This window comes from Mycobacterium spongiae, assembly GCF_018278905.1.
GTDB lineage: Bacteria > Actinomycetota > Actinomycetes > Mycobacteriales > Mycobacteriaceae > Mycobacterium > Mycobacterium spongiae.
The window spans coordinates 3976717-4092059 of record NZ_CP046600.1; the positions used below are offsets into that span (position 1 = coordinate 3976717).

At 66.7% G+C, this 115343-nt stretch carries 89 protein-coding genes, 2 tRNA genes, 3 rRNA genes and 3 pseudogenes (1 of these 97 running past the window's edge); 33 read left to right on the forward strand and 64 right to left on the reverse strand.

The genetic code is table 11. The features are described 5' to 3' along the window. Positions 1 to 21: 21 nt before the first annotated feature. On the reverse strand, positions 22 to 1044 hold the full coding sequence (locus F6B93_RS16105) for an LLM class F420-dependent oxidoreductase (RefSeq protein WP_211695968.1): 1023 nt from the start codon (positions 1042 to 1044) through the stop codon (positions 22 to 24). 82 nt (positions 1045 to 1126) lie between these two features. Between F6B93_RS16105 and F6B93_RS16110 the strand changes: the two genes are divergently transcribed. The 3 genes from F6B93_RS16110 (at position 1127) to F6B93_RS16120 (ending at position 4057) form a co-directional block, all read left to right on the forward strand. Then, the gene (locus F6B93_RS16110; protein WP_211695969.1) at positions 1127 to 2623 is read left to right on the forward strand and encodes an acyl-CoA carboxylase subunit beta; all 1497 of its coding nucleotides are present in this window, start codon (positions 1127 to 1129) and stop codon (positions 2621 to 2623) included. Positions 2624 to 2755: 132 nt separating this feature from the next. Continuing rightward, positions 2756 to 3580, forward strand: a complete 825-nt coding sequence (locus F6B93_RS16115; RefSeq protein WP_246540808.1) for a TetR/AcrR family transcriptional regulator — start codon at positions 2756 to 2758, stop codon at positions 3578 to 3580. 36 nt (positions 3581 to 3616) lie between these two features. Next, entirely contained in the window at positions 3617 to 4057 is a 441-nt protein-coding gene (locus F6B93_RS16120) for an SRPBCC family protein (RefSeq protein WP_211695970.1), read from the forward strand. A gap of 13 nt (positions 4058 to 4070) precedes the next feature. Here the strand turns inward: F6B93_RS16120 and F6B93_RS16125 are convergent, their stop codons facing one another. The 6 genes from F6B93_RS16125 to fabG form a co-directional block, all read right to left on the reverse strand. Further along, on the reverse strand, positions 4071 to 4433 hold the full coding sequence (locus F6B93_RS16125) for an Rv1352/Rv1906c domain-containing protein (protein ID WP_211695971.1): 363 nt from the start codon (positions 4431 to 4433) through the stop codon (positions 4071 to 4073). A 91-nt stretch (positions 4434 to 4524) separates the two neighbouring features. Then, the gene (locus tag F6B93_RS16130; protein WP_211695972.1) at positions 4525 to 5232 is read right to left on the reverse strand and encodes a GntR family transcriptional regulator; all 708 of its coding nucleotides are present in this window, start codon (positions 5230 to 5232) and stop codon (positions 4525 to 4527) included. Between the two features lie 4 nt (positions 5233 to 5236). Continuing rightward, positions 5237 to 6430 (reverse strand): acyl-CoA dehydrogenase family protein, encoded by a 1194-nt coding sequence (locus F6B93_RS16135; protein WP_211695973.1) that lies wholly within the window; start codon positions 6428 to 6430, stop codon positions 5237 to 5239. A 20-nt stretch (positions 6431 to 6450) separates the two neighbouring features. Further along, positions 6451 to 7662, reverse strand: a complete 1212-nt coding sequence (locus F6B93_RS16140; RefSeq protein WP_211695974.1) for a CoA transferase — start codon at positions 7660 to 7662, stop codon at positions 6451 to 6453. Next, the gene (locus F6B93_RS16145; protein ID WP_425518559.1) at positions 7659 to 8873 is read right to left on the reverse strand and encodes an acetyl-CoA C-acetyltransferase; all 1215 of its coding nucleotides are present in this window, start codon (positions 8871 to 8873) and stop codon (positions 7659 to 7661) included. The genes F6B93_RS16140 and F6B93_RS16145 overlap by 4 nt, the downstream gene beginning before the upstream one ends. An 8-nt stretch (positions 8874 to 8881) precedes the next feature. Continuing rightward, positions 8882 to 9640, reverse strand: coding sequence for a 3-oxoacyl-ACP reductase FabG (gene fabG, locus F6B93_RS16150; RefSeq protein WP_211695976.1), 759 nt, complete (start codon positions 9638 to 9640; stop codon positions 8882 to 8884). Positions 9641 to 9745: 105 nt separating this feature from the next. Between fabG and F6B93_RS16155 the strand changes: the two genes are divergently transcribed. Then, entirely contained in the window at positions 9746 to 10930 is a 1185-nt protein-coding gene (locus tag F6B93_RS16155) for an acyl-CoA dehydrogenase family protein (RefSeq protein WP_211695977.1), read from the forward strand. Positions 10931 to 11066: 136 nt separating this feature from the next. On the opposite strand, the gene F6B93_RS16160 is transcribed toward F6B93_RS16155, so the two are convergent. Beyond that, the gene (locus F6B93_RS16160; protein ID WP_211695978.1) at positions 11067 to 11564 is read right to left on the reverse strand and encodes a MerR family transcriptional regulator; all 498 of its coding nucleotides are present in this window, start codon (positions 11562 to 11564) and stop codon (positions 11067 to 11069) included. A gap of 1141 nt (positions 11565 to 12705) precedes the next feature. On the opposite strand from F6B93_RS16160, the pseudogene F6B93_RS23800 reads away from it, so the two are divergent. The 5 genes and pseudogenes from F6B93_RS23800 to F6B93_RS23445 form a co-directional block, all read left to right on the forward strand. Continuing rightward, a pseudogene (locus F6B93_RS23800) lies at positions 12706 to 12972 on the forward strand (PPE domain-containing protein); the annotation flags it as partial. A gap of 239 nt (positions 12973 to 13211) precedes the next feature. Next, the gene (locus F6B93_RS23440) at positions 13212 to 20906 is read left to right on the forward strand and encodes a PE family protein (RefSeq protein WP_211695980.1); all 7695 of its coding nucleotides are present in this window, start codon (positions 13212 to 13214) and stop codon (positions 20904 to 20906) included. Continuing rightward, positions 20864 to 22216, forward strand: a complete 1353-nt coding sequence (locus F6B93_RS16175) for a hypothetical protein (protein WP_211695981.1) — start codon at positions 20864 to 20866, stop codon at positions 22214 to 22216. The genes F6B93_RS23440 and F6B93_RS16175 overlap by 43 nt, the downstream gene beginning before the upstream one ends. Next, positions 22140 to 23183, forward strand: a complete 1044-nt coding sequence (locus F6B93_RS16180; protein WP_211695982.1) for a hypothetical protein — start codon at positions 22140 to 22142, stop codon at positions 23181 to 23183. Before F6B93_RS16175 ends, F6B93_RS16180 begins: the two co-directional genes overlap by 77 nt. Positions 23184 to 23653: 470 nt before the next feature. Next, positions 23654 to 27646, forward strand: a complete 3993-nt coding sequence (locus F6B93_RS23445; RefSeq protein ID WP_425518560.1) for a PE family protein — start codon at positions 23654 to 23656, stop codon at positions 27644 to 27646. Positions 27647 to 27842: 196 nt separating this feature from the next. Here the strand turns inward: F6B93_RS23445 and F6B93_RS16190 are convergent. After that, positions 27843 to 27926, reverse strand: a tRNA-Leu gene (locus tag F6B93_RS16190). A 491-nt stretch (positions 27927 to 28417) separates the two neighbouring features. Here F6B93_RS16190 and F6B93_RS16195 point away from each other — a divergent pair. Together F6B93_RS16195 and F6B93_RS16200 are read left to right on the forward strand one after the other, a co-directional pair. Next, a complete protein-coding gene (locus F6B93_RS16195; RefSeq protein ID WP_211695984.1) occupies positions 28418 to 28798 on the forward strand; it encodes a hypothetical protein in 381 nt (126 codons plus the stop codon). Beyond that, on the forward strand, positions 28795 to 29145 hold the full coding sequence (locus tag F6B93_RS16200; protein ID WP_211695985.1) for a DUF3817 domain-containing protein: 351 nt from the start codon (positions 28795 to 28797) through the stop codon (positions 29143 to 29145). Before F6B93_RS16195 ends, F6B93_RS16200 begins: the two co-directional genes overlap by 4 nt. Here the strand turns inward: F6B93_RS16200 and rdgB are convergent. From rdgB to clpS, 12 genes are all read right to left on the reverse strand, one after another. After that, a complete protein-coding gene (gene rdgB, locus F6B93_RS16205) occupies positions 29142 to 29741 on the reverse strand; it encodes an RdgB/HAM1 family non-canonical purine NTP pyrophosphatase (protein ID WP_211695986.1) in 600 nt (199 codons plus the stop codon). The two genes, F6B93_RS16200 and rdgB, sit on opposite strands and share 4 nt — an antisense overlap. Next, complete coding sequence (locus F6B93_RS16210) at positions 29741 to 30937, reverse strand: FAD-dependent monooxygenase (RefSeq protein WP_211695987.1); 1197 nt, start codon at positions 30935 to 30937, stop codon at positions 29741 to 29743. Before F6B93_RS16210 ends, rdgB begins: the two co-directional genes overlap by 1 nt. Before the next feature lie 44 nt (positions 30938 to 30981). After that, positions 30982 to 31761: a ribonuclease PH gene (rph, locus tag F6B93_RS16215; RefSeq protein ID WP_211695988.1), complete on the reverse strand. Its 780-nt coding sequence runs from the start codon at positions 31759 to 31761 to the stop codon at positions 30982 to 30984. 387 nt (positions 31762 to 32148) lie between these two features. Next, on the reverse strand, positions 32149 to 32937 hold the full coding sequence (locus tag F6B93_RS16220; RefSeq protein WP_211695989.1) for a cyclic nucleotide-degrading phosphodiesterase: 789 nt from the start codon (positions 32935 to 32937) through the stop codon (positions 32149 to 32151). Between the two features lie 71 nt (positions 32938 to 33008). Further along, positions 33009 to 33848, reverse strand: a complete 840-nt coding sequence (murI, locus tag F6B93_RS16225; RefSeq protein ID WP_211695990.1) for a glutamate racemase — start codon at positions 33846 to 33848, stop codon at positions 33009 to 33011. Beyond that, positions 33845 to 34543: a rhomboid family intramembrane serine protease gene (locus F6B93_RS16230; RefSeq protein ID WP_211695991.1), complete on the reverse strand. Its 699-nt coding sequence runs from the start codon at positions 34541 to 34543 to the stop codon at positions 33845 to 33847. The genes murI and F6B93_RS16230 overlap by 4 nt, the downstream gene beginning before the upstream one ends. Positions 34544 to 34592: 49 nt before the next feature. Next, a complete protein-coding gene (locus tag F6B93_RS16235) occupies positions 34593 to 35564 on the reverse strand; it encodes a cysteine synthase (RefSeq protein ID WP_211695992.1) in 972 nt (323 codons plus the stop codon). Between the two features lie 8 nt (positions 35565 to 35572). Beyond that, positions 35573 to 35845 (reverse strand): MoaD/ThiS family protein, encoded by a 273-nt coding sequence (locus tag F6B93_RS16240; RefSeq protein WP_211695993.1) that lies wholly within the window; start codon positions 35843 to 35845, stop codon positions 35573 to 35575. A gap of 20 nt (positions 35846 to 35865) precedes the next feature. After that, the gene (locus F6B93_RS16245; RefSeq protein ID WP_281426167.1) at positions 35866 to 36312 is read right to left on the reverse strand and encodes a M67 family metallopeptidase; all 447 of its coding nucleotides are present in this window, start codon (positions 36310 to 36312) and stop codon (positions 35866 to 35868) included. Between the two features lie 2 nt (positions 36313 to 36314). Continuing rightward, positions 36315 to 37373, reverse strand: a complete 1059-nt coding sequence (locus F6B93_RS16250) for a P1 family peptidase (RefSeq protein ID WP_211699548.1) — start codon at positions 37371 to 37373, stop codon at positions 36315 to 36317. 25 nt (positions 37374 to 37398) lie between these two features. Continuing rightward, on the reverse strand, positions 37399 to 37983 hold the full coding sequence (gene aosR / locus F6B93_RS16255) for an oxidative stress transcriptional regulator AosR (RefSeq protein ID WP_211695994.1): 585 nt from the start codon (positions 37981 to 37983) through the stop codon (positions 37399 to 37401). 24 nt (positions 37984 to 38007) lie between these two features. After that, positions 38008 to 38313, reverse strand: a complete 306-nt coding sequence (gene clpS / locus F6B93_RS16260; RefSeq protein WP_211695995.1) for an ATP-dependent Clp protease adapter ClpS — start codon at positions 38311 to 38313, stop codon at positions 38008 to 38010. A gap of 47 nt (positions 38314 to 38360) precedes the next feature. Here clpS and F6B93_RS16265 point away from each other — a divergent pair, with 47 nt between their 5' ends. Both F6B93_RS16265 and F6B93_RS16270 read left to right on the forward strand, forming a co-directional pair. After that, complete coding sequence (locus tag F6B93_RS16265) at positions 38361 to 39644, forward strand: nicotinate phosphoribosyltransferase (RefSeq protein ID WP_281426094.1); 1284 nt, start codon at positions 38361 to 38363, stop codon at positions 39642 to 39644. 124 nt (positions 39645 to 39768) lie between these two features. After that, a complete protein-coding gene (locus tag F6B93_RS16270; protein ID WP_211695996.1) occupies positions 39769 to 41814 on the forward strand; it encodes an ATP-dependent DNA helicase in 2046 nt (681 codons plus the stop codon). Here F6B93_RS16270 and glgP read toward each other — a convergent pair. Continuing rightward, complete coding sequence (gene glgP / locus F6B93_RS16275; protein ID WP_211695997.1) at positions 41801 to 44431, reverse strand: alpha-glucan family phosphorylase; 2631 nt, start codon at positions 44429 to 44431, stop codon at positions 41801 to 41803. The two genes, F6B93_RS16270 and glgP, sit on opposite strands and share 14 nt — an antisense overlap. A 206-nt stretch (positions 44432 to 44637) precedes the next feature. Between glgP and F6B93_RS16280 the strand changes: the two genes are divergently transcribed. The 4 genes from F6B93_RS16280 (at position 44638) to F6B93_RS16295 (ending at position 52789) form a co-directional block, all read left to right on the forward strand. Continuing rightward, on the forward strand, positions 44638 to 46707 hold the full coding sequence (locus F6B93_RS16280; protein ID WP_211695998.1) for an alpha-1,4-glucan--maltose-1-phosphate maltosyltransferase: 2070 nt from the start codon (positions 44638 to 44640) through the stop codon (positions 46705 to 46707). Next, positions 46704 to 48923, forward strand: coding sequence for a 1,4-alpha-glucan branching protein GlgB (gene glgB, locus F6B93_RS16285; protein ID WP_211695999.1), 2220 nt, complete (start codon positions 46704 to 46706; stop codon positions 48921 to 48923). The genes F6B93_RS16280 and glgB overlap by 4 nt, the downstream gene beginning before the upstream one ends. 123 nt (positions 48924 to 49046) lie before the next feature. After that, positions 49047 to 50378 (forward strand): PE family protein, encoded by a 1332-nt coding sequence (locus F6B93_RS16290; protein WP_211696000.1) that lies wholly within the window; start codon positions 49047 to 49049, stop codon positions 50376 to 50378. Positions 50379 to 50743: 365 nt separating this feature from the next. After that, positions 50744 to 52789 carry a PE family protein gene (locus F6B93_RS16295; RefSeq protein ID WP_211696001.1) on the forward strand — a complete coding sequence of 682 codons (2046 nt, stop codon included), beginning with the start codon at positions 50744 to 50746 and terminating at the stop codon, positions 52787 to 52789. 116 nt (positions 52790 to 52905) lie between these two features. Here F6B93_RS16295 and F6B93_RS16300 read toward each other — a convergent pair whose 3' ends face one another. Then, positions 52906 to 53826, reverse strand: coding sequence for a tetratricopeptide repeat protein (locus F6B93_RS16300; RefSeq protein ID WP_211696002.1), 921 nt, complete (start codon positions 53824 to 53826; stop codon positions 52906 to 52908). Between the two features lie 179 nt (positions 53827 to 54005). Continuing rightward, on the reverse strand, positions 54006 to 55196 hold the full coding sequence (locus F6B93_RS16305) for an acetyl-CoA C-acetyltransferase (protein WP_211696003.1): 1191 nt from the start codon (positions 55194 to 55196) through the stop codon (positions 54006 to 54008). A gap of 81 nt (positions 55197 to 55277) precedes the next feature. Between F6B93_RS16305 and mce the strand changes: the two genes are divergently transcribed. Beyond that, positions 55278 to 55733: a methylmalonyl-CoA epimerase gene (mce, locus tag F6B93_RS16310; protein ID WP_211696004.1), complete on the forward strand. Its 456-nt coding sequence runs from the start codon at positions 55278 to 55280 to the stop codon at positions 55731 to 55733. Between the two features lie 21 nt (positions 55734 to 55754). Here mce and F6B93_RS23060 read toward each other — a convergent pair whose 3' ends face one another. Then, positions 55755 to 56063: a hypothetical protein gene (locus tag F6B93_RS23060; protein ID WP_246540811.1), complete on the reverse strand. Its 309-nt coding sequence runs from the start codon at positions 56061 to 56063 to the stop codon at positions 55755 to 55757. Positions 56064 to 56085: 22 nt separating this feature from the next. Further along, the gene (gene nucS, locus F6B93_RS16315; protein ID WP_211696005.1) at positions 56086 to 56757 is read right to left on the reverse strand and encodes an endonuclease NucS; all 672 of its coding nucleotides are present in this window, start codon (positions 56755 to 56757) and stop codon (positions 56086 to 56088) included. A gap of 44 nt (positions 56758 to 56801) precedes the next feature. Between nucS and F6B93_RS16320 the strand changes: the two are divergent. The 4 genes and pseudogenes from F6B93_RS16320 (at position 56802) to F6B93_RS16335 (ending at position 62013) form a co-directional block, all read left to right on the forward strand. Next, positions 56802 to 58029, forward strand: a pseudogene (locus tag F6B93_RS16320) (adenylate/guanylate cyclase domain-containing protein). A gap of 185 nt (positions 58030 to 58214) precedes the next feature. Further along, positions 58215 to 59813 carry an adenylate/guanylate cyclase domain-containing protein gene (locus tag F6B93_RS16325; RefSeq protein ID WP_211696006.1) on the forward strand — a complete coding sequence of 533 codons (1599 nt, stop codon included), beginning with the start codon at positions 58215 to 58217 and terminating at the stop codon, positions 59811 to 59813. A gap of 197 nt (positions 59814 to 60010) precedes the next feature. Continuing rightward, positions 60011 to 61519, forward strand: coding sequence for a DNA-3-methyladenine glycosylase 2 family protein (locus tag F6B93_RS16330; protein WP_211696007.1), 1509 nt, complete (start codon positions 60011 to 60013; stop codon positions 61517 to 61519). Next, positions 61516 to 62013 (forward strand): methylated-DNA--[protein]-cysteine S-methyltransferase, encoded by a 498-nt coding sequence (locus F6B93_RS16335; protein ID WP_211696008.1) that lies wholly within the window; start codon positions 61516 to 61518, stop codon positions 62011 to 62013. Before F6B93_RS16330 ends, F6B93_RS16335 begins: the two co-directional genes overlap by 4 nt. Before the next feature lie 68 nt (positions 62014 to 62081). Here the strand turns inward: F6B93_RS16335 and rrf are convergent. The 4 genes from rrf to murA all read right to left on the reverse strand — a co-directional run bounded on the left by rrf (position 62082) and on the right by murA (position 68787). Continuing rightward, positions 62082 to 62194: ribosomal RNA gene (gene rrf / locus F6B93_RS16340) — 5S ribosomal RNA — on the reverse strand. A gap of 98 nt (positions 62195 to 62292) precedes the next feature. Further along, positions 62293 to 65409, reverse strand: a 23S ribosomal RNA gene (locus F6B93_RS16345). Between the two features lie 279 nt (positions 65410 to 65688). Then, a 16S ribosomal RNA gene (locus F6B93_RS16350) occupies positions 65689 to 67221 on the reverse strand. The 16S, 23S and 5S rRNA genes sit together here, the layout of an rRNA operon. Positions 67222 to 67530: 309 nt before the next feature. Continuing rightward, positions 67531 to 68787 (reverse strand): UDP-N-acetylglucosamine 1-carboxyvinyltransferase, encoded by a 1257-nt coding sequence (gene murA, locus F6B93_RS16355; protein WP_211696009.1) that lies wholly within the window; start codon positions 68785 to 68787, stop codon positions 67531 to 67533. Positions 68788 to 68857: 70 nt separating this feature from the next. Between murA and F6B93_RS16360 the strand changes: the two genes are divergently transcribed. Continuing rightward, entirely contained in the window at positions 68858 to 69451 is a 594-nt protein-coding gene (locus F6B93_RS16360) for a cob(I)yrinic acid a,c-diamide adenosyltransferase (protein ID WP_211696010.1), read from the forward strand. A 92-nt stretch (positions 69452 to 69543) separates the two neighbouring features. Here F6B93_RS16360 and F6B93_RS16365 read toward each other — a convergent pair whose 3' ends face one another. The 21 genes from F6B93_RS16365 to argS form a co-directional block, all read right to left on the reverse strand. Next, positions 69544 to 69987, reverse strand: a complete 444-nt coding sequence (locus tag F6B93_RS16365) for a DUF2550 domain-containing protein (RefSeq protein WP_211696011.1) — start codon at positions 69985 to 69987, stop codon at positions 69544 to 69546. Between the two features lie 7 nt (positions 69988 to 69994). After that, positions 69995 to 70360, reverse strand: coding sequence for a F0F1 ATP synthase subunit epsilon (locus F6B93_RS16370; RefSeq protein WP_211696012.1), 366 nt, complete (start codon positions 70358 to 70360; stop codon positions 69995 to 69997). Positions 70361 to 70393: 33 nt separating this feature from the next. Beyond that, positions 70394 to 71845 carry a F0F1 ATP synthase subunit beta gene (gene atpD, locus F6B93_RS16375; RefSeq protein ID WP_211696013.1) on the reverse strand — a complete coding sequence of 484 codons (1452 nt, stop codon included), beginning with the start codon at positions 71843 to 71845 and terminating at the stop codon, positions 70394 to 70396. Between the two features lie 26 nt (positions 71846 to 71871). Next, positions 71872 to 72783 carry a F0F1 ATP synthase subunit gamma gene (locus tag F6B93_RS16380; protein WP_211696014.1) on the reverse strand — a complete coding sequence of 304 codons (912 nt, stop codon included), beginning with the start codon at positions 72781 to 72783 and terminating at the stop codon, positions 71872 to 71874. 5 nt (positions 72784 to 72788) lie between these two features. Further along, positions 72789 to 74438 carry a F0F1 ATP synthase subunit alpha gene (gene atpA, locus F6B93_RS16385; protein WP_211696015.1) on the reverse strand — a complete coding sequence of 550 codons (1650 nt, stop codon included), beginning with the start codon at positions 74436 to 74438 and terminating at the stop codon, positions 72789 to 72791. A 45-nt stretch (positions 74439 to 74483) separates the two neighbouring features. After that, a complete protein-coding gene (locus F6B93_RS16390; protein ID WP_211696016.1) occupies positions 74484 to 75824 on the reverse strand; it encodes a F0F1 ATP synthase subunit B/delta in 1341 nt (446 codons plus the stop codon). Between the two features lie 6 nt (positions 75825 to 75830). Beyond that, positions 75831 to 76370: a F0F1 ATP synthase subunit B gene (locus F6B93_RS16395; protein ID WP_211696017.1), complete on the reverse strand. Its 540-nt coding sequence runs from the start codon at positions 76368 to 76370 to the stop codon at positions 75831 to 75833. A gap of 19 nt (positions 76371 to 76389) precedes the next feature. After that, positions 76390 to 76635 carry a F0F1 ATP synthase subunit C gene (locus tag F6B93_RS16400; RefSeq protein ID WP_211696018.1) on the reverse strand — a complete coding sequence of 82 codons (246 nt, stop codon included), beginning with the start codon at positions 76633 to 76635 and terminating at the stop codon, positions 76390 to 76392. Positions 76636 to 76688: 53 nt separating this feature from the next. After that, positions 76689 to 77441 carry a F0F1 ATP synthase subunit A gene (gene atpB, locus F6B93_RS16405; protein ID WP_211696019.1) on the reverse strand — a complete coding sequence of 251 codons (753 nt, stop codon included), beginning with the start codon at positions 77439 to 77441 and terminating at the stop codon, positions 76689 to 76691. Further along, positions 77434 to 77904, reverse strand: coding sequence for an ATP synthase subunit I (locus tag F6B93_RS16410; protein WP_211696020.1), 471 nt, complete (start codon positions 77902 to 77904; stop codon positions 77434 to 77436). Before F6B93_RS16410 ends, atpB begins: the two co-directional genes overlap by 8 nt. Before the next feature lie 271 nt (positions 77905 to 78175). Then, positions 78176 to 79396, reverse strand: coding sequence for a UDP-N-acetylglucosamine--decaprenyl-phosphate N-acetylglucosaminephosphotransferase (rfe, locus tag F6B93_RS16415; protein WP_211696021.1), 1221 nt, complete (start codon positions 79394 to 79396; stop codon positions 78176 to 78178). 49 nt (positions 79397 to 79445) lie between these two features. Then, positions 79446 to 80099: an L-threonylcarbamoyladenylate synthase gene (locus F6B93_RS16420; protein ID WP_211696022.1), complete on the reverse strand. Its 654-nt coding sequence runs from the start codon at positions 80097 to 80099 to the stop codon at positions 79446 to 79448. A gap of 23 nt (positions 80100 to 80122) precedes the next feature. After that, positions 80123 to 81034, reverse strand: a complete 912-nt coding sequence (prmC, locus tag F6B93_RS16425) for a peptide chain release factor N(5)-glutamine methyltransferase (protein WP_211696023.1) — start codon at positions 81032 to 81034, stop codon at positions 80123 to 80125. Beyond that, positions 81031 to 82107 (reverse strand): peptide chain release factor 1, encoded by a 1077-nt coding sequence (prfA, locus tag F6B93_RS16430; RefSeq protein WP_211696024.1) that lies wholly within the window; start codon positions 82105 to 82107, stop codon positions 81031 to 81033. The genes prmC and prfA overlap by 4 nt, the downstream gene beginning before the upstream one ends. Positions 82108 to 82200: 93 nt before the next feature. Further along, positions 82201 to 82455: a 50S ribosomal protein L31 gene (gene rpmE / locus F6B93_RS16435; RefSeq protein ID WP_211696025.1), complete on the reverse strand. Its 255-nt coding sequence runs from the start codon at positions 82453 to 82455 to the stop codon at positions 82201 to 82203. A 224-nt stretch (positions 82456 to 82679) separates the two neighbouring features. Next, the gene (gene rho / locus F6B93_RS16440) at positions 82680 to 84542 is read right to left on the reverse strand and encodes a transcription termination factor Rho (protein WP_211696026.1); all 1863 of its coding nucleotides are present in this window, start codon (positions 84540 to 84542) and stop codon (positions 82680 to 82682) included. Positions 84543 to 84809: 267 nt separating this feature from the next. Continuing rightward, on the reverse strand, positions 84810 to 85727 hold the full coding sequence (thrB, locus tag F6B93_RS16445; RefSeq protein ID WP_211699550.1) for a homoserine kinase: 918 nt from the start codon (positions 85725 to 85727) through the stop codon (positions 84810 to 84812). Positions 85728 to 85822: 95 nt separating this feature from the next. Beyond that, a complete protein-coding gene (thrC, locus tag F6B93_RS16450; protein WP_211696027.1) occupies positions 85823 to 86905 on the reverse strand; it encodes a threonine synthase in 1083 nt (360 codons plus the stop codon). Continuing rightward, the gene (locus F6B93_RS16455; protein ID WP_211696028.1) at positions 86902 to 88227 is read right to left on the reverse strand and encodes a homoserine dehydrogenase; all 1326 of its coding nucleotides are present in this window, start codon (positions 88225 to 88227) and stop codon (positions 86902 to 86904) included. Before F6B93_RS16455 ends, thrC begins: the two co-directional genes overlap by 4 nt. A 3-nt stretch (positions 88228 to 88230) precedes the next feature. Continuing rightward, positions 88231 to 89604, reverse strand: a complete 1374-nt coding sequence (lysA, locus tag F6B93_RS16460) for a diaminopimelate decarboxylase (RefSeq protein ID WP_246541149.1) — start codon at positions 89602 to 89604, stop codon at positions 88231 to 88233. A 41-nt stretch (positions 89605 to 89645) separates the two neighbouring features. Further along, on the reverse strand, positions 89646 to 91298 hold the full coding sequence (gene argS, locus F6B93_RS16465; RefSeq protein WP_211696030.1) for an arginine--tRNA ligase: 1653 nt from the start codon (positions 91296 to 91298) through the stop codon (positions 89646 to 89648). 124 nt (positions 91299 to 91422) lie between these two features. Between argS and F6B93_RS16470 the strand changes: the two genes are divergently transcribed. Further along, a tRNA-Arg gene (locus F6B93_RS16470) sits at positions 91423 to 91495 on the forward strand. Between the two features lie 276 nt (positions 91496 to 91771). On the opposite strand, the gene F6B93_RS16475 is transcribed toward F6B93_RS16470, so the two are convergent. Beyond that, on the reverse strand, positions 91772 to 92065 hold the full coding sequence (locus F6B93_RS16475) for a hypothetical protein (RefSeq protein WP_211696031.1): 294 nt from the start codon (positions 92063 to 92065) through the stop codon (positions 91772 to 91774). 192 nt (positions 92066 to 92257) lie between these two features. Here F6B93_RS16475 and F6B93_RS16480 point away from each other — a divergent pair, with 192 nt between their 5' ends. From F6B93_RS16480 to F6B93_RS16490, 3 genes are all read left to right on the forward strand, one after another. Further along, positions 92258 to 92593 (forward strand): DUF732 domain-containing protein, encoded by a 336-nt coding sequence (locus F6B93_RS16480; RefSeq protein WP_211696032.1) that lies wholly within the window; start codon positions 92258 to 92260, stop codon positions 92591 to 92593. 211 nt (positions 92594 to 92804) lie between these two features. After that, on the forward strand, positions 92805 to 93140 hold the full coding sequence (locus F6B93_RS16485; RefSeq protein ID WP_211696033.1) for a DUF732 domain-containing protein: 336 nt from the start codon (positions 92805 to 92807) through the stop codon (positions 93138 to 93140). A gap of 170 nt (positions 93141 to 93310) precedes the next feature. After that, positions 93311 to 94747, forward strand: a complete 1437-nt coding sequence (locus F6B93_RS16490) for a DUF2254 domain-containing protein (RefSeq protein WP_211696034.1) — start codon at positions 93311 to 93313, stop codon at positions 94745 to 94747. 34 nt (positions 94748 to 94781) lie between these two features. On the opposite strand, the gene F6B93_RS16495 is transcribed toward F6B93_RS16490, so the two are convergent. The 3 genes from F6B93_RS16495 to F6B93_RS16505 all read right to left on the reverse strand — a co-directional run bounded on the left by F6B93_RS16495 (position 94782) and on the right by F6B93_RS16505 (position 99292). Next, positions 94782 to 95408 (reverse strand): hypothetical protein, encoded by a 627-nt coding sequence (locus F6B93_RS16495; protein WP_425518463.1) that lies wholly within the window; start codon positions 95406 to 95408, stop codon positions 94782 to 94784. Between the two features lie 215 nt (positions 95409 to 95623). Then, on the reverse strand, positions 95624 to 97261 hold the full coding sequence (locus F6B93_RS16500) for an MFS transporter (protein WP_211696036.1): 1638 nt from the start codon (positions 97259 to 97261) through the stop codon (positions 95624 to 95626). Positions 97262 to 97351: 90 nt separating this feature from the next. Beyond that, positions 97352 to 99292 carry a PE family protein gene (locus tag F6B93_RS16505; RefSeq protein WP_211696037.1) on the reverse strand — a complete coding sequence of 647 codons (1941 nt, stop codon included), beginning with the start codon at positions 99290 to 99292 and terminating at the stop codon, positions 97352 to 97354. 263 nt (positions 99293 to 99555) lie between these two features. Between F6B93_RS16505 and F6B93_RS16510 the strand changes: the two genes are divergently transcribed. Then, positions 99556 to 101613 (forward strand): PE family protein, encoded by a 2058-nt coding sequence (locus F6B93_RS16510; protein ID WP_211696038.1) that lies wholly within the window; start codon positions 99556 to 99558, stop codon positions 101611 to 101613. A gap of 51 nt (positions 101614 to 101664) precedes the next feature. Here F6B93_RS16510 and F6B93_RS16515 read toward each other — a convergent pair whose 3' ends face one another. Both F6B93_RS16515 and F6B93_RS16520 read right to left on the reverse strand, forming a co-directional pair. After that, complete coding sequence (locus tag F6B93_RS16515; RefSeq protein ID WP_211699551.1) at positions 101665 to 102150, reverse strand: NUDIX domain-containing protein; 486 nt, start codon at positions 102148 to 102150, stop codon at positions 101665 to 101667. Between the two features lie 104 nt (positions 102151 to 102254). Beyond that, positions 102255 to 103136 (reverse strand): LLM class flavin-dependent oxidoreductase, encoded by an 882-nt coding sequence (locus tag F6B93_RS16520; protein WP_211696039.1) that lies wholly within the window; start codon positions 103134 to 103136, stop codon positions 102255 to 102257. Between the two features lie 79 nt (positions 103137 to 103215). Between F6B93_RS16520 and F6B93_RS16525 the strand changes: the two genes are divergently transcribed. Next, positions 103216 to 103605, forward strand: a complete 390-nt coding sequence (locus F6B93_RS16525) for a VOC family protein (RefSeq protein ID WP_211696040.1) — start codon at positions 103216 to 103218, stop codon at positions 103603 to 103605. On the opposite strand, the gene F6B93_RS16530 is transcribed toward F6B93_RS16525, so the two are convergent. The 5 genes and pseudogenes from F6B93_RS16530 to F6B93_RS16550 all read right to left on the reverse strand — a co-directional run bounded on the left by F6B93_RS16530 (position 103602) and on the right by F6B93_RS16550 (position 108334). Further along, positions 103602 to 104087: an Rrf2 family transcriptional regulator gene (locus F6B93_RS16530; protein ID WP_211696041.1), complete on the reverse strand. Its 486-nt coding sequence runs from the start codon at positions 104085 to 104087 to the stop codon at positions 103602 to 103604. The two genes, F6B93_RS16525 and F6B93_RS16530, sit on opposite strands and share 4 nt — an antisense overlap. Positions 104088 to 104104: 17 nt before the next feature. Continuing rightward, positions 104105 to 104857 carry a 3'(2'),5'-bisphosphate nucleotidase CysQ gene (locus tag F6B93_RS16535; protein WP_211696042.1) on the reverse strand — a complete coding sequence of 251 codons (753 nt, stop codon included), beginning with the start codon at positions 104855 to 104857 and terminating at the stop codon, positions 104105 to 104107. After that, a complete protein-coding gene (gene cysC, locus F6B93_RS16540) occupies positions 104854 to 106704 on the reverse strand; it encodes an adenylyl-sulfate kinase (RefSeq protein ID WP_211696043.1) in 1851 nt (616 codons plus the stop codon). The genes F6B93_RS16535 and cysC overlap by 4 nt, the downstream gene beginning before the upstream one ends. Further along, positions 106704 to 107689: pseudogene (cysD, locus tag F6B93_RS16545) on the reverse strand (sulfate adenylyltransferase subunit CysD). The gene cysC and the pseudogene cysD overlap by 1 nt, the downstream one beginning before the upstream one ends. 153 nt (positions 107690 to 107842) lie before the next feature. Next, positions 107843 to 108334, reverse strand: coding sequence for a beta-class carbonic anhydrase (locus F6B93_RS16550; protein ID WP_211696045.1), 492 nt, complete (start codon positions 108332 to 108334; stop codon positions 107843 to 107845). A 188-nt stretch (positions 108335 to 108522) separates the two neighbouring features. On the opposite strand from F6B93_RS16550, the gene F6B93_RS16555 reads away from it, so the two are divergent. Genes F6B93_RS16555 through F6B93_RS16570 form a run of 4 tightly spaced genes read left to right on the forward strand, consistent with a single transcriptional unit; the run spans position 108523 to position 113918 of the window. Continuing rightward, complete coding sequence (locus F6B93_RS16555) at positions 108523 to 109500, forward strand: ABC transporter permease (protein ID WP_211696046.1); 978 nt, start codon at positions 108523 to 108525, stop codon at positions 109498 to 109500. After that, positions 109497 to 110396, forward strand: a complete 900-nt coding sequence (locus F6B93_RS16560; protein ID WP_211696047.1) for an ABC transporter permease — start codon at positions 109497 to 109499, stop codon at positions 110394 to 110396. The genes F6B93_RS16555 and F6B93_RS16560 overlap by 4 nt, the downstream gene beginning before the upstream one ends. Further along, positions 110393 to 112231 carry a dipeptide ABC transporter ATP-binding protein gene (locus tag F6B93_RS16565; protein WP_211696048.1) on the forward strand — a complete coding sequence of 613 codons (1839 nt, stop codon included), beginning with the start codon at positions 110393 to 110395 and terminating at the stop codon, positions 112229 to 112231. The genes F6B93_RS16560 and F6B93_RS16565 overlap by 4 nt, the downstream gene beginning before the upstream one ends. A 10-nt stretch (positions 112232 to 112241) precedes the next feature. Beyond that, positions 112242 to 113918: an ABC transporter family substrate-binding protein gene (locus F6B93_RS16570; RefSeq protein ID WP_246540812.1), complete on the forward strand. Its 1677-nt coding sequence runs from the start codon at positions 112242 to 112244 to the stop codon at positions 113916 to 113918. On the opposite strand, the gene F6B93_RS16575 is transcribed toward F6B93_RS16570, so the two are convergent. Both F6B93_RS16575 and F6B93_RS16580 read right to left on the reverse strand, forming a co-directional pair. Beyond that, positions 113905 to 115155, reverse strand: coding sequence for an alpha/beta hydrolase (locus F6B93_RS16575; RefSeq protein ID WP_211696050.1), 1251 nt, complete (start codon positions 115153 to 115155; stop codon positions 113905 to 113907). The two genes, F6B93_RS16570 and F6B93_RS16575, sit on opposite strands and share 14 nt — an antisense overlap. 45 nt (positions 115156 to 115200) lie before the next feature. Then, positions 115201 to 115343 carry the final stretch of a GMC family oxidoreductase gene (locus F6B93_RS16580; RefSeq protein ID WP_211696051.1) on the reverse strand. 1444 nt of this gene lie beyond the right edge of the window, so the window shows 143 of its 1587 coding nt (coding positions 1445–1587); the start codon falls outside the window, past its right edge; it ends in the stop codon at positions 115201 to 115203.

The window sequence follows — 115343 nt, forward strand, 5'->3', positions numbered from 1 at the left end:
CCACGCCAATCGTCTTGGCCCTCAACGACGAAACGCCTTCAACGCGGCGTTGACGCAATCCCGGGAAGCCGCGAAGAAGATCGGCTGCACTCGATCGACCACGCCCGCACAACGGGCTCGCAAGCCGGAGGCGATGTCGTCGACCGGGCCGACAACCGCAAAGGCAGAAAGGATCTCATCATCGATGAGCGAGCCCATCGTGTCCCACTCCCCCGCCAGTGAGAGGCGGCGCAACTCGGTTTGCAGATCACCCCAGCCGTGCAGGTCGAGGACCTTGCGATAGGCCGGGGTGGATCCGTAGAACGCGATCTGCTTGCGCGCGGCGACGATCGCGGCTGCCAGCTCGGCGTCGTTTTCCCCGGTCGCGACCATCACTTCGGCCAACACCTCGAAATCGCCACGATCGCGCCCCGAGCGCGCCACGCCGCGCAACAGCGCCGGCATTGTGACCTCGGTGAGGTACCGCAGCGAGACCATCGGATGACCGAGGTGTCCATCGGCGACCTCACCACACAACTCGCTCATCGCTGTACCAACGGCAGCCAGGAATACCTTCGGAACCCCATAAGGCTGCGGCTCGGGCGTGAACATCGGAGTCATGATTTTGTGCGTGTAGAAGTCGCCCTCGAAACGCAGCCTGGTGCCATCCCGCCACGCCGACCAGATTGCCTGCAGCGCCGCGACGAACTCGCGCATCCGAGGTGCCGGATGGCTCCACGGCATGCTGAACCGCTTCTCAATATGCGGCCGGATCTGGGTACCCAGACCAAGGTTGAACCGGCCCTGCGAGTACGTCTGAAGATCCCAGCCGATGTTGGCGACAATCATCGGACTGCGCGCGAAGGCGACGGCGATGTTGGTGCCGAGTTCGAGTCGCGATGTGTGCTCGGCAGCCAGCAGCAGCGGCAGAAAAGGATCGTGGCTGTGTTCGGCCGTCCAACCCCCGTCATATCCGTTGTGCTCGAGGGCGGTGGCTGCCTCGATCACTTGTCCGGGCTGAGTGGGGATGCCCCCGTCGATCTTGAGCCGGGGGGCACTAGCCATGCGGGTAACTTTACCGTAAGCAATCCAGTACGTTTGCCTGCGCGGCAAGCGCAACCGCATCCCAACGAGGTAGGAAAGACGCATGACAGAAGGGCGCGATTGGGAGGAGACGCTCGACGATCTCGACCGTCGCCGTCAGCGCGCACGGCGCATGGGCGGGCCGGAGCGCCTCGCCAAACACCGCCGCGAGGGCAAGCTCGATGCCCGCGCGCGCGTCGAGCGCCTCCTCGACGTGGGCAGCTTCCGCGAACTCGGCACCCTGGTCGGCGGCGAGGTCCCCGCCGACGCGATCATCGCCGGCTCCGGCCGGATCAATGGCGTCCCGGTGATGGTGGGCGCCGAGGACTTTACGACGCTAGCCGGAACCATCGCCGCGGGCAGCAACTCCAAACGCTACCGCATCGCCGAATTGGCCGTGCGCGACAAGATCCCGCTGGTGATGTTGCTCGACGGTGCCGGGTTTCGCCCGACGGACGCCCACTACGGACGGAGTCCCACCGATCTGCTCGCGCAGGCGCGGTGCTCCGGTCGAGTTCCCACGGTCACGGCGGTGCTGGGCCCATCCGCGGGACACGGCGCGCTGGTTGCCCCGGTCTGCGATTTCAGCGTGATCAGCCGCCAGGGTGCGATCTTTACCGCCGGGCCACCAGTGGTCAAAGAGTCAACGGGAGAAGATATTTCGAAAGAGGACCTGGGCGGGCCGGACGTCGCGTTGGCCAGCGGGGTCATCCACAATGTCGCCGATGACGACGATGCGGCCCTGGATGCCATCCGTCGCTACCTATCGTATTTTCCGCCGAGCGCCTGGTCCTATCCGCCTTCGGCGCCGGTATCGGCCACCACCGCGCCACGCGCCACGCCCGAGTTGCTGGATGTCGTTTCCCGCGACAACCGTCGCGGCTACGACATGCGCGCGGTGCTCGACGTCGTCTTCGATCGTCCCGACTGGTTTGAGGTTCAACCACGGTTCGGCAAGGCGATCATCTGTGCCCACGCGCACCTCGGCGGGTATTCGGTTGCCGTCGTGGCCAACCAGCCGCGGGTAATGGCCGGGTCCATCGACGCCGACGCCGCGGACAAAGCCGCGCACTTCATCACCGTAGCTGACTCGTTTCACCTGCCTATCGTCTTCCTCGCCGACAACCCGGGCATGCTGCCGGGTGGGCAATCCGAGCGCGATGGCGTATTGCGCAGCGGCGCGCGCATGTTCATCGCCCAGACAACCGCGACGACGCTCAAGCTGCACGTGACGCTACGCAAAGCCTACGGCTTCGGATCCATGGTGATGGGGTTGGTCAGCTTCGACGACCAGGTGGCGACCTTCGCCTATCCCGGCGCGACGATGGGCGCGATGGGCGCCGCAGCGCTCGCTCGCGCGTCGCGCGCCGACCAGGACCTGTCGGCCAAGCTGCGCGACGCCGAGTTGCAAGCGTCCTATCGCTCCGCGGAGCGCATGGGTTTCGACGAGCTGATCGACCCCCGGGAGACGCGGGATGCGCTACTTGCGGCGCTGCAGCGAGGCATCTACAGCAGGCAAGCCAATGTCGAACCGGTGGCCCGCACGCTCATTACGCCGTAGGACCGCGCAGGGCCTTTCCCCAGCACCAGATGGGCCGCTCACCGTTACAGTATGCCTATCCAAACGCCTGATCGGATGGCTACCGGTAAGGTTGACGGTCAGGTCTGGCGCAACACGACGGAGGTGCCCTTCGTGGCAAAGCAACCAACCACCGCTCCGCGTCAGCGACGCGAAAGGGGATCCATCAACCCCGATGACATCATCAGCGGCGCATTCGAACTCGCAGAGCAGGTCTCGATAGACAACCTGAGCATGCCGATGCTCGGCAAACACCTTGGCGTCGGCGTTACCAGCATCTATTGGTACTTCCGCAAGAAGGACGATCTGCTCAACGCGATGACCGACCGGGCCTTGAGCAAGTATGCACTTGCCACGCCGTACGTGGAGGCCAGCGACTGGCGCGAAACACTGCGCAACCATGCGCGCCTGATGCGAAAGACGTTCATGGGCAACCCAATACTGTGCGATCTCATCCTGATTCGGGCAGCGCTCAGTCAAAAGGCAGCACGCCTGGGGGCACAGGAGATGGAACAGGCAGTCGCGAACCTGGTGGCCGCCGGACTGTCACCCGAAGATGCCTTTGACACATACTCAGCGGTTTCGCTGCACGTCCGCGGATCGGTAGTACTACAGCGGCTCTTCGAAAAGACCCGGTCTACCTACAACGGACCCCGAAGCATCGACGATGCCGCAACCGTCGATCCGGCAACCACTCCGCTGCTGGCTGAGGTCACCGGCAAGGGTCATCGCATCGGAGCCCCCGATGAAATCAACTTCGAATACGGCCTCGAGTGCATCATCGACCATGCCGGCCGGTTGATCGCAGCGGGCTCCCAAGCCGCTTCGAAAGGGAAGCCGAAAGCCGCCACCCAGGCTCCATCCGGGTCACGCAAATCGGCCAAGTCGTCGACTTCGCGAGGACGGGCCAAAGCGGCCGGAGCGCGACAAGGCCGGTAGCCGCCGCACCGCTCTAGCGGTAGCTACAATCTCGATATGAAATCCGTCGACGTTGCCGTCGAGACGGTAGTCGACCGGGAACGCACGATCGTGGCTGACTACTGCTGCAATCCAGACAACGCCACCGAATGGTATGCGAACATCAAGGCTGTCGATTGGGAAACACCAAAGCCGCTCGCGTTGGGGTCCCGGTTCGCTTTTACCGCAGACTTTCTCGGCAAATCGCTGCGGTACACCTACGAGGTGGTCGAGTTCGAACCGGGTCGTCGATTCGTCATGCGGACGGCACATGGACCGTTTCCCATGGAGACGACCTACGCGTGGGAGGACGAGCCGAACGGTCGCACCCGCATGACGCTTCGCAACCGCGGTGAGCCCACCGGATTCTCCCGGTGGACTCAGCCGCTGATGGCGATGGCGATCAGACACGCGACCCGCCGCGACCTTCGCAGACTCAAGACGAGTCTGGAAAGTTGACGGGGTCGGCTCCCTAGACCCGGATCCAGATCTTGCAGTTCGCGGTCTGGAACGACACGACCGTTGGCGGGATCACCACGGTCATCGGGCCCATGGAGGTATTTGTGTTGACGATGTTGCCGGGGTTCGCGTCTGGTGCGCTGTGCATGGACCACGAGCAGGTGGAGAGCTCGGAAACCCTGCCGAAGATCAGAATAAGCGGATTCGCCGGCCCCTCCGTGCGATAAGTGCCCGGCAGAATCTCGGTGCCGACTTGAAAGACCCCATTCCCAGGTATTTGAGCCATCGGTTCCGCACCGGCCGGCGCCGCGACCGCGATCGCGGCCACGCCGGCAACGGATCCCGCAATTGCGCGGAATGCGAACGTTAGGGACATTTCTTCTTCTCCCTATTGTGTTGCCTGGCCCTAGTAACAGCCTATGCCCAGACGCACCGGGTCAACAACCACTGGCGGCCGCCACCACGGCTCAGCCCCGGCGTCGTGCGCACGGCACCGGCCGACTCTCCTCGGCAACGACCCCGCGCGCGATCAGGTGCTCGATCAACGGCACGGCGCCCGCGGCAAGATGCTCGGACATCGCGGCGCGGGCGAGCTCCTCGTCGCGCTTCACAAGCGCGGACAGCACCCGCCGATGATCTCGCACCGACTGGGCCGGCCAGCCTTCGATGCTGGGGAACACCGATTCGGCTGCATACCGAGTGATCTGGGACATCAGCTGCGCGAGCTTGGGTGAGTCGGCGGCCACATTGATGCCTCGGTGAAACTCGTGATTGAGCCGAACCGTCCGCTCCTCGTCTGCACCCGCGTAGGCCTGCTCCAGCTCGGTCTGAATCTCGTTGAGTTCGCGCAGCTGGTCGTCAGTGATGTTCAGTGCGGCACGTGCCGCCAGCTCGCCGCCGACGTGCGCCTGCACGTTCGCAACATCGGCGAGGTCGCGTCCGGTTACCGGCAAAACCACGAAGCCACGGCGGGGCTGTTGGGCGATCAATCCCTCAGCGCGCAGAGCGAACAGCGCCTCACGCACAGGTGTCACGCTGATGCCCAATTCTTCTGCCAACTGGTCCAGACGAACGTATTGGCCCGCGGGGTAGGCACCATCGAAGATTCGCCGGCGGACATAGCGCGCTACGTCGTCGGAAAGTTGCGGCCGCGCAGCGAAATCCGGACTAGCCATCGCCTCACACCTGATACTCGGCGAGCAGCCGCTTGCTGATGATGGACTTCTGGATCTCACTGGTACCCTCGCCGATGAGCAAGAACGGCGCATCGCGCATCAGGCGCTCGATCTCATACTCCTTGGAGTACCCGTAGCCACCGTGAATCCGGAAGCTCTGTTGGGTTACCTCTGAACAGAGCTCGCTAGCAAGGTATTTGGCCATGCCCGCGGCGAGGTCATTACGCTCTCCCGAGTCCTTCAATCGCGCCGCGTTGACCATCATCAAATGCGCTGCTTCGACTTTGGTTGCCATCTCGGCTAGCTGGAATGCAATAGCCTGGTGCTCGACAATAGGCTTGCCGAAGGTATGACGTTGCTGGGCGTACCGCACCGCGAGCTCGAAGGCCCGAATGCCCACGCCGCAGGCCCGCGCCGACACGTTGACCCGGCCGACTTCGATACCGTCCATCATCTGGAAAAACCCTTGTCCCGGAGTGCCACCCAGAATGTCGTCGGCGCTCGCCTGGTAGCCGTCGAAGAGCAGTTCGGTGGTTTCGATGCCTTTGTAGCCCAGCTTGTCGATCTTGCCGGGTATCACCAATCCGGGCGCCACTTCGCCGAAACCGGTGGGCTTCTCGACAAGAAACGCGGTCAGGTTGCGATGGGACTTCTCGGCGCCCTCGTCGGTACGCACCAGCACAGCTACTAGCGTCGAACTAGCGCCGTTGGTCAGCCACATCTTCTGACCGTCTATCGTGTAGGCGCCGTCGGGATTGCGTCGCGCTCGGGTTCGGATAGCGGCGACATCAGAGCCCAGCTCCGGCTCCGACATCGAAAACGCGCCGCGGGATTCCCCGGTCGCCATGCGCGGCAGGAAGTGCTGCTTCTGCGCGGCAGTGCCGTGCTGGCAGAGCATGTAAGCAACGATGAAGTGGGTGTTGAGCACCCCGGAGACACTCATCCAGCCCCTCGCCAGCTCTTCGACACACAATGCGTATGTCAGCAGCGACTCCCCCAGCCCGCCGAACTCCTGGGGAATCATCAGCCCGAACAAACCCATAGCGCGCATCTGATCGACGATGTCTTGCGGGTAGGTGTCGCTTCGCTCGAGTTGTGGCGCGTTGGGAATCACCTCTTTCTCGACGAAGTGCCTTACAGTAGTGATGATCTCGGTCTGGAATTCGGTCAGGCCGAGTGTCTGAGCGAGTCTGGTCATGCGCTGTTTTCCCTTCCGGCTCAACCCACGATGATGTTCGCGTCAGCCAGCCGCTCGATGTCGGCGGTCGTCATCGATAAGTACTCGCGCAGCACGTCGGCGGTATCGTGCCCCAGAGCGGGCGCGGGAGCACTGGCAGGATGCGCGCCGTCGAACGCCGCTGGCATGCCCGGTGCCAGGTAGTCGCCGACACCGGGTTGGTGTAGTTGGGTAAACAGCGGATTGGCCGTCACCCGACGGTCCTCGGCGACCTGTGCGAAGTCGCGGTAGCGCTCGAACAACACTGTGGTGTCCGACAGCGCCGCCGAGATTTCCGCGGCCGTTCGGTCGGCGAACCATGGCGCAAAAAGTCCCGACAGCACGTCGCGGTATCGGTACCGGGCGCCCTCGTCCGCGAAGTCGACATCCAGGGCCGCCGCGAGTGCCGCTACCGCGCGCCCGGTGTCGGTTGCGTCGACCAGGTCGCGAAAGTGCCTTCCCGTCAACGTAACAACCATGAAAGCGACCCCGTCTTGACTGGTGAAGTCTTGGCCATACTGGCCGTAGATGGCGTTACCCAGCCGCTGACGTTGGGTGCCATTGACTTGCGGCTCGGTGAGCAGGCCCAAGTTTCCGGCGGTGGCCAGTGCGACGTCCTCGAGCGCCAGGCTGATGCACGCGCCTGCCCCGGACACCTCACGGCGGCGGACGGCGGCGACAACGGCAAGCGCGGCATAGAGACCGCAACACACGTCCCATGCCGGTAGCACATGGTTTACCGGCCCGGAGTGGTTGACCGGACCAGTCGCGAGCGGGAACCCCGTCGATGCATTCACCGTGTAGTCCACAGCGGTGGAACCATCGCCGCGGCCGAGTAACTGCACGTGAATGACGTCGGAGCGCTTGGCCGCGAGCAGCTCATGACCAATGCACGACAGGCTCGCCGCATTAGTCACGACGATCCCGTCGGACTCCACGATGAGCCGCTGGACTAGCTCTTGGCCGGCCGCCGCGCGTAGATCGATGGCAGCCGAACGCTTTCCTTTGTTGAGGCCAGTCCAATAGATCGACGTTCCGGTAGCTGACAGCGGCCAACGGCCGATATCAGCGCCCCCGCCGAGCGGATCCACTCGAATAACCTGCGCACCAAGCTGACTCAACGTCATGCCGCACAACGGGGCCGCCACAAAACTGGACACCTCCACGATGCTGATACCGGCCAACGGCAGCGTGCCCATGTCGGTCGTGGTCATCGCGGCACCCGCTCGAAGACCGCGGCAAGTCCTTGGCCGCCGCCGATGCACATGGTCTCCAATCCATAGCGGGCCTGGCGCCGATCCAGCTCGCGCGCCAGAGTCGCCAGCATCCTTGCGCCGGTGGCACCCACGGGGTGCCCGAGGGAGATTCCCGAACCGTGCACGTTGGTTCGATCGCGGTCGGCGGCGCCGAAGTCCCATTCCCGCATCACGGCGAGCGCCTGAGCGGCAAAGGCTTCGTTGAGCTCGATGAGGTCCATGTCATCCAGCCGCAGGCCCGCCTTGGCCAGTGCGGTCTCCGTCGCAGGTACCGGACCGATGCCCATCGTGTTGGGCGCAACCCCTGCCACCGCCCATGACACCAAGCGGACCAACGGCGTCAGGCCGTACGCGTCGGCGTTGTCCGCGGTGGTCACCACGCACATGGACGCGGCGTCGTTCTGCCCGCTAGCATTTCCCGCCGTCACCGTCGCCTCTGGATCGTCGTCGCGCAGAAGGGGTTTTAGTTCGCCCATTGCCGCTACCGAGGTGTCGGCCCGCGGGTGCTCATCCGTGTCGATCAGCTCTTCTCCGCGCCGGGTGCGCACGGCGACCGGAATGATCTCGTCAGAGAAGATGCCGCGCTTCTGAGCAGCCACCGCCCGCTGATGCGAGATCACCGCAAGTTCGTCTTGTTCCTCGCGGGAGATGTCGTACTGGCGGCGCAGGTTCTCGGCGGTCTCCAGCATCCCGCCCGGCACCGGATAGTGGCGTCCGCCAGCTGTGGTGCGTCCCCGGACCAGCCCGTCGTGGATGCGGACGCCGGATCGGGCTGCACCCCAACGCATATCGGTGGAGTAAAAGGCCACGTTGCTCATGCTCTCGCAGCCGCCGGCTATCACAAGGTCGTTATCACCGGCGGCTACCTGCAGACATGCCTGGATCACCGCTTGCAGACCCGACCCACATCGGCGATCGACCTGCATGCCGGGAACCGTCACGGGCAGACCGGCATCCAACGCCACCACACGCCCAATAGCCGGCGCCTCACTCGTGGGATAGCAGTGCCCAAGAATGACATCGTGTACGGCATCCGGCGCGATTCCGGTCCGGTCGAGCAGCCCCCGGAGCGCGGTGACGCCCAGATCGACGGCGCTGCGGGACTTGAACATGCCGCCGTAGCGGCCGATCGGCGTGCGCACGGGCTCACAGATCACCGGGTCGCGCATCGTCTGGTTCATATGAACCTGCCGCCGGTGACGTCCATGACAGTGCCGGTCATGTAGGAGGACAGATCGGATGCCAGGAATAGGGCCACCCGTGCGACCTCGTCGGGTTCGCCCGCCCGGCCCATCGGGACCTCAGCCAGCTTCTGGTCCCAAATGCGTTGCGGCATCGCTTCTGTCATCGCCGACCTGATCAACCCTGGTGCAATTGCGTTGACCCGAATACCCAAGTGGGCGAGCTCTTTTGCAGCCGCTTTGGTCATCCCCACGATTCCGGCCTTGGCCGCCGAGTAATTGGTCTGACCGACCATGCCGACCTTGCCGGATACCGAGGACATGTTCACGATGGCGCCACCATTCTGGGGCGTGGTTTCTCGCATGGTTGCCGCGGCCAGACGTGTGCCGTTCCAGGTCCCCTTCAGGTGCACGGCAATGACATCGTCGAACTGCTCTTCGGTCATCTTGCGCATCGTCGCATCGCGCGTGATTCCGGCGTTGTTGACCATGATGTCCAGCACGTCGAACCGTCCAACCGCGGCCTGGATGAGCGTTTCAACGTCGGCTGTCCGGGTCACATCGCAACGCACGGCAACGGCCACGTCGTCGCCGCCCAGCCGACTGGCCGCCGCCTCTGTCGCCTCACGATTCACGTCACCCAGGACAACCCGTGCCCCCTCCGCGACGAATCGCTCCGCGATCGCCAAGCCGAGGCCTTGTGCTGCGCCGGTGATTACCGCCGTCTGCCCACTCAGTAACGACACGCCTACCACGCACTCCTCACCGCCAGAGCCCAGCCGGATACGTCTGACAAATATTATATTTCATATAGGATCTTGAGCGGTGCTGCGGCACCGGCCAAGAAGGAGCGTCCGGACATGACTACCGCCGAGGTCCCTGAAGTCTCCGACCAGGATTTTCAGGAGATCCTTGCCCAGACCCGCCACTTCGTCCGCAGCGCGGTACTACCGCGTGAACAGCAGATCCTGGCCGAAGACCGCGTGCCGGACGACCTGCGCGCGCACGCCAAGAAGATGGGGTTGTTCGGCTACGCGATTCCGCAGCAGTGGGGCGGCCTTGGTCTCGACCTTGGACAAGATGTCGAACTGGCGATGGAGTTGGGTTACAGCTCGCTGGCCCTGCGATCGATGTTCGGCACCAACAACGGCATCGCCGGACAGGTGCTCGTCGGGTTCGGCACCGACAAGCAGAAAGCCCGCTGGCTTGAGCCCATGGCCTCCGGCGACGTTGTGGCCTCCTTCGCCCTGACCGAACCTGGCGCCGGGTCCAATCCAGCCGGCCTGAAAACCAAAGCCATCCGCGACGGCTCTACAGACAACGCGGCGTGGACCATCTCCGGGCAGAAGCGCTTTATCACCAACGCGCCGGTCGCCGATCTGTTTATCGTCTTCGCACGCACCCGGCCCGCCGATCCCCAAGGCCCGGGCATCGCCGTTTTCCTGGTTCCCGCCGACGCTGCCGGGGTCGAGGTAGGAGCCAAGGACTCGAAGATGGGCCAGGAGGGCGCATGGACCGCGGATGTCAGCTTCGACGACGTCAAAGTAGGTACCGACGCGCTGATTGGCGGCACCGAGGATATCGGCTACCGAGCTGCGATGACCTCACTCGCGCGCGGGCGCATTCACATCGCCGCGCTCGCCGTGGGCATCGCGCAGCGCGCGCTTGACGAGTCCGTGGCTTATGCGGCCACCGCAACCCAGGGCGGTGCGCCAATCGGAACTTTCCAATTGGTGCAAGCCATGCTTGCCGACCAGCAAACCGGCGTGCTGGCCGGTCGCGCGCTGGTCCGCGATGCCGCGCGGCTGTGGGTCACCAACCAGGACCGCCGGGTGGCGCCGTCTGCCGCGAAGCTGTTCTGCACCGAAATGGCCGGCAGGGTCGCCGATCTCGGTGTGCAGATCCACGGCGGCAGTGGCTATATGCGTGGCGTTGCGGTGGAACGCATTTACCGTGATGTTCGCCTGCTGCGGCTGTATGAAGGGACCAGCGAGATTCAGCGGCTGATCATCGGTTCCAACCTGGTCAAGACGGCCCGCCGCTGACGTTGCCGCGGCGGGGTCACTACCGCGCCCGCACGGACCCGACCGTTGGAAGACTGCCTGTCGGCCGAAGCCGCATCGGCCTGGCGTGACCGCCTACCGACCGAGCGCTAGGTTCGCGTCAAAGTCGTTGGCGCTGCTATGTCTGCTGAGAAAGCACGGCGTTGAGTCTGCCGTTGGCTTCTTGCATCTCTTCCACTGCGCTGTAGAAGTGATCGACGGCGCGACGAAAACAGGAGGCCGCCCTAATGAGTTGGGACGTGGCCGATTGGTAATCGTCCATCGACTCGCGCAGCGTCGTTCGGGCGGCCATCACCAACCGGTTCGTTTCATCCGACGACACGACCCGCGTGATCAGATCGGAGGTCTTGGCGTGCAGCTCAGCGTTGTCGGCACGGAGACCGACGACCTCAGCGGCCAACTGCTCGACCGAGCGTCGTGTCTTGCCGCCGCGCTGCATAGGTAGCTGGTCAACATAGACATACCAACGGCGCTGTTTAGGGCCCTGCTGGGCGCCGCCAGCGATCTCGCCGGTTTCGATCATTCGGCGCACTGTGCGGATGTCGCGGCGCAGCACCCGGGCAGCTTCTGTGGCGCTCATCGTGAGTCGGCCGCTCTGGGGATGTGTCTCAATCATTCGCGAACAATCCTTGTTTCTTGATTTCTTGGTGTAATCAACGACGCAGAGATATTTGCGGGTGCCGCGACGACCGTGCGGCCTTCGCGGGTCCAGTCGGCGGACTCTGATTCCCAATACCGCGATCGCCAGCGGGCTTTATCCACGTTTTGAGAACTGCCGACTGGCAAATATGCCTGGGCAATTGATTTCGAGTCTAAATCTTTGGATAGGCGGACTAATTAGAGGACGATAACAGGGATTTCTGGCAGTTTCCTGGATACGAGCTCGGCGGCCGATATCATCGGCTTCATCCGTTTGTATTGTCATTGTCGTTAATTTTACGAAGTCCGCTACTAACAGAGTGCGCGAGTGTCGCCCACCACGCTGCGCGCAACGATCGACAGCGACGCGTTGCCCGATGGCCAGCGATCAGCCGGGCAGCCGCCGCCTCAGGACCGACCACGAGACGGTACTCATGCGCGGCGGAACGGGTGCTGACCTAACAGACACGGCGATTAGCTGCCGCGGCGGTGTGGGCGACCCAGGGGCCGTGTCCGCGCAGTCGGCCACGGCCGTTGACAAAGTCGGGTTGAGCGCGGAACACGACCAGGTCCACCGCGTTTCCAAACGACACCGAACTGCGGATTCATCGAAGGTGCTCAGCTCTTCGGGCATCCTCATGCGTTGCCTCGCCGTCAGCCTGCGCATCTTAGATCCGCTGCGATTCTTCCGCTAGGGTCGTTCTGCCGGGCCAGCGGCAAGGTTTGCCGTGGCGCGTCTCCTCGACGTCGACGACGCTCACTTCATACAACCGCTTCATGCTGCGGTTATGTCTTCTCAGTAGACATCCGCGTTCATGTTGGTCGCGCTATTGCCCAGTTGTACGGGATGCCGTCAGTGTCTTGCAAAAAAACAAATCATCGAACGCACGCTGTAAGAACATACTCGCACGTCCGGGCCGTGGCCCATGCTCGATCGACGAATTACGCCTACCCTGCAATTTACCGAAACGCTGAACATCCGCGTTGTCATCGTCGTAGCATTCGCAGCAGCACTCGATTCCAGATCGGCACCGGGCTTTGGGACCCATACATCCCACAGATTAGGACGCATATCCCACTGATTCGGACATATCTCCCGTTGATTAGGAGTTCGGCCTATGGCGAATTTCGCGATGTTGCCACCGGAGATCAATTCGTTGCTGCTGTTCGCGGGTGCGGGATCGGCACCCATGCTGGACGCGGCTGCGGCCTTGGGCGAGTTGGCGTGGGAGATACGCATGGCGACGTCTCCGTTTTCATCGTTGACCTGGGAGTTGGCAGATCAGTCGGAGCAAGGCGCGGCGTCTGCAGCGATGCTGATCGCGGCGGCACCCTATGCGGAGTTTCTGAATGCGGCCTCAGCCGACGCCGCGGGAGTCTCGGGCTTCCGCAACACGCCCGGCGAGGGCTCCCTTAATTGCGGGGCTAGCTCGGGCTTCTTCAACACCGGCGCCGGCAGCTCGGGCCTCTCCAGCCTCGGTCGGCTGGTTGTCCAATCCGCGGAATCAGTTGTGGCCGTGCAGCTTCCAGGATCCGGCTTACAGCCCGGTCTGAACCAAACCCCCGCGGGCCTCCGCGTTGAGGCCCGCACGTAGCGCAGTCGTGGGCAGCTTGGAGTCGTCTTATGTCTATCGTATTGATCTCCCCGGAAATCGTGGCCGCAGCCGCAGGTGATCTGCGGACCATCGGATCGACCATTGACCAGGCCAATGCGGTAGCTGCAGGTTCCACGACGGAGTTGCTGGCCGCCGGCGCCGACGAGGTGTCAACGCGCATTGCCGCGCTGTTCGGCATACACGGCCAGGAATATCAAGCTGTCAGTGCGCAGGTTGCGGCCTACCACGAGCGGTTCGTCCAGTCCCTGGGTGCCTCAGCTGCATCGTATGCATCGACCGAGGCAGCCAGCGCCGAACAAGTTCTGCTGAACCTCATCAATGCGCCAACCCAGGCGCTGCTGGGGCGACCCCTGATCGGCAACGGTGCCAACGCCACGACTCCCGGCGGCGCCGGCGGAGACGGTGGGCTGCTCTTCGGTAGCGGTGGCAGCGGAGCAGCAGGGGCACCCGGGCAGGCCGGCGGCGCCGGCGGATCTGCGGGCCTGTGGGGCAACGGCGGCGGTGGTGGCGCGGGCGGGATCGGCGGCGGCACCGGCGGCACCGGCGGCAACGCCGGGTGGTTGTATGGCCGCGGCGGAACTGGTGGAGCGGGCGGAGCCGGCGGCGGCACTGGCGGGGCCGGCGGGCAAGCATGGCTGTTTGGTCACGGGGGAATCGGCGGGATCGGCGGCATCGGCGGGGGTACCGGCGGCACTGGCGGGTCGGGCGGCCTGCTGATCGGAGGCGGCGGCCATGGGGGCACCGGCGGGGTTGGCGACGCCGGCGGCGAAGGTGGCACCGGCGGCCGTGGCGGGAGCCCCGGGTGGCTGTTCGGCGCAGCTGGCGCCGGTGGCGACGGTGGTGCCGGCGGCACCGCTGCCACGTCCGGCACTGCCGGAGGTACGGGCGGCCACGGCGGGTCCGGCGGGCGGGGCGGGTTGTTTATGGGCGGTGGTGCCGGCGGTAATGGCGGCGCGGGCGGAGCCGGTCTTGCCGGCACCGACGGCGGCGGCGACGGCGCCATCGGCACCAGTGGCGGGACTGGCGGCATCGGCGGCAACGGCGGAGTCGGGGGTCAAGCCGCCCTGATGTTCGGCGCCGGCGGGACCGGCGGGACTGGCGGGACCGGCGGCGCCGGCGGTGACGGCGGTCTCGGCGGTGACGGCCTGACCGGTGTCGGCGGAGCCGGCGGCACCGGCGGGACCGGCGGGTCCGCCGGCCAGGGCGGAGCAGGTGGCGCCCAGAACATATTCAGCCCTAACGGCACCGCCGGTCGTACCGGCAGCGGTGGTGTCGGTGGGGCTGGTGGGGCCGGCGGGACCGGCGCCGACGGACTTCTCGCGGGTCAAGCCGGCGCTGCCGGTGGTCAGGGCGGCCAAGGCGGCGCCGGCGGAACGGCTGGCGCCGGTGGCACCAACGGATCCGGAGGCGCCGGCGGGATCGGCGGCACCGGCGGGGCCGGCAAAGCCGGCGACCCGGGTCTGGCCGGCGGCGACGGCGGGGCCGGCGGGCTCGGCGGCGACGGCGGCAACGCCGGCACCGGCACCGGCACCGACGGCAGTGGTGGGGTCGCCGGCGCCGGCGGCACCGGCGGCACCGGCGGCGACGGCGGGATCGGGGCGGCCAGCAGCACCGGCGGCGACGGCGGCCTCGGCGGCCAGGGCGGCACCGGCGGCAAAGGCGGCCTCGACACCAGCACCATCACCAGCGCCGCCAGCGGCGACGGCGGCTCCGGCGGCCAAGGCGGGACCGGCGGTATCGGCGGAGTCGGCACCGGCGCTCCCGCGGGCACCGGCGGCACCGGCGGCACCGGCGGCGCCGCCGGCGACGGCGGTATCGCCAACACCGGCGGGGCGGCCGGCAGCACCGGCACCGGCGGCGACGGTGGCGCGGGCGGCGCCGGCGGGACCGGCGCCGACGGACTTCTCGCGGGTCAAGCCGGCGCTGCCGGTGGTCAGGGCGGCCAAGGCGGCGCCGGCGGAACGGCTGGCGCCGGTGGCACCAACGGATCCGGAGGCGCCGGCGGGATCGGCGGCACCGGCGGGGCCGGCAAAGCCGGCGACCCGGGTCTGGCCGGCGGCGACGGCGGGGCCGGCGGGCTCGGCGGCGACGGCGGCAACGCCGGCACCGGCACCGGCACCGACGGCAGTGGTGGGGTCGCCGGCGCCGGCGGCACCGGCGGCACCGGCGGCGACGGCGGGATCGGGGCGGCCAGCAGCACCGGCGGCGACGGCGGCCTCGGCGGCCAGGGCGGCACCGGCGGCAAAGGCGGCCTCGACACCAGCACCATCACCAGCGCCGCCAGCGGCGACGGCGGCTCCGGCGGCCAAGGCGGGACCGGCGGTATCGGCGGAGTCGGCACCGGCGCTCCCGCGGGCACCGGCGGCACCGGCGGCACCGGCGGCGCCGCCGGCGACGGCGGTATCGCCAACACGGGCGGGGCGGCCGGCAGCACCGGCACCGGCGGCGACGGTGGCGCGGGCGGCGCCGGCGGGACCGGCGCCGACGGACTTCTCGCGGGTCAAGCCGGCGCTGCCGGTGGTCAGGGCGGCCAAGGCGGCGCCGGCGGAACGGCTGGCGCCGGTGGCACCAACGGATCCGGAGGCGCCGGCGGGATCGGCGGCACCGGCGGGGCCGGCAAAGCCGGCGACCCGGGTCTGGCCGGCGGCGACGGCGGGGCCGGCGGGCTCGGCGGCGACGGCGGCAACGCCGGCACCGGCACCGGCACCGACGGCAGTGGTGGGGTCGCCGGCGCCGGCGGCACCGGCGGCACCGGCGGCGACGGCGGGATCGGGGCGGCCAGCAGCACCGGCGGCGACGGCGGCCTCGGCGGCCAGGGCGGCACCGGCGGCAAAGGCGGCCTCGACACCAGCACCATCACCAGCGCCGCCAGCGGCGACGGCGGCTCCGGCGGCCAAGGCGGGACCGGCGGTATCGGCGGAGTCGGCACCGGCGCTCCCGCGGGCACCGGCGGCACCGGCGGCACCGGCGGCGCCGCCGGCGACGGCGGTATCGCCAACACCGGCGGGGCGGCCGGCAGCACCGGCACCGGCGGCGACGGTGGCGCGGGCGGCGCCGGCGGGACCGGCGCCGACGGACTTCTCGCGGGTCAAGCCGGCGCTGCCGGTGGTCAGGGCGGCCAAGGCGGCGCCGGCGGAACGGCTGGCGCCGGTGGCACCAACGGATCCGGAGGCGCCGGCGGGATCGGCGGCACCGGCGGGGCCGGCAAAGCCGGCGACCCGGGTCTGGCCGGCGGCGACGGCGGGGCCGGCGGGCTCGGCGGCGACGGCGGCAACGCCGGCACCGGCACCGGCACCGACGGCAGTGGTGGGGTCGCCGGCGCCGGCGGCACCGGCGGCACCGGCGGCGACGGCGGGATCGGGGCGGCCAGCAGCACCGGCGGCGACGGCGGCCTCGGCGGCCAGGGCGGCACCGGCGGCAAAGGCGGCCTCGACACCAGCACCATCACCAGCGCCGCCAGCGGCGACGGCGGCTCCGGCGGCCAAGGCGGGACCGGCGGTATCGGCGGAGTCGGCACCGGCGCTCCCGCGGGCACCGGCGGCACCGGCGGCACCGGCGGCGCCGCCGGCGACGGCGGTATCGCCAACACCGGCGGGGCGGCCGGCAGCACCGGCACCGGCGGCGACGGTGGCGCGGGCGGCGCCGGCGGGACCGGCGCCGACGGACTTCTCGCGGGTCAAGCCGGCGCTGCCGGTGGTCAGGGCGGCCAAGGCGGCGCCGGCGGAACGGCTGGCGCCGGTGGCACCAACGGATCCGGAGGCGCCGGCGGGATCGGCGGCACCGGCGGGGCCGGCAAAGCCGGCGACCCGGGTCTGGCCGGCGGCGACGGCGGGGCCGGCGGGCTCGGCGGCGACGGCGGCAACGCCGGCACCGGCACCGGCACCGACGGCAGTGGTGGGGTCGCCGGCGCCGGCGGCACCGGCGGCACCGGCGGCGACGGCGGGATCGGTGCGGCCAGCAGCACCGGCGGCGACGGCGGCCTCGGCGGCCAGGGCGGCACCGGCGGCAAAGGCGGCCTCGACACCAGCGGTATCCAAGTTGGCGGCGGACAGGGCGGCGACGGTGGCCAAGGTGGCACCGGCGGAGCCGGTGGAGAAGGCGCGGACAGTGTCGACCCGTTGGTGGCAGGTCAGGCCGGCGGCCAGGGCGGCACCGGCGGCCAAGGCGGCGACGCTGGGCTTGGTGGTGCTGGCTCCACCACCGGCAGTGCAGGCACGGCAGGTGACGGCGGCGCCGGCGGCAAGGGCGGCCAGGGTGGTGCGGGGGCCGACAACGCCACGGTGGTCGGCGCCGGGGCTCAAGGCGGCACCGGCGGTGCCGGTGGAGCCGGCGGCCAAGGCGGTGACGGCGGGGCGGCCGGAAACGCCAACGGCGGCACCGGCGGCACCCAAGGCGCTGGCGGCACCGGTGGTACCGGCGGGGGCGGCGGCCAAGGCGGCGCCGGTGGTGACGGCACCGATGGTGTCGGGTCCGGGGCTGGTGGCACCGCCGGCGGCACCGGCGGCTCCGGCGGGGTCGGTGGCGACGCTGGGCTTGGTGGTGCTGGCTCCACCACCGGCAGTGCGGGCACGGCCGGTGACGGCGGGGCCGGTGGTATCGGCGGCGCCGGCGGCCACGGCGCTGACAACACCGACATCGTCGCGGCCGGCGCCACGGGCGCCACCGGCGGTGCCGGTGGGGCCGGCGGCCAAGGCGGTGACGGCGGGGCGGCCGGAAACGCCAACGGCGGTACCGCCGGCAGCCAAGGTGTTGGTGGTGACGGTGGTACCGGCGGGGGCGGCGGCCAAGGCGGCGCCGGTGGCGACGGCACCGATGGTGTCGGGTCGGGGGCTGCTGGCACCGCCGGCGGTACCGGCGGCTCCGGCGGCCAAGGCGGCGACGCCGGACTCGGCGGCACCGGCTCCACCACCGGTGCCGCGGGCACCGCTGGTGACGGCGGCCAAGGTGGTACCGGCGGCACCGGCGGCCGCGGCGCCAACAACACCGACACCGTGGCAGCCGGGGCCCAAGGCGCCACCGGCGGCCAAGGCGGAGCCGGCGGCCAAGGCGGTACCGGCGGAGCGGCCGGAGACGCCAACGGCGGCACCGCAGGCAACCAAGGCGCCGGCGGCCAAGGTGGTACCGGCGGGGGCGGCGGCCAAGGCGGCGCCGGTGGCGACGGCACCGATGGTGTCGGGTCGGGGGCTGCTGGCACCGCCGGCGGCACCGGCGGCACCGGCGGCCAAGGCGGCGACGCCGGACTCGGCGGCACCGGCTCCACCACCGGTGCCGCGGGCACCGCTGGTGACGGCGGCCAAGGTGGTACCGGCGGCACCGGCGGCCGCGGCGCCAACAACACCGACACCGTGGCAGCCGGGGCCCAAGGCGCCACCGGCGGCCAAGGCGGAGCCGGCGGCCAAGGCGGTACCGGCGGAGCGGCCGGAGACGCCAACGGCGGCACCGCAGGCAACCAAGGCGCCGGCGGCCAAGGTGGTACCGGCGGGGGCGGCGGCCAAGGCGGCGCCGGTGGTGACGGCACCGATGGTGTCGGGTCCGGGGCTGGTGGCACCGCCGGCGGCACCGGCGGCACCGGCGGGGTCGGTGGCGACGCCGGGCTTGGTGGTGCTGGCTCCACCACCGGCAGTGCGGGCACGGCCGGTGACGGCGGGGCCGGTGGTATCGGCGGCGCCGGCGGCCACGGCGCTGACAACACCGACATCGTCGCGGCCGGCGCCACGGGCGCCACCGGCGGTGCCGGTGGGGCCGGCGGCCAAGGCGGTGACGGCGGGGCGGCCGGAAACGCCAACGGCGGTACCGCCGGCAGCCAAGGTGCTGGCGGCACCGGTGGCACCGGCGGAACCGGCGGCCAAGGCGGGCAAGGCGGTGACGGGCCCGATGGTGTCGGGTCCGGCGCTGCTGGCACCACCGGCGGCCAGGGCGGCACCGGCGGGGTTGGTGGTGGCGCCGGCCTCGGTGGTGCTGGCTCCACCACGGGCAGTGCGGGCACGGCCGGTGACGGCGGCCAAGGTGGTATCGGCGGCACCGGCGGCACCGGCGCCAACAACACCGACACCGTGAGCGCGGGCGCCCAGGGCGCCACCGGCGGCACCGGTGGAGCCGGCGGCCAAGGCGGCACCGGCGGCACAGCCGGGGCCGCCAACGGCGGCACCGCCGGTAACCAAGGCGCCGGCGGCCAAGGCGGCACCGGCGGAACCGGCGGCCAAGGCGGGCAAGGCGGCACCGGCACCGACAGCACCGACCCGGTGCTGTCGGGTCAGGCCGGCGGCCAAGGCGGCACCGGCGGCCAAGGCGGCGACGCCGGACTCGGCGGCACCGGCTCCACCACCGGTGCCGCGGGCACGGCCGGTGACGGCGGGACCGGTGGTATCGGCGGCACCGGCGGCCACGGCGCCAACAACACCGACACCGTGGGCGCGGGCGCCCAGGGCGCCACCGGCGGTGCCGGTGGAGCCGGCGGCCAAGGCGGCACCGGCGGCACAGCCGGGACCGCCAACGGCGGCACCGCCGGCAACCAAGGCGCCGGCGGCCAAGGCGGCACCGGCGGAACCGGCGGCCAAGGCGGCGCCGGTGGCGACGGCACCGCCAGCACCGACCCGGTGCTGGCCGGCGGTGCGGGCGGCCAAGGCGGCACCGGCGGCCAAGGCGGCGACGCCGGACTCGGCGGCACCGGCTCCACCACCGGTGCCGCGGGCACCGCTGGTGACGGCGGCCAAGGTGGTACCGGCGGCCAAGGTGGCCACGGCGCCAACAACACCGACACCGTCGCGGCAGGGGCCACAGGCGCCACCGGCGGCACCGGCGGAACCGGCGGCCAAGGCGGCACCGGCGGCACAGCCGGGACCACCAATGGCGGCACCGCCGGCAACCAAGGCGCCGGCGGCCAAGGCGGCACCGGCGGAACCGGCGGCCAAGGCGGCGCCGGCGGTGACGGCACCGATGGTGTCGGGTCCGGGGCTGCTGGCACCGCCGGCGGCACTGGCGGCACCGGCGGCCAAGGCGGCGACGCCGGACTCGGCGGCACCGGCTCCACCACTGGTGCCGCGGGCACGGCCGGTGACGGCGGCGCCGGTGGTATCGGCGGCCAAGGTGGCCACGGCGCCAACAACACCGACACCGTCGCGGCAGGGGCCACAGGCGCCACCGGCGGTGCCGGTGGAGCCGGCGGCCAAGGCGGCACCGGCGGCACAGCCGGGACCACCAATGGCGGCACCGCCGGCAACCAAGGCGCCGGCGGCCAAGGCGGCACCGGCGGAACCGGCGGCCAAGGCGGCGCCGGCGGCGACGGCACCGATGGCGTCGGGTCCGGGGCTGCTGGCACCGCCGGCGGCACCGGCGGCGCCGGCGGACAAGGCGGCGACGCCGGCCTCGGCGGCACCGGCTCCACCACCGGTGCCGCGGGTACCGCCGGTGACGGCGGCCAAGGCGGTATCGGCGGCACCGGCGGCCACGGCGCCGACAACACCGACACCGTCGCGGCAGGGGCCACAGGCGCCACCGGTGGCACCGGTGGGGCCGGCGGCCAAGGCGGTGACGGCGGGGCGGCCGGGGCGGCCAATGGCGGCACCGCCGGCAACCAAGGCGCCGGCGGCACCGGAGGCACCGGCGGGCCGGCGGCCAAGGCGGTGCCGGTGGCAACGGCATCGACAGTGTCGACGCGCTGGTGGCGGGTCAGGCCGGCGGCCACGGCGGCACGGGCGGCCTAGGCGGCAACGCCGGGCTTGGTGGTGCTGGCTCCACCACGGGCAGTGCGGGCACGGCCGGTGACGGCGGGGCCGGCGGCAAAGGCGGCCAGGGTGGTGCGGGTGCCGACAACACCGACACCGTGGCAGCCGGGGCCCAAGGCGCCACCGGTGGCACCGGTGGGGCCGGCGGCCAAGGCGGTGACGGCGGGGCGGCCGGGGCGGCCAATGGCGGCACCGCCGGCAACCAAGGCGCCGGCGGCACCGGTGGCGCCGGCGGAACCGGCGGCCAAGGCGGGCAAGGCGGCACCGGCACCGACAGCACCGACCCGGTGCTGGCCGGCGGTGCGGGCGGCCAAGGCGGCACCGGCGGCCAAGGCGGCGACGCCGGACTCGGCGGCACCGGCTCCACCACCGGTGCCGCGGGCACCGCCGGTGACGGCGGCGCCGGTGGTATCGGCGGCACCGGCGGCCACGGCGCCGACAACATCGACACCGTGGCAGCCGGGACCCAAGGCGCCACCGGCGGCACCGGTGGGGCCGGCGGCCAAGGCGGTGACGGCGGGGCGGCCGGGGCGGCCAATGGCGGCACCGCCGCCAGCCAAGGCGCCGGCGGCACCGGTGGCGCCGGCGGAACGGCGCGCCAAGGCGGACAGGGCGGCACCGGCACCGACAGCACCGACCCGGTGCTGGCCGGCGGTGCGGGCGGCCAAGGCGGCACCGGCGGCCAAGGCGGCGACGCCGGACTAGGCGCGCACCGGCTCCACCCAACCGGTGCGCGGGCACCGGCCGGTGACGGCGGCGCCGGTGGTATCGGCGGCACCGGCGGCCACGGCGCCAACAAACACCGACACCGTCGCGGCAGGGGCCACAGCGCCACCGCGGTTGCCGGTGTGAGCCGGCGGCCAAGGCGGTACCGGCGGCGGCACAGCCGGGACCACCAATGGGCGCACCGCCGGGTAACCAAGGCGCCGGCGGCCAAGGCGGCACCGGCGGGAACCGGCGGCCCAAGGCGGCGCGCCGGCGGTCACGGCACCGATTGGTGTCGGGTCCGGGCTGCTGGCACCGCCGCCGCGGCACTGGCGGCACCGGCGGCCAAAGGGCGGGCGAACGCCGGACTCGCGGCACCGGCCTCCACCACCGTGTTGCCGCGGCACCGCCGCGTGACGGCGCGGGACCGGTGGTATCGGCGGCACCGGCGGCACGGCGCCGACAACACCCGACACCGTCGCAGCAGGGCCACGGGCGCCACCGGCGGTGCGGAGGTGCGAGCCGGCGGCCAAGGCCGGTACGGCGGCACAGCCGGGGACCACCAATGGCGGCACCGCCGGTAACCAAGGCGCCGCGGCCAAGGCGGCCACCGGCGGAACCGCGGCCAAGGCGGCGCCGGCGGTCACGGCACCCGATGGTGTCGGCTTCCGGGGCTGCTGGCACCCGCCGGCCGGCGCTGCGGGCACCGGCGGCAAGGCGGCGACGCGGACTCGGCGGCCCAAGGCGGCGACGCCGGACTCCGGCGGCACTGGCGCCACCACCGGTGCCGCGGGCACCGCCGGTGACGGCGGGACCGGTGGTATCGGCGGCACCGGCGGCACCGGCGCCGACAACACCGACACCGTGGGCGCGGGCGCCCAGGGCGCCACCGGCGGTGCCGGTGGAGCCGGCGGCCAAGGCGGTACCGGCGGCACAGCCGGGACCACCAATGGCGGCACCGCCGGCAACCAAGGCGCCGGCGGCCAAGGCGGCACCGGCGGCCAAGGCGGCGACGCCGGACTCGGCGGCACCGGCTCCACCACCGGTGCCGCGGGCACCGCCGGTGACGGCGGGACCGGTGGTATCGGCGGCACCGGCGGCACCGGCGCCGACAACACCGACACCGTGGGCGCGGGCGCCCAGGGCGCCACCGGCGGTGCCGGTGGAGCCGGCGGCCAAGGCGGTAACGGCGGCATAGCCGGCAACGCCAACGGCGGCACCGCCGGCCACCAAGGCGCCGGCGGCCAAGGCGGCACCGGCGGAACCGGCGGCCAAGGCGGCGCCGGCGGTCACGGCACCGATGGTGTCGGGTCCGGGGCTGCTGGCACCGCCGGCGGCACTGGCGGCACCGCGGCCAAGGCGGCGACGCCGGACTCGGCGGCACCGGCTCCACCACCGGTGCCGCGGGCACCGCCGGTGACGGCGGGACCGGTGGTATCGGCGGCACCGGCGGCACCGGCGCCGACAACACCGACACCGTCGCAGCAGGGGCCACGGGAGCCACCGGCGGCACCGGTGGAGCCGGCGGCCAAGGCGGTAACGGCGGCATAGCCGGCAACGCCAACGGCGGCACCGCCGGCACCCAAGGCGCCGGCGGCCAAGGCGGCACCGGCGGAACCGGCGGCCAAGGCGGGCAGGGCGGCACCGGCACCGCCAGCACCGACCCGGTGCAGGCGGGTCAGGCCGGCGGGAAAGGCGGCACCGGCGGCCAAGGCGGCGACGCCGGCCTCGGCGGCACCGGCTCCACCACCGGTGCCGCGGGCACCGCCGGTGACGGCGGCCAAGGCGGTATCGGCGGCACCGGCGGCCACGGCGCCGACAACACCGACACCGTCGCGGCCGGCGCCACGGGCGCCACCGGCGGCACCGGCGGAGCCGGCGGCCAAGGCGGCGACGGCGGAGCGGCCGGCAACGCCCACGGCGGCACCGCCGGCACACAAGGCGCCGGCGGCCAAGGCGGCACCGGCGGAACCGGCGGCAAGGGCGGCGCCGGGGGTGACGGCGTTGACAATAGCGGCGATATGACCGGAAAGGCCGGCGGCGACGGCGGCGACGGCGGCACCGGTGGAGACGGCGGTAAGGCCGGAGCCGGCGGCGCCGGGTCAGTGATCGGCGCGACAGGAACCGGCGGAACCGGTGGCGACGGCGGCGACGCCGGCGATGGCGGCGCCGGCGGCCACGGCCCTCTTACTGACGACCCAGGCGGCGACGGCGGAGCTGGCGGCACCGGCGGCGCGGGCGGAACCGGAGGCGCTGGTATCGGCGCCACCGGGGGCGGCACCGGCGGCACCGGCGGCACCGCCGGCGACGGCGGCACCGGCGGCGAAGGCGGCGAGCTCGGCGGACCTGGCGGCGCTGGGGGCGCAGCGGGCACTGGCGGGGCAGGCGGGGACGGAGGCACCGGCGGCGGCGACGGCGGCGACGGCGGCACCGGCGGCGAGGGCGGCACCGGCGGCCTCGGCGATTCCCGACCTGGCACCGGGCCCGGTGCCGGCGCGATCGGCGGTGTCGGCGGCATCGGCGGCGCCGGCGGAGTCGGGGGTAACGCGGGCGCCGGCGGCACTGGCGACGGTGGAGCAGGCGGCGACGGCGGCACCGGCGGCACTGGCGGCGACGGGGGCAACGCCGCGATCGTAGACGGCGACGTCGGCGGCGCCGGCGGCGATGGTGGCACCGGCGGCGCAGCCGGTGCCGGCGGCACCGGGTCGGGCGGCGGCGTTGACGGCAGCTCCGGTACCGGCGGCACCGGCGGCCAGGGCGGCGACGGCGGCAACGGCAGCCAAGGCAGAAGCAAAATTTCGGGCCAGGGCGACGCGCAAGACGGGTTCGACGGCGGCGCCGGCGGGGCTGGTGGAGCCGGCGGCGCGGGCATCGGCGGAGTCGGCGGCGGCGACGGCGGCAACGGCGGCACCGGAGGAACCGGAGGCAAGGGCGGTGTGGGCGGTGATGGAAACACCGTTGTCCAAGCCGGCGACGGCGGTACAGGTGGCTCCGGCGGCACCGGCGGGGCCGCCGGAACGGGCGGGATCGGCGGAGGCGCCAATGGAACCGGTGGCACCGGCGGCGCGGCCGGCGATGGCGGTGACGGCGGCAAAGGCAGTCAGCCCGTAAACGGCGCAACCGGCGCATCCGGTGGAGCCGGCGGCGACGGCGGCAAAGGCGGTGCCGGCGGCGCGGGAATTGGCACTACTGGCGGCGGCACCGGCGGAACCGGCGGCGCGGCCGGCGACGGTGGCAAAGGCGGTGCCGGCGGCGCGGGAATCGGCACAACCGGCGGCACCGGCGGAACTGGCGGCGCGGCCGGCACCGGCGGCGCAGGCGGCACCGGCGGCACCGGCGGCGGAAACGGTGGCGACGCCGGCGCGGGCGGAACCGGCGGCGACGGCGGAACCGGAGGCGCTGGCTTCGGCGGCACCAGCGGCGGCGCAGGCGGCACCAGCGGAACCGGAGGCGACGGCGGCGCCGGCGGCGCCTCCGGCGCAGGCGGCAATGGCAACGGCGGCACAGGCGGCAACGGCGGCCAGGGCGGCACCGGCGGGAACGGCGGAAATGGCGGCGACGGCGACAGCGACTTCATCATCAACTCTGGTCGCGGCGGGGACGGCGGCAACGGCGGAGACCCCGGAGCTGGTGGCGCCGGTGGGAAGGGCGGTAACGGCACTGTTGTCGGTGCGGATGGCCTAGCTGGACAGACTCCCAGTAGCGGGGGTGACGGCGGTAACGGCGGAAACGGTGCTGACGCGCTCGTCGCCGGCACCAACGGCGGCGACGGTGGCAACGGCGGCAACGGCGGACTAGTCGGCGACGGCGGGGCCGGCGGCACCGGCGGTGACGGCGCGATCGGCCCTAACGACGCCGTCGGCAACAGTGTCGGCGGTGCCGGCGGCAGCGGCGGCAACGGCGGCAGCGGCGGCAACATCATCGGTGACGGCGGAGTCGGCGGTAGCGGCGGCAATGGCGGCAACGGCGGCGACAACGCCGGTTCCGACAGTGTGGGCGGGGTCGGCGGTGACGGCGGTGACGGCGGTGCCAGCACCAACGGGGCTGGCGGGAACGGCGCGGCTGGCGGTAACGGCGGTATCGCCGGCGCCAACGCCGGCAACAGTGTCGGCGGTGGCGGCGGTTCTGGCGGTGACGGCGGATTCGGTGGCACCGCAGGCGGGCACGGCGGAGACGGCGGCCTCGCGGCCGATGGCCGCGACGACAACACCAGCGGCACCAGTACCGGCGGTGCCGGCGGTTCCGGTGGCAACGGCGGCGACAGCACCAACGGGCCTGGTGGGAACGGCGGCAACGGCACCAACGGCGGCGACGGCGGCGACAACACGGGCGGCACCAGTTTCAGTGGGGACGGCGGCAACGGCGGCAACGGCGGCGCCAGCACCACCGGGGCAGGCGGGGCAGCCGGCGCCGGCGGCAACGGCGGCGACGGCGGCGACAACGCCGGCAACTTCAGTAGCGCTGGCAACGGCGGCAACGGCGGCAACGGCGGCGCCAGCACCACCGGGGCAGGCGGGGCAGCCGGCACCGCTGGCAACGGCGGCAACGGCGGCGACAACGCCGGCAACGTCAGTCGCGGCGGGGCCGGCGGTGATGGCGGTGCCGGCGGCGCCAGCACCAACGGGGCAGGCGCGAACGGCGCGACGGGCGGCGACGGCGGTGCCGCCGGCGCCAACGCCGCAACCAGTATCGGCGGTGACGGCGGGCGCGGCGGTGACGGCGGATTCGGTGGCACCGCAGGCGGGCACGGCGGAGACGGCGGCCTCGCGGCCGATGGCCGCGACGACAACACCAGCGGCAACGGCGGCACTCTCGGCGGTGACGGCGGTTCCGGCGGCAACGGCGGCGACAGCACCAACGGGCCCGGTGGGAGCGGCGGCAACGGCACCAACGGCGGCAACGGCGGCGACAACGCCGGCGGCGACAGTGCCGGGGGGGACGGCGGGAACGGCGGTAATGGCGGCGCCAGCACCAACGGGGCGGGCGGGGCAGCCGGCGCCGCCGGCCATGGCGGCAACGCCGGCGACAACGCCGGCCTTGGCAGTAGGGGCGGGCGTGGCGGTTCCGGCGGTGACGGCGGCGCCAGCACCAACGGGGCAGGCGCCAACGGCGCCACTGGCGGCAACGGCGGCACCAGCGGCGTCAACGCCGGCTTCGCCAGTTTCGGCGGTAGAGGCGGTTCTGGTGGTGACGGCGGATTCGGTGGCACCTTAGGCGGAGACGGCGGAGACGGCGGCCTCGCCGCTGATGGCCGCGACGACATCCTCAACGCCGGCGCCAACAGCCTCAGCATCGGCGGTGCCGGCGGTTCCGGCGGCAACGGCGGCGACAGCACCAGCGGGCCCGGTGGGAAGGGCGGCAACGGCACCAACGGCGGCAACGGCGGCGCCAACGCCGGCGGCTTCAGTACCGGCGGTGACGGCGGTACCGGCGGTGCCGGCGGCGCCAGCATCGACGGGGCTGGCGGGAACGGCGGGATCGGCGGGAATGGCGGTGACGGCGGCGCCAACCCGGGCCTAGACAGTCGCGGCGGTGCCGGCGGGAACGGCGGTGACGGCGGCTTCAGCACCAACGAGGCTGGCGGGAACGGCGGTAACGGCGGTACCGGCGGGGTCGGCGGCGACGACGCCGACCGCGACAGTCTCGGCGGCGCCGGCGGGAACGGCGGTGCCGGCGGCGCCAGCACCAACGGGGCCGGTGGGAACGGCGGGAACGGCGCTAGCGGCGGTGCCGGCGGCGACAACCCGGACCGACTCACTTTCGGTGGTGACGGCGGCGACGGCGGTGCGGGCGGTGCCAGCACTAACGGGGCTGGCGGGAACGGCGGTAACGGCGCCAACGGCGCCAACGGCGGCATCGGCGGCTTCTCCAGTGTCGGCGGGGACGGCGGGGACGGCGGTGACGGCGGTCCGGGTGGCGGCGGACCCGGCGAGGCCGGCGTCTTGGGCGGAGGCCCTGCTGGGAGCGCCGGCGGACCCGGCGGTGCAGGCGGCGAGGGCGGGCCCGCGGCCTAGACCTCGACCGACTGCAACCGGTCGGTCAATTTCGCGGCCTCGATGCAGACACCTCGGCGCCTTAGCCCCGAGATGGACGGTGGGCGGATGCGAGGTAACTGCGCGCCCCGAGAGCCCCGACATCGGCGGATCTATTGCGCCACATTGACGAACCTCGGATAGGGCCTGACCAGAGTCAACACCGGGGAGACCGGAGTGCGGGCGGAGGGACTCGAACCCTCAAGCTCTTTCGAGCACCGGCACCTAAAGCCGGCATGTTTGCCAATTTCATCACGCCCGCGGCGTGCCGATCCTACCCGCCTGCCGGCCCCATCAACGTGTTGGTCGTTCCGGCAACCTTGGCTTGACCACTGCGACGAGATCGACCACCAGGTGCGTTCGGCGGACGAGTCAAAACGCGTACACCGTCTACCGCACAGCGACGCTGCCTCGTTCCAGTCATTGCACCGAGACATCGCTGTACTCAAAGCACTGGCCTGCGTGCTACCCCAGCACAGGCGCGGCAAGAATCACCTGAAGCGGATCCGCCTGGAACCCCCGGCACCAAGTGCTTGTCAAGCAGGTAGCGGAAGAATTCGTACCGCGGTCTGATGGATAGCGATGGGTGCCGCGTGGTAGCCGACGATCGCGGCGCTCGAGGCGTTGGATACGACTTCGCGAATACCACAAGGTCGCGGTAGTGCCGCTCGATGAACTCCAAGAGCCCAAGCCATGACGCCCACCATTTGCGGGGTGAACGCCTCACAGACCACAGCGCGGTACCTTCGAGTGGTGTCCACGAGCCGTCTGCGCCGACCTGCGCTGATCGCCCTGGTTCTCGTTGCGGCCTGCGGTTGTCTCGCCTTGGGCTGGTGGCAGTGGACGCGATTCCAGTCTGCGTCGGGCACCTTCCAGAATCTCGGCTATGCGCTCCAATGGCCGGCGTTCGCCTGGTTCTGCGTCTACGCGTACCGCAAGTTCGTTCGCTACGAAGAAGTACCGCCGGAGCCGCGAAACCACGGCGGCATCACCGAGATACCTGCCGGACTGCTGCCCGAGCGGCCAAGGCCGACGCTGCCTGACACCGACGATCCCGCCCTGCGGGAGTACAACGCCTACCTGGCCGAACTCGCAAAAAGCGATGCCGAAAAGGAGAACAGGACCACCGCATGACCACACCAGAGACACCCGAAGCGCCGGCGCCCGCGGTCTCCACCGACAAGATCCGTAACGCACTGCTTGCCTACCGGATCATGGCGTGGGCCACAGGCATCTGGCTCATTGCGCTGTGCTACGAAATCGTGTCGCACCTCGTTTACCACCAAGAGATCCGGTGGATCGAGGTCGTGCACGGCTGGGTGTACTTCGTCTATGTGCTGGCCGCATTCAACCTGGCGATCAAGGTCCGCTGGCCGATTGCCAAGACGATCGGTGTGCTGCTGGCCGGAACGATCCCGCTCCTGGGCATCATCGTCGAGCACTTCCAGACGCGGAACGTCAAGGCGCGATTCGGCCTCTAAGCCAGCGCCCGCAACGCAGGCAACAGCAGTGCCAGGGCGCGACCACGATGCGATACCGCGTCCTTTTCCACCGGGCTCAGCTGGGCAGCGGTGCGGTCAGAACCGTCGGGAACAAAGACCGGGTCGTAGCCGAACCCGCCGGCACCGCGGGGCTGTCGTGCAATCGTTCCGGGCCACTCGCCGCGCACCACGACCTCGTCGGAACCACAGACCAGTGCACATGCCGAGACGAATGACGCACCACGCCGGTCGTCGGGCACATCGCGCAGCTGGGCGAGCAAGAGCGCCGTATTGCCAGCGTCATCGCCATGGCTTCCTGCCCATCGCGCCGACAGCACGCCGGGCATGCCGTTGAGCGCCTCGACCGCCAACCCGGAGTCGTCGGCGACGCTCGCCAAGCCAGTCGCCGCGTAGGCATCGCGGGCTTTGGCCAGCGCATTGTCCTCGAATGTCGCTCCGGTTTCCGGCGCTTCATCGAACGGTGCCACGTCATTCAGCGACACGAGCGTCAAGGCCGATAATCCTGAGCCGTCCAGCACCCGACGCAGTTCGACCAGCTTCTTGCGATTGCGGCTGGCGACCAGTAGCTCAGTCATCACTGCGCCGGCCCTTCCCCGGTGGATTCACTCCGGTGCAGCGCGGGTATCAGGTCACTAGGTGTGCCGGCCACAGCTGCGCGCGCGACGCGGTCAATGATGGGCAGCTGCACCGCCCTTAGCACAGCGCGTCGCGCCAGCAGCGAGGCCCGTGATGCGGGGACGAAAAAGCCGCCCGACCACCGGCCGGCCCGCTGCGTGCGTTCGACCACCGGCCGCCATTGCTTCTCGTAGCCAGCGAGCGCCTGATCGACGGATGGAATGCGCCGTAGTTGGTCGGCCAGCACGTATGCGCCGCCCATGGCCATGGACGCGCCCTGGCCGGCAAGCACCGACACCGCGAAGCAAGCGTCGCCGACGAGTACGCATCGGCCGCTGCTCCAATGCGGCAACGTCACCTGGGCGACCTGGTCGTAGTAGATCTCCGACGGAGGCGGAAGCTTCCTCAATACTTGGGGCACCACCCAGCCCATCCCTCCATAGGTTGCACACAGCGCCGCGCGGGGGTCGTCGGGCACGGTGGGATCCTCGCTGCGGTGAATGGTGAAACCAGCAACACGATGATCGCGTAACCCGTAGAGACCCAGCAGCCGGCCTATGGTGTCGGTCATCAAGAAGCGGCCATCTAGGGCCTCATTGAGCTCCTGGTCATGAAAGGTAAATGCCGCGGTGTGAAAGCCCAGGTAACGCACATAGTCAGACTCGTCACCGAAGGTCAGCCGCCGCACCGTCGAGTGCAGTCCGTCGGCACCGACGAGAAGGTCCACGTCGAGCTCGGAGCCATCGTCGAGGACGACCCAGACCGAACCGCCGCGGTCCTCGACCGCGGTCGGGGTGGTGCCAAATCGCAGGTCCACCGAGGTCGGCAGCGATTCGCGCAGCACCCGCTCTAGGTCGGGCCGCATCACATCAAGCGACGGGCTGGGCGCCAGCAGACTCATGGGCAAGCTAGCGCGGTGGCGCCCTCGCTCATCGACCAAGATGGCTTCCTCGAGGTGGTACGCGGCTTCCTGGATAGCGGGCATCAGTCCCATCGCCTCGGCGGTGGCGTAGCCGTGTCCAAAAACGTCGATCATGTAGCCCTGCGTTCGCGGAACCGGCGAACGCTCCAGCAACACCACCTCCACGCCCCGCACCGAAAGCCGGTTCGCCAACGCCAGTCCCGCGATGCCAGCCCCGCAGATCAGCGCTTTCATCTACCGCACCGATTCCGACTGACCGGGGTCTACCAAGAGCCCGGTCAGGTTCCGAACGCCTTCGGCGCCGAAGGGCCTACGGGCAGCACTCCGGGGTAGGGCAGGGCCAGCGCATCGCGTTGCGCAGCAAACAACGTGTCGCACGCGGCCAGTGCTGTGTCGAGCAGCTTGTCCAGTGTCGAGCGCGGGAACGTCGCACCCTCGCCGGTCCCCTGAACCTCCACCAGAGTCCCGGTGTCGGTGGCGACGACATTCATGTCAACTTCGGCGCGGGAGTCTTCTTCGTAAGACAGGTCAGCACGAATCCTGCCGTCGACGACGCCGACGCTCACCGCCGCAATGGCACACGACAACGGCCTGGGATCGGACAGTTTGCCGGCCGCAGACAGATAGGTCACGGCATCGGCCAATGCGACATAGGCACCGGAGATGGCCGCTGTGCGGGTGCCGCCATCGGCCTGCAACACGTCGCAGTCGACCGCGATGGTGTTCTCACCCAGCGCCCCCAAGTCGATGCAAGCGCGCAGCGACCGGCCGATCAGTCGGCTGATCTCCTGGGTGCGTCCGCTGAGCCGGCCTCTCACCGACTCCCGGTCCGAGCGAGTGTGCGTCGCCGCCGGCAGCATGGCGTACTCGGCCGTGAGCCACCCCAACCCCGACCCTTTGCGCCAGCGGGGCACTCCGTCGGCGATGCTGGCGGTGCACATGACTTTCGTGCCGCCGAATTCGATCAGTACGGAACCTGCGGGATTATCGGTGAAGCCCCGGTTGATGACCACCGGGCGCAGCTCGTCGTCGGGGCGGCCGTCTTCTCGTTTGGACACGAGCCCGACTCTAGCCCGCCGACGATGCGCGCCTGGAAGGCGCGGGGAGGAGGCGGGCAATCCAGTTCGAGCCCGCCGACGATGCGCGCCCGGAAGGCGCGGGGAGGAGGCGGGCCATCCAGTTCGAGCCCGCCGACGATGCGCGCCCGGAAGGCGCGGGGAGGAGGCGGGCCATCCAGTTCGAGCCCGCCGACGATGCGCGCCCGGAAGGCGCGGGGAGGAGGCGGGCCATCCAGTTCGAGCCCGCCGACGATGCGCGCCCGGAAGGCGCGGGGAGGAGGCGGGCCATCCAGTTCGAGCCCGCCGACGATGCGCGCCCGGAAGGCGCGGGGAGGAGGCGGGCCATCCAGTTCGAGCCCGCCGACGACGAGCGCCTAGAGAGCGCGGCTAGAGCGTCGGTCGCTTCGGCAGAACCTCGAACGTCTCATCCGATACCACCGCATGCACCGGGCCGTCGAACTCGGCCTTGGCCTCGGAAATCACATCCTCTCGTGACGTCCATGGCGGGATATGGGTAAGCAGCAGCTCGCGAACACCGGCCTCGCTCGCCGCGCGTCCGGCCTCGGTGCCTGACAGGTGAAGGTCGGGCGGGTGATTGGGTGAGTGCGTCCACGATGCCTCGCAGAGAAAAACGTCAGCGCCGCGAGCCAGCTCGACGAGTTGGTCACAGGTGCCGGTGTCGCCGCTGTACACCAGGGACCCGCCAGAAGGACCGGTAAAGCGCAAACCATACGATTCGGTCGGGTGAGCAACCACCCTCGGCATCACGGTGACCGCACCGATAGTCACCGGCTCGCCGTCGACCCAATGGTGAATATCGAAGATGTCCGAGCAATCGTCGATCTCGCCGCCGTACGGTGACGACGCCGCGCCCAATCGCGACCAGGTATCGCTCGGGCCATAGAGCAAGGCCTTGTCAACAGGACGCGACGTCGGGTGGTAGCGCCGCCATACGAACAATCCTGGCAAGTCCAAACAGTGGTCCGCGTGCAAATGCGACAACAGCACCTGCACCGATCCAGGATCGGTATGCCGCTGCAAAGCACCGAGCACACCCCCGCCGAAATCGACGACGATCGGCGGAGTGTCCGGAGCTCGCAGTAGGTAGCCGGAGGCAGGCGAATCCGGCCCGACGACGCTGCCGGAGCATCCGAGCACGGTTAGTCGCACGGACACTACTGTGCCATGCCCCGTTGCACGATGAGAAAGACATCGCCGCATTCGGTAATGAGAATCTCTCGACGACCCTACTGGACGCGCAACGGATGCACAGCGTGGACACCGCCCAGCGCCGGGCCCAAGAACCGCGCCGCCAGTTTGGTGAACGCTTCCACGTCACCGGTGGCCTCGAATACTCGGGTCACCGGCGGCGCATCGTGCGGGCGCAGCAGGTCACTCTCGGTGAGCACGCGGACCACCTCTTTGGCGGTCTCCTCGGCGCTGGAGACCAAGGCGACGTTGTCACCCATCGCCAGCTGAATCAGCCCGGATAGCAGCGGATAGTGGGTGCACCCAAGTACCAAGGTGTCCACGCCGGCCCGCTGCAGGGGCTCCAGGTAGCCCTGCGCCAGACCCAGCACCTGACGACCGCTGGTGACGCCACGCTCGACAAAGTCGACGAACCGGGGGCAGGCAACCGCGGTGACTTCGATGTTGGGTGCGGCGGCGAACGCATCTTGATAGGCGTGCGAGGTAATGGTCGCGCGGGTACCGATCACTCCGATGCGGCCGTTGTGCGTCGCGGCGACCGCGCGCCGGACGGCCGGCAAGATCACTTCGACCACGGGCACGTCGTATCGCTCGCGAGCGTCGCGCAAGCACGCTGCAGAGGCAGAGTTGCATGCGATCACCAACGCCTTGACGCCGCGGCCAACGAGGTCGTCGCCGATAGTCAGCGCGTGCGCACGAACCTCCGGAATGGTCAACGGACCGTAGGGACCGTTGCCGGTGTCGCCGACATAGACGATGTCCTCGTCAGGTAGCTGATCGATGATCGCTCGTGCCACCGTCAGTCCGCCCACACCGGAGTCGAAGACTCCGACCGGAGCCTGAGGTCCCCGCCCGCTAACCGGGGGCGACGACCTCATGCCTTCGGATGCAGCGACGGGTTGGATCGCGTGCCGCCCTTTCTCAGTGCGCGAGCCTTACGCTCCGGAGCGGACAAGACGAAGGCGGCCACCACACCCGCGAGCGCGCCACACAGATGACCCTGCCAGGACACACCGCCACACTGGCCCAGCACCGGCATGGCGCCGAGCAGCACGCCGCCGTAAACGAAGAAGACCACCAGCCCGACGATGATGTCGGATACCTTGCGGACGAGGAACCCGAACACGATGAGGAAAGTCAGCCAGCCGAAGATCAGGCCGGAGGCCCCGATGTGGTCGGTTGGGCCGCAGCTGCTGCCCACGTTGCCGATGAGCCACGTACCGAAGCCGCCAAGGATCCACACGATCGCAGTGGCCCAGACAAAGCGGGAGAGTCCAGCCAACGTCATCAGAAATCCCAGCACCAGCAGTGGAATCGTGTTGGCCATCAGGTGTGCCCAGTTGGCGTGCAGCAGCGGCGCGAAGATGATCCCCCACAAACCGTCGGCTTCTAGCGGCCTGATGCCGTTGACGTCCAGCCGATTCCCGGACAGCTGGTCGAACAGTTCGATGACGTACAGCAACGCGACGAAGGTGAGGATGGTCGTCCCACCAATAACCCACCGCGGCCGTTTCTCCGGCTGGGCTTCCGGCTTCTTGGTTCGTTTGGTCACGAGCGCCGCTCTCCCCCGCACGCGGGTGGTGCCCCCACCTCATCGCCTCCTTCATGGTCGCCGGAGCGGGTCATGCCCATAGCTGGCCGTCCAGAGCGTCCTCGGCCTCATCCAGGCTACCGGCGTAGGCGCCCGTCGACAGATACTTCCAGCCTGCGTCAGCGACCACGAAAGCAATGTCGGCGCGCTCGCTGGCCTTGACCGCCGCCGCGCCCATCGAGAGCGCCGCATGAAGCACCGCGCCGGTGGAGATGCCGGCAAAGATGCCTTCCGAGTCCACCAGCTCACGGGTGCGGCGCACCGCGTCGAGCGCACCGACCGAGTACCGGGTCGTCAGGACGTCCGGGTCGTAGAGTTCGGGCACAAACCCTTCGTCGATGTTGCGCAGCGCGTATACCCCTTCGCCGTAGCGGGGCTCGGCCGCCACGATCTTGACGTCGGCGACATGCTCACGCAGAAACCGGCCGGTACCCATGAGCGTGCCCGTGGTGCCCAAGCCGGCGATGAAGTGGGTGATCTCGGGCAGGTCCGCCAGCAACTCGGGACCCGTACCGCGGTAGTGCGAGTCGACATTGGCCGGGTTGCCGTACTGATAGAGCATCACCCATTCCGGGTTGGCCGCGGCGAGTTCTTTGGCGGTGGCCACCGCAGTGTTAGACCCGCCTTGGGCCGGCGAGAAGATGATCTGGGCTCCGTACAGCTCCAGTAGTTGACGCCGCTCTACTGAGGTGTTCTCCGGCATCACGCAAATCAACCGATAGCCCTTCAACCGGGCCGCCATCGCCAGCGCGATTCCGGTATTTCCGCTCGTGGGCTCGAGGATGGTGGCGCCCGGCGCCAGCAGCCCGTCTTGCTCGGCCTGTTCGATCATCCGCAATGCCGGGCGGTCCTTGATCGACCCGGTGGGGTTGCGATCCTCGAGTTTGGCCCAGAGCCGAACGTGCGGCCCGTCCGGCCCGTCAGCCCACCGGGGTGACAACCGTTGAAGACCAACCACCGGCGTATTTCCCAGCGCCTGCAACAACGAGTCGTATCGCGTCATACGCTGGCTTACCCACCAGCAACGGCGGGCAAAATGGTGACCGAGTCACCGTCGGCGACCGCGGTGTCCAGGCCGCCGGAAAACCGCACATCCTGGTCGTTGACGTAGATGTTCACGAAGCGGTGCAGCTTGCCGTTATCGATCAGCCGCTCCGAAATGCCCGAATAGTTGGCCTCCAGATCGCTGAGGACTTCACCCAGCGTCCCGCCGTTCGCCAAGACGCGCTTCTGGCCCCCGGTGTGGGGGCGCAGGATGGTCGGGATGGACACGGTGACGTTCATGGGGACCTTTCTGGGTCTATTCAGTATTGCTCGACGATACTGACTGGTTCTTCGGTAACGGCGCCGTCGACGATGCGGTAGCTGCGCAGCTCGCACCGCGCCGGGTCCCGCGTGGACAGCAAGACGTAGTGCGCGTCCGGTTCTGCGGCCAGATTCACATCCGTACGACTCGGGTACGCCTCGGTCGCGGTGTGGGAGTGATACAGGACCACCGCTTCATCGCCCTCCGCCTCCATAGCGCGCCAAACGCTCAGCTGTTCTTGGGCATCGAATCGGTAGAACGTCGGCGAGCGCTCGGCATTGACCATCGGGATGTGCCGTTCGGGACGATCGGAGCCCTCCGGCCCCGCCAACACGCCACAGGCTTCGTCGGGGTGATCGCGACGAGCGTGGGCGACCATGGCGTCCACCAGGTCATGACGAATCACCAACACGCCAACGGTTCCCTCTCGCGCATGTCCCGAAATATTCAGGACCCGAACGCTGCGGGCAACACGTCTCGGTAGCTGGGTATTCCGGCCACCGGTGTTGCCGCGATCACCCCACCCAGCACCGCGCGAGCCAAACAATCGGCCGCCGCCGCACCCACCGCGGTGACCAGCTCGGTCTCTGGCGACAAAGCGGCCGGCGTGCCCGCCGACGGCGGGACCTCGATCGCCCCCGTGGCCAGTGCGAATACGGTATCCCCGTCCAGCGGGGTGTGTGCTGGGCGCACGGCTCGCGCCAGCCCATCGTGGGCGGCGATCGCCACGCGCCGACACGCCGCCGGGCTCAGCGCGGCGTCGCACGCAACCACTCCGATGGTGGTGTTCAGCGAGCTCAGCGGAGCGGGTAGCGCCGCCAACGCAGCAATCTGCTCGTCCGGCGGCTTCTGCAGTGCGAAGTCGCCGATCAGATCCGCCATCCACGGCAGACCGGTGGCTGGATCGACGACATCGCCCGCGCAGTTCACTACGACTATCGCTGCGACGGTCACCCCGGACCGCAGCGTGGTGGACGCGGTCCCGACTCCGCCCTTGAGCGCACCGGCTCGCGCTCCTACCCCGGCACCGACCGTGCCGAGCGACGCGACCTCAGCGTGGGCACTACCTTCATCGCCAGCTTCGTCGCCGGCCGCGGCACGACAAGCCAGGTAGCCGAATTCCGCGCTCGGCCGACAGTCCCAGCCACCAACTGGCAGGTCAAAGATCACCGCACCGGGCACGATGGGCACCACACCGCCCCCCATCGCCACTCCGCGCTGGTTTTCCTCCAACCAGCGCATGACACCGTCGGCGGCGGCCAGACCGTAGGCGCTGCCGCCGGCGAGCACGACAGCGTCGACGAAGCGCACACTGTTGGCCGGGTCCAGCAGATCGGTCTCGCGGGTCCCGGGAGCCCCGCCCCGGCAATCGACCGCGCCGACGGTCCCGGGTGGCGGCAACACCACCGTTACGCCGCAGGCCCAGCCGTCTCCGAGTGACGCATCAGGGTCCAGCCTCTGATAGTGGCCAACTTGAATACCGCCGACAGCGGTGATTGAGCCGATGGAGTTCACCCGGGCGCCATCAAGGTCATTGGGGCCGCCCCATCAACACCAAGACCAGGTATTCCTGCAGCACCGTCAGCCACTGGTAGACGTCGAAATGGACGGCCATCGGATTGTCAGCCGGCAAGCGTTTTGGGCCCTCCGGGCCGATCTCGAGCATGACCCCCAACGTGAGCCGAAGGTCGTTGACGGCCGTGATCCACGCGTTGGCAGTGTCCTCGGTGAGTTCGAGCCGGCCGCCATTGGCCGGAACCGTATCCAGTAACCGCTGTGCGGCGCCACGTTTGGCGTCGATGACCTCGGGTTCGTGCAGACTGCGCAGGGCAGCGTTGAGGCTTTCCGGGTCATCGATGGCCAACGGATTGTCATCGTCCGGCCGATAGAAATCGGGCAGCAGCCGGCTGAGCGTGGGGTCGCCCGGCCGTTGCGAATGCCCGGTCCTGATACCGGTGATCTCCTCGAGTTCGTCGGACGGCGAAGAGGATTGGCGCTGATCAAACAGACCGATCATCGCGGTGACCAGATTCTTGAGCAAGGCCGCCTCATGCGGGGCCAACGACGACCGAAACCGGGGGCCGTTGCGTGTTTCGACGCGCTTCCACTTGCGCACGATGGATCCGGATACCCGCGAATCTCACCGGTCCTGCTGCATCGTCGCCCACAAGCCCGCGGCGTGCAGTTTGGACACGTCGATTTCCATGGATTCCCGGCTACCGGCCGACACCACGGCCTTACCTTCGTTGTGCACCTGAAGCATGAGCTTGGTGGCGTGCGGCTCGCTGTATCCGAACAACTTCTGGAACACGTAGGTGACATAGGTCATAAGGTTGACGGGATCGTCCCACACGATGGTTACCCACGGACTGGCCGCCACGTCAACCGGCGCAGACTCGCGTTGCCCCGTGGTGCCCGGCTTGGCCGGAGCTGACACAACAACCATGGCCCCAGGATACCGAGCACGACACTGTCAGCCGATAGCGTGGCGTTGTGGATGGGCTGCTGACCGACAAGTACGAGCTGACCATGCTCGCGGCCGCGCTGCGCGACGGCGTTGCCGAACGCCGAACCACGTTTGAGGTGTTCGCCCGTCGCCTCCCCCCTGGACGTCGCTACGGCGTGGTCGCCGGGACCGGGCGGCTGTTAGAAACTTTGCCGCAGTTCCGGTTCGACGCGCGCGCATGCGAGTTGCTGGCCGAGTTCCTTGACCCCGACACGTTGGCCTACCTGGCAGATTTCCGCTTCAGCGGCGACATCGATGGCTACGCCGAGGGCGAGCTGTACTTCCCAGGGTCGCCGGTGCTCTCAGTACATGGCAGTTTCGCCGAATGCGTAGTGCTGGAGACGCTGGTGCTGTCGATTTTCAACCATGACACAGCAATTGCCTCGGCGGCCGCGCGCATGGTCAGCGCCGCCCGGCAGCGACCCCTGATCGAGATGGGGTCGCGACGAACCCATGAGCGCGCGGCGGTTGCTGCGGCTCGGGCCGCCTACCTCGCGGGCTTCTCCGCATCGTCCAACCTGGAAGCCCAACGACGATACGGAGTCCCCGCAGCAGGTACCGCCGCACATGCGTTCACCATGGTGCACACTCGCCAGGACGGGCCCGATGAACCGGCCGCGTTCCGAGCTCAGGTCGACGCGTTCGGCCCTGGCACCACGCTGCTGGTGGATACCTATGACGTGGCGACCGGCGTAGCCAATGCCGTGGCCGCCGCCGGCCCGACGCTCGGTGCGGTGCGCATCGACTCCGGCGAGCTGGGGGTGCTGGCCCGCCAGGCGCGTGACCTGCTCGACCAGCTCGGGGCCACTCAGACCCGCATCGTGGTGTCCGGCGATCTTGACGAGTTCGCCATCGCCGCGCTGCGCGCAGAACCCGTGGACCGCTACGGCGTCGGCACATCGCTGGTCACGGGCTCCGGCGCGCCGACGGCGAACATGGTGTACAAGCTGGTCGAAGTGGACGGCATACCGGTTCGCAAGCGCAGCAACCACAAGGAGTCCCGCGGCGGCCGTAAAGAAGCGCTGCGACGCAGTCGTTCGACCGGCACGATCACCGAGGAGGTTGTCTATCCCGCCGGGCAGCCGCCAGCCGACACCGGACCTTCCCGGATGCTGACGACGCCGCTGGTCCGGGACGGGCAGCTGGTGGCCGGTTGCGACCTGGTCGCGGCACGGGAGCGGGTGGCATCCGGGCTAGAAAGCCTGCCGTGGGAGGGTCTGAAGCTGGCTCCGGGCGACCCCGCGATCCCGACGCTGCTGACCGAACCGTGACCGCATAGCGCCACGGGTAGTCCGGGCAAGAGTCGAGCAATCAGATACCGTCGGCGTGCCGGGCCGCGCCCGCCAACCCACTCGCAAGTCAACACCGACCTACAAAGGAGTAGCCACGCCCGACGTGTCTGTGTCCGTACCCGAGCTGTTGGCCCTGGCGGTAGCCGCGCTAGCGGGCACGCAGCGGCCGGGCCAGCTGGAAATGGCCACCGCGGTCGCTGAGGCCTTCGAGGCCGGCGAACACTTGGTCGTCCAGGCAGGTACCGGAACCGGCAAATCGCTGGCGTATCTGGTTCCAGCGATTGCCAGGGCGGTCACCGACACCGCCCCGGTCGTGGTTTCCACCGCGACTATCGCGCTGCAGCGCCAACTCGTTGACCGCGACCTGCCCCGGCTAGCCGATTCGCTCGCGGCGGCACTGCCGCGGAGTCCGCAGTTCGCACTGCTCAAGGGACGACGGAACTATCTGTGCCTGAACAAGATCCACGGCGGCGGTAGCGGCGAGGAAGACAACGAACGGCCCCAAGAGGAGCTGTTCGACCCGATGGCGGTCACGGCCCTGGGCCGCGACGTCCAACGCCTGACCGCATGGGCGTCCACGACTGACTCCGGTGACCGTGACGACCTCAAACCCGGCGTTTCCGACCGGTCGTGGTCGCAGGTCAGCGTCTCGGCCCGGGAATGTATCGGCGTGGCGCGCTGCCCCTTCGGCTCCGAGTGTTTCTCCGAACGCGCACGCGCCCAGGCGGGCACCGCCGATATCGTCGTCACCAACCACGCCCTGCTGGCCATCGATGCCGTCGCCGACTCGGCGGTCCTGCCCGAACACGCGCTGCTGGTTGTCGACGAAGCGCACGAGCTGGTCGACCGGGTGACATCGGTAGCCGCCGCGGAGCTGACGTCAGCTGCCCTCGGTGTCGCGACGCGGCGAATCACCCGCCTGGTGGACCCCGAGGTGATCGAGCGTCTGGAGGCCGCAACCGCCACCTTCGGTGCGGCAATTCACGACGCCGACATCATTCGACCCGGCCGCGTCGATCATCTCGACGAGGAGATGGCAACGTACCTGGCCGCGCTGCGCGACGCGGCGAGTGCGGCGCGGTCGGCGATCGGCACAACGAGCGACGCCACGGCGGCGGGGGTGCGCGCCGAAGCGGCCGCAGCACTGGCCGAGATCTCTGATACCGCAGCGCGGATCCTGACATCGTTCTCCCCCGCGGTCCCCGATCGCACCGACGTCGTGTGGCTGGACCACGAGGACAACCGCGGATCGCTGCGCGCCGCGTTGCGGGTGGCACCGTTGTCGGTGGCGGAACTGCTTGCCACCAAGATGTTCTCCCGTGCAACGACGGTGTTGACGTCGGCAACGCTGACAGTCGGCGGGTCCTTCGACGCGATGGCCACGGCGTGGGGGCTCACCGGCGCCGACAGCGGTGAGGACGCCGACGGTGATGCTGAAGATCTCTCATGGCGTGGCCTGGACGTCGGCTCGCCGTTTCATCACGCCAAGTCCGGAATCCTCTACGTCGCTGCACATCTGCCGCCACCGGGCCGGGACGGCACCGGCTCGTCCGAGCAGCTGACCGAGATCGCCGAGCTCATCGCCGCCGCGGGCGGGCGCACCCTGGGACTGTTCTCGTCGATGCGGGCAGCCAAGGCCGCCGCCGAGGCCATGCGCGAACGATTGTCCACGCCAGTGTTGTGTCAAGGCGAGGACAGCACATCGGCGCTGGTCGAGCAGTTCACTGACGACATCACGGCCTCGCTGTTCGGCACGCTGTCGCTGTGGCAAGGCGTCGACGTGCCGGGGCCGTCGCTATCGCTGGTGTTGATCGACCGCATCCCGTTCCCCCGCCCCGACGATCCCCTGCTGAGCGCTCGCCAACGTGCGGTAGCTGCGCGCGGCGGCAACGGTTTCATGGCGGTGGCGGCCAGCCATGCCGCTTTGTTGCTGGCCCAGGGTTCGGGCCGGCTGTTGCGCAGGGTCAGCGACCGGGGCGTGGTTGCCGTGCTGGATTCGCGGATGGCCACCGCGTCCTACGGCGGATTCCTGCGAGCCTCGCTGCCACCGTTCTGGCAGACCACGAGCGCCGAGCAGGTGCGGGGAGCTCTGGCACGGCTAGCAGCGTCCTCGCCGCACGAGGGCACTGCAGCCGTCAAGCCAGAGTAACCAGGCCAAGCTCATTGGCGTCAGCGAGCATTCGATGGCGGGGCAGCACGCGAACCGTGTACCCCACCGCACCGGCTACTGGCAACGGTGTTGTCGTCGAATAGATCTCGGTGCCGGAGTCGCCGGCGCCGACGTGCGACATCTCCACGGTGACCGCATCGAGCAACATGTCGCCCGCGTCGACTCGGCCCAAGACCGCCTGCACCGTCACCTCGTCGGGGCTCAACCCGGCCAGCCCCACGGTGGCTGTAAGTGTCAGCTTCGAGCCGAGCAAGGGGGTATCCGGCAGGCCGGTGCTGTCAACGTCGGTGATATCGATCCGGGGCCATGCTTCTTCGGCGCGCCGGCGATAATCCGCTAACTCGCGGGCCGCCTCGAACGGGACCGCCGCCCTTTCGACGCCGTCACCGGTTCCGACGGTCCTGCGACACGACTGCGCCGCGGGGCTGTAGTAGTGCTCGACGTAGTCGCGCACCATCCGGGAAGCCAGCACCTTGGGACCCAGCGTCTGCAGGGTGTGCCGCACCATCTCGATCCACCGCGGCGGTACCCCGCGTTCATCGCGCTCGTAGAACTTCGGTGCGACCGTTTGTTCGAGCAGGTCGTAGAGCGCGCCGGCTTCCAGGTCGTCGCGGCGAACCTCGTCTGCCACACCGTCGGCAGACGGTATCTCCCAACCGTTTTCGCCGTCGTAGCACTCGTCCCACCAGCCGTCGCGGATAGACAGATTCAGCCCGCCGTTGAGGGCGCTTTTCATCCCCGAAGTGCCGCACGCCTCTAGCGGCCGCAGTGGGTTGTTCAGCCAGACGTCACAGCCCCAATACAACGACCGGGCCATCGACATGTCGTAGTTGGGCAGGAAGGCAATGCGGTGGCGGACCTCCGGCCGGTCGGCAAACCGCACCACCTGCTGGATCAGCGCTTTGCCACCATCGTCGGCGGGGTGCGACTTCCCCGCCACGATCAGCTGGATCGGCTTCTCTTCGTCGAGCAGCAGTCGTTCCAGCCGATCTGGATCACGCAACATCAGCGTGAGCCGCTTGTATGTGGGAACCCGGCGAGCGAATCCAACGGTAAGCACGTCTTGGTCGAATGCCGTTGCAATCCAGCCTAGTTCGGCTTCTGAAGCACCGCGTTCGAGCCATGATTGGCGCAACCGCACCCGGATGTCCTCGACCAGATGGGACCTCAGTCGTGAGCGGATCGACCATAGGTGCCCCGGATCGACCTGCTGCAACCGCAGCCACTGAGCAGGCGCGCCGAACGAGTCCGACCCGGTCAGCTCGCGGCCCAGCTGCAACCACTGCGGCGCGGCCCAGGTACGTGCGTGCACGCCATTGGTAATCGACCCGATCGGCACCTCATCGTGGTCGAATCCCGGCCACAGCTCGTTGAACATGGCCCGACTCACCCTGCCGTGGAGCAACGAGACGCCGTTGGCACGCTGCGCCAGCCGCAGACCCATGTGGGCCATGTTGAACTTGGCGGGGTCGTCTTCGGCGCCCAACGCAGTGATCCGGCTGGTCGGCAGGCCCGGCAACAGCCGGGATGCGCCATCGCCGTCGGTCTCGTCGCCAAAGTAGCGCTGCACCATCTCGAGCGGAAACCGGTCGATACCGGCGGCCACCGGGGTGTGCGTCGTGAACACCGTGCTGGAGCGGACGACCGCCAGGGCGGCGTCGAAGTCCAAGCCTGAGTCGGTGACCAGTTCGCGGATGCGCTCCACGCCGAGGAACCCGGCGTGACCCTCATTCATATGAAAGACCTCGGGCGGACTGAGGCTTTCGATGGCGGTGAATGCGCGGATCGCCCGCACTCCGCCGATTCCGGCCAGGATCTCTTGCTTGATGCGGTGTTCCTGGTCGCCACCGTAGAGGCGGTCCGTGACACTGCGCAGGTCGTGCTCGTTCTCCGGGATATCGGAATCCAGCAGGAGCAGCGGCACCCGGCCCACCTGCGCAACCCATACCCGCGCCCGAAGTGTTGCGGAGTCCGGCAGGGCCAGTTCAACCAGTACGGCGTCGCCACCGGAGTTAGTGAGTAGCCGCAACGGCAGCCCCTGCGGGTCCAGCGCCGGGTACGTCTCGTGCTGCCAGCCTTCCGCGGTCAACGACTGCCGGAAATACCCAGACCGGTAGTGCAGACCCACCGCAATCAGGGGCACCCCCAGGTCGGACGCCGCTTTCAGGTGGTCGCCAGCGAGAATCCCAAGGCCGCCTGAGTAATTGGGCAACACTTCGGCGACCCCGAATTCCATCGAGAAGTACGCGATACCGGTAGGCAGGGTTGGCTCGGATGTCTGCGCCCCACCAGCGTCCTGTTGCTCCTGGTACCACAGTGGCCGGCGCAAATAGTCGTCCAGGTCGGCCGCCAGCCCGTCGAGCCGGGCTAAGAATTCTTCGTCCAGTGCCACTTCGTCGAGCCGTGCCGGACTCACCGCGCCCAACAGCGCCACCGGATCCCTGCCACATTGCGCCCATAGGGTCGAGTCAATGGCCGCAAACAGGTCTTGTGTGGGCTGGTCCCACGACCAACGGAGGTTGGTCGACAGCTTGTCGAGCGCGGCAAGGCGGTCCGGTAGGTGGGCACGGACAGTAAACCGACGGAGAGCCTTCACGCATCGTTAGCTTACTGAGGATTTCGCGCCGTGCACGGCCGGAGGCGGCGGTGACTGCCACCGCGTCACGCCTGCCGGCATGGCGGGCCACTAGGGTGGTTAGTGGGCGCAGGGACGACCACAGAAAGAGACGACCGCAGAAAGAAGCGACACACAAGAACTCCCGGCGAGCAGCCGGACAAATCACAACGGAAACGGAGTGTTGGGTGCCCGGTCGTGTCGAGATCGACGACGTCGCGCCCGTTGTTTCGTGCGGCGCATACCCCGCTAAGGCGGTGGTCGGTGAGGTGGTCTCGATCCGCGCCACGGTATGGCGCGAAGGCCACGAGGCGGTAGCCGCCACTTTGGTTGTTCGCTACCTGGGATCGGGGTACCCGCGCGTCGCGGACGGACACCCGATTCAGGGGGTCGAGCCCCCGGCAGCCGAAGCCAGCCAGCGCGTCAAACCGCTGCAGTTCCGGATGGCAACGAGCGACGAGCCCTTTGTGTTCCACAGTCACTTCACCCCCGACAAGGTCGGATTGTGGACCTTCCGGGTCGACGGCTGGGGTGACCCGATCCACACTTGGCGACACGCGCTGGTTGCCAAACTGGACGCCGGCCAGGGCGAACGAGAACTGTCCAACGATCTGTTGGTCGGCGCCGCGCTGTTCGAGCGCGCCGCGACCGGGGCGCCGCGCGCGCGCCGCGATCCGCTGCTGGCCACGGCGGCAGCGCTGCGGACCCCAGGGGATCCGCTGATGCGCACCGCGCTGGCCCTTGCGCCCGAGATCGAGGAGCTCCTCGCCGACTACCCGCTACGGGACTTGGTCACCCGCGGCGACCAATTCGGCGTCTGGGTGGATAGGCCGTTGGCCCGGTTTGGCGCGTGGTACGAAATGTTTCCACGCTCAACCGGCGGTTGGGACGACGACGGGAACCCGGTGCACGGCACGTTCGCCACAGCCACCGCCGCACTCCCCCGGATCGCCGCAATGGGGTTTGACGTGGTGTACCTGCCGCCAATACACCCGATCGGCAACGTACACCGCAAGGGCCGCAACAACTCCCCGACCGCCACAGCGGGGGATGTGGGGTCGCCCTGGGCGATCGGCAGCGATGCGGGCGGTCACGACGCCGTTCATCCCCGGCTGGGGACCATCGACGATTTCGACGATTTCGTCGCCGCGGCCAGCAACCTAGGCCTGGAGATAGCCCTGGATCTGGCGCTGCAATGCGCACCGGACCACCCGTGGGCTCGCGAACACCGCCAGTGGTTCACCGAGTTGCCGGACGGCAGCATCGCATACGCGGAGAATCCACCGAAGAAGTATCAGGACATCTATCCGCTCAATTTCGACAACGACCCCATCGGCCTCTGTGAAGAAGTCCTGCGGGTGGTGCTGCACTGGGTCGACCACGGGGTCAAGTTCTTTCGGGTCGACAACCCGCACACCAAGCCACCCAACTTCTGGTCCTGGTTGATCCACCAGGTGAAGACCGTCGATGCCGACGTGCTGTTTCTGTCCGAGGCGTTCACGCCGCCAGCCCGCCAGTACGGGTTGGCCAAGCTCGGGTTCACCCAGTCCTACAGCTACTTCACCTGGCGCACCGCAAAGGGGGAACTCACCGAATTCGGGCGCGATATCGCCGAGCTCGCGGACTATCGGCGACCGAACCTGTTCGTCAACACCCCAGACATCTTGCACGCTGTGCTGCAGCACCATGGGCCAGGAATGTTCGCCATCCGCGCGGTGCTGGCGGCGACCATGAGTCCAGCCTGGGGAATGTATTCGGGGTACGAGCTCTTTGAGCACCGTGCGGTGCGGGAGGGCAGCGAAGAATACCTGGACTCAGAGAAATACGAACTGCGTCCCCGTGATTTTTCGGGTGCGCTGGCCGCGGGCACGTCGCTGGAGCCGTTCATTACGGCGCTCAACACCATTCGCCGGCTGCATCCAGCGCTGCAGCAGTTGCGCACCATTTTCTTCCATGCCATCGATAGCGACGCGCTCCTGGCCTACAGCAAATTCGATCCGGCCACCGGCGACTGTGTGTTGGTTGTCGTCACTCTCAACGCCTTCGGCACTGAGGAAGCGACGCTGTGGCTGGACATGGCAGCGCTAGGCATGCAGCCCTACGATCGGTTTTGGGTGCGCGACGAGATAACCGGGGAGGAATACCACTGGGGGCAAGTTAATTACATCCGGATCGACCCGGGCCGCGCGGTCGCCCACATCATCAACATGCCGGTCATCCCGCACGAGTCCCGAATCACGCTGCTCAGCAGGAGATGACGGATAACGTGAGTCCATCCCGGAAACGATCCGACCAGATCGCTGGGGGGCGTCTGGCACTCAAACCGGCCGAGCTCGCGCGGTTGGTCGCAGGCGAGCACCACAACCCACATGCCATTCTGGGTGCCCACGAGGACGGAGACCACACCGTCATCCGGGCGTTCCGTCCGCACGCGGTTGAGGTGGTTGCGCTAGTCGGGGAGGATCGATTCCCTCTGCAGCACCTGGATTCCGGCCTGTTTGCTGTCGCGTTGCCGTTCATCGACCTCATCGACTACCGCCTCCAGGTGCGCTACGAGGGCTCCCGTCCACACACGGTCGCTGACGCATACCGATTCCTACCCACTCTGGGCGAAGTCGACCTCCACTTGTTCGCCGAGGGACGTCACGAACGACTCTGGGAGGTGCTCGGCGCCCATGCCCGTTCGTTCACCACTGCCGACGGTGTCGTATCGGGCGTGTCGTTTGCGGTGTGGGCGCCCAATGCCAAGGGCGTGAGCTTGATTGGCGATTTCAACAGCTGGAACGGCACCGAAGCACCGATGCGGGTGCTCGGCTCCTCCGGAGTGTGGGAATTGTATTGGCCGGGTTTCCCCACCGATGGTCTGTACAAGTTCCGGGTCCATGGCGCCGACGGCGTCGTGACCGAACGGGCCGACCCGTTCGCGTTCGGTACCGAAGTCCCGCCCCAGACCGCGTCGCGGGTGACGGTCAGCGACTATCGCTGGAGTGACGGCAACTGGATGTCCCGGCGAGCGCAGGCCAACCCGATGAGCGAGGCGATGAGCACCCTCGAAGTCCATCTAGGCTCGTGGCGCCCCGGGCGCAGTTACCGCGAGCTTGCTCACGAGTTGACGAACTATCTAGCGGAACAACGGTTTACGCATGTAGAGCTGCTGCCGGTTGCCGAGCACCCGTTCGCCGGATCATGGGGATATCAAGTCACGTCCTACTACGCGCCGACATCGCGATTCGGCACACCCGACGATTTCCGCGCCCTGGTCGATGCGTTGCACCAAGCCGGTATCGGGGTCATCGTGGATTGGGTCCCGGCGCACTTTCCCAAAGATGCCTGGGCGCTGGGGCGTTTCGACGGCACGCCGCTGTATGAGCATTCCGACCCCACGCGCGGCGAGCAGCTGGATTGGGGCACTTACGTTTTCGACTTCGGCCGTCCTGAAGTGCGCAACTTCCTGGTGGCCAACGCGTTGTACTGGCTCGAGGAATTCCATATCGACGGTCTGCGGGTGGACGCGGTCGCGTCGATGCTCTACCTCGACTACTCGCGGCCCGAGGGCGGGTGGAGCCCGAACGTTCATGGCGGACGGGAGAACCTGGAAGCGGTGCAATTCTTGCAGGAGATGAACGCAACGGCGCACAACGCGGCTCCCGGCATCGTCACCATCGCCGAGGAGTCGACGTCCTGGCCCGGGGTGACCCGGCCGACGAGCATTGGCGGCCTGGGCTTTTCGATGAAGTGGAATATGGGCTGGATGCACGACACGCTCGACTACGTCGGCCGCGACCCGGTGTACCGCAGCTACCACCACCACGAGATGACCTTCTCCATGCTCTACGCGTTCAGTGAGAACTATGTGTTGCCGCTCAGTCACGACGAGGTGGTGCACGGCAAAGGCACGCTGTGGGGGCGGATGCCCGGCAGCAACCATGCCAAGGCCGCCGGTCTACGCTGCCTGCTCGCCTACCAATGGGCACACCCGGGCAAGCAATTGCTGTTCATGGGACAAGAGTTCGGGCAACGCGCCGAGTGGTCCGAACAGCGCGGTTTGGACTGGTTCCAACTCGACGAAAACGGTTTCTCCAATGGGATTCTGCGCCTGGTACAGGACATCAACGACATTTACCGGGGCCGCGCGGCACTGTGGAGTCAAGACACCATCCCCGAGGGCTACTCCTGGATCGACGCCAACGACTCGGCCAACAACGTCCTGAGCTTCCTGCGCTACGGCAGTGACGGTTCGGTCGTGGCGTGCGTATTCAATTTCGCTGGTTCCGAGCACAGCAGCTACCGGCTCGGTCTTCCCCGGGCCGGGCGCTGGCGCGAGGTACTCAACACGGACGCGACGGTCTACAGCGGCTCCGGGATCGGCAATCTGGGTGGCGTCGATGCCAGCGACAACCCTTGGCATGGCCGCCCCGCATCGGCGGTGCTGGTGCTGCCGGCGAACTCGGCGTTGTGGCTGGAACCCGCCTAGAAGACCTGGATATGTTCCGGCCAACCACGTTAAGCTTGTTCTCGACCCGATGAGAGGGAGCGCCTACTCTGTTCGTTGCGCCCCAATTCCTTTCGCCAATAAGCCCATTGGGAGGTTTCCAGAATGTCGTATGTGATTGCGGCGCCGGAGGTATTGGTAGGGGTTGCCTCCGATATCAGCGGTATCGGGTCGGCAATCACCGCGGCCAACGCGGCGGCGGCGGCCCCGACCACCGGGATCCTGGCCGCCGGTGCCGATGACGTGTCGGCCGCCGTGGCCGCGGTGTTCGGCGAGCACGCCCAGGCCTACCAGGCGCTCGGCACCCGACTGGCAACCTTTCACGAGCAGTTCGTCCACACGATGACCGCGAGTGCGGGCGCGTACTCCAGCGCCGAAGCCGCCGCCGCAGCACCGTTGCAGGGCCTGCTCGATCTGATCAATGCACCCACCCTCGCGTTGTTGGGACGGCCGCTGATCGGCAACGGCGCCAATGGAGCACCCGGTACCGGGCAGGCCGGCGGTGCCGGCGGGCTGTTGTTCGGCAACGGCGGGGCGGGCGGATCCGGCGCAACCGACCAGGCCGGCGGGGCCGGCGGGGCCGCGGGGCTGTTCGGCTCAGGCGGCGCCGGCGGTGTCGGCGGCAACGCCTTCGCTCCCGCTAGCTTTGAAGGCGCGCCCGGCGGTGCCGGCGGCGCGGGCGGGCTGCTGTGGGGCTTTGGTGGCATCGGCGGCAACGGTGGGGCAGGTATCGGGTTTGGCGCAGGCGGCGGGACCGGCGGTGTCGGCGGCGCCGCCGGGTTGTTCGGCTTGGCTGGCGCCGGCGGCGCCGGCGGCCCGGGTTTCATCGGCGGCACCGGCGGGGCCGGTGGTGCTGCCGGTCTCTTCGAGCTGTTCGGCGCCGGCGGCGCCGGTGGTGCTGGCGGCGGCGGCACCTTCGGCGGGACCGGGGGAACCGGCGGTCCAGGCGGGCTGTTCGCCTCAGGCGGCATCGGCGGAACCGGCGGATCTGGCACCGAAATGGGCTCGATTGGCGGGGTGGGCGGGGACGGCGGCCCAGCCGGCCTGCTGTTCGGCTCCGGCGGCGCCGGCGGCACTGGCGGTTCCGGCGACACTGGCGGGCACGGCGGGATCGGCAGCGACGGTGGGCTGATCGTTGGCTCCGGCGGAGCCGGCGGCCTCGGCGGCGATGGTTCAACCGGTGACGGTGGTAACGGCGGGGCCGGCGGAAAAGCTGGGCTGATCGGCGACGGCGGCGCAGGCGGCGCCGGCGGCGCGAGTACGGGTGTAGCGAGCACGGGCGGCAACGGCGGGCGCGGCGGCGACGCCCAGGTGATCGGCAACGGCGGTAATGGCGGCAACGCCGGGCCGCCCCCCGGCGCCACCGCCGGCATCCCGGGGATCGGTGGCACTGGCGGGCTGCTCGGCGTGAGCGGGTTCGACGGCTTGCCCGCTTAGCGATTTCGATGGGCCCTGATGTGCCCTGATGTGCCCTGTGGGCAGCGAGACCGCGATCGTTTGTGCTGTCTGCAACATCGGCCTTGCGCAGCTGCGACATAGGCGTGTCTCACCGAATATGGGCAGCCCCAGAGCGCTTGACTAGCGGGCGGGAAAGCGATCGTGACCGACCTCGCCCTGGTAGACGCGGATCGCTAAAACACCGCGAATGTGCAAAACGACAAAACTACTGTGCACATTGCACACATATTCCCATCTGGGGCCGACTAATCGCGAAACAACGAGAAGTATTTGCGCAACGTCAAGCGTCGCCCTTAATTCGCGGTCGTAGTCCGCGTAAGCCATCTCAGGGAGGTATCAGGTAGATGTCGTACGTAATCGCCGCGCCAGAGGCGCTCGCAGCGGTGGCCTCGGATCTGGCGGGTATCGGGTCGGCTATCACCCAGGCCAACGCGGCAGCGGCCGCCCCCACAACAGGGCTTCTGGCTGCGGGCGCCGATGAAGTATCGGCCGCTGTCGCGGCGGTGTTCGAGGAGCACGCCGTGACCTATCAAGCGCTCGGTGCTCAGTTGGCGGGCTTCCACACGCAGTTCGTCCAAACCCTGACGAACAGCGCCGGCGCTTACGCTGGGGCCGAGGCTGCCGCAGCGGCACCGTTGCAGGGCCTGTTCGACGCCATCAATGCGCCCTTCAACCTGTTGTTGGGCCGCCCGCTGATCGGCAACGGCGCCAACGGTGCACCGGGGACCGGGCAGGCTGGGGGGGCCGGCGGGTTGTTGTTCGGCAATGGTGGGGCCGGCGGGTCGGGCGCACCCGGCCAGGCTGGCGGCGCCGGCGGGGCCGCGGGCCTGTTCGGCGCTGGCGGGCCCGGCGGCTCGGGCGGCGACTCCGGTGCCGGCAACGGCGGGGCTGGTGGTGTCGGCGGGACCGGCGGGCTGATATGGGGCAACGGCGGTAGCGGTGGGATCGGCGGCAACGGTTTTGCTGCCACCGGCGGTGCCGGCGGCGCCGGCGGCGCCGGCCTGCTGTTCGGTTCTGGCGGCCTCGGCGGCACCGGCGGCGCCGGCGACAGCGGCGGCGCCGGCGGGGCCGGCGGCAATAGTGGGGCGTTGGGCCTGTTCGGCGCCGCCGGCGCGGGTGGGACAGGCGGGCTCGCCTCAGGCACAGGCGCCGGCGGCACCGGTGGCGCCGGTGGCGCCGGCGGCCTATTCAACGATGGCGGCGCGGGTGGCACTGGTGGGTTCGGCATCAACGGCGGAACCGGCGGTGCTGGCGGTGCCGGCGGCGGCGGTGGCCTCTTTACCGGCGACGGCGGCGCAGGCGGCACGGGCGGCGTGGGCAGCTCCTCCTCCGATGGCGCGGACGGCGGCGCCGGCGGCGCCGGCGGGGCCGGCGGGTTGTTCGGCAGCGGTGGAGCCGGTGGTGCCGGCGCGGCCGGCGGGCAGGCCGACGGGGCGAACGGGGTGGCCGGGGATGGCGGCGCCGGCGGCGCCGGCGGGGCCGGCGGGTTGTTCGGCAACGGCGGAGCAGGTGGTGTCGGCGCGATCGGCGGGCAGAGCAGCGGGGCGTCCGGGATTTCCGGTGATGGCGGTGCCGGTGGCGCGGGCGGGGCCGGTGGGCTACTCGGCTCCGGGGGCTCCGGGGGGACCGCCGGCGACGGCGGTGCGAGCGCCGGCGACACCGCGACTTCCGGAGTTGGCGGAGTCGGCGGCGCTGGCGGAACAGGCGGGCTGTTCGGTCCCGGCGGCTCCGGCGGCTCCGGCGGCGAAGGCGGGCAGGCGTCCGGTAACGGAGCGGACGCCAAAGGCGGCAACGGTGGCGCCGGCGGTGGCGGCGGTCTGTTCAGCAACGGCGGCTCCGGCGGTTCCGGCGGAAACGCCGCGAAGACCAACGCCGGTGACGGTGGCGCCGGCGGTGCCGGCGGACTATTCGGTTCCGGCGGTTCCGGCGGCACCGGCGGGAGCGCCATCGACAACGGCTCGATCGGCGGGAACGGTGGCGCCGGCGGCAATGCCGGCGCACTCGCCGGTTCGGGCGGCGCCGGCGGCATCGGCGGACTCGGCTTCATCAGCGGGGACGGCGGCAACGGCGGCAACGCCGGGTTCCTCTTCGGCGACGGCGGCATCGGCGGGATCGGTGGCGTCGCCGCCACCGACATTGGCCCCGGTGGGGCGGGCGGCAACGGTGGAACCGGTGGCCTGATCGGCAACGGCGGCGCCGGCGGGGCGGGCGGGGCAAACTTGGACGCGGCCGGCACCGGCGGTGAGGGCGGGGACGGCGGCAACGCGGTGTTCCTCGGTAACGGCGGCAACGGCGGCAACGGCGGGATAGGAGGCGCGGCGAACGGCGCCGGCGGCATCGGCGGCACCGGCGGGACCCTCGGCGTCAGCGGGTTCGACGGATCGTCGTAGCCGCGCGGGCGGCGACCAAGTCGCCCGCACCACCTGGCGACGAGAACTGGCGACCATGTGAGATCACCTTCGTCCACGTCCGCAGAACTCGTGAACCCGTTCGCCTGCTTGGGTGTTCAGTACAGCGCGTTGGCGAGATTGCGGCGCGCCGCGATGACCTCAGGATCGGCAGGGTCGAACAGTTCGAACAGCTCGATCAGTCGAGTGCGCACCTTGGTGCGATCATCACCAGATGTGTTTCGCACCAACGCAATCAGACGATTGAACGCCGCACTGACATCCTGGTTGAGGAGTTGTACGTCGGCAGCGGCAAATGCGGCCTCGATGTCGGCGGGGGCGGCGTCGGCGACGTCGACGGCGTCCGGACGCTGTCCCGACGCGCGGGTGAGGAAATCGATCTGCCGAATGGCCCCCTTCGCTTCGGCATTGCCCGAATCGGCCTCCAGGATTGCCTCGTAAGACGTTCGGGCAGCGACGAAGTCGCCGGCCTCGAGGTGTGCGCGGGCCTGCGCTGCCGCCGGGTCGACTTCTTCCACATCCTCGGAACTCGTTGCACCCGCGAGTTTTCCGGCCGTAGCCGAAATCAGTGAGTCCACCCAACGCCGCAATTGATCGGCAGGCTGCGGACCCTGAAAGCTCGAGATCGGCTGTCCCGCAGCTAAAGCCACTACAGTGGGGACGGCCTGCACACCGAATATCTGCGCCACTCTGGGTGCCGCGTCAACGTCGACTGTCGCCAGCGACCACGTCCCTTTGTCGGCAGCGGCCAACCCGGACAACGCGTCTCGCAGCTCGATGCACACGTCACTGCGTGGTGACCACAGCAGCACCACCACCGGCACCTCGTCGGACCGGATTATCACCTGGTCTTCGAAATTGGCTTCACTGATTTCTGTGCCACCCGGGCCGCCGGGGCCTGCGGTTTTTGCCCCTTCGGCGGCGGATGCCGGAGCGTTCTGCTGGGCTCGCTGTTTGAGACCGGAGAGATCAACCGCACCGGCCATAGCAGGCCCGATTGGGGGTCGCGGACGCGTCACGTCGTCAAGTTTGTCACGCCGCGTCGGCCCCCGGTACCGCCCCCTCGCGTGGGGCGCGAAGGTGGCCGGAAATCCCGACTACCCCGGTTGCGACAGCCCGGTATGACGAATCTCACATCGGCTCCCGCGGCCGTCTCACCAGCAACGCCACCACGGTGTTCCACGTGTGTCCCGGCCGGCTAGGCCCGCAGGATCAGCGCGTCACCCTGACCGCCCGCGCCACACAGTGCGGCTACCCCATAGCCGGATCCCCGACGCCCCAGTTCGAGCGCCACGTGCAGCGTGATTCGCGCGCCGGACATTCCGATCGGGTGTCCGACGGCGATGGCACCTCCGTTGCGGTTGACGATCTCGGGATTCACGCCGAGTTCGCTCGTCGAGGCCAACGCCACCGCGGCGAACGCTTCGTTGATCTCCACCACGTCGAGCTGGTCCACCGAGATTCCCTCGCGGTCTAGCGCTTTCTTGGTCGCGTTAGCGGGCTGCGATTGCAGCGTCGAGTCCGGCCCGGCCACCACGCCGTGCGCACCGATCTCGGCCAGCCACGTCAGACCCAGGTCCTCGGCTTTTTCCCGGTTCATGACAACTACCGCGGCCGCGCCGTCGGAGATTTGTGACGCCGACCCAGCGGTGATGGTGCCATCTTTGCGAAACGCCGGCTTGAGCCCAGCCAGTGAGTCGGCGGTCGTGTTGGCTCGAATCCCCTCGTCCTCACTGAACTGCAGCGGATCACCTTTGCGCTGCGGAATCTGCACCGGCACCACCTCATCGGCGAAAACACCGTCTTTCCAGGCCGCGGCCGCCTTTTGATGCGACGAAGCCGCGTACTCGTCCTGTTGGCGACGCGTGAACCTGTCGACGTCGTTGCGCTGCTCGGTAAGGGCTCCCATCGGCTGATCTGTGAACACATCGTGCAGGCCGTCGTAGGCCATATGGTCCAGAACCGTCACGTCGCCGTACTTGTAGCCCGACCGGCTATCCATCAACAGGTGTGGCGCCCTCGTCATGGATTCCTGGCCTCCGGCAACCACCACATCAAACTCGCCAGCCCGAATCAGCTGGTCAGCGAGCGCGATGGCGTCGATCCCGGACAGGCACATCTTGTTGATGGTCAGCGCGGGCACATCCCAGCCGATGCCGGCGGCGACAGCGGCCTGTCGCGCGGGCATCTGACCGGCCCCCGCCGTGAGCACCTGACCCATGATCACGTACTCGACCATCGAAGCCGGCGCATCAACGTTCGGGAAGGCCTTCTCCAGTGCACCGGCGATCGCGATGGCACCGAGATCGCTGGCGCTGAAGCCCTGCAGTGAGCCCATCAACTTGCCGATGGGCGTCCGCGCTCCAGCAACGATCACCGACGTCGTCATGCCTACCTCCTAAGACCGCAGAAACGGTCGATCCGTCAACCTGGAGAAGCAGATTCTTTCCCGTCAGGTTACCGTTGTGTTATGACGACCGATCAAGTTGACGCCCGTCGCGTGCTGGCCACCTCGATGGTTACTGGGCTCGACCACGTCGGCATTGCCGTCACCGACCTGGACGCGGCGATCGAGTGGTACTACGACCACCTCGGCATGATCCTGGTGCATGAGGAAGTCAACGACGACCAGGGAATCCGCGAGGCGATGCTGGCGGTCCCAGGCTCTACGGCACAGATCCAATTGATGGCCCCTGTCGACGAGTCGTCGGTCATAGCGAAGTTCCTCGAAAAACGGGGACCGGGTATCCAACAGTTGGCGTGCCGAGTCAGCGACCTCGACTCCTTGAGCCAACGACTGCGCGGGCAAGGCGTCCGACTGGTGTACGACGCGGCCCGACGCGGCACGGCCAACTCGCGGATCAACTTCATCCACCCGAAGGACGCTGGCGGAGTCCTGATCGAGTTGGTCGAACCGGCGTCCTGACACCGGGTCTCCGCACTCGTTCTAGGACCATTTTCGGGTCGGACCGCGGCTAGCGCGGCTGGCCCAGCACGGCGTGTGCCAATGGCGTCGCTCATCAGCTCCCGATTGCGGTGAGTCAGTGGGCCAAACCACAACATGGCTAGTGCCGGAACGGATTTCGTGATCACACCCGGGACAGCGATATGTCTTCAGCGCCCGGGCCGCGGCAATGGGGCGCACTTCATACTGATACCCATCGGGTCCTGTTTCCACCCGCGCAAGCACCGGCGATAGTGCTGCCGGCTGCTCCCCACGTGGCGGTTTGCGTCCCGGTTTGCGAGGCCGCGCCATCGGCCCAGTTTAGTCGCGCGCTTCAGAACAGCCGGTACTCGTCGCTGTCCAACCCGCGCATCTGATCGTAATCCAGGGTCACACAACGGATGCCGCGATCAGTAGCCAGCGTGCGAGCCTGCGGCTTGATCTGCTGCGCGGCGAACACCCCGGTGACCGGTGCGAGAAGACTGTCGCGGTTGAGCAGTTCCAGATAACGAGTGAGCTGCTCCACACCGTCAATCTCGCCGCGCCGCTTGATCTCGACTGCCACTGATCCACCCCGCTCATCGCGGCATAGCAAGTCAACCGGCCCGATCGCGGTCATGTACTCCCGGCGGACCAGCGTGTATCCGTCACCCAGCAGTTGGACGTGCTCGGCGAGCAACGCCTGCAGGTGGGCCTCGACACCGTCTTTGACCAGGCCTGGGTCCACCCCCAGCTCGTGGCTGGAATCGTGCTCGATCTCTTCGACGGTGATGCGCAACTGTTCGCCCGCCTTGTTCTCGACCACCCACACCGGAGATTCACCCGCGTTTTCCTCGGTCAACCAACAAGGCGGACTCATCCAGTTCAGCGGCTTGTAGGCGCGGTCATCGGCATGCACACTGACCGACCCATCGGCCTTGAACAGCAACAACCTGCGGGCCGACGGGAGATGCGCGGTGAGCCGACCGACGTAGTCGACCGTGCATTGGGCGATGACAAGTCGCACCCGACTCACCTTAGAGCGTCACCCTCGAATTAGGCTGAACCAACATGTCCAAGACGGTGCCGCAGCGTCTGGGCGGGCTGCTGGAGACGCTGACCGGTCAGAGCGGCAGGTTGTCAGAGACCCCCGTTGTACGGCTCGTGGCTGCTTGGCGGGATATCCGAAAGCCAACGTCGTCGGCGAATACGCATCCAACTGCTACTGACCGCAGTCATCGGAATAACAAATTTGATCGGAATCGGCGCCGTCTTGCTCGTCGTGACGGTCGCGATTCCCCTTCGGATCGCGATCGTTAACCTCACCCTGTGGTGTTCGGGGGCAGTGTTGGCGACGACGCTGTGCGGGATGGTCAAGTCGCTATTCATCCCGCGATTCTTCTTCGCGGTGACCATTTTCGGGGTCATGGTCACCACCGGCAGCTATCTGCTGACCGAGTTCGCCCTGCGCCCAGCGGCGGCCCAGGCGCTCGAGGTAGGTTCCCCGCCACGGCACTTGGCACCAGGCATCATGGGCCGAACCATGCTGGTATAGCAGCTGGGATCGGGTGGCCCCATCGTCGGCATCGCGCTGATGGCGATCTTCGAGATCGTGTGGGGAGGTCTGACTAAGGTTCAATTCGCGACCGGAGTGCTCGTTGTGTCGACGGCGGCGCTGGCCTTCGGGTTCCTCATCAACTGGATCATGGCCTGGCTCAGCGCGACACCGGTCCGGGTCGTGAGCTGCAGCGTGGGTTCAATTCGATGGTCACCGGCGAAGAACGCTACGTTGCAGTCGTTTTCGTCGATATCGTCGGCGCGACACACCTGGTGAACAGCCAACCTCCGAAAGACGTCGGCACACTGCTCAACAGTTCTTCGCGATAGCCGTCGACGAGGTCGACCGCCACCGCGGACTAGTCAACAAATTCCGGGGCGACGCAGCACTGGCCACCTTCGGCGCACCAAATCACACGAGGCGCTGGCCGCCGCTCGCGCCATCGCTGCCCGGCTGACGAATACAATGCCCAACCTCAAGGCCGGTATCGGCGTCGCAGCCGGGCCAGCAGTCGCCGGAAATGTCGGCGCCAGCGAGCGGTTCGAATACACCGTTATCGGTGAATCCGTCAACGAAGCGGCGCGCTTGCGCGAACTGGCCAAAGCTCACCCCAAGCGATTGCTGGCATCGGCGAGCGCACATGACGGCGCAAGCGAAAACGAGCGTCCGCATTGGTCTTTCGGCGACACTGTCACGCTACGCGGATACGATCAATCTACCCGGCTGGCCATTCCCTCCTAGAAAAGCGACGGCGACCGCCGCCCGCCAGGTTGCACTAGATCCATGGGAGTGGCCGTGCGGGAGAAGGTAGACACAAGGCGAGGACACCTCGTATTCGAACGCGTACCCAGCGGCCAACAGGATGCATTCAACACACGCAAAATCGTGACCCACAAATTGGTACGGGCAATCTAGGCTGGCCCACGATGTCCAAGACAGCGGCGCGCCGGCGGGCGCGGGTCCCAAAGAAGTTGGCCCCGCACAGCGACGGATTGCCAGAGACCCCCGCCTTCGGATCCTGGCTGCTTGGGCGGGTGTCGGAAAGCCAGCGTCACCGGCGTATACGTATCCAGGTCATGTTGACCCTCGCCATGGTGTTGGCGAACATGATCGGCATTGGCGCTGTCGTGCTGTTGCTCACCATCGCCATTCCGACGCCGAGCGTGTTTACCGACGCGCCGCTGTGGGTAACCTGGGTGATCACACCCGCCTACGCGATCCTCGCGTTGACCATGGGCATCTACTGGATTACCCGACAGATCCTCGTGACGCTGAGCTGGGCCATTGCGGAGCGCGAACCCAGCAGTGACGAGGCGCGCAACACCTTCCTTGCCCCGCTGCGGGTCGCGGTTTTCCACCTCATCGCGTGGGGTTTCGGGGCGCTGCTGCTTGCGGGCGTCTATGGGCTGGTCAACATTTCGTTCATCCCGCAATTCTTCTTCTCGATCAGCACGCTAGGCATTGTGGTCGCGATCAGCTGCTATCTCATCACCGAGTTCGCATTGCGCCCGGTAGCCGCCCAGGCGCTCGTGGCAGGAACACCGCCGCAACGCTGGGTGCAGGGCCTCTTTGGCCGATCAATGCTGGGGTGGCTGCTCGGAGCGGGTATGCCCCTCTCCGGTCTCGCCTTGATGTCGACATTTGAGATCACGCGCGGGACGCTGACCAAGGTCCAGTACGCGATCGGAGTAGTGACCCTGTCGACGATGGGGCTGTTCTTCGGATTCCTCTTGACGGCGTTGCAGGCATGGCTGACGACGACACCTATACGTGTTGTGCGGGTCGCGCTCAAGCGCGTCGAGCAGGGTGATCTACAGGCCAACCTGGTCGTGTTCGACGGCACCGAAATCGGTGAGCTGCAACGTGGGTTCAACTCGATGGTCACCGGCTTACGTGAACGCGAACGCGTGCGCGACCTGTTCGGCCGCCACGTCGGGCGCGACGTCGCCGCCGCCGCCGAACGAGAACGCCCGCAGCTCGGCGGCGAAGAGCGCCACGTCGCAGTCGTTTTCGTCGACATCGTCGGCTCGACACACCTGGTGACCAGCCAACCTCCGAAAGACGTCGTGATACTGCTCAACCAGTTCTTCGCGATAGCCGTCGACGAGGTCGACCGCCACCACGGACTGGTCAACAAGTTCCAGGGCGACGCAGCGCTGGCCATCTTCGGCGCCCCAAATCACCTCGAATGCCCCGAAGACGAGGCGCTGGCCGCCGCTCGCGCCATCGCCGACCGGCTGACGAAGACAATGTCAAACCTCGAGGCCGGTATCGGCGTCGCAGCCGGGCCAGCAGTCGCGGGAAATGTCGGCGCCAACGAGCGGTTCGAATACACCGTTATCGGCGAACCCGTCAACGAAGCGGCACGCTTGTGCGAACTGGCCAAAGCTCAACCCAAGCGATTGCTGGCATCGGCGAGCGCACTTGACGGCGCAAGCGAAAACGAATGTGCTCATTGGTCTTTCGGTGACACCGTCACGCTACGCGGATACGACCAGCCAACTCGGCTGGCCATTCCCTCCTAGAACAGCGACGGCGACCGCCGCCCGCCAGGTTGCACCAGATCCATGGGAGTGGCCCCAAGGGAAGCTTCGTGGGCTTGACTACCCAACCCGGCTGGCGCGGCCACCACGGCGTCCACGTCAGGGCAGTAGCACCCCGGGCCAACTTAGATGTCGCTTTTCCGCTAGTACTGCTGTCGAGCGGGTGTCATTCTCGAAGGGTGCACGAAGACTTCGAACGCTGCTACCGGGCGGTCCAGGCCAAGGACGCCCGTTTCGACGGCTGGTTCGTGACGGCGGTGCTGACCACCGGAATCTATTGTCGGCCCAGTTGCCCTGTCCGGCCGCCCTTCGCCCGCAACGTTCGCTTCCTCCCGACTGCCGCGGCCGCTCAGCGGGAAGGGTTCCGCGCCTGCAAACGGTGCCGTCCCGACGCATCGCCAGGTTCTCCCGAATGGAATGTGCGTGGTGACGTGGTGGCGCGGGCGATGCGGCTGATCGCCGACGGAACCGTGGACCGCGAGGGGGTCGCCGGCCTTGCCGCCCACCTCGGCTACACGACCCGTCAGCTGGAACGCTTGTTGCAGTCCGAGGTCGGCGCCGGGCCGCTTGCGCTGGCGCGTGCGCAACGCATGCAGACCGCGCGGGTGCTCATCGAGACGACAGACCTGCCATTCGGCGATGTCGCTTTCGCCGCAGGGTTTTCCAGCATCCGCCAGTTCAACGACACCGTGCGACTCATGAGCGACAGCACGCCAACAGAGCTCCGCAGACGCGCAGCAACCCGATTCGGATCCTCCAAGCCCACGGGCACTTCCCCCGGAACGGTGTCCTTGCGACTAGCGGTGCGGACGCCATTCGCGTATGAAGGCGTTTTTGGCCATCTGGCCGCCACCGCGGTGCCAGGTTGCGAGGCGGTGCGCGATGGCGCGTTCCGTCGCACACTGCGGCTCCCGTCCGGCAACGGACTCGTTTCCCTGACACCCGCACCGGATCATGTGCGGTGCCTGTTGGTACTCGACGATTTCCGCGATCTGGCCACAGCGACCGCGCGCTGCCGCCGGCTCCTGGACCTCGATGCAGATCCCGAAGCGATCGTCGAGGCACTCGGCGCCGATCCGGACCTGAGCGCAGTGGTGGCCAAGGCTCCCGGACAACGCATTCCCCGCACCGTAGACGAGGCCGAGCTCGCCGTGCGGGCGGTGTTGGGCCAGCAGGTATCCACCAAGGCCGCACGAACGCATGCGGGCAAACTGGTGGCCGCCTATGGCAGTCCCGTCCACGATGCCGATGGCACGCTGACCCACACCTTCCCGTCCGTTGAGCAGCTTGCTGAGGTCGATCCCCTGCACCTGGCCGTCCCCACAGCACGACAACGGACGCTCAAGGCGCTGATCGCCGGCCTCGCGGACGGCAGTGTCCGGGTTGACGCCGGGTGCGACTGGGGACGCGCACGCACCCAGCTGTTGGAATTGCCGGGTGTCGGGCCCTGGACCGCCGAGGTCATCGCCATGCGCGGGCTCGGCGACCCGGACGCCTTTCCCGCCAGCGACCTCGGTCTCAGGCTCGCCGCCACGCAACTTGGCCTACCTCGACAACCAGGCAGGCTCACCAAGCACAGCGTCCGCTGGCGTCCCTGGCGCTCCTATGCCACCCAACACCTGTGGACCACTCTGGAACATCCGGTCAATCAATGGCCCCCCAAGGAGCCACTCAAGGAGATGACATGATTCGCTACTGCACCATCGACAGCCCAATAGGTCCGTTGACGCTGGCCGGACGAGGGTCGACATTGACAAACCTACGAATGGTCGACCAGACCTACGAACCAGATCGCACCGACTGGACACTTGATCACACCGCGTTCGCGGACGCCGCCGACCAACTGAACGCCTATTTCTCCGGCGAACTCCAGGAATTCGATATCGAGCTCGACCTACAAGGGACCGAATTCCAACAGCGGGTCTGGAAAGCGCTACTGACAATTCCCTACGGTGAAACTCGGTCCTACGGCGACATCGCGGACCAAATCGGCAGCCCCGGCGCCGCACGCGCCGTCGGATTGGCTAACGGCCACAACCCCATCTCCATTATTGTCCCGTGCCATCGCGTCATCGGCGCGAGCGGAAAGCTCACCGGCTATGGCGGCGGCCTCGACCGAAAACACGCCCTGCTTGAATTGGAGAAACACCGCGGATCTATCAATTTGACGCTGTTTGGGTAGCGGATTGAGGATGGCCCGCCCGATCAATGCAAAAACACCCCCGGTAGCCCGGGGGTGTTTTTGTGTATGTTCGGCGGTGACCTACTTTTCCGCCCGAAAGGGCAGTATCATCGGCGCAGACAGGCTTAGCTTCCGGGTTCGGAATGGGACCGGGCGTTTCCCTGTCGCTGTGGCCGCCGTAACTCTATTTAATTACCCTATTTTCTGGTTGTTCTGGTGGGGGATGTGGTGTTCCACGACCAATAAGATCGCGGGTCGGAATATGTGGTTGCGATGTGTGTTAGTAAGTTTTCGGCCGGTTAGTGCCAGTTCCCTGCACCCATTACTGGGCTTCCAGGTCTGACCTATCAATCCCGTGTTCTGCGGGGGGCCTTATCCCACCAAGTGGGTGAGAAACCTGATCTTGGAGAAGGTTTCCCGCTTAGATGCTTTCAGCGGTTATCCTATCCGAACGTGGCTATCCAGCGGTGCCCCTGGTGGGACAACTGGTGGACCAGAGGTTCGTCCGTCCCGGTCCTCTCGTACTAGGGACAGGTTTCCTCAAGTTTCTGACGCGCGCGGCGGATAGAGACCGAACTGTCTCACGACGTTCTAAACCCAGCTCGCGTGCCGCTTTAATGGGCGAACAGCCCAACCCTTGGGACCTGCTCCAGCCCCAGGATGCGACGAGCCGACATCGAGGTGCCAAACCATCCCGTCGATATGGACTCTTGGGGAAGATCAGCCTGTTATCCCCGGGGTACCTTTTATCCGTTGAGCGACACCCCTTCCACTCGGGGGTGCCGGATCACTAATCCCGACTTTCGTCCCTGCTTGACTTGTAGGTCTCGCAGTCAAGCTCCCTTGTGCATTTACACTCGCCACCTGATTGCCGTCCAGGTTGAGGGAACCTTTGGGCGCCTCCGTTACATTTTGGGAGGCAACCGCCCCAGTTAAACTACCCACCAGGCACTGTCCCTGAACCGGATATACGGTTCGAGGTTAGAGGCCCAATACGATCAGAGTGGTATTTCAACAACGACTCCGCCCCAACTAGCGTTGGAGTTTCACAGTCTCCCACCTATCCTACACAAACCGTACCGAACATCAATACCAAGTTGTAGTGAAGGTCCCGGGGTCTTTTCGTCCTGCCGCGCGTAACGAGCATCTTTACTCGTAGTGCAATTTCGCCGAGTCTATGGTTGAGACAGTTGAGAAGTCGTTACGCCATTCGTGCAGGTCGGAACTTACCCGACAAGGAATTTCGCTACCTTAGGATGGTTATAGTTACCACCGCCGTTTACTGGGGCTTAAATTCTCCGCTTCACCCTTGCGGGTTAACGGGTCCTCTTAACCTTCCAGCACCGGGCAGGCGTCAGTCCGTATACATCGTCTTGCGACTTCGCACGGACCTGTGTTTTTAGTAAACAGTCGCTCCCCACTGGTTTCTGCGACCGGATCCCGCTCCCACCGCGAGGGTGTTCACGATATTCCGGTCCCCCTTCTCCCGAAGTTACGGGGGCATTTTGCCGAGTTCCTTAACCATAGTTATCTCGTACGCCTTGGTATGCTCTACCTGACCACCTGTGTCGGTTTGGGGTACGGGCCGTATGTGTGCTCGCTAGAGGCTTTTCTTGGCAGCAGAGGATCACCGAATTCGCCTCAACCGGCTATGCATCACCTCTCAGGATTAGTGAGCGACGGATTTGCCTATCGCTCTCCCTACAGGTTTGCCCCAGTATTACCACTGACTGGTACGGCTACCTTCCTGCGTCACCCCTTCGCTTGACTACTACCAGCGAAGGTCCCACGCAGCCCCGAAACTCCACGCCCCCGAAGGGGAGTGATCGATCCGGTTTTGGGTGGTTAGTACCGCTGATTCATCACGGGCGCCCACACACGGGTACGGGAATATCAACCCGTTGTCCATCGACTACGCCTGTCGGCCTCGCCTTAGGTCCCGACTCACCCTGGGCGGACTGGCCTGGCCCAGGAACCCTTGGTCTTTCGGCGGGCAAGGTTCTCACTTGCCTTGTCGCTACTCATGCCTGCATTCTCACTCCCCCATCCTCCACCTCCGGTCACCCGGCGGCTTCCCTGAATGAGGGACGCTCCCCTACCCACACCCACCTAACGGTGGATGTGCCGCGGCTTCGGCGGTGTGCTTGAGCCCCGCTACATTATCGGCGCACAATCACTTGACCAGTGAGCTATTACGCACTCTTTCAAGGGTGGCTGCTTCTAAGCCAACCTCCTGGTTGTCTTTGCGACTGCACATCCTTTCCCACTTAGCACACGCTTAGGGGCCTTAGCCGGCGATCTGGGCTGTTTCCCTTTCGACGTACGGAGCTTATCCCCCGCCGTCTCACTGCCACGCTAGACACCACGGCATTCGGAGTTTGGCTGACGTCAGTAACCTAGTAGGGCCCATCGGCCATCCAGTAGCTCTACCTCCGCGGTGAACCACGCAACGCTGCACCTAAATGCATTTCGGGGAGAACCAGCTATCACGGAGTTTGATTGGCCTTTCACCCCTACCCACAACTCATCCCCTCAGTCTTCAACCTAAGTGGGTTCGGGCCTCCACGCGGTCTTACCCGCGCTTCACCCTGGCCATGGGTAGATCACTCCGCTTCGGGTCCAGAACACGCCACTACACACGCTTACGCGTGATACGCCCTATTCAGACTCGCTTTCGCTGCGGCTACCCCTCACGGGTTAACCTCGCGACATGTCCCTGACTCGCAGGCTCATTCTTCAAAAGGCACGCCATCACCCCACAAGGAGGCTCTGACGGATTGTAGGCACACGGTTTCAGGTACTCTTTCACTCCCCTCCCGGGGTACTTTTCACCATTCCCTCACGGTACTAATCCGCTATCGGTCATCGAGAAGTATTTAGGCTTACCGGGTGGTCCCGGCAGATTCACAGCAGATTTCACGGGCCCGCTGCTACTCGGGAATTGATACTAGGCAGGTGCCGGGTTTTCGCGTACCGGGCTCTCACCGTCTGCGGCAGACCATCCCAGGCCACTTCCGCTAACCGCGACACTTTCTAACTGCCTCCCAGCCGGGTAGAGCCGAGACGTATCACTCCCACAACCCCGCACACACAACCCCTACCCGGTTAAACATGTGTGCGGTTTAGCCATTTTCCGCGTTCGCTCGCCACTACTTGCGGAATCACAATTGTTTTCTTCTCCTACGGGTACTGAGATGTTTCACTTCCCCGCGTTCCCTCCCGCACCCTATATATTCAGATACGGGTAACACGACATTACTCGTGCTGGGTTTCCCCATTCGGAAATCCTCGGATCCACGCTCGGTTGACAGCTCCCCGAGGCATATCGCAGCCTCCCACGTCCTTCATCGGCTCTCGATGCCAAGGCATTCACCATGCGCCCTTATTAACTTACAAACACTACAAAAACCAAAGAAAAAATTGCACAATAGAAAACACCACCACTCCGGTTCGGAGGGCAGCGCATCCCATTGATGCTCGCAACCACTATCCAATACTCAAACACCACACCCCACCACCAAGATGGGGCGACAACACCTGAGGGTGTTGCCTCAGGACCCAACAGTGTGTCTGGCGATTCGCTTGCTGTTGTGCACCCGGCTCGCGTCCACTACAGACGAGAACCCCTCACGGCTTACACCCCACCAGTTGGAGTGTTTTCGTGGTGCTCCTTAGAAAGGAGGTGATCCAGCCGCACCTTCCGGTACGGCTACCTTGTTACGACTTCGTCCCAATCGCCGATCCCACCTTCGACAGCTCCCTCCCGAGGGTTAGGCCACTGGCTTCGGGTGTTACCGACTTTCATGACGTGACGGGCGGTGTGTACAAGGCCCGGGAACGTATTCACCGCAGCGTTGCTGATCTGCGATTACTAGCGACTCCGACTTCACGGGGTCGAGTTGCAGACCCCGATCCGAACTGAGACCGGCTTTAAAAGGATTCGCTAAGCCTCGCGGCATCGCAGCCCTTTGTACCGGCCATTGTAGCATGTGTGAAGCCCTGGACATAAGGGGCATGATGACTTGACGTCATCCCCACCTTCCTCCGAGTTGACCCCGGCAGTCTCTCACGAGTCCCCACCATTACGTGCTGGCAACATGAGACAAGGGTTGCGCTCGTTGCGGGACTTAACCCAACATCTCACGACACGAGCTGACGACAGCCATGCACCACCTGCACACAGGCCACAAGGGAACGCCTATCTCTAGGCGCGTCCTGTGCATGTCAAACCCAGGTAAGGTTCTTCGCGTTGCATCGAATTAATCCACATGCTCCGCCGCTTGTGCGGGCCCCCGTCAATTCCTTTGAGTTTTAGCCTTGCGGCCGTACTCCCCAGGCGGGGTACTTAATGCGTTAGCTACGGCACGGATCCCAAGGAAGGAAACCCACACCTAGTACCCACCGTTTACGGCGTGGACTACCAGGGTATCTAATCCTGTTCGCTCCCCACGCTTTCGCTCCTCAGCGTCAGTTACTGCCCAGAGACCCGCCTTCGCCACCGGTGTTCCTCCTGATATCTGCGCATTCCACCGCTACACCAGGAATTCCAGTCTCCCCTGCAGTACTCTAGTCTGCCCGTATCGCCCGCACGCTCACAGTTAAGCCGTGAGATTTCACGAACAACGCGACAAACCACCTACGAGCTCTTTACGCCCAGTAATTCCGGACAACGCTCGCACCCTACGTATTACCGCGGCTGCTGGCACGTAGTTGGCCGGTGCTTCTTCTCCACCTACCGTCAATCCGAGAAAACCCGAACCTTCGTCGATGGTGAAAGAGGTTTACAACCCGAAGGCCGTCATCCCCCACGCGGCGTCGCTGCATCAGGCTTGCGCCCATTGTGCAATATTCCCCACTGCTGCCTCCCGTAGGAGTCTGGGCCGTATCTCAGTCCCAGTGTGGCCGGACACCCTCTCAGGCCGGCTACCCGTCGTCGCCTTGGTAGGCCGTCACCCCACCAACAAGCTGATAGGCCGCGGGCTCATCCCACACCGCTGAATCGCTTTCCACCACAGGACATGCGTCCCGAGGTCATATTCGGTATTAGACCCGGTTTCCCAGGCTTATCCCGAAGTGCAGGGCAGATCACCCACGTGTTACTCACCCGTTCGCCACTCGAGTATCTCCGAAGAGACCTTTCCGTTCGACTTGCATGTGTTAAGCACGCCGCCAGCGTTCGTCCTGAGCCAGGATCAAACTCTCCAAACAAAAACTCCTCGATAACGAGGCGAATTTACAATCAGAGATACCTGACAAGACGCCAATAACTGGCATCATAAAAACGACCACACCCACACACGGGGAGTGCTAGGCGTGGTCAAAAAAACAACAACAAAAAATGAAACCACCAAACACACTATTGAGTTCTCAAGCAACACACTCGCTCGGTGCTGCCCGCTTCGGGGCAACCCTGCCAGCTTAATACAGATCCAACGACCGAGTCAAGATCTGGTTTGAACCTTCTCGTGACCAGGTGTCACTTCCGGTCGGAGCCGGTTAGGGCCCCGCCGCAACTGCCTACGAGCATACCCTTTCGATCTCGGCGCCGAGACTGCCCAGGTTCTCCACGAACAGCGGATAGCCGCGATCGATGTGGAACACGTCGTGAACCTCGGTGTCACCGTCGGCGACCAGCCCGGCCAGCACCAAGCCAGCGCCGGCCCGGATGTCCGAACACCACACGGGCGCGCTCGAGAGTTGCCGCAGACCCCGCACAACGGCGTGGTGCCCGTCGGTGCGGGCATCTGCGCCAAGCCGGATCATCTCTTCAACGAACCGAAACCGGGCCTCGAACACGTTCTCGGTGATCATCGAGGTGCCGTCGGCGATCGATGCCAACGCAATCGCCATCGGTTGCAAATCGGTCGGAAACCCTGGAAATGGCAGGGTGGCGACGTTGACCGCCTTCGGCCGCTCGTATTGGGTCACCCGGAAGCTGTCTTCAGTCTGGGTGACGGTGGCACCCGCATCGTGCAACTTGTGCAGCACTACCTGGAGGTGTGCCGGATCTACGCCAGTCACCGATATGTCCCCGCGCGTCATCGCCGCGGCGATGCCCCATGTCGCGCCAACGATGCGGTCGCCGATCACCCGGTGCTCGGTGGGATAGAGCCGCGGAACACCGGTGATCGTCATGGTCGGTGAACCCGCGCCCTCGACCTGGGCGCCCATCTGGTTCAACATCGTGCACAGATCGACCACGTCGGGTTCTCGCGCCGCGTTGTGGATGGTGGTAACGCCCTCAGCGACGACCGCGGCCATCAGGATGTTCTCGGTGGCTCCGACAGACGGAAATTCCAGCTGAATCTCCGCGCCACGCAACGTCTCTGCCTGTGCAACCACACACCCATGCTCGATATTGCAGTGGGCACCCAACTGCCGCAGTCCGGCCTGGTGCATATCCAGTGGACGAGACCCGATCGCGTCGCCGCCCGGTAGCGCGACCCGCGCCCGCTTGCACCGGCCCACCAGTGGGCCGAGCACACAGACCGAGGCACGGAATTGGCGCACCGCGGCAAAGTCGGCGTCGTATTTCGGCTCGTCGGGCGAGGAAATGCGGGCCACATCCCCATCGAGTTCGACGGTGGCACCCAGGCCACGAAGTACTTCCGCCATCAATGGCACGTCGAGGATATCGGGGCAGTTGGTGATGGTGCTGGTGCCTTCGGCCAACAAAGTCGCGGCCATTAGCTTGAGCACGCTGTTCTTGGCGCCGCCAACAGCGACTTCGCCTGACAACCGGCTGCCACCAGTCACCACGAAGCGCTCCGCCACCCGCGTTAGTGTAATGAAGCGATATCGGCTTGTCAGTCAGCCAACTAGTCATCCGAGGACGGTTTTGCTCATGGCAATACACCTGACCCGCATCTATACCCGAACCGGCGACGATGGCACGACGGGATTGAGCGACTTCTCGCGGGTCGCCAAGAACGACTCCCGCTTGGTGGCATATGCAGACTGCGACGAAGCCAACTCGGCGATCGGCGTGGCCATCGCCTTGGGTCAGCCCGACGAAGAAATCACTGCGGTATTGCAGCAGATCCAGAACGACTTGTTTGACGCTGGTGCCGACTTGTCGACTCCGGTAAAAGATCCGGCGGACGATCCCGAACGTCCGCCGTTGCGCATCACCCAGGCCCAGGTCGACCGGCTCGAAGAATGGTGTGACTCCTACAACGAACACCTCCCAGCCCTGAATTCTTTTGTGCTGCCAGGTGGCTCGCCGTTGTCGGCACTGCTGCACGTCGCTCGCACCGTAGTACGTCGAGCGGAGCGATCGGCCTGGACCGCGGTCGAGACTGCGCCGCAACAGGTCAGCACGATGCCGGCGAAGTATCTCAACCGGTTATCGGATCTGCTGTTCATCCTGGCACGCGCCGCCAACCCCAACGGAGATGTCCTCTGGAAACCCGGCGGCGGCGCGCCCAATAAGGGCTAGCCGCACCACCGGTGGGCATGCATGTCGACCTGCCCGGCATGGTCATCAGCCCCATCGGGATGGTGATCGCGCCGGTCTCCGAGGATCGAGGTTCACACGCCGCGCCGCCGCGACCGCGGCGAAGGGCGAGATTCCAACCATGACTGGAATGCCGTCAATGCGCCCCTATCGAGCGCGATCTCGTAGCCCGACCTGCGGTCCGCTGTGGTGTCGCGCAGTTCCAGCACGACTATCTCATGTGTCATGATGTCGAATTCGTCGCCTCGCGGCGCGCGTCGAGAGATGATTTCGACACCTCGTCGGCTGAGCCGCCGATCCGGCCACAAACGCAAACTGGACAGCCGATAGAACGCGGCCTCGCCACCGCGATAGCGGATCACTCCGTGGCGCCAGCCGTGGCCCCCAACCGCGGGAATGTCCCGCATGATCCCGGCCGTCCCGCCTTGCCGCAGCTTCCACAACCGATAACTCAGGGCGGCGACCGCCATCCCCAAGACGACGACGAGCACGGCCATGCCGACCATGGGCGCGCTCATCGGTGTACTAGTCGATCGCGCCGACTGCGCGCAATCTGGCGCGGCCCCTGGCGGCGATGCGTGGATCGTCGGATTCGGAATCCTGCTTGGCCGCGGCTTCGTCAATCTCCGACTCGAACTCGGCCGACTCAGCCAGAATGCTGACTCCCTCTTCCGTCACCGACATGAAACCACCGTCCACCGCGACGCGCAGGTCCTTGGCGCCCTCGCGCTCGACGCGCACCATGGCGTCCTCGACCAGTTGGGCCACCAACGGAATGTGGCTGGGCAAGATGCCGATCTCACCGACGGTGGTGCGGGTAAATAGGAACGTTGCCGTGCCGGACCAGATCTTCCGGTCGACAGCAACGATCTCAACGTTCAATTCGGCCATTCCACACCACCTTTCGACTCCACCGGATGCTGTCTACAGCTTGGCGCCGAGGCTCTCGGCCTTCTTGGCCAAGTCCTCGAGGCCACCGATCAGGAAGAAGGCCTGTTCGGGTACGTGGTCGAACTCGCCCTTGCAGACCCGGTCGAACGCCTCGATGGTCTCCTTCACCGGAACCGTCGATCCCGGCTGGCCGGTGAACTGTTCGGCCGCCATCATGTTCTGCGAGAGGAACCGCTCAATTCGCCGGGCGCGGTTGACCAGCTGCTTGTCCTCCTCCGACAACTCGTCGATGCCCAGAATCGCGATGATGTCCTGAAGATCCTTGTAACGCTGCAGGATTCGGATGACTTCCTGCGCCACGCGGTAGTGCTCATCACCGACGACGCCAGGGTCCAGAATGGTCGAACTGGATGCCAGCGGGTCCACGGCGGGGAAAATGCCCTTGGAGAACACCGCACGGGAGAGCTCCGTCGTGGCATCGAGATGGGCGAATGTCGTCGCTGGAGCGGGGTCGGTGTAGTCGTCGGCGGGCACATAGACCGCTTGCATCGACGTAATCGAGCGTCCGCGCGTGGACGTGATGCGTTCCTGCAGTTCGCCCATCTCGTCGGCCAGGGTGGGCTGATAACCCACCGCCGACGGCATCCTGCCGAGCAGCGTCGACACCTCGGAACCTGCTTGGGTGAACCGGAAGATGTTGTCGATGAACAGCAACACGTCCTGGCCCGCCTCGTCGCGGAACCACTCCGCCATCGTCAGCGCCGACAGTGCCACCCGCATACGGGTACCGGGCGGCTCATCCATCTGGCCGAATACCAGCGCGGTGTCCTTGAGCACGTTGGCCTCGGCAAGCTCGACCCACAGGTCGTTGCCCTCGCGGGTTCGCTCCCCCACGCCCGCGAACACCGAAGTACCGCCGAAGTTGCGGGCGATGCGGTTGATCATCTCCTGGATCAGCACCGTCTTGCCCACACCGGCACCACCGAACAGGGCGATCTTGCCGCCTCGCACATATGGAGTCAGCAAATCAACGACCTTCAAACCGGTCTCGAGCATCTCGGTCCGGGGCTCGAGCTCCTCGAAGGCCGGCGGCTTGCGGTGGATCGACCAGTGCTCGAACCCTTGCCCGTAGCCAGGCTCGTCGAGGCAATCTCCCAGCGCGTTGAACACGTGGCCTTTGACTGCCTCACCGACCGGCACGGAGATGGAGTTACCGGTGTCGGTGACCTCGACGCCGCGCACGAGGCCGTCGGTGGGCTGCAACGAGATGGTGCGCACCAGATTGTCACCGAGGTGCTGCGCCACCTCCAACGTCAGGGTTTTCGCCAACGACTCGAAATCGATCTTCGCGTGCAGGGCGTTGAACAGCTCCGGTATGGAACCCCGGGGAAACTCGACGTCAACGACCGGCCCGGTGACCCGCACCACCCGGCCGCTGGTCTCGGCGCTTCCACTCTTGTCGGTCTTTTCGGCCATTGCTGTCATATCTTTTCGCTTCCTCGTGGGGCCATCTAGCTGGCATCGGCGAGCGCGTTTGCGCCACCGACGATTTCGCTAATCTCCTGGGTGATCTGAGCCTGCCGCTCGCGGTTTGCCATCAACGTCAGCGCCTTGATGAGGTCGTCCGCATTGTCGGTCGCCGACTTCATCGCTCGTTGACGCGACGCCAGCTCCGAGGCCGCGGACTCCAGTAGCGCCGCATACACACGCGTAGTCAGGTACCGCGGCAGCAGTGACTCGAACAGCGTCGTCGCGTCCGGCTCGAACGAATAGAGCGTGCGCGGCCCAAGGTCCTCTTCGACGTACTCCACCACCATCGGGGCCATTCGGTGGGCCTCCGCCGATTGCGACAACATCGATTTGAATTCGGTGTAGACGATGTGCAGTTCGTCGACACCCTGATCGGCGTCAGACAGCGAATTCTCGTCGGTGCCAAGCATGAAAGCCTCGACCAGGTTCGCCGCGATCTCCGCGGCGTTTTCGTACTTGGGCTGCTCGGAAAAACCCGTCCACGACTCGGTGATGTCCCAGTTGCGGAATGTGTAGTAGTTCAGCGCCTTGCGGCCTACCACATACAGGACCGGAGTCTTTCCTTCCTCCCGCAGCAGGGAGAACAGCTCCTCGGAGCGCCGGAAGATGCTCGCGTTGTAGGCGCCGCACAAACCGCGGTCCGACGACACGACCAGCACACCGGCCCGCCTCGGTTCGGGACGCTCGACGAGCAGCGGATGGTCCAACGCGGCTTCGGCGGCCAGCGTGGTGAGCATCCGGGTGATCTCGACGGCATACGGCCGGGCGGACCCAAGCCGCGCCTGGGCCCTGCCGATACGTGACGTCGCGATCAGCTCCTGGGCCTTGGTGATCTTCTTGATCGACCCCGCCGAGCGGATCCGCCCGCGTAGTTCGCGAAGTGTGGCGGCCATGCCCGCTACTTCTTCTTCTTCGGGGCCGGCTTCTTGACTTTCACCGCTTCCTTCGCGAGCTTCTCCTCGTCGAGCGCCTCGACATGCTCGTCGGGCACCACCGAGCCGCCGCCAGTGGCCGCGAAGCCCTTCTTGAAGCGGTTGATGATAGCGGTGAGCGAATCGGCGGTTTCGTCGGTGAGCTTCTGGCTCTCGCGGAGCTCGGTGAGGATCGCGTCTTCAGAAGCCCGCATGTGGTCCAGCAGTTCGGTTTCAAACCGCCTGACATCCTCCACGGGCACCGAGTCCAGGTGGCCGGCGGTACCGAGGAAGATAGCGACGACTTGCTCCTCAACCGGCATGGGCTGGAACTGTGGCTGCTTGAGCAGCTCGACCAGTCGCGCACCGCGCTCCAGCTGCGCCTTGGACGTAGCGTCCAGGTCAGAGGCAAAGGCCGCAAAGGCTTCCAGCTCGCGGTACTGCGACAGGTCCAGACGGAGACTCCCTGCCACCTCTTTCATTGCCTTGATCTGCGCCGCACCGCCGACTCGGGACACCGACACGCCAACGTTGATGGCCGGCCGCACGCCCTGGTTGAACAGGTCGGTCTCCAGGAAGCACTGCCCATCGGTGATCGAGATGACGTTGGTGGGGATGTAGGCCGAGATGTCGTTGGCCTTCGTCTCGATGATCGGTAGACCCGTCAGCGAACCGCCGCCAAGATCGTCGGACAGTTTCGCACATCGCTCCAAAAGCCTTGAGTGCAAATAAAACACGTCACCGGGATAAGCCTCGCGGCCGGGCGGGCGTCGCAGCAGCAGTGAGATCGCGCGGTACGCCTCAGCCTGCTTGGTCAGGTCGTCGAACACGATCAGTACGTGCTTGCCGCTGTACATCCAGTGCTGGGCGATTGCCGAGCCGGTATACGGCGCAAGCCATTTGAAACCCGCGGAGTCGGAGGCCGGGGCCGCGACGATGGTGGTGTAATCCATCGCCCCGCCCTCCTCCAGGGCGCGCCGAACGGCGGCGATCGTGGTGCCCTTCTGCCCCACCGCCACGTACACGCACCGCACCTGCTTTTGCGGATCCCCCGTCTCCCAGTTCTGACGCTGGTTGAGGATGGTGTCCACGCACACGGCTGTCTTACCGGTCTTGCGGTCGCCGATGATCAGCTGACGCTGGCCGCGGCCTATCGGGGTCATCGCATCGATGGCCTTGATTCCGGTCTGCAACGGCTCTTTCACACCTTGACGTTGCACCACCGACGGCGCCTGGATCTCGAGCGCGCGCCGCTCCTCGGCCTCGATCTCCCCACGCCCATCGATCGGTTGACCGAGCGGATTGACCACCCGTCCCATGAACCCGTCGCCAACCGGAACCGACAACACATCGCCGGTGCGCTTGACCTGCTGGCCTTCCTCGATGTTCTCGAAGTTGCCCAGGATGACCGCGCCGACGCTGTGCTCGTCGAGGTTGAGAGCGACACCAAGTATTCCGCCCGGAAACTCCAGCAGCTCTTGGGTCATCACCGATGGCAAACCCTGAACGTGGGCGATGCCGTCACCGGCATCGACGACGGTACCGACCTCTTCGCGGCTGGTGTCGGAGGTGAAAGAACTTACGTACTCTTCGATCGCGCCCTGAATGGCGTCGGCGGGAATTGTCAACTCGGCCATGGCTTTTCGTCTTCCTACTTCGGGTTGTGCTGACTAAGTTCAGGTTCAGTCGGGCAATTGCGCCTCGGCCGCAGCCAGACGAGACGAGAGCGTACCGTCGATCACCTCGTCACTGACGGCAATCGAGAGCCCGCCGAGCAACGTGGGATCGATCCGCAGCTGCACGGCCACCGGGTGACCGTAGATGCGGCGAAGCACGTCGACCAGGCGGGTGCGCTGGCCGGCGCTGAGTTCCGCTGCCGCGCTGACCTGCGCGACGACCTCGCCGCGGCGCGCCACCGCGACTTCGGCCAAGAACAGCACCGCCTCCTCGGCGGGTTGACCGCGCAACAGCTCGACGGTCTGGGACAGCAACGCAACCGCGATCGGGTTGACGCCGCTACTGGCGCGCTCGAGCACGTTGCGCAGCAACTGGACTCGGCCTTCGGCCGCAACAGAGTAGTCACCCAAGAGGATGGCAAGCCGCGGCTGCGCATCCAGCACCCGGGAGAACCGGAACAGCTGCTCCTCGACCTCATCGACCTGACCCTCACGTTCAGCGAGTTCCAACAACGCCCGACGCGCCACATGCTCAATGGCATCGATCAGGTCGGAGTTGGCCGACCACCGCTGCGATACGGCCGCGCGCAGCACATCGAGCGTGGGGGCGCCGACCCTGCCGGACACCAGCCGCTCAATCAACCGGACCCTCGGCGCGGCGTCTTCGGCCGGTACCGTCAGGTACCTGGTGACAACAACCTCGCGGCCCAACAGTCTCGCCACCGACGTCAGGTCGGCGGCAAGAGCGGACAGACCGAGATTGTCCAGGCTCTTGGCGAACGTGTCGAACTGAGCCACCAGGTCCACCAGCGCACGGCGACTGGCCGATCGCATCCTGGTCAACAGCGGGTATTCCACTTCCGCCGCGGCAGGTGCCATCGCGTCGAGTTCATCCAGAAAGCGATCGACCGTGGCCGACTGCCGCGCTGGGTCCCCAACGTGACTGCTCACTAATTCCCTTGCTTGGCGCACGGATTCGTGGCCGAATTCCAGCCGCAACCGACGAGTCAGCTGCGCGCGCAGCAGCTCGACCTGGCGTGCGCCCTGCACTTTGATGCGCTCGGCTTCGACATCGGCCTGGGCCTGCAGCTGCTCTGTGATTCGCTCGGCGTCGGCCTTGGCTTCCTCGACCACCCGCAGCGCCTCCGACTTTGCGTCCGCTAGCGCCTTGGAATGTGCCTGGCTCGCCTCCGCCAGCCGATCGGCGGCCGCCGCCGAATCGGCCAACTGCTGGCGCACCGTGTCCTGTCGAGCCGACATCAGACGCCGCACCAACGGCACGACGAAGCGCCACACCAAATACACGATGGCCGCGAACCCGACCAACTGCCCGAGAAAAGTCGACATTGGTGGTTACCTCGCCGCAGCTGAAGTGGAGGCCGAGGTGCTAACGGGGACGCCGAGAATTCGACTCGCCAACGTGGCAGACACGCTGGCCACGTTGGCACGCAGATCCAGTTCCACGGCGTCCTTCTCCCGCTTCAATTGTTCGTTAGCCGTTTGCAACGTCGATGCGACCTGCTGCTCGGCGTGGGCGCGCGCCTCGTCGACGACCTGACGACCTTCTGACCGGGCGTTGTCGCGGAACGACGACGCCTGGACGCGAGCCGCCGCCATGGCCTCTTCATAGTCGGCCTGCGCAGCAGCAAACTGCTCGGCTGCCTGCTTGGTGTCGGCAAGCGTCTTGTCGACCATGGCGTCACGCTCACGCAACACCCTCAGGATTGGCGGCACGACGAACGTACCGATGACGCCGAGCACAACCAGGAAGATCGCCAGCACAACGAAAAATGTGCCGTTGGGAACGAGGAAGTTGTTTGTCCCGCCTTCCTCTGCTGCCTGTGCTGGCTGGCCAGCCGCCAGAACAGTAACCAGTGAGCTCACTTCAGCCATTCCAACCCGTCACAGCGAATTACGAGACTGGCGTCGCAAAGACGAACAACGCCATAAAGGCCAGGTTGATGAAGTAAGCCGCCTCAACCAAGCCCACGGTAATGAAGAACGGCGTGAACAGCCGCCCCTGCGCCTCGGGTTGCCGGGCGACCCCGGAGATTAGCGCGTTGCCGGCGATGCCGTCACCGACACCGGCGCCGATGGCGCCACCGGCCATGATCAGTCCACCGCCGATAAGGGCGCCGGCAGCGATAGTCGGGTCCATTTCCTTTATCCTCCTTGATAACTCTGGTAGCGGACTACCAGATTGGGTAGCGGTTAGTGGTGTTCCTCTTCTAGCTCCATCGCCTGGCTGAAATACAAGATTGTCAGCAGCGCGAAAATAAAGGCCTGGATGGCGCCGACGAACAAATCGAAGGCCTTCCAAATCGCATTCGGCGCCCACATGATGTAAGGCGGGAAAAGCGCAATCAGCGCGACCAGGATGCCGCCAGCGAAGATGTTGCCAAAAAGTCGGAGCGACAAGGAGATCGGCTTGGCGAGTTCTTCGACCAGGTTGATCGGAGCGAGGAACGCTACGTGCCCCTTGAGGAGCTTGATCGGGTGTCCGATGACGCCGCGGCGCCAAATTCCGGCAAGGTGGTAGCAGACGAAGACGAACAGGGCCAGCGCCATGACGTAGTTGATGTCTGCCGCTGCGGGTTTGAGCAACTCGGTGGTGTTCCCGTGTTTATCGGTGTATTGCACCGGTAGAACCGACAGCCAGTTGGAAATCAGGATAAACACGAAGATGGTCACCGCAAGCGGCAACACGAAGGGCGCGATCCGCATCCCGATGGCGCCTTCGACCTGGTTGCGCATCTGGATGGTGATCGCCTCGAAGAACAACTGCACCCCGCCGGGCACATCTGTCGAGGTGACCTTGGCGCGCAGGTAGAAGGCCAACGCAATGACGATCACGCCGGCGATCGCCGTCGACAACACCGTGTCGGTGTTGACGGTCATACCGAACCAGGTCGCCGTATGGTGCTCGCCCACTTCGATTTGGGCGGCCAGGATCGTCTCAGTCATGGCTGGCGCTCCTTCCTTCCGTCGGGTCCGATCCGATCGGCTGACCGACCGATTCCCCGGAGCGCAACTTCTGCCATACCGGCAGCGCCGTAGACGCGACCAAGAGCACCTGGAACAGGGCTAGCCCGAAGAGCACGCCCAGCCCGGCGGGTCGGAAGACAAAGGCGATGACCAACCCGGCGATGGTGATGATCGCAAGCCGAGACGCCGAGTTGAGAGCCATCGACCTCTTCAGCGGATTCGCCTGTGCGGTGATGGCTTCCACCGAACGCCGGACCAATAGGGCGTTGAGCAGACCCAGCAACAACCCGACGCCGATGAACACCCCGACCATCAGGTGGCCTAACAATCCGGCGGCCACCATCGCCACCGCAGTCAACGCAACACTGATGACAAAAAGGCGAACCGGACGGAACGCAACGGACGGAAACACCAACGGCGCGTCCTGCGCTGGTGTCGTCACTGCCGCACCTCAATCCCGAGTTGGTGGAGCCTGCACCACCTGATTTGCAGAGCGGTGGCCCGCAGAGCGTATCGCAGTCGCCGCACTGCAATCACCCAAGGGGTAGCTCCTTGGCGTCGGTCGTTAATCGGCACGCTCGGATGTGCTCCGACGGGCCGGGGGGCCGGCAACCCGCGAGGTTTGTTTCGGGGTTCTACCTGCACCGTACCACACGGTAGACGCAACTACTACTGCCCGTCGTAGACCCCTCTCATTCGGGTTGGAGCACCCTCTAGTCCGGGTCGTAATAGTCGTCGCTACGACGCAGCAGCGGGATCAACGTAGCGACACCGGCCACCACAATCGCGCCCAGCATCACCGCCGCGGTATGGCGCGGGTCGAAGAAAATCGACCCGGCGGCGCCAAAGGCGACGATGCCGACCCACAGGTAGATGATGAGCACCACTCGCCGATGTGAATGACCGATCTGCAGCAGCCGATGGTGCAGGTGCATCTTGTCGGGGCTAAACGCACTACGGCCGGCGCGGGTGCGGCGCACGATGGCCAGCAACAGGTCGAGCATCGGCACGAACATCACCGCCACCACCAGCAGGAATGGTGATAGCAAGACGAAAACATCCCGGGCGCCATAGGCGTTCTGCGAAATCGGACCGGCAGCAGTGGTGGAGGCGGCAGCCAGCATCAAGCCGATCAGCATCGAGCCGGAATCGCCCATGAAAATCCGGGCGCGGTGAAAGTTGTGCGGCAGAAAGCCCAGGCAGGCCCCCGCGAGCACGACCGAAATCACCGCCGGCGGATAGAACAGCACATCGCCACCATGGTCACGAAGCAGCCCTACGGAGAACATGCAGATCGCCAAAGCCGTGATCAGGCCCAGGCCAGCGGCCAGCCCGTCGAGTCCGTCAACGAAGTTCATCGCGTTCACGATCGACACGGTCAGTGCCAAGGTGAGCAGGATCGACGAAGCCTGGTCCAACACAATGGTGCCCACACCGCCCACCGGGATGTACAAAACGCTCCAAGCGACTCCCATGGTGACCAGCACGCTGGCGGCGGTGATCTGACCGGCGAACTTCGTCAGGGCATCCAGACCCCACCGGTCGTCGATCAGACCGATACCCATGATCACCGCACCGGCCACCAAAACCGCGGGCATGCCCGTGGAGTAGACAAACCCACGGGTGAGAGCCGGAAGCTGAGAGGCAAGGAAAACGGCACCGACAATGCCGAGATACATCGCCAATCCGCCCATCCGCGGCGTCGGCGTCACGTGCACATCCCGTTCCCGTGGATATGCGACAGCGCCCAGACGCGAAGCCAGCACGCGCACGGGTCCGGTCGCGAAGTAGGTGATGATCGCCGCGGTCAGCCCGACCAGCGCAAGTTCACGCAGTGGGACACCGGTTCCGCGATACGACAGGGCGACCCAACCACCGGCAAGGCTAACCAGATCGCTGGCCGGGTCGCTGGTCACCACGGAACCGTACTGCACCAACCTGAGACCCCGGCACCGAGCCAGCCACGAGCAGGCGGTACGCGACCTAGCCGAGCAAACTCGCCGTATCCACTCCGAGCACCTCGGCGATTCGCTCGGTGCTCACCGGACCCGGCCGCAGGACTCGCGGCGCGGCTCCGGTCAGGTCGACGATGGTCGAAGCGGCCTGCTGTGCCGCAGGACCGGCGTCAAGATAGACCGTAACGACATCACCGAGCTGGCGACGCGCCTCATCGGCGTCGACCGCCGGCGGCTGGCCGGAAACGTTCGCGCTGGATACCGCCATGGGCCCTACCTCGCGTAACAACTCGATGGCGACCGGGTGCAACGGCATCCGCAGCATGACCGTGCCCCGAGCATCGCCCAGGTCCCACTGCAACGACGGCGCCTGCGCGACCACCAGACTGAGCGCGCCAGGCCAGAACGCGCGCACCAGTTCGCGGGCGACGTCGGGTAGCGAGAAGGCCAAACCTTCAATCGTGTGCCACGAGCCGACCAACACACCCACCGGCATATCGCGCCCGCGCCCCTTGGCTGCCAACAGACCGGCCACCGCGGCGCTGTCGAACGCGTCGGCACCGATCCCGTAGACCGTGTCGGTCGGCATCACGACCAGGCGACTCGCCTGCAGGGCAGCTACCGCGGCAGCGATTCCGCGCGAGCGCTGGTCAGGGTCAGCACAGTCGTAGATGTCGCTCAAGAGCGCCGCTCCTCCTCATCGCGTCATTCTGCATCGTCGCGGCGCGGGTCCGTGGCGCCACTCTCCTCCCACGAGCTCGCCCTTCCCCTCCTGCGCGCGGTGACGAACCTTGGCCGCCCGGCCAGATCCTCGTGGGCACGCACGTCGTGGAAGAGTTCTGTGCGGTTGACCACATCGATCGTCAACGACGACGTGGTCTCGTCATGTTCAACCGCGAGTCGACCGCCGGGGCGCAGCCAGCGCCCGGCCAGACCGACGACTGCGGATATCACCGTCATCCCATCGGGACCGGCAAACAACGCATGATGCGGATCATGGTGCGCTACTTCTGGTTCCAGAACCGCACCATCAGGGATGTAAGGAGGGTTGGACACTACGAGGTCGACATGACCGTCGAGCTCAGGAAGCAGCCCCGGCGTGGTGACGTCAGCACGCAGCAACTCAACGTTGGTGCCTTCAGCGTTGCGGCGCGCGTAATCGAGCGCCGACTCGCAATCGTCGATACCCAAGATCCGGGCCTGTAGTCCACGCTCGGCTCGGTGCTGGGCTAGCGCGACGGCTAAAGCACCCGATCCGGTGCACACGTCGACGATGACGGGTCGCGCGCCAATCGCCTGGCCAGCGGCCCACGCCACGATGGACTCGGTCTCCGGACGCGGTATGAACACTCCAGGGCCCACCTGAAGGGCCACCGGGCCGAACGATACGGTCCCGGTCAGATGCTGGAGCGGCACCCGCTGCGCACGCGCAGCGACGAGCTCGTGATAGCGGCCGAAGAACTCGTCACCAGGCGGCTCCAACATCCGCAGCCGACCGCGGTCGGTGCCCGCGACGTGGGCGGCCAATAGTTCGGCATCGCAGCGGGCGGAATCGATCCCCGCTTCGGCGAATAGCGCCGCCGCGTCGTCAATCGTCTGCCGCAGCCGGGTCATCATTGTTGCTGTTGTAGCCGCGCCTGCTTGTCGGCGTCGGTCAGGGCGTCGAAGAGCGCGTCCAGGTCACCTTGGAGAACGTGATCGAGATTGTGTGACTTGTAGCCGATTCGGTGATCGGTGATCCGGTTTTCCGGAAAGTTGTAGGTACGAATCCGTTCGCTGCGGTCCACGGTGCGGATCTGGCTGGCCCGATCCGCGGACGCGTCGGCCAGCGCCTGCTCTTCGGCGATCGCCTGCAGTCGCGCGGCCAACACCTGCAGCGCGCGCGTCTTGTTCTGCAGTTGTGAACGTTCGTTTTGGCAGGTCACGACGATTCCTGTGGGTAAGTGGGTGATGCGCACCGCGGAGTCGGTCGTATTGACACCTTGGCCGCCCTTCCCCGACGACCGGAAGACGTCGATGCGCAGTTCCGACTCGTCAATCACCACCTCGCCAACCTCTTCAGGTTCTGGATATACCAGCACTCCCGCTGCCGAAGTGTGCACGCGACCTTGCGATTCCGTCACAGGGACCCGCTGCACCCGGTGTACGCCACCCTCAAACTTCATTCGCGACCACACCCCGTCGGCGGTGTCGCCCTTGCTCGCGATAGCCAGCGTCGCATCCTTGTAGCCGCCCAGATCGGAGGTGGTTTCGTCCAGCACGGTCACTGTCCAGCCATGTCGTTCGGCGTAGCGGATGTACATCCGGGCGAGGTCGGCGGCGAACAACGCGGATTCTTCGCCTCCCTCGCCGGACTTGACCTCAAGCACGATGTCGTCGGCGTCGTGTGGGTCCCGCGGTGCGAGCATGTCGGTCAGCGCAGTGTCCAGCTCGACGACGACAGCTTCTAGTTCAACGACTTCCTCGGCGAAAGAAGCATCGGCTGCTGCCAGTTCACGGCCGGCCTCCAGGTCGTCGCGCGCAGCCACCAGCTTGCGATGGGTGGCGATAATCGGCGCCAATCGGGCAAACCGACGCCCAACCTTGCGGGCCTCGTCCGGCTTGCTGTGCAGTTCGGGATCGGCCAGCGCTGCCTCTAACTCGGCGTGTTCGGCCAGCAGCACGTCAATCGTCTGTAGCGGCTGCGTCATCACACACCTCACTTCCGGCGAGCCGATTGCCCCAAACGCGAACCGACGCCCGGCCTGTGCCGTTCGTGCACAGTTCGGGCGTCGGGAAGCGAGCTACTTGTCGGCGGTGTCCGGGCTGGCGGCGGCTTTGTCAGCCGCGGCCTTGCGCTTGCCATAGCGACGTTCGAAACGGGCCACCCGGCCACCGCTGTCGAGGATCTTCTGCTTGCCCGTGTAGAAGGGGTGGCATTGTGAGCAAACCTCGACATGGATGTGACCGCCCGGCTTGGTGCTGCGGGTCTGGAAAGTATTGCCGCACCCGCAGAGCACAGTGGTCTCCTCGTATGCGGGATGAATATCCGATTTCATGCTGTCCTCTTCGATCGTTGGCGGCCATGTGAGTCCCGTGTTCGATGTGGCGATCGGGCCTGCGCCTGCGGGTTGGCCGAGCGTCGATTATGCCAGGTCAACCACCATCATCCCAAACAGCGCGATGCGCGAGCGCATTCCCGGCGACGCGGCAGCTCAAGGACCACCCGAGCCAACTGCAGTGGCGGTGATGCCACGCCGCGTGACGTCAGTTCAACGTCGAGCTAGTCGTTGTCCATCGACCCCGGCGTCGTCTTGGACACCTGCACCAGGAACTCGTAGTTGTTCTTCGTCTTGCGCAGCTGCGACATCAGCAGGTCAATGGCTTGATGAGAGTCGAGACCCGAGAGCACCCGGCGAAGCTTGTGCACGATGGCGAACTCGTCGGGAGACAGCAGAAGTTCGTCCTTGCGGGTGCCCGAGGGGTTCACGTCGACCGCGGGGAAAACTCGCCGTTCGGCGATCTTGCGGTCCAGCTTGAGTTCGGCGTTGCCGGTGCCCTTGAACTCCTCAAAGATCACGGTGTCGCCGGTGGAACCGGTTTCGACCATCGCGGTGGCGATGATGGTCAGTGATCCGCCTTCCTCGATATTGCGGGCGGCGCCAAGGAACCGCTTGGGCGGGTACAGCGCGGTGGAGTCGACACCACCGGACAAGATCCGGCCCGACGCCGGCGAGGCGTTGTTGTAGGCACGGCCCAGTCGAGTGATCGAGTCGAGCAGAACCACGACGTCCTTGCCTTGCTCCACGAGCCGCTTGGCGCGCTCAATGGCCAGCTCCGCGACCGACGTGTGGTCGGACGGGGGGCGGTCGAACGTTGAGGCGATGACTTCACCTTTCACCGAACGCTGCATGTCGGTGACCTCCTCGGGCCGCTCGTCGACGAGCACGACCATGAGGTGGCATTCCGGGTTGTTCTTGGTGATCGCGTTGGCGATGTCCTGCAGGATTGTCGTCTTTCCGGCCTTGGGTGGTGAGACGATCAGCGCGCGCTGGCCCTTACCGATCGGCATGATGAGGTCGATGACCCGCGTGGTCAGCCGCTCGGTGGTGGTTTCCAGCCGAAGGCGCTGGTTGGGATACAGCGGTGTCAATTTGCCGAATTCAGGCCGCTTTTTCGCGTCCTCGACGGATCCACCGTTGATGCTGTCCAGCCGCACCAGCGGGTTGAACTTCTGGCGCTGGTTGGGCTGTTCGCCTTCCCGGGGAACCCGAACCGCGCCGGTCACGGCGTCACCGCGGCGCAAACCGTTCTTGCGCACCATATTCATGGACACGTAAACATCCTGGGGGCCGGCGAGGTAGCCGGAGGTGCGGACGAACGCGTAATTATCGAGAACGTCAAGAATGCCGGCTACCGGTTGTACGACGTCGTCCTCGCGCAGTTCCGTATCGGCACCGTCACCGGACCGCTCGCCGCGGCGCCGGCGATCCCGGAACCGGCGACCCCGCCGGCCCTGGCGCCCTTCGCCGTCGTCGTCGCGCGGCTGCTGCCCGCCCGAACCTTGCTGGTCACCGCTTTGGTCACTACCCGAGGTGGCGCCGCGCTCGTCGGTCTTGGCGTCCTGTTTGGCCCCTTGCCGGTTGTCGGTCCCGTCGGTGGCCTTGCCCTCGCGCTCCGGTTGCGTGGCGCCGCTGGAGGGCGACCCCGATTCGCGAGTGGCGCCGCGCCGGTCTCGGCCCGGTGCTTCGCTCTGGGCGTCTTCCTGTTTGGTGTCCTGCTTGTTGTCCTGCTTGTTGTCCTGTTTGGTGTCCTGTTTGTTTTGGGCGTCCGGTGCCTCGGCAGTGGCCTGCGGCTGTTCTTGGCTCGCGCTCTGCGATGGCTGGTCGCCGGTCGCGGCGCCGTTGGCCTGATCCCTGATCTCCTGGAGCGCGGCGATCAGCTCGTTCTTGCGCATACCCGATGTGCCCTTGACACCGGCCTGGCTAGCCAGAGCGCGCAGTTCGGGCAGCACCAACGTTGCCAACGAACCGGCGGGCTCATTGGTCTTGACGTCTGGGGTGTCCGAGGTGTCCGGGGCGACAGAATCCGACGGCTTATCGGCGTCGGTGCCTTCCCCAGCCGTGATGAGGTCCGTATCGGTCACGGATTTCCTTTCCTTTCCCCGCTGATCACGTCACACGGGGTTTTCTGCATTCAGCGGAGCGATCAGCGAGTTGCCGAGCGCCCAATCATCGACTCTGCAGCGGTGATCGCCAGCATCGGCGGCGAATATGGCAAGCCTCGTCCACAAGAAGGATTGGTAGTTGTCCGAGCGGCTAGGCAGTCGGATGCAGATGCTGCGATTGCTGGACGGCTCCGAGGATAGCCCCCTTCCTGGCCGGAAGCAAGCAAGCTCACGCAACGTGGCGGTTCACCCGCGAGCCGTGACGCCCGAGCTCCAGCGAACTCGATCGCCCACGGTCATCTCAGTGATGGTGAATCCGGTTGCGGCACCGTAGGCCATCGCGTCGGCCGGCAACTGCGGCTCAGTCGTCAGCGCGATCAGCGAAGGGCCAGCACCCGATAGCGTTGCCGCCACATTGTGGCGCCGCAGCAGGCGCAGATACTCTGCTGAAGCCGGCATGGCCGGTGCACGTTGAGCCTGATGCAAGACGTCTTCGGTGGCCGCCACCAGCAAATCGGGCCGTTCGGTGAGTGCCACCACGAGTAATGCAGCCCGGCTGACGTTGAACCGCGCGGCGTCGTGGCTGACCTGCGCCGGCAATAGCACCCGGGTCTCCGCGGTTGATGATCGCGCTTCGGGAATCGCCGAAAAGAGGTGGATATTGGGATGGATCCGCAGCGGTACCGCCGAATAATCACACCGATCACCCCTGCGGTCGGTCCACGAAACCACGGCTCCGCCCAGTACGGCAGCCGCCGCGTTGTCGGGATGACCTTCGAACTCCGAGGACAGCTGGATCAGCTGGGCCTCGTCGAGTGGCTTCGAATCCGTTTGTGCAACAAGACCATTGACAGCTGCAAGGCCACCCACCACGGCCGCCGCGGAAGAACCGAGCCCACGAGAATGCGGAATGGCGTTGCGGCAGCGAACCACCAGGCCGGGAGCACTGACCCCCACGGCCTGCAGCCCATACTGGATGGCGCGCACTACCAGGTGATCCGGTCCCAGCGGAACGTGGTCGGCGCCCTCACCCTCGACGGCCACCACCAAACCGGATTCTGTTGTCTCGACAGTGGTCTCGTCATAGAGACCCAGAGCCAAGCCGATGCTGTCGAAACCGGGGCCGAGATTCGCGCTCGACGCCGCCACCACGGCGCTTGCCATCAGCCCGGCGGGCAGCAGCCGACTGTCCGACGCGCCCGGTCCCGCAGCGCTATCGATCGCCACGGGATCCACCCGGTGGCGACCCGACGCGCCCACTAGGCCAGTCCCAGATTCTCGATCACGGCCGCCGGGTCGACCGGCAGCGGAGACACACTCGGCATGTCTTTCAATGCAGTGTCGGGATCCTTGAGACCGTTGCCGGTCACGGTGCACACCACCGACGAACCGCGCGCCACCCAGCCGTCATCGATGGCCTTGAGTAGACCGGCGATACTGGCGGCGGAAGCGGGCTCGACAAAGACGCCCTCTGCCTGGGCCACCAGGTGATATGCGGCCAGGATTTCCTCATCCGTGGCAGCCAAGAAGCGGCCCTTGGACTGCTGCTTGGCCTCGACGGCCGAGGTCCACGACGCTGGCGAGCCGATACGGATCGCGGTCGCGATCGTCTCCGGGTGGCTGACAGGTTCACCGAGAACCAGTGGCGCCGCCCCCGCGGCCTGGGTGCCCAGCATGCGGGGCAGTTTGTCGATCACTCCGTGCTGCTGATACTCGGTGTAGCCCTTCCAATACGCGGTGATATTGCCCGCATTGCCCACTGGGAGAGCGTGCACATCGGGCGCGGTGCCCAGCACATCCACGATCTCGAACGCCGCTGTCTTCTGGCCCTCGATACGCACGGGGTTGACCGAGTTGACCAACGAGATTGTCGGGAAGTCGGCGGCCATCTTGCGGGCAAGTTCCAGGCAGTCGTCAAAGTTGCCGTCAATCTGGATGATCTTGGCGCCGTGCATGACCGCCTGCGCCAGCTTGCCCATCGCGATCTTTCCCTGCGGTATCAGCACCGCGCAGGTGATGCCGGCCCGAGCCGCGTATGCCGCCGCCGACGCCGAGGTGTTTCCGGTCGACGCGCACAGCACCGCCTGTTGACCCCGGGCCAGCGCATCGGTGACCGCCATGGTCATGCCACGGTCCTTGAACGAACCGGTGGGGTTGAGCCCCTCGACTTTGAGGTAGATCGTGCACCCCGTCTTCTTGGAGATTCGGGTCGCCGCGATCAGCGGGGTGCCACCCTCCAGCAGGGTTACCGGGCTCCAATCGGGGCCCACGGGCAGCCGATCGCGGTATGCCGCGATCACTCCCGGCCAGGGCTGATGAGTGGCAGTTTGCGGAGCGGTCACTCGCCGGTTCCTTCGAGTCGCAGGACGCTGGTCACAGCCTCAACCACGTCCAGGTGGACGAGCGCGTCAACGGTTTCCGAGAGCGCGGCGTCGGTGGCGAGGTGAGTCAGCACCACGATTCGGGCTCCCACGCGGTGCCCCCCCTCGCCCACCACACCTTCCTGGCGCACTTCGGCGATGCTCACCGCACGTGTCGCGAACTCCGCCGCTACCGCGGACAACACACCCGGCTTGTCGGCAACATTCATGCTGACGTAGTAGCGCGTGGCAATCAAACCCATTGGCGCCGCCGGAAGTTTGGCGTATTTCGACTCGCGAGGAGCGCGGCTGCCGAGGACTCGGTTGCGGGCGGCCATCACCAAGTCGCCGGTCACTGCCGACGCGGTCGGCGCGCCACCGGCGCCCTGGCCATAGAACATCAGTCGCCCGGCGGCCTCGGCCTCGACCACCACGGCGTTGAAGGCACCGTTGACCGAGGCAAGCGGATGCGTCAGGGGAACCAGCGCCGGATAGACCCGAGCCGAAACCCGTTGCTGACCGGCGTCGGTGGTGATTCGCTCGCAGATCGACAACAGCTTGATGGTGCAACCCAACGCACGCGCCGACTCGAAGTCGGCCGGCGTGATCTTGGTGATGCCCTCGCGATAAACGTCGTCGGCAGTCACCCGGGTGTGGAAGGCAATGGACGCCAGAATCGCCGCCTTGGCCGCGGCGTCATAGCCTTCGACGTCCGCGGTGGGATCGGCTTCGGCATAGCCCAGCGCGCTGGCATCGGCCAACGCCTTGCCGTAGTCGGCACCGGTGCTGTCCATTTCGGAGAGGATGTAGTTGGTCGTGCCATTGACAATCCCGGCCACCCGTCGCACCGTATCGCCGGCCAGCGACTGCGTGAGCGGCCGGATCACGGGGATAGCACCGGCCACCGCGGCCTCGAAATACAAGTCGACATGCGCGCTTTCGGCGGCCTGTGACAATTCTCCCGTGGACGTGGCCAACAGTGCCTTGTTCGCCGTAACGACAGACTTGCCACGCTCGAGGGCAGACAGGATCGCCTTGCGCGACGGTTCTACCGGCCCCATCAGCTCGACGACGATGTCCACATCCTCGCGGGATACGAGTTCTTCGATGTTGTCGGTCAGCAATTCGATCGGCACACCTCGGTCCGCGGCCACCCGGCGCACTCCGATGCCGCGTAGTGCCAGCGGGGCACCGACGCGGGCAGCGAGATCGTCGGCGCTGTCCTCAATGATGCGGACAACTTCGCTTCCGACGTTGCCCAATCCGAGCACGGCAATGCCGACCGGCTTTTCGTCACCCGACACGGGTCACCTCACTTCCAGACTCAGCAGGTCGTCGACCGTCTCCCGCCGCAGCAGCAGGCGCGCCTCGCCAGCGCGCACCGCGACCACAGCGGGCCGGCCGACCATGTTGTAACGGCTTGACAGCGAGTAGCAGTAGGCGCCGGTAGCCGCCACCGCTACCAGGTCGCCCGGACCGAGGTCGTCAGGCACCCACGCATCGCGTACGACGATATCTCCGCTTTCACAATGCTTTCCAACGACACGAGCCCGCACCGCGGGCGCATCGCTGACTCGGGAGACCAACCGCACGTCATACTGGGCGTCATAGAGCGCGGTGCGGATGTTGTCACTCATGCCGCCATCGACGCTGACGTAGCGCCGGGTCGCGGTGGAGCTCACATCGACATCCTTGACCGTGCCGACTTCATAGAGCGTGACGGTGCCGGGTCCGACGATCGCGCGTCCAGGCTCGACCACCAGCTTGGGGGCCGGCAGGCCCACCGCGTTCGATTCGTCGCTGACGATCGTGCTCAACCTGGCGGCCAGCTCGTCTATCGGCGGTGGATCATCGTCGGCCTGATACGAGATGCCCAGGCCGCCACCAAGATCGACAGTCGAGATCTGGGCGGCCTTGTCCGGACCGAGTTGGTCGAATATCGCACGCAGCAGGCCAATGACACGGTGCGCGGCGATTTCGAAACCCGCAACGTCGAAGATCTGCGAACCGATATGGCTGTGCAACCCGACCAGGCGCAGACTATCGGTGGCGAACACCCGCGCAACCGCGGCCATAGCGGCGCCGCTGGCCACCGACAGTCCGAACTTCTGGTCTTCGTGCGCGGTGGAAATGAACTCGTGGGTATGCGCTTCCACACCGACGGTCAGCCGCACCAGGACATCCTGGACGATCCCCGCGTCGCCGGCGATCCGATCCAGTCGCTCGATTTCGGTCATCGAATCGACGACGACGTGGCCGACGCCGGCCTTGACCGCCGCCGTCAATTCCTCGACTGATTTATTGTTGCCGTGGAGCGTGATCCGATCCGGCGGGAAATTCGCGTGCAGCGCAACCGCCAACTCACCGCCACTGCACACGTCGAGACAAAGACCTTCTTCATCGATCCAACGGGCTATTTCGCTACACAGGAATGCCTTAGCGGCGTAATGCACATTGGCGCCACCGCCGAATGCCGCCGCAGTCTCTCGGCAGCGCCAGCGAAAATCGTCTTCGTCGATGACGAACAACGGAGTCCCGTACTCCCGAGCGAGGTGCGTTAGTGCGACCCCGGCAATGCCGGCTACCCCCGTCGCATCTCGAGTAGTGTTGCGCGGCCACACATTCGGCGCCAGCCACAACAACTCGTCGGCCGACTGCGGGCGCGGCGGACTCGTACCCAGGCGAGGCTCTTCGGCGTGCCGGGGGCCGGCAGGATGGGCGTTCACATTCGCTCCGGGGCGCTGACGGCAAGGATTGCCAAACCGTTGGCGAGGACTTGGCGGGTGGCCTCACACAGAGCGAGGCGGGCGGTGTGCAAGGCGGTAGGTTGCTCGTCCCCTTGGGGCAGCACCCGGCATGAATCGTAGAACCGATGGTAGTCGCCAGCAAGATCTTCCAGGTACCGGCATACCCGGTGTGGTTCGCGCAGGGACGCGGCCGTTTTGAGCACTCGGGGGAATTCGCCGATGGTGCGCAGCAGCGCACCTTCCTTGTCGTGGCTGAGCAGCTCAAGTTGCGTAGTCTCGGGGATCAACCCGAGTTCGGCGGCGTTGCGGGCCAGCGCCGAAAGCCGGGCATGCGCGTATTGCACATAGTAAACCGGGTTTTCATTCGACGCCGACGACCACAGCGCCAGGTCGATGTCGATCGCGGTGTCCACCGAGGACCGGATCAGACTGTACCGCGCCGCATCAACACCGATCGCCTCTACCAGGTCATCCAGCGTGAGCACCGTACCCGCCCGCTTGCTCATCCGAACCGGCTGGCCGTCGCGGACCAGGTTGACCATCTGCCCGATGAGAACCTCGACGGCCGCCGGATCGTCACCGAACGCCGCGGCAGCGGCCTTGAGCCGGGCAATGTATCCGTGATGGTCGGCGCCCAACATGTAGATGCAGAGGTCGAAACCGCGTTGACGCTTGTCCAGGTAGTAGGCGAGATCACCCGCGATATAGGCAGGCTTACCGTCACTCTTGATCACGACGCGGTCTTTATCGTCACCAAACGCGCTGGTGCGCAACCACGTTGCGCCGTCCTTCTCGTAGATGTTGCCAGTCTCTCGCAGCCGAGCGATGGCTTCATCGACCCGGCCACTCGTGTGCATCGAGTCCTCATGCGTGTACACGTCGAAGTCGGTGCCGAATTCGTGCAGGGACTCTTTGATGTGAGTGAACATCAGGTCGACGCCGATTTCGCGGAAGGTCTCGCGTAACCCCGTCTCGGGCAGGGTCAACGCGTCGGGAGCCTTGTGCAGAACCTGCGCGGCGATGTCGGCGATGTAACTGCCCGCGTAGCCGTCGGCCGGGGCGGGTCGACCCTCGGCCGCAGCGATCAGCGAGGTGACAAAGCGGTCGATCTGGGCGCCATGGTCGTTGAAGTAGTACTCGCGCACCACGTCGGCACCCTGCGTCGACAGCAGGCGGCCCAGTGCGTCGCCGACCGCGGCCCAGCGGGTACCACCGATGTGAATCGGCCCGGTGGGGTTGGCCGAGACGAATTCCAGGTTGACGTTGCAGCCGGCCAGTGCGTCGGAGCTACCGAAGTCCGCGCCCGCGTCAATGACCGCATTGACAATCTTGGCCTGCGCCGACGCCTGTAGCCGCAGGTTGATAAAACCCGGGCCGGCCACCTCTGCGGTGGCAATGCCGTCGGCCTCCGCGAGCGCATCGGCGAGCCATCCAGCCAGCTCACGCGGGTTCGTGCCGACCTTCTTGCCGAGCTGCAGCGCCAGATTGCTGGCATAATCGCCGTGCTCGGGGAGCCGCGGCCGCTCCACCGCCACGGTCTGCGGCAACGCAGACACGTCGAGGCCACGCTCGGCAAGCACCGCATTGGCGGTGGTTTTGAGCAGCTCAGCCAGGTCGGCGGGGGTCACGAACGTCCATCCTATGGGCTGGGGTGCCTACGCCCCGAATCCATTCCAGTGACCATGGATCTGCTGGCATGCGTTACTCTGGCTGGGCTTGTTTATGCCCTACGGCGCAGCAGGTTGTCGGTGCGCCCCCGTAGCTCAGGGGATAGAGCGTCTGCCTCCGGAGCAGAAGGCCGCAGGTTCGAATCCTGCCGGGGGCACAGCTTTGTTGCTGGCTCTGGAGGCGCTATCTGACCAGCGCTGATTCTGAATCCGCACAAGCTTCGCACGACGAGGCCGATTGGGCGCGTCCTTAGGGCTCGGGAATTCACCATGGAGCCCGCACCAGGCGGCACCGCTACTCCTAGACCTCAGAACGACATTGCGCTGCCCTCAGACATCACAGCCATCAGCGACTGGGCCGATGTCGACACCCCTAGCGGTCCGGGTATGTGGAGGGCTACCACGCGGGATCGGAGAAAACAGACTTTCACCTTTCAGCTGCCGGAAGGATCTGATCGATAGATCGGCCAGACTTCCAGGTAAGCGTCAATCGCACGCTCAACCGCCAATCCATACTCATTCGGAGCCCATTCTGGCCCAAAGGTCTTCATCAACGCATCAGAAAGCAGATCCACAACACGGTCGCTCTGCTCATTGGTCGGCTTCTGTGAGCTAAGAAGCTCGGCAAGAAAGGCGGAGTCACGACGCTCCAGTTCTTCCACGATCAGGGTGCGGTGTTCGGCTGGAATCGCATCGAGGACTTGCTCATGGGTTTCTCCATCTAACACGGCTGTTCGCCCACGCAGTTACCACTTGGCCGTCCCTCTTCTCCATGCTCCGTTAGCCCGCGGATATGCCCGTTGCCGGGCGCCGTCTCCATCTCGCCAAGAATCTATAGAGGATCCATAAAGGGCCGGAGCTGATTCTGAGGTCACGCAAAACAGCGCAACCACCAATCACATCAGCACAGGAGACCCACAATGTTCACCCGTCGCTTCGCCACCTCGGTTGCCGGCACCACCCTCACCGCCGCCGCTCTCGGCCTGGCCAGTCTCGGCTTCGCCGGGGCCGCCAACGCAGGCAGCGTCGATGATGCGTTCCTCGCACAGCTGGAAGAGGACGGCATCACCCCGCCGAGCGCGGCGCGTGCCATCAGCTATGCACACGCCGTCTGCGACGCTCTCGATGAGGGCCACTCCAGCAAGGCAGTCATCAGCGCGGTCGCCAAAGCGACCGGCCTGAGCCGTAAGGGCGCCAAGACGTTCTCTGTCGACGCCGCGTCGGCCTACTGCCCGGAGTACGTGACCTCGAGCTAGCTCCCACAACCACGCTGCGGGGACCCCGAAACGGGTCCCCGCATCAGCGTGCCGTCGGCAAACATCGTCGCGCCGCCGTGAAATTGCCCCTGCGCGCGCACTGATGTCTCAATGTCGCCAAGAATCTATAGAGGATCCATAAAGGCCCGGAGCTGATTCTGAAATCACGCAAAAGCGCCACCACCAATCAGATCAGCACAGGAGATCCACAATGTTCACTCGCCGTTTCGCCACCTCGCTGGCTGGGACTACTCTCACCGCCGCCGCTCTTGGCTTGGCCTCCCTGGGCTTCGCCGCGACCGCCAGTGCAACCGCTGTCGATGACGCGTTCATGGCCCTGCTGCATGCCGACGGGATCACACCGCCGAGCAGAGCGCGCGCCATCAGTGACGCGCACGCCGTGTGCAACGCCCTCGACGAGGGCCACTCGAGCAAGGCCGTCATCGCAGCGGTGGCCAAAGCGACCGGCCTGAGCCGCAAGGGCGCCAAAACATTCGCTGTTGATGCCGCGTCGGCCTACTGCCCGGAGTACGTGACCTCGAGCTAGCGTCGACCATCGGTATGCGGGGATCCTCACACGGATCCCCGCATTCGCCTTTTCAACCTCGGGTCGCGCTTTTTCCCTGCCACCGGCGCATACCACCGACGCATGCCACCCACGCATGCCACTGATGCAAATTTTCCGCCCAAAGCACGCAACGGGTGCATTCTTAATTCGTGAGCGCAACCAACGTACTAAGCCGCCGCAAAGCCATCCTGGACTACTTGCAGGGCGCGGTGTGGGTGCTACCGACAATGGGCGTTGCCTTCGGCCTGGGTGCCGGGGCGATCCTGTCGATAATCCCGGTGAAGACCGACTCCCTGGTGGACAACTTAATGTTTCAGGGGACTGCCGGCGACGCCCGCGGAGTGTTGATCGTGGTATCAGCCACAATGGTCACCACTATCGGCATCGTCTTCTCGCTGACGGTCCTGTCGCTGCAAATCGCCTCGAGCCAATTCTCGGTGCGGTTGTTGCGAACCTTCCTGCGCGATATGCCCAACCAGGTGGTGCTGGCGATTTTTGCGTGCACCTTTGCCTACAGCACCGGTGGCCTGCACACCGTCGGCCAGCACGTCGACGGGGAGGCGTTCGTTCCCAAGATCGCCGTCACCGGGTCGCTCGCCCTGGCATTCGTCAGCATCGCCGCGCTGATCTACTTCCTGCACCACCTCATGCACTCCCTGCAAATTGACACGATCATGGACAAAGTGCGCCACCGCACACTGGGCCTGATTGATCGAATGTTTCCGGACCTGGACACCGCGGATGCAACGGGGGAAACGCCGCCCTACCCACCCGCCGAGGCAGTGCCGCTGGTGGCCCCGAAATCCGGCTACCTCCAAACGGTCGACATCGACGACATCGCCGCACTGGCCGCAGCCGGCGGACACTCGGTGCTGCTGGTCACCTTCGTTGGCGATTACGTCACCGCAGGCGGCCTCCTCGGCTGGTGCTGGCGCAGGGGCACGCCGCCGCGGCCACCAGAGGCCGAGTTTCCGCAGCGCTGCTTGCAGCACGCGCACATTGGGTTCGAACGCACCCTCCAACAGGACGTCCGCTTCGGATTACGACAGCTGGTCGATATAGCGCTGAGGGCACTATCACCGGCCGTCAACGACCCCTACACGGCGATTCAAGTCGTGCACCACCTGTCAGCCGTCGAGTCGGTGCTGGCGTCGAGGGCGTTGCCCGACGAGGTTCGCCGCGATAGCTCCGGGGCGCTCCTCGTCTGGCTTCCCTACCCCGGCTTTGCTGCCCTCCTCCACGTCGGGTGTGCGCAAATCCGCCGGTACGGCACGCGGGAACCGCTGGTGCAGACTGCGTTACTGCAGCTGCTCAGCGCGGTTGCCCAGAATTGCGTCGACCCAGCACGCCGTGCCGCGGTGCAGACCCAAATCGCCCTGGTTGTCCGGACCTCACAGAGTGCGTTCACCGACGAAGGGGATCGGGCCATCGTTGTCAATGCCGCAGCACGCGCCACTGAGGTTGCCGAGCGACCCGGCACTTTGGCGCCCCCGCCCTCCGCGTTCGGCCAAGTGGCCGCGGCGACGGCAGCGGCGTCGACGATCTCAGACCCCCACTCGCACCCCCGACGAGGGCGACGCAGCTAGCGACTCGGGCCGCAGCGGCGACGACCCATCAGCATCATCCAACTGGCGCCCACTGGTTCCACGAGTCGCCGTAGTCGAGGGTGACCAGCGATGACCGATCGACGTTGACGATCTCGCGGAAATGGTCTTGCCACCCCCACCACACGCTGATGAAGAACACGTGGTCAAACCAGCTGAGCTGATAATCGGGGGGAATGGTCTCCCCCTTGTTCTCCGGCGCAAACACCGCAACCGCCAAGAGACCCAGTATCGCCGACTTTGGCAGCTGAACCTTGCCGTCATTGGCAATGCGAAGTGCCGCAGTGGCATTCACGTACGGGCTAATTTCGAAGGCCACCGCGGATTCGTCGCCGTGGCCGTGCAGCCACCGGTGAACCCCGTACAACACATCCGCGATATCGGGCCGCTTTTCCGGCACCAAGTCCGATCTCACCGCAACGGGGAATCGAGTTGCTTCGAGGTCGACGCCGGGCGTGGCCATCACGCCGTAGATATCGAGTGAATCTCTGACTACTTTGCGGAATCGTGCGCCGACGCCGACCGTCGGATAGCGCTTCCTGCCCGTGTCGTCAACGGCGGTGCACGCATGAAGCATCGCCACGTCCCAGATTTTCCGATCCCATTGCTCAAGCGACTGCTTGACTGCTGCCCCTACTGCCATACGCATGAGGTTATAGGCCAGCTCCGGACTGCCCGAGGGTTGCACCCCGCAGCGGCGAGCGCGTCGACGTTCGATCGCGGACCCTCAAGAGGAACTCGGCTACTAGCCTGGCGCGGCGGCGGCTCCTCTACCAGCTATGGCGGCGGCCACGGGGATGCTCGCGGTCTCGGCGCCGCGGGCGGCTCGATCGGTGCCAGCGGCGGCACCGGTTGCCTTCACTGCGGGGACGGTGACGAGGGTGGTAACGGCGCCCTGCCCGGCGGCGAGGACGGCGAAGACGCGTAGGCGGGCGCGACACCTTTTCGGCGGCCTAGCTTTTCTGCGGACTCTCCCGCCGCGGGATCGCCGACACCAGGCCGAAACCAGCGCCAGCCCGCGAGAAACGCCACGGCGAGTGACGCGGTGGCGATGAGAAACGCCACCCGGATGCCGTCGATGAAGACCTCTTCGGCGATCTCGACCGGGTTGTGGCGCGCGATCGGTCGCCGCGGCACCATCCCGCCGACATGGGCTCGTGGATTCGCATGGTCGATGATCGCCTCGGCAATGGTGTGCCGCCGGACCGGGTCGGGCACCGCGGACTCCAGCTCGGACTCAAGGGAGACGGACAACCAGGCGGCGAGCACGGAGCCCAAGACCGCGAATCCCACCGTTGAGCCGATCGCCCGTTGGGCGCTCATGATGCCCGAAGCCATCCCGGCACGCTCCACCGGAACCGCGGTCATCGCAACGGTCGTGACAGGTGTTAGGCACAACGCAACGCCAACCCCGCACAGGCCCAGCCCGATCAGGACCAAGCTCCAGCTGCGGTGCTCGCTGGCGATCAGCGTCAGCAACCCCATCATCAGCGCGCTCAACCCGGCGAGGATGAGCACCCGCGCGCCGATGCGCCCAACGAGATTCCCCACCAGCGGAGACACCAGGACCACGGCCGCACTGAACGGAAAGATCATCAGGCCGGTCGCTGTCGGGGTATAGGCCCGCACGTTCTGCAGAAACTGCGTGGTGAGCAGCAGCATCCCGTGGACGGCGAAGAAGACCGTGCAGATGGTCGCGATGGACAGTGCGTATGTGCTGTCGCGGAACAGCCGCAGATCCATCATCGGGTCGGGTGATCGAAGTTCGTGCCCGACGAAGAGGGCACCACCAACCACAGCCGTGGCCAGCAACACGAGGATCGGCGGCGACGTCCAGCCGACTTGGGGACCTTCGATGATCGCGTACACGAAGGCCCCCATCACAACGATGAACAGTGTCTGCCCCGCCAGGTCGAGACGCCGTGCCCGCTCGTTGCGGGACTCCGTCACGAAGCCCACGGTCAGCAGCACGACCAGCACCCCCATTGGCACGTTGACATAGAAGATGCTGCGCCACCCCCACCGGTCGACCAGCAGACCGCCGAGCGTCGGACCCGCCGCGGTGCCGACACTGGCAATGGCGGTCCATATTCCGATTGCCCGCGCCTTTTGCTTCGGCTCCGGAAAAGCCGCGCTGACCAGCGCGAGTGACGTCACGCTGACGATGGCCGCGCCCAAACCCTGCACGCCCCGAGCGGCGGTAAGCATCGCGATGGACGGTGACAGACCGCAGGCGATGGATCCCGCGATGAACAAGGAAATACCCGTCAAGTACCAGCGGCGACGGCCGTAGCGGTCGGCGAGTGTCGCCGCCGACATGATGACGACCGCCATCCCGAGGCTGTAGGCCGCCACCACCCATTGCAGCCCATCCTCGCCGACCGCAAAGCGGTGCTGGATGTCCGGCAGCCCCACGTTCACAATCAGGAGGTCCAAGAACACCATGAACAGGCCAAGGCCTGAGGCTCCGACGGTGAGGCGCTGCGTGCGGTTCATGTGAGGCCCGTTTCACGTTGGGTCCCCGCATTTTGGACGCTCGGACACGGGTGAGCAAGCCCTGCCACGGCAATAGGGTTCGGCACGAGCTCAGCCATCCGGGCCTCGACCACCGGGGCTGCCGAATAGGGATCCGCCGCTGCCGCCCGCGCCACCGTCACCGCCGTCACCCGGGTCGGTGCCCGTGCCGCCCATCCCACCGGCCCCACCCGCGCCGCCCTCGCCGATCAGCGCGGCGTTACCGCCGATGCCACCGCCGCCGCCGTCACCACCTACAGCGGCTGTGAGGCCGCCGCCGATACCGCCGGACCCGCCGGTCCCACCCGCGCCGCCGACGCCGATCAGCCTGGCGTTACCGCCGGCACCACCGCCACCGCCGTCACCACCTACAGCGGCTACTATGCCGGTGCCGATCCCGCCGGCCCCGCCGGTCCCGCCGGCACCACCGGCTCCGATCAGTGACCCGCCAACTCCGCCAGTACCGCCGAGCCCACCGGCCCCACCGGTCGCGGTTGCGGCGGCAGCCTCCCCGCCGGCGCCACCGCCGCCAGCCGCCCCGCCGTTGCCGATCAGCCCGGCGGCACCGCCGGCGCCACCGGCGCCACCTGCCCCGGCGGTGAGATCCGTGGTATTGAAGGCGGTGGCGCCGCCGGCCCCGCCGGTTCCACCGGCCCCACCGGCGCCGAACAGCCACCCGCCGGTCCCGCCGACCCCACCGGTCCCGCCGGTGCCGCCCGTGGTGGCGGGGAATAGCAAGCCGCCGGTTCCGCCGGCCCCGCCGGCCCCGCCGGTCCCGATCAGCCCGCCGGCGCCGCCCGCGCCGCCATGGCCACCGCTGCTGGCCAGGGTGGCGAACCCGCCGGCCCCGCCCGTGCCGCCGTCCCCGAACAGCCAGCCGCCCCGACCGCCAACCCCGCCAGTGCCGCCGTCACCACCGGCAAAGTTGGCGGTGGCGTTGCCGCCGGCCCCGCCCGCCCCACCGGCCCCGATCAACCCCGCGTCACCGCCGGCACCGCCGAGGCCCCCATCGTTGCCGGTGGTGGTGAACCCGCCAGCACCGCCGGCACCGCCATTGCCGAACAACCACCCACTGTGACCGCCGGTCCCGCCAGCCCCACCGGGGCCACCGACGCCGCCGGTCCCGCCGGCACCGCCAGCGCCGCCGAACCCACCGCTGCCCGACAGCCACCCGCCGTTTCCACCGGCACCCCCAGCCCCACCGGCGCCGGTGGGAAAGCCGCCTCCGCCACCGCCGCCAGCACCACCGGCCCCACCGTCGCCGAACAGCCACCCGCCGCGACCACCCGCACCGCCCGCCCCACCGTCCGCGTTGGGGCTGTTGGCCCCCGCGTCCCCGGCGGCACCCCCGGAGCCGCCGTTGCCGAACAGTCCGCCGGCGTGCCCGCCCGCACCGCCCGCCAAGCCCGGCCCGGCCAACGCGGTACCGCTCGCACCGCCAGCACCGCCATTGCCGTACAGCAGCCCGCCATTGCCGCCCTTGCCGCCGAACATGCCGAGGGCCGCCCCGCTGCCGCCGTTACCGCCGTTGCCGATCAGTCCGGCGTCACCGCCGGCACCGCCGGGTCCGCCGCTGCCGCCGTTGCCGAACAACAACCCGCCGGCCCCACCTGCCTGCCCGGGCGCCGTCGCGTTGGCCCCATCGCCGATCAGGGGACGCCCCAACAACGCCATGGTGGGTGCGTTGATCCACCCCAGAATCTGCTGCTCGACGGCCTGTAGTGGGGAGGCGTTGGCCGCCTCGGCGGCCGCGTAGGCGGCCCCGGCAGCGGTGAGCGTCTGCACGAACTGCTGATGAAACGCCGCCACCTGAGCACTGAGAGTCTGATAGTCGCGGGCATGGCCGGAGAACAGCGCGGCGACCGCCGTGGACACCTCATCGGCACCCGCAGCCAGAACCCCGGTGGTGGCGCCGGCCGCCGCGTCATTGGCCACTCCCAGCGCCGAGCCCATGCTCTGAAGATCCATCGCCGCCGCAACCAGAGACTCGGGAGCGGCGAATATGTGCGACATCATCGTCTCCTTGCGTAAGGCTCGCCATACCATACGAGCGTTGGAGCGAGCGTATAAAAGCGACAGTCGCCAGCAAAGGGTCCGCCGCAGATTCGTCCCGCCCCGCCGGGTCGCCACACTTCAGGCCAAATCCCGGCCAACTGCATTCATCCACTCGCGCTAGCTGGGTATGGTCCCTCGGACAGTCCAGCTTGAAGGCCGATCGTGGACCCAAAGTGATCGGTTTTTGCAGTGGCCAACAGCGATAATCACGGGAGGTAGCGGTGTCGTTCTTGTTCGGGACGCCCGAAGCGATCGGGGCAGCAGCAAAGGACGTGGCCGGGATCGGTTCGATGCTCGACGCGGCCAACGGCGCCGCAGCCGCCGCAACCACCGAGATCGCGGCCGCAGCCGAAGATGAGATCTCGCTGGCGGTGGCCGCGTTGTTCTCCGGCCACGCCCGCGACTATCAGACGATCAGCGCCGCTGTCGCGGGGTTGCACACCCGGTTCGTTCAGGCGTTGGCCGGGGGCGCCGGGTCCTATGCCAACGCGGAGGCGGCCAACGCATCACTGGCGCGCAGTGCGGAGCAAGAGCTGCTCAACATGCTCAATGCCGTCAACGCGACCAGCCAAACGTTGACGGGGCGCCCACTGATCGGCAACGGCGCCAACGGAGCCCCCGGCACCGGGCACAACGGCGGCGATGGCGGCTGGCTGTACGGCAACGGCGGCAACGGTGGCTCCGGCGGGCAAGGCCAGAACGGGGGCAACGGCGGGTCCGCAGGGTTGTTCGGCAACGGCGGCTTCGGGGGTGCAGGCGGGGCCGGCGCCAGCGGAGCGGCGGGTCAGCCGGGGAGTGCGGGCGGTCGGGGCGGCAGCGGCGGTGCCGGCGGATGGATCCACGGCCACGGCGGAAGCGGCGGGATCGGCGGCGCTGGCGGGAATGCCACGGCACCCTCGGGCACGTCCATGGGCTTCAACGGCGGCAGCGGCGGCAATGGGGGTTCCGGCGGTCGCGGTGGACTCCTGTTCGGCGACGGCGGCCACGGGTCGGCCGGGGGGGCCGGCGGACAAGCCACCAGCGACACCGCCGCGGCCTTCCCTGGCACCGGTGGATCCGGGGGCTTGGGTGGCAACGGCGGCCATGGCGGCTGGCTGGTCGGCAATGGCGGCAACGGCGGAGACAGCGGCGGCGGCGGTGGCGTGGTCTCCGCTTCGGGCGCCGTCAACGGCGCCAACGGTGGTTTCGGTGGCCTTCTCGCCGGCAACGGCGGCAACGGCGGGCTATTCGGCAACGGTGGTGCCGGCGGTAGCGGCGGACTCGGGGGCGCCGGCGCGACCGGCTCCGATGTCAGTGGCGAAAGCGGAAGCGGCGGCGACGGCGGTATGGGCGGCAATGCCTTGCTATTTGGCCATGGCGGTGCTGGAGGCGGCGGCGGCAATGGAGCGGCAGGCGCCGATGGCACCGCCAGTGGCAACGACGGCGGCAACGGCGGTAGCGGCGGCCTCGCCGGTGACGCCGGCGACGGGGGGTGGCTGTTCGGTCACGGCGGCGACGGCGGCACCGGGGGCTCGGGAGGAGACGGCGGTGCCGGTGTTATCCAAGGCGATTCCGGTCCGGGCGGCGTCGGCGGTGCCGGCGGCACAGTCGGCTCGATACAGCTACCCGGCGGGATCGAATTAGATGGTCTTGGGCTGTTCGGCAACGGCGGCAACGGCGGCAACGGCGGCGACATCGGCGCCGGCCCGCAGGTTTTTCAACAAGGCGCGGCAGGCGGTGACGGGGGCCAGGGCGGCCTGTTGCACGGCAATGGCGGCAACGGCGGCAACGGCGGTAACGGCGGCAGCGGAGGAGCCGGATTGCTCAGTGGCGTCGGCGGCCAGGGTGGATCGGCCGTGCTATTCGGCAATGGCGGGGCCGGTGGCAATGGCGGGGCCGGCGGCACCGGCGTCCCCTTCAGCGCCGGCGCTCATGGCAGCAGCGGCGGCGCTGGCGGCGCCGGCGGTGTGCTGTTCGGTGACGGCGGCGCGGGCGGGGTGGGCGGCGCCGGCGGCGAAGGTGGTCCTGGACAGGACGGCGGCAATGGCGGCGCCGGCGGGGTCGGCGGCGCCGGCGGAATCGTGTTCGGCAACGGCGGCTCTGGCGGAAGTGGCGCCATCGGTGGTGCTGCCGGCTCCGGCGGCAGCGCTGGAAGTGGCGGGGCCGGCGGCAACGGTGGCAATGCCGCCTTGCTTGTCGGCAACGGCGGCAACGGCGGAGCAGGTGTCCCACCGGCATCCGGAGGCGTCGGCGGCAAGGCCGGATTGATTGGTTCGCCCGGACAGGATGGGCCGGCATAGCCGGTTGGTCAGGATCGCAGCGCGACCAGACCGCCCAGTGCTATCTCCCACTCATCGCCCGCGCAGCAGGAACAAGCCGTAGGCGGCGATCGACTGCGCGTCGGCGATCACGCCGGAGGCGATCATCTGCTCGACGCGGTCGCGGGCGAACCAGGCGCTGCGCATGTCCTGCTCCTCATGCTCGCGATCCGATTCGCCCTCCACGATCCCCGTAGCCAGGAACACCCACCCGCGCTGACTGGTCATGCCGGGGGCGGTATCGAGTTGTCCCAGTGCCTCGAATGAGGTTGCGCGCAATCCGGTCTCCTCGCGCAGCTCACGGGCGGCCAGCTCGACGGGTTCGGTGTCCACCAGATCGGGTGCGGTGCCCTGCGGAAATTCCCAGCGGCGCGCGCCAAGTGGGTAGCGGAACTGCTCGACCAGCCGGAACCGGTGCCCGTCGTAGGGCAGCACCAGCGCGTAGGTTGGCTTGTCGACCACGCTGTAGATGCCGGGGCTGCCGTCCGGGCGGCGGATGTCGTCCTCGCGGAGCACCATCCAGGAGTTCCGATAGATCTCGCGGGACGAAACGAACTCGATGGATGCCACATCGCCAGTATCACGGCCAGTATCACGACCAGTATCACGACCGGCGCGATGGCTCACGACATCCTGGCAACCACGTCGGCCGCTCGCTGCAACTGCTCAAGGTCGGAGCTGGTCGGGATGAGCTGAACTTCGTCGGTGCCGATCTCTGCGAATCTCCGCAGCACTGCGACCAGCTCGTCCTCGCTGCCCGCCCAGCCAGTCGTGGGTGCCATGGCATCGACGTATTCCGTCGGTATCCAGTTCAAGTAACGCCGCAGATGCCGAAGCACTTGGCCACGCGCCTGCTCGGGTGACCCGAAGGCGAACCAAAAAGAGGTCGCCAGATGGGGTTTGGGGTTGCCCGCTTCGGCCCACGCCGCCCGTGCCACGTCGAACAGCTCATTCTGCTTGGCGACATCCAGGTCCAGGGTGGTGCCGGCCAGACCCGCGGCCCAGGCCGCGGCGCTGCGGACGGTCTTGGGCCCGATGGTCCCCACCAGCAGCGGTGGCCCGCCCGCCTGCACTGGTGATGGCCCAACCGGGCGCACCGACTCCGTGACCTGCTCACCAGCCCAGATCTGCTTCATCACCGCCACGCGGTCGGCCATGCCGCGCATCGTCTGGGTCTTCGGGTCCGCACCGGCCGCGTGGTAATCCTCGTGCCGCCCGCCCACCCCGATGCCCACGGTCAACCGGCCCCCGCACAGCATGTCGCCAGTAGCCAAGGCCTTCGCCAGCATCGCCGGATTGTGCAACTGCGGCACGATCACCGTGGTCACCAGCCGCACTCGATCGGTCCAGGCGCCCAACGCCCCGAGCAGCGTGAGGCTGTCGGGATTGTCGAACGCGATGCGCTCCCCCCAGCACAACGACGAGAAGGGGCCTTCGTCGATCGCACGAGCCCAGGTCTGGAGCACCCGTGCATCCAGGTCGGGCTCCATCACGGGCATAGTCATCCCTATTTGCACAAACGCGATTCTGGCAGCATGGCGGCAGTACCGACACGCACGGTCGCTCCACACGGAGAGGAGCACAATGAGTATCAGTTTCAATCACACCATCGTCGCCTCGCGAGACAAGCGCGCGTCCGCGGAGTTTCTCACCGAACTGTTCGACCTGCCGAGCCCAACACCGTTCGGCCGCTTCATGGTTGTCACGCTGGAGCATGGCGCCTGCCTCGACTACGCCGATGTCCCCAGCAACGAGGAAATCCACACTCAGCACTACGCATTCCTCGTCTCCGACGAGGAGTTCGACACGATCTACGGCAAGATACGATCCCGCGGTTTGCCGCACTGGGCCGACCCGGGTGCGACCCGGCCCGGCGAGATCAACCGCAGAGACGGGGGGCGCGGCGTCTACTTTCCGGATCCCTCGGGACACTCCATGGAGATACTCACCCGGCCCTACGGCTCCGGCGGTTAGTCGCCCCCGCGTAGCGCGCCGTGCCGCCGGCTCTCCTGATCCCGATAATCATCGGCGAATTGCGCGACGTGGCGCGGCAGAGCACCGACGGCGACATCGGCCAGGGTTGTTTCTTCGAGCACCGACCGCATGCTGGCCCGTAGCGCTCGCCAGACGTCGGTCAGTGCGGCAGTTGGGCCCGAGTACGGCAGGTCACCGAGCCCGATATCGCGGACGCTGGCTAGGGGTCCGTCGATACAGCGCAGAACGTCGGCAATGCTGATCTCGGTCCCCGGACGCGCCAACTCATAGCCGCCTTCGCGGCCGCGGTGGCTTCGTACCAGGCGGTCCGTGCGCAGATTGGTCAGGATGTCCACAAGAAACTGCGGCGGTATGCCCTGCGCCTGCGCAAGGTCATCGGTCTTGACCAGGGTGCCGCTGTCCGCCGCAGCCAGCTGAACCATGGCCCGCACCGCGTACTCCGCTTTGGCCGACATCCGCACGCTGAGGATTCTGCCAGTCAGCGCGTCACACTCAGCACCGCATCGGTGTACTCGGGCCGGCAGACCAGCAGATCGGGCAGCAGGGGGTCGGTGCGGTTGTACCGCAACGCGCTCCCGTCCAAACGAGACGTGTGCAAACCGGCCGCGCGCGCCACGGCAACGGGCGCCGCCGAATCCCATTCGTACTGGCCCCCGGCGTGAACGTAGACATCGGCCGATCCCTGGATCACCGCGGCGACTTTGGCGCCGGCCGAACCCATCGGCACCAAGGTGCCGCCCAGACGTTCGCACACCCGCAATGCGATCGCCGGCGGGCGGGTCCGCGACACCGCGATCCGGGGGGAGCCCGGTTCCGACGCTGGCGGCGCCACGTCGGGGGTGGCCAGAGTAATCCCCTGCGCCGGAAGGGCTACCGCACCCGCGACGAGCTCACCGGATTCGCCACCGGATTTCCCCCCGGATTCCCAAAGCGCCACGTGGACGGCCCAGTCCCGACGACCGAGTTCGGAGAACTCCCGGGTGCCGTCCAAGGGATCGACGATCCACACTCGCTCGGCGCGCAACCGCTCCGGATTGTCGGCGCCTTCCTCGGACAGCACCACGTCGGCCGGCCGGGACCGCGCCAACGCCCCCATCAAGAAGTCATGCGACCGCTTGTCCCCCGCTGCTTTTCGCTCAGATTCGGTCGCCTCAGCCAGCTCGTCGCGGACGCCGAGCAGCAGCTCGCCGGCGTCAGCCGCCACCCGCGCGGCCAGCTGATGGTCGTTCAAGACCGCGACTCGAGCAGATCGATGACTTGCCGCGCGAGCTCGTCTGTCGTGTGGTCCGGCGTCAGCCGCAGATCGGGATTCTTTGGCCGCTGATACGGACTGTCAATTCCGGTGAAATGCGTGATCTCACCCGCGCGCGCCTTGGCATACAGCCCTTTGGGGTCACGTCTCTCGCAATCCTCCAACGGGGTATCGCAAAACACCTCGACAAAGTCGAATCCGGCGTCGAGGTGAACTTTGCGTGCCAACGCCCGGTGTTCGGCCAGCGGGCTGATCGCCGGTACCAGCACGACGTGGCCGCAATCGGCCAGCAGTGTCGCCACATGCGCCAGCCGCCGCAGATTCTCCGCGCGATCGGCCATAGAAAAGCCCAGATCGGCGTTGAGGCCATGGCGCAGGTTGTCCCCGTCGAGCACGTAAGCTGGCGTGTCGTTTTCCAGCAGCTTCCGCTCTACCAGCATGGCCACCGACGACTTGCCGGAGCCCGACAGGCCGGTGAACCACACCGTTTTTCCCCGCGGCCGCTCGGCCTCAGTGACCAGCGACCGATGCCGCACCGTGTTGGGACTCGGCTTGTGCGCCACCACGTCCCGCAACACCATGCCCGCCGCCACCGTCTCGTTAGTGTCGGGGTCGATCAGGATGAAAGAACCGGTGCTGGCATTGCGGGTGTATTCGTCAAGTAGCAGAGGTACCTGCGTGCGCAGGGAGATGCGACCAAGTTCATTGAGCTTCAACGCTGTTGCGGTCTTGTCACGATGCAGCGTGTTGACGTCGAGCCGGTAGTCCAGTGCGGTGATCCGCGCTCGCGTCGTTCGGGTGGTGTGCTTGATGACGTAGTCCCGGCCGGGCTCCAGTACTGCGGAATCCGCCATCCAGCACACGGTCGCGTCGAAGTCCTTGGCGATCCGGGGTTGGTTGTTGCTCCGGGCGATCATGTCGCCACGGGAGATGTCGATGTCATCGGCAAGACTCACCGAGACCGCCATCGGCGGGAATGCTTCTGGCACTGGCCCGTTCGGACCTTCGATGGCGATGATTCGGGAGGTCTTGCCGATCGGTAGCACGACCACCTCGTCCCCGGGCCGCATCACCCCGCTGGCCACGGTGCCGGCATAGCTGCGGTGGTCTTGATGCTCGAGGGTGTGCGGTCGGATGACGTATTGCACCGGGAACCGGACGTCGACCATGTTGCGGTCACCAGCGATGTAGACCTCTTCGAGGTGTGACAGCAGCGACGGTCCCTCGTACCAGGGCGTCACATCCGACTTGGACACCACGTTGTCGCCGTGCAGCGCCGAGATCGGAATGGAGGTGACATCTTGCACGTCCAGGCGGGCGGCGAAGGCGTGGAACTCGTCGCGAATCGCCTCGAATTTGCCTTTGTCCCAGCCGATGAGGTCCATCTTGTTGACTGCCAGCACCAAGTGGCGGATGCCCAACAGCGACGCCAGGAAAGCGTGCCGGCGGGATTGCTCCAGCAGGCCGTGCCGGGCATCGACCAGGACGATCACCAGCTGGGCGGTAGACGCGCCGGTCACCATGTTGCGGGTGTATTGGATGTGCCCCGGGGTGTCGGCGATAATGAATTTCCGCTTGGGCGTGGCGAAGTAGCGATATGCGACGTCGATCGTGATGCCCTGCTCGCGTTCAGCCCGAAGACCATCGGTGACCAACGCCAGATCGGTGTACTCGTGGCCGCGTTCCTTCGACGTGCGCTCCACCGATGCCCACTGGTCTTCCATCACGGCCTTGGAGTCGTAGAGCAGGCGCCCGATCAGCGTCGATTTGCCGTCGTCGACGGAGCCGGCGGTGGCCAGCCGTAGCAGCGTTGTCGATGCACTCATCAGAAGTACCCCTGCCGTTTACGATCTTCCATCCCGGCCTCGGAGATGCGGTCGTCGGCTCTGGTCGCTCCCCGCTCGGTCAGCCGCGCCACCGCAGTCTCGGCGATGACCTGGTCGACGGTGGCTGCCTCGGATTCGACGCATCCGGTGCACGTGACGTCCCCGACGGTGCGGAACCGCACCGTGGCCTCGAACACCGGTTCGTCGGCATGCGGCTGCAGGTGTCGGTGCGCCGCCAGCAGCATTCCGTCACGCTGGAAGACCTTGCGCCGGTGCGCGTAATAGATCGACGGCAGCGTGATCTGTTCGGCGCCGACGTAGGCCCAGATGTCGAACTCGGTCCAGTTGGACAGCGGGAAGACCCGGATATGCTCGCCCTTGTGGTGGCGTCCGTTGTACAGATTCCATAACTCCGGCCGCTGGGCCTTCGGGTCCCATTGGCCAAACTCGTCGCGGAAGCTGAATACTCGTTCCTTGGCGCGCGCCTTCTCTTCGTCGCGGCGCGCTCCCCCGAAAGCCGCGTCGAAGTTGTTCTCGCTGATCGCGCGCAACAGCGTCACTGTCTGTATGGGATTGCGCGACGGGAACGTCTCGACGACCCGGCCAGCGTCGATATCGTCTTGCACCGACGCCACCACCAAGCGCACCCCGGACGCTGCCACCAGCTCGTCTCGGGTCGCGATGACCTCGTCGAAGTTGTGGCCCGTGTCGACGTGCATCACCGGAAAGGGCAGCCGTCCGGGGCGAAACGCCTTGAGCGCCAGATGCAGCATGACAATGGAGTCCTTGCCACCCGAGAACAGCAACACCGGGTGCTCAAACTCCGCTGCTACCTCGCGAATGATGTGGATCGCCTCGGCCTCCAGCGACCGCAGATGACTCAATTCGTACTGGCCGACCGCAGGTGTGCCGGTTACCGGGGTGGCCATAGGGCCTCAATCCTTATAAACCTGGTAGAACTGACCATGTTTACGGTCATTGCCATCTATGGAACCAGCCTGACCGGGTTGTGTCAATGAGGCTCTTTGCCGCCGAGACTCTTTTTCCGCCGCCAGGGCCGCGACGTCACCGCCCGAGATCGTGGACCTCGAAGGGAAGCTGATCGCCAAGACCCTTGCCACCGACAGGGTCGGTTGAGCTAGGCGATCACTTCGCTGAGCTTGCCAGTGGCGACGTCGAATACGAAGCCGCGTGAGGACGCGTGCTTGGTCACGAACGGACTGTGCTTGATGCGCCGCAACGACTGGCGGACGTCCTCTGCCGGGTCGGGAAACGCCTCGCCCGCCCAGGGCGGTTTGACCCCGATCTCGTCCTGGATGGCGCGTTTGAAGTCATCGTCGTTGAAGGTGAGCATCCCGCAGTCGGTGTGGTGAATCAGGACGATCTCGCGGGTACCCAGCAACCGCTGGCTGATCGCCAGCGACCGGATGGCGTCGTCAGTGACGACCCCGCCCGCGTTGCGGATGACGTGCGCTTCCCCCTCATTGATGCCGAGCAGCCGGTAGACATCGAGCCGGGCATCCATGCACGCCAAGATCGCGATGCGTTGGCTCGGCGGCATCGGAAGCGGACCGATGAAGTCGCTGGCGTAGTTGGAATTGTTGGCTAGGTAGTCGTCGGTAACCGTCACACCCGTCTCCTCACACATCGCGGTCCGCGGAATCACCGCACCTGTTGGTGAGGGAGGCTAACGGCGTGCCGGGCGGATGGCACTGATCTGAATCAGCACGATTGCAAACCCCTTAGCGACGGCACCCAGCACACCGCGCAACCCGATCGCTACCCTGTCCCCATGCGACATGGGCGGGGCCACCAGGCATGACACGCTTTCTGGCACGCCGGTTACTCAACTACCTGGTGTTGCTGGCACTGGCATCGTTCTTGACCTACTGCCTGACCTCGCTGGCCTTCTCGCCGCTGGAAAGCTTGATGCAGCGCAGTCCCCGCCCGCCGCAGGCGGTCATCGACGCCAAGGCCCACGACCTCGGACTGGACCGGCCCATACCAGCCCGCTACGTGAACTGGGTCTCGCACGCGGTTCGTGGCGATTTCGGGACGACCATCACTGGCCAGCCAGTCAGCACCGAACTGGGCCGCCGCATCGCGGTTAGCCTGAGACTGCTGGTCATCGGATCGGTATTCGGCACAGTCATCGGCGTGGCGCTCGGGGCGTGGGGTGCCATCCGCCAGTACCGGCTCAGCGACCGCGTCGTGACCACGCTGGCGCTGCTGGTGCTGAGCACGCCGACGTTCGTCATCGCCAACCTGTTGATCCTGGGTGCGCTACGAACCAACTGGGCGGTGGGCATTCAGCTCTTTGACTACACCGGCGAGACGTCACCGGGTGTCACCGGTGGCGTGTGGGCAACGCTGGGCGACCGCTTGCAGCACTTGGTGCTGCCATCGCTGACGCTGGCGCTCGGCGCTGCCGCCGGCTACAGCCGATACCAACGCAACGCAATGCTCGACGTCCTCGGCCAGGATTTCATTCGCACCGCCCGCGCCAAGGGGCTCACCCGGCGGCGCGCGCTGATCAAGCACGGGCTGCGCACCGCTCTGATACCGATGGCCACACTGTTCGCCTATGGCGTGGCCGGGCTGGTCACCGGCGCGGTTTTCGTCGAGAAGATCTTCGGCTGGCATGGAATGGGCGAGTGGATGATTCGGGGTGTCTCGACCCAAGACACCAACATCGTCGCGGCCATCACGGTTTTCGCCGGTTCGGTGGTGTTGCTGGCTGGCCTGCTGTCCGATGTCATCTATGCGGCTCTTGACCCACGGGTGCGGGTGTCATGACAGTGACCGAACCTACCGAACCAACGGAATTCACCTCGCGACGCACCCTGGTGCTGCGCCGTTTCCTGCGCAACCGGGCCGCGGTGGCGTCGTTGGCGGTCCTGGTCCTGCTATTCGTCAGCGCTTATACGCTGCCCCCACTGCTGCCCTACTCCTACGACAGCTTGGATTTCGACGCGTTGCTGCGGCCGCCGAACACCAGGCACTGGCTGGGCACCAACGCGCTGGGCCAAGACCTGCTGGCGCAGATACTGCGGGGTATGCAGAAGTCGATGCTGATCGGCGTGTGTGTCGCGGTGATCTCCACCGCAATCGCGGCCACGGTCGGTGCGATCTCGGGTTACTTCGGGGGCTGGCGAGACCGCGCGCTGATGTGGCTGGTCGACCTGTTGCTGGTAGTACCCAGCTTCATCCTTATCGCCATCGTCACGCCGCGTACCAAGAGCTCGGCCAACATCATCTTCCTCGTCCTGCTGTTGGCCGGCTTCGGCTGGATGATCAGCTCCCGCATGGTGCGCGGGATGACTATGAGCCTGCGTGAACGCGAATTTATCCGGGCCGCCAGGTATATGGGCGTATCCAGCCGCCGAATCATCATCAACCACGTGGTGCCGAACGTGGCATCCATCTTGATCATCGACGCCGCGCTTAATGTCGCCGCCGCGATTCTGGCCGAAACTGGCTTGAGTTTTCTCGGTTTCGGCATTCAGCCACCGGATGTTTCGTTGGGCACCCTGATCGCCGACGGCACCCAATCAGCGACCACCTTTCCGTGGGTCTTCCTGTTTCCCGCAGGGATACTCGTTCTGATTCTGGTGTGTGCCAACCTCACCGGCGACGGCCTGCGTGACGCGCTGGACCCGGCCAGCAGAACTCTCCGGCGGGGTGCCCAATGAGCCCGTTGCTCGAAGTGACCGACCTGGCGGTCACCTTTCCCACCGACAACGAACCGGTGACCGCGGTACGCGGCATCAGCTATCACGTCGACCCCGGCGAAGTGGTGGCGATGGTAGGCGAATCGGGTTCGGGCAAGTCGGCGGCGGCGATGGCAGTGGTGGGCTTGCTGCCTGAGTACGCCGCCGTCGGCGGTTCGGTGCGACTGCACGGCACCGAGCTGCTGGGGCTCGCCGACGACGCCATGTCACGATTCCGCGGGAAGACGATCGGCACGGTGTTTCAGGATCCGATGTCGGCGCTGACGCCCGTCTACACCGTCGGCGACCAAATCGCTGAGGCCCTCGAAGTGCATGATCCCGGCATCGGCAAGAAGGCCGCCCGTAAGCGCGCAGTGGAATTGCTAGAACTTGTTGGCATCGCGCAACCGGCCCAACGGGCCCGCGCGTTTCCCCATGAGCTCTCCGGCGGCGAGCGCCAACGCGTGGTCATCGCGATCGCGATCGCCAACGATCCTGACCTGTTGATTTGCGACGAGCCCACGACCGCCCTGGATGTGACCGTGCAGGCGCAGATCCTCGACGTGCTCAAGACGGCGCGCGACGTCACCGGCGCCGGGGTGCTGATCATCACCCACGACCTTGGCGTAGTGGCCGAATTCGCCGACCGGGCGCTGGTGATGTACGCGGGCCGGGTCGTCGAGTCGGCCGGGGTGGGTGACCTCTACCGGAATCGCCAGATGCCTTACACCGTCGGCTTATTGGGTTCGGTTCCCCGGCTGGATGCTTCGCAGGGCACCCGGTTGGTTCCCATCCCCGGCGCTCCCCCGTCACTGGCCGGCCTGCAGGCCGGCTGCCCTTTCGCACCGCGCTGCCCGCTGGTCGTCGACGAGTGTCGCACGAATGAACCGGAATTGGCTGTCGTCGCCACCGATCACCGCGCGGCTTGCATCCGCACCGACCATGTCGTCGGGCGCGGCGCCGCGGAAATCTACGGGGTCAACACTGAGACCATCACGGCAGGACCCGGCGATACGCCAGTCGTCGTGCGTGTCCGTGATCTGGTCAAGACCTACCGCCTGACCAAGGGTGTCTTGCTGCGGCGGGCCATCGGCGAGGTCCGCGCGGTCGACGGCATCAGTCTCGAATTGCGGCAGGGCCGTACACTCGGCATCGTCGGTGAATCCGGTTCGGGCAAATCGACCACCCTGCACGAGATACTGGAACTGGCTGCGCCCCAATCTGGATCGATCGAAGTGCTGGGCAACGATGTCGCTGCTCTGACGCCCGCTAGCCGGCAATCGCTACGGCGTGATATTCAGGTCGTCTTTCAAGACCCGGTGGCATCCCTAGACCCGCGTTTGCCCGTATTCGACCTCATCGCGGAGCCGCTACAGGCCAATGGGTTCGGCAAGGGCGACACGCACGCGCGGGTCGCCGAGCTGCTCGACATCGTAGGCCTGCGCCGCGCGGATGCCAGTCGCTACCCCGCCGAATTTTCCGGCGGACAGAAACAGCGCATCGGGATCGCGCGGGCTCTGGCGCTGCGGCCCAAGATACTGGCTCTCGACGAACCGGTGTCGGCGCTCGATGTGTCCATCCAGGCCGGAGTCATCAACCTGCTGCTCGACTTGCAGGAGCAGTTCGGGCTGTCGTATCTCTTTGTTTCCCATGATCTTTCGGTAGTCAAACACCTTGCCCACCAGGTGGTTGTCATGTTCGCCGGCACTGTCGTGGAGCAGGGCGACAGTCAGGAGGTGTTCAGCCATCCGAAACATGAATACACCCAACAGCTCCTGGCCGCGGTGCCGCAACCGGACCCAGCCAATCGTGGCTAGCCGACCCGCCGTGGCTAGTCGGAGCGGCCGAGTCGCGGCGACCGTTCTGGCGGCCGGTCTGGTGTTGACCGGATGCTCGGCAGGTAGCCAACTTTCGTCAGCAGCCTGCGGCAGCGCCGCGGTCGGCGTCACCAGCGACATTAATCCGCAGGATCCCGCCACACTCCAAGACGGCGGCGACCTTCGGCTGGCGCTGACCGACTTTCCGGCGAATTTCAACACCTTGCACATCGACGGCAATGAAGCTGGCGTTGCGTCCATGATGAAGGCCACCTTGCCGCGAGCGTTCGTCATCGGCCCGGACGGCTCCCCGAGGGTCGACACCAACTACTTCACCAGTATTGAGCTCACGCAGACCGCACCGCAGGTGGTCACCTACACCATCAACCCGGACGCGGTCTGGTCCGACGGCACGCCGATCACCTGGCGCGACATTGCCAGCCAGATCCATGCCACCAGTGGGGAAGACGAGGCATTCGAAATCGCGAGCAGCAGCGGTAGTGATCGCGTGGCGTCGGTAACCCGAGGCATCGACGACCGGCAGGCCGTTATGACTTTCGCGCGGCCGTACGCCGAGTGGCGCGGAATGTTTGCGGGCAATGGCAGGCTGCTGCCCGCCAGCGCGACCGCCACGCCCGAGGCGTTCAACAAGGGCCAGCTCGCCGGTCCGGGTCCGTCGGCCGGCCCATTCATCGTGTCGTCGCTGGACCGGGCCAAACAACGGATCGTGTTGACGCGCAACCCGAAATGGTGGGGCAAGCGCCCACGCCTGGACAGCATCACCTACCTGGTGCTCGATGATGCCGCGCGGTTGCCCGCGCTGCAGAACAATACGATCGACGCGACGGGAGTCGGCACGCTCGACCAGCTGACCATCGCGGCGCGCACCCGAGGCATCTCGATCCGTTGCGCCGCCGGGCCCAGCTGGTACCACTTCACCTTCAACGGCGCCGCCGGGTCGATCCTCGCCGACAAAGCCCTGCGCCTCGCAGTCGCCAGGGGCATTGATCGCCAGACTATCGCCAAGGTCGCACAATACGGCCTGACCGAGGATCCGGTGCCCCTGAACAACCATGTGTTCGTCGCTGGGCAGGAGGGCTATCAGGACAACAGCGGCATTGTTGCGTATGACCCGGAGCAAGCGAAGCGGGACCTGGACGCGCTGGGCTGGAAGCTCGATGGCGAATTCAGGCAGAAGGACGGTCGCCAGCTCGTCATCCGCGATCTGTTCTACGACGCGCAAAGCACCCGGCAGTTCGCTCAGATCGCGCAGCACAGCCTTGCGCAGATCGGCGTGAAACTCGAACTCCAAGCCAAGTCCGGCAGCGGCTTTTTCACCGACTACATCAACGTCGGGGCATTTGACATCGCTCAGTTCGGCTGGGTGGGCGACGCATTCCCGCTGTCGGGGCTCCCCCAGATCTATGCGTCCGACGGCGAAGGGAACTTCGGCAAGATCGGAAGCCCCCAAATCGACGCCGCGATCGAGCGAACCCTGGCAGAACTCGATCCCGCCAAGGCGCGCGATTTGGCGAACGAGGTGGACAAGCTCATCTGGGCCGAAGGATTCAGCCTCCCGCTGACGCAATCGCCCGGTGACGTCGCAGTCCGGAACATCCTGGCAAACTTCGGCGCAACGGGTCTCGCCGACCTGGACTACACCGCCATCGGGTTCATGCGACGCTGAGCCGCCGCCGCAGCTGTGGCAGCGCGGGAAGGACACCCTCGGCAGCCGCGGCCACGTCGACCGCTTTCCACAGCAACCGGACGACCATGCGTGCCCGAAGCGCGTCCAAGATCGGTGCCTGGCCGGCAAGACCGTCGAGTTCGCCTCGACATACCGCCGCGGCGATGGCCAGGGCGGCAGGCTCGCGAAAGTCCAGAGCGCTGTGCGCCATCGACGGCAGCGCCAGAAGCACCGCGTTCGGCAATAGCGTCACGATGCGCTCAGCTACCGCGGTCGGTGTGGTGAGATCGCGGCCACCGGAGATCACGACCGTGGGCCATCGAAATCGTGGTAACTCGGCCACCAGGTCATAGGGTTCCGCTTCGAAAAAAGCTGTTGCATGCAGAGTTTCACGTATGGCCAAAGCGGGGTCGAGGGGTAGGCCATCCGGCTCAGCGGCATAGTCAAGCTCGCGGAAGGCAATGCGGCTGACCAAGTCCACCTCGTAGCGGTAGGGCATCTTGCGATTCGCCACTGTCATGAACCGGGACAATCTGCGCCACAACCATATCCGTCCGGACAGCAAGAGATCGAGCTGGCGGTCGAGCAGCGACGTGCCGCCGTAGCCGTACACCGCCGCCGCAACCTGGCCTGCCGAGGCGGTCATCACCCCTGCGTCAACAAGCTGGCGAACCTTGGGTGCCAGCGCGGCCGTCTCCGGATCATCACCCTGTAGCAACCGTCCGCGTATGGCATCCCGAGCGACCGCAATGTCGTTGTGGGACAGCAGTGGTGAGTCGAGAATCATCGCGTTCACCCTGCCGGGATGACGCGCACCCAGCCCCGCCGCAATATAGGTTCCATACGACGTGCCGTAGATGACGGCTGACTCCACGTGAGCGTCATCGAGCACCGCAGCCACGTCATCGACTACCTGTTCAATGGTGATCGCCTGGGGCGGCAAGTCGGCGCCCGAGTCGTTGTGGCGCGACATCCCCACGCCTCGGTGCTCGACCATGATGACGTCAAGACCGGCTGCTACGGCACGCCGCCGCAGCCCTCGGTACAACTGCAGCGACGCTACACCGGGACCTCCGGGGATGATCACGAGCGGATGGGCCGACTTGCGGCCGGCGCGCACGTAATACAGGTCGAATTCCTCGTCACTTCCCGGCGCCACCGGCCGGCGTAGCGGCCGCACGCCGGGCAGACCTGCCAGCTTGTCGTGCACCTTGCGGCGCTTTTCGTTCATCGTCATTGGCGCCGACCCCCCACGGATTCCATAGTGCAGAGAATCGCATACTCAGCCGCGAATGAGGTCGGCGGCCTTCTCACCGATCAGCACGGACGGTGCATGGGTATGTCCCCGAATCGTGCTCGGCATCACCGAGGCGTCGGCGACGCGAAGCCGATTGACCCCGCGGACCCGTAGCTGCGGATCCACCA

What these genes read in the sequence shown, in the direction of transcription:
- mce (WP_211696004.1), top strand. Translation starts at nt 55,278, where the DNA reads ATGACGACCGATCAAGTTGACGCCCGTCGCGTGCTGGCCACCTCGATG.
- prmC (WP_211696023.1), bottom strand. Translation starts at nt 81,034, where the DNA reads ATGATGACCCGGCTGCGGCAGACGATTGACGACGCGGCGGCGCTATTC.
- rpmE (WP_211696025.1), bottom strand. Translation starts at nt 82,455, where the DNA reads ATGAAATCGGATATTCATCCCGCATACGAGGAGACCACTGTGCTCTGC.
- F6B93_RS16140 (WP_211695974.1), bottom strand. Translation starts at nt 7,662, where the DNA reads ATGACCACGACCGACATGGGCACGCTGCCGTTGGCCGGTATCAGCATC.
- F6B93_RS16500 (WP_211696036.1), bottom strand. Translation starts at nt 97,261, where the DNA reads ATGAACCGCACGCAGCGCCTCACCGTCGGAGCCTCAGGCCTTGGCCTG.
- F6B93_RS23440 (WP_211695980.1), top strand. Translation starts at nt 13,212, where the DNA reads ATGTCTATCGTATTGATCTCCCCGGAAATCGTGGCCGCAGCCGCAGGT.
- F6B93_RS16520 (WP_211696039.1), bottom strand. Translation starts at nt 103,136, where the DNA reads ATGACTATGCCCGTGATGGAGCCCGACCTGGATGCACGGGTGCTCCAG.
- F6B93_RS16135 (WP_211695973.1), bottom strand. Translation starts at nt 6,430, where the DNA reads ATGACCAGACTCGCTCAGACACTCGGCCTGACCGAATTCCAGACCGAG.
- F6B93_RS16325 (WP_211696006.1), top strand. Translation starts at nt 58,215, where the DNA reads ATGTCCAAGACAGCGGCGCGCCGGCGGGCGCGGGTCCCAAAGAAGTTG.
- F6B93_RS16485 (WP_211696033.1), top strand. Translation starts at nt 92,805, where the DNA reads ATGTTCACTCGCCGTTTCGCCACCTCGCTGGCTGGGACTACTCTCACC.
- F6B93_RS16555 (WP_211696046.1), top strand. Translation starts at nt 108,523, where the DNA reads ATGACACGCTTTCTGGCACGCCGGTTACTCAACTACCTGGTGTTGCTG.
- F6B93_RS16565 (WP_211696048.1), top strand. Translation starts at nt 110,393, where the DNA reads ATGAGCCCGTTGCTCGAAGTGACCGACCTGGCGGTCACCTTTCCCACC.
- F6B93_RS16305 (WP_211696003.1), bottom strand. Translation starts at nt 55,196, where the DNA reads ATGACGACGTCGGTGATCGTTGCTGGAGCGCGGACGCCCATCGGCAAG.
- F6B93_RS16480 (WP_211696032.1), top strand. Translation starts at nt 92,258, where the DNA reads ATGTTCACCCGTCGCTTCGCCACCTCGGTTGCCGGCACCACCCTCACC.
- atpD (WP_211696013.1), bottom strand. Translation starts at nt 71,845, where the DNA reads ATGACAGCAATGGCCGAAAAGACCGACAAGAGTGGAAGCGCCGAGACC.
- F6B93_RS16110 (WP_211695969.1), top strand. Translation starts at nt 1,127, where the DNA reads ATGACAGAAGGGCGCGATTGGGAGGAGACGCTCGACGATCTCGACCGT.
- F6B93_RS16525 (WP_211696040.1), top strand. Translation starts at nt 103,216, where the DNA reads ATGAGTATCAGTTTCAATCACACCATCGTCGCCTCGCGAGACAAGCGC.
- glgB (WP_211695999.1), top strand. Translation starts at nt 46,704, where the DNA reads ATGACGGATAACGTGAGTCCATCCCGGAAACGATCCGACCAGATCGCT.
- F6B93_RS16240 (WP_211695993.1), bottom strand. Translation starts at nt 35,845, where the DNA reads ATGAACGTCACCGTGTCCATCCCGACCATCCTGCGCCCCCACACCGGG.
- F6B93_RS16495 (WP_425518463.1), bottom strand. Translation starts at nt 95,408, where the DNA reads ATGGCAGTAGGGGCAGCAGTCAAGCAGTCGCTTGAGCAATGGGATCGG.
- atpA (WP_211696015.1), bottom strand. Translation starts at nt 74,438, where the DNA reads ATGGCCGAGTTGACAATTCCCGCCGACGCCATTCAGGGCGCGATCGAA.
- F6B93_RS16200 (WP_211695985.1), top strand. Translation starts at nt 28,795, where the DNA reads ATGACCACACCAGAGACACCCGAAGCGCCGGCGCCCGCGGTCTCCACC.
- F6B93_RS16370 (WP_211696012.1), bottom strand. Translation starts at nt 70,360, where the DNA reads ATGGCCGAATTGAACGTTGAGATCGTTGCTGTCGACCGGAAGATCTGG.
- F6B93_RS16365 (WP_211696011.1), bottom strand. Translation starts at nt 69,987, where the DNA reads ATGAGCGCGCCCATGGTCGGCATGGCCGTGCTCGTCGTCGTCTTGGGG.
- F6B93_RS16130 (WP_211695972.1), bottom strand. Translation starts at nt 5,232, where the DNA reads ATGGCTAGTCCGGATTTCGCTGCGCGGCCGCAACTTTCCGACGACGTA.
- F6B93_RS16390 (WP_211696016.1), bottom strand. Translation starts at nt 75,824, where the DNA reads ATGTCGACTTTTCTCGGGCAGTTGGTCGGGTTCGCGGCCATCGTGTAT.
- F6B93_RS16145 (WP_425518559.1), bottom strand. Translation starts at nt 8,873, where the DNA reads ATGCGCGACCCGGTGATCTGTGAGCCCGTGCGCACGCCGATCGGCCGC.
- cysC (WP_211696043.1), bottom strand. Translation starts at nt 106,704, where the DNA reads ATGAGTGCATCGACAACGCTGCTACGGCTGGCCACCGCCGGCTCCGTC.
- F6B93_RS16560 (WP_211696047.1), top strand. Translation starts at nt 109,497, where the DNA reads ATGACAGTGACCGAACCTACCGAACCAACGGAATTCACCTCGCGACGC.
- F6B93_RS16400 (WP_211696018.1), bottom strand. Translation starts at nt 76,635, where the DNA reads ATGGACCCGACTATCGCTGCCGGCGCCCTTATCGGCGGTGGACTGATC.
- rdgB (WP_211695986.1), bottom strand. Translation starts at nt 29,741, where the DNA reads ATGACTGAGCTACTGGTCGCCAGCCGCAATCGCAAGAAGCTGGTCGAA.
- atpB (WP_211696019.1), bottom strand. Translation starts at nt 77,441, where the DNA reads ATGACTGAGACGATCCTGGCCGCCCAAATCGAAGTGGGCGAGCACCAT.
- F6B93_RS16210 (WP_211695987.1), bottom strand. Translation starts at nt 30,937, where the DNA reads ATGAAAGCGCTGATCTGCGGGGCTGGCATCGCGGGACTGGCGTTGGCG.
- F6B93_RS16395 (WP_211696017.1), bottom strand. Translation starts at nt 76,370, where the DNA reads ATGGCTGAAGTGAGCTCACTGGTTACTGTTCTGGCGGCTGGCCAGCCA.
- murI (WP_211695990.1), bottom strand. Translation starts at nt 33,848, where the DNA reads ATGAGGTCGTCGCCCCCGGTTAGCGGGCGGGGACCTCAGGCTCCGGTC.
- F6B93_RS16380 (WP_211696014.1), bottom strand. Translation starts at nt 72,783, where the DNA reads ATGGCCGCCACACTTCGCGAACTACGCGGGCGGATCCGCTCGGCGGGG.
- F6B93_RS23445 (WP_425518560.1), top strand. Translation starts at nt 23,654, where the DNA reads ATGACCGGAAAGGCCGGCGGCGACGGCGGCGACGGCGGCACCGGTGGA.
- F6B93_RS16120 (WP_211695970.1), top strand. Translation starts at nt 3,617, where the DNA reads ATGAAATCCGTCGACGTTGCCGTCGAGACGGTAGTCGACCGGGAACGC.
- F6B93_RS16575 (WP_211696050.1), bottom strand. Translation starts at nt 115,155, where the DNA reads ATGACGATGAACGAAAAGCGCCGCAAGGTGCACGACAAGCTGGCAGGT.
- F6B93_RS16160 (WP_211695978.1), bottom strand. Translation starts at nt 11,564, where the DNA reads ATGATTGAGACACATCCCCAGAGCGGCCGACTCACGATGAGCGCCACA.
- F6B93_RS16290 (WP_211696000.1), top strand. Translation starts at nt 49,047, where the DNA reads ATGTCGTATGTGATTGCGGCGCCGGAGGTATTGGTAGGGGTTGCCTCC.
- prfA (WP_211696024.1), bottom strand. Translation starts at nt 82,107, where the DNA reads ATGACGCAGCCGCTACAGACGATTGACGTGCTGCTGGCCGAACACGCC.
- F6B93_RS16295 (WP_211696001.1), top strand. Translation starts at nt 50,744, where the DNA reads ATGTCGTACGTAATCGCCGCGCCAGAGGCGCTCGCAGCGGTGGCCTCG.
- F6B93_RS23060 (WP_246540811.1), bottom strand. Translation starts at nt 56,063, where the DNA reads ATGGCGCGGCCTCGCAAACCGGGACGCAAACCGCCACGTGGGGAGCAG.
- F6B93_RS16360 (WP_211696010.1), top strand. Translation starts at nt 68,858, where the DNA reads ATGGCAATACACCTGACCCGCATCTATACCCGAACCGGCGACGATGGC.
- thrB (WP_211699550.1), bottom strand. Translation starts at nt 85,727, where the DNA reads ATGGCAAGCGCCGTGGTGGCGGCGTCGAGCGCGAATCTCGGCCCCGGT.
- F6B93_RS16105 (WP_211695968.1), bottom strand. Translation starts at nt 1,044, where the DNA reads ATGGCTAGTGCCCCCCGGCTCAAGATCGACGGGGGCATCCCCACTCAG.
- F6B93_RS16125 (WP_211695971.1), bottom strand. Translation starts at nt 4,433, where the DNA reads ATGTCCCTAACGTTCGCATTCCGCGCAATTGCGGGATCCGTTGCCGGC.
- clpS (WP_211695995.1), bottom strand. Translation starts at nt 38,313, where the DNA reads ATGGTTGTTGTGTCAGCTCCGGCCAAGCCGGGCACCACGGGGCAACGC.
- F6B93_RS16515 (WP_211699551.1), bottom strand. Translation starts at nt 102,150, where the DNA reads ATGGTGCTCCGCGAGGACGACATCCGCCGCCCGGACGGCAGCCCCGGC.
- F6B93_RS16335 (WP_211696008.1), top strand. Translation starts at nt 61,516, where the DNA reads ATGATTCGCTACTGCACCATCGACAGCCCAATAGGTCCGTTGACGCTG.
- F6B93_RS16505 (WP_211696037.1), bottom strand. Translation starts at nt 99,292, where the DNA reads ATGTCGCACATATTCGCCGCTCCCGAGTCTCTGGTTGCGGCGGCGATG.
- F6B93_RS16155 (WP_211695977.1), top strand. Translation starts at nt 9,746, where the DNA reads ATGACTACCGCCGAGGTCCCTGAAGTCTCCGACCAGGATTTTCAGGAG.
- F6B93_RS16235 (WP_211695992.1), bottom strand. Translation starts at nt 35,564, where the DNA reads ATGACGCGATACGACTCGTTGTTGCAGGCGCTGGGAAATACGCCGGTG.